Source organism: Duganella sp. GW822-FHT06D06 (assembly GCF_058799615.1).
Genome location: NZ_JBXALQ010000004.1, coordinates 1 through 111,861 on the forward strand (window position 1 = coordinate 1; position 111,861 = coordinate 111,861).

Sequence of the window (111,861 nt, forward strand, 5' to 3'; positions counted from 1 at the left end):
GCGCTGCCCGCCGCCGTCGGCGCCGCCTACACGCCGGCCCTGCCGCGCGTGGCGCCGCGCAGCGCCGAGGTCGCCGCAGCCGACACCCCCGCCGTCGGCAGCGCGACCAGCGCCGTGGCCGCGACCGTCAAGGACGACAGCATCGGCCGCAGCAGCGCGCCCGCGCCCGCCCCGGCCGCGGCCGGCAGCAGCGTCGGCGTCAGCCAGAACACCGCGGCCGCCACGCCGGCCGCCGCCGTGGTCAAGCTGGCGGGTGCGCCGGACCAGTGGCAGCAGCCGCTGCGCGAAGCGCTGGGCGAGCGCCTGCAAGTGCAGCTGCAACGCAACAACGAGCACGCCGTGATCCGCCTGGAACCGCCGAATATGGGCAGCATCGAGATCTCGATCCGCCACAGCGCCGGTACGCTGCAGGTGAACCTGAGCGCCAACCACAGCGAAGTGCTGCGCCAGCTCAACACCATCGGCGACAGCGTGCGCCAGGACTTGTCGAGCCGCCAGTTCGCCGACGTGTCGGTGACGGTGTCGTCGTCGCGCGCCCAGGCCCAGGCCGACAGCGGCGGACGCAACGGCCAGCAGCGCGAGCAGGAACAAGGCCGCACGCCGGGCCGCGCCCTGGCGGACGACGACAGCACCACCTTTGCCATGACGTCCGAGCGGGAGTAATCAGTAGATGAAGAACATGAAAATGATCATAGCGCTGGTGCTGGTGGCCGTCGTCGGCGCCGCAGTGGCCGGCGGCGCAGTCTGGTTCATGTCGAAAGGCAAAGATGAGCCGGCGACCGAGGGCAAGCCGGGCAAGGCCGCCAAGAAGGAAGTCAAGGACGACAAGTCGGCGCCGAAGTACCTGACGGTGGACAAGGTGGTCATCATGCTCAAGCGCCAGCCCGGCGACACGCTGAGCCACTATATGTCGGCCGACCTGGTGATCACCACCACCGAGAAGAAAGAGAAGGAAGCCAAGGAACAATTGCCGATGCTGCGCAGCGTGGCGGTCCGCACGCTGTCCAACCTGCCGATGGCCACCGCGCAAGTGATGACCATCGACCAGTTTGCGGCCGAACTGAACAAGGCATTCGAGGCCACTTACGAGCATGAGGGCCGGGAAAAGCCATTTTCCGAAGTCATGATTGGCAAGCTGATCATTGAGTAGGCAGCGGCAGGCATGAAGACGAGTGGTGCGACCAGTGGAGCGGGCATGGCCTATATAGAGCAATATGCGGACGCTTATGCCGACAGTTATGGCGAAGCCGGCGGCGCGCCGCTGGCGCACAGCATGGCCGACGAGCAAAAACACCTGCTGTCGTACGCGCCCCTGGTCAAGCGCATCGTCCGCCAGCTCAATTCGCAGATCGCCGGCGCCATCGACCGCGACGACATGGAGCAGATCGGCCTGATGGGTCTGCTCGAAGCACTGCGCCGCTACGGCGCGCCCGACGGCGCCTTCGGCAGCTACGCCAGCCTGCGGGTGCGCGGCGCCATCCTCGACGAACTGCGGCGCCAGGACTGGCGCCCGCGCGCGGTGCGCCAGCAAAGCCACAAGCTGCGCGACGGCGTGCGCGCCCTGACCCGCAGCCTGGGGCACGAACCGAGCGAACAGGAAATCATGAGCGCCCTGAACCTGACCTCGGAAGCCTACCAGGCTTACCAGATGGACGAGAACGCCGAGCTGATCGCCAGCTTCGACGAAGTGCTGCAGGAGAGCGTCAGCAACGACAGCGCGCCCAGCCCGGAAGACCAGCTGATGGTGCGGCGCAGCCTGGAGCAGGCGCTGCGCGGGCTCGACGAGCGCGAGCAGCGGGTGGTGCAGATGTATTACGAATTCGAGCTCAGCTACAAAGAAATCGCCGCCGTGCTGGACCTGACCGACGCCCGCGTCTGTCAGCTCAACAAGGCGGCGCTGGGCAAGATGAAGGCAGTATTGCAAAACGCCTGATCCAGAGCGGGCGCACGGCAAGATTAGAAAAATGACGCGGAAAGGCGAATCATCATGCAGCAAATAGTCGGCATCATCATAGTTTTAGGCAGCGTCTTCGGTGGATTCTTCATGATGGGCGGCGTCTTCCATCAGATCTGGCAACCGATCGAGCTGATCGTCATTGCCGGCGCCGGTCTCGGCGCGCTGGTGATCGGCAACCCGCCCCACGTGCTCAAGGAAATGATCACGCAGATCAAGAAGATCGTGTTCCGCAAGAAATACGACTCCGAGTTCCAGCGCCAGTTGCTGCTGCTGATGTACGAACTGCTGCAACTGGCGGCCGGCGGCCTGAAGGCGCTGGACGCCCACGTCGAGGCGCCCAAGGACAGTCCGCTGTTCCAGCGCTATCCGCGCGTGCTGGAAGAGCCCAAACTGCTGGCCTTCATCGTCGACAACTTCCGTCTGATGGCGATGGGCAAGATCAACGCCCACGAGCTCGAAGGCGTGCTGGAGCAGGAACTGGAAGCCATCCACACCGAGCTCGAGCAGCCAGCCAAGTCGCTGGCCAAGATCGGCGAAGCGATGCCGGGCTTCGGGATTCTGGCCGCGGTGCTGGGCATCGTGATCACCATGAACACCGTCAGCGAAGGCGCGACCTCGGGCGAGATCGCCGAGCACGTCGGCGCCGCCATGGTCGGCACCTTCATCGGCATCTTCTTCTGCTACGGCATCCTGGACCCGATTTCCAACATGATGAAGCAACTGGTCAACCAGGAAGCGTCGAACAAGGAAACCGTCAAGGTGGTGCTGGTGACCCACGTGGCCGGCAAGCCGCCGCTGCTGGCGATCGACGCCGGCCGCCGCCTGGTGCAGCTGAACATCAAGCCGAGCTTCGCCCAGCTGGAACGCTGGATCAACGACCTCGAGGGACGCGACAGCGCCCCGGCCGAAGACAGCTCGCGCAGAGGAGGCCGCGGTGCTAAAGTCGCATGACAAGGGCCATGAGCAAACCATCGTCAAACGCGGCGGTGGCAAGCACAAGCACGAGGACCACGGCGGCGCCTGGAAGGTGGCGTTCGCCGACTTCTGCCTGGCGCTGATGTGTTTGTTCCTGGTGCTGTGGCTGATGGCGGCGCGCAACTTCGAATCGCTGGAACAGATCCTGACCGAGGCCGACGGCGCCAAGACCGACCAGGGCAAGGGCGTCATGCCCGAGCAGGTGGGCGGCCCGCGCGGCAGCCTGATCGACCGTTTCCCGATGCCGCACACCGGCAGCACCGAAGAGCCGGGCGACGCCAAGGCCAAGGGCGAGGCCCACACCAAGGTCACCGGCGAGTCGCAGCCGGTGGTCGAGCAGGCCAAGGTCAAGTACGACAGCCCGAGCGACCTGGCGGCGCTGTCCAAGGCGCTGACCAAGATGAGCGCCGAGGCCGGCCTGACCAGCAACCTGGAATCGGTGATCACCCCCTACGGCTTGCGCGTGATGCTGCACGACACCGACCGCCAGGGCATGTTCGTGCGCGGCTCGGCCGTGCCGACCGACAAGTTCCGCGCCCTGCTGCGCAAGATGGGGCCGCTGTTCCGGCAGATGGAAAACCAGATGCTGATCGTCGGCCACACCGATTCGCTGCAATACGCCGACCGCAGCTACGCCGCCTTCTCCAACTGGACCTTGTCGGCCAACCGCGCGATGTCGGCCCGTTCGCAGCTGCTGGCCGGCAGCATGAACCCGGAATCGGTGCTGCAGGTGGTCGGCATGGCCGACCGCGCGCCGCTCGACACCAAGCGCGCCGACGCCGGCGTCAACCGCCGCATCGAATTGCTGATCTTGACCACCGCCCAGGCCAAGTCGATCGCCACCATGTTCGGCATGCCGGAAGGCAGCAGCGCGCTGACCCAGGATGTCGACACCGCCTTGCCGGACGCCAGCCTGCTGGAAAAACTGCGCGCCAAGCTCGGCGCCGACAGCCCGCTGCGCGATCCGCGCCGCACGAAATAAGACACACCGTATGGAAACCAAGCCAAGCAGAGGCACACGTATGAGAATCTCGACAGGAAGTCCCGACGGCGTCGCTGTCCAGCGGGTGGCGGAAGCCGCGCCGGCGGAAGCGGCCGAGGCCGTCTTAGCGCCGGCGCCGCAGGCGCCGCTGCAATCGGCGGTGATGCAACCGGCCTTGCAGGCGATGCGCGAAATGCCGGAAATCGACCAGGAAAAGGTCGACCTGCTGCGCGACGCGCTGGCCAAGGGCGAGTTGCCGTTCGACGCCGCCAAGCTGGCCGGCCTGGTGCAGCGCTTCCACGGGAGCGAGAAGTGAGCGCAGCGGCCCCGGCCGGCGCCGCGCCGGGCACCCGGCAGGACGCCATGCGCCTGCTGCTGGCCGGCATCGCCGACGATCTGCTGGCCTACCAGCAGTTGCGCGGCCTGCTGCAACAGCAGTTCGACGCCGCCTTGCGCCACCAGGGCCCGCAACTGGCCGCCGTGGCCGAGGCGATTTCCGCCCTGGTCGACGTGATGCAAGAGCGCCGCACGCAGCGCGTGGCGCTGGTACAACGTTTATTAGGGCCAACATCGACCATGTTGCAGGCATTTGCCTTGCTGAAAAATGCGGCACGGGAGAGAATGGAAGTTGACTGGGCAACGCTGGAACAGATGGTTATCGAATGCAAGGGTCTGGGCAAGCGCAATAGCGACTTGCTGGTAGAACAGTACAGCATCATGCAGCGCGTGCTGCATGGCGAGGAGCAGATTTATGCACCAGCTTGACCGGATGCAATCGACCGCACCCACTGCTGCAACCGTTTCGAACATGAGCGCCACCCGCCCCACCGCGGCGCTGGGCGGCGTTGCGTCGTCGGGGGCGTTCGCCGCCACCTTCCGCCAGGTCCAGCACGAGGTCGGCGCCTTCCTCGCGCACGGCGGCGGCTTCAGCGCCTCCTCCTCCGCTGCCGGCACGAACCACACTGCGGCCATGAACCTGCAGGCGATGGCGCTGCGCCACCAGGGCGCCGGCGCGATCGCCGGCGGCGCCGACCCCGACCTCCAACAACAATTCCTGGCCTCGATCAAACCCTGGGCCGAGGAAACCGCCGGCAAGCTGGGCGTCTCGCCCGACATCGTCGCCGCGCACGCGGCGCTGGAATCGGGCTGGGGCCGCAATCCGCTGCGCCAGGGCGGCGCCGACAGCAACAACCTGTTCGGCCTGAAGGCCGGCGGCGGCTGGCAAGGCGCGGTGGCGGCCGCCAGCACCACCGAATTCGAACACGGCGCCATGCTGCGGAAAGTGGAGCGCTTCCGCAGCTATCCGGACACCGCCAGCGCCTTCCGCGACTACGCGGACCTGCTGACCAGCAATCCGCGCTACCAGGCCGCGCTCAACACCGGCAACGACGCCCGCGCCTTCGCGCAGGGCCTGGCGCAAGGCGGCTACGCCACCGACCCCAACTACGCCGACAAACTCAGCAAACTGGCCGCGCAGCTGCAGCGCGGCGCCAGCCACATCACTGCGTCGGGGAATTAGTGGACACGGGCATATCGACCGGCTCCACCGTCGCCGCGCCCGTCACCCTGGCACGGATCACGGTGCCGTTGGCGTTGCGCACCCGCACCAGCGTGCCGCGCGCGCCGCTGTCGAGCGCCTCGCCCGCCATGCTGACCTCGATCTGCTCGCGTTTCGCCACGATGCGCACGGCGTCGTTGCGCTTGACCAGGGTCGGCGCCGCCAGCAAGGCCATGCGCAACACCTCGCCGCCGCGCAGCGCGCGCCGGCCGCTCAAGCCCACCACGTCCTGCGGATCGGACACGCTGTCGGCGATGCCGGAGATGTCGTGGCGCTCCAGCAACACGTCGTCGTCGGTCAATACTTTCCCTGATGGCACATCGCTTGCCATCACTGCAATGCGCGCCGAGATCTGCGCGCGCACCACGAACTCATATCGCCAGCCGTCGGCGCCGGCGCAAACGGCGGCGAAACGCATCCGGCCGGGCAGCCGCGTATCCAGTGCGTCGACCGTCGCGGCCTGCCTGCATGCGGCCAGCGGCCGGCTGCCGCGCACCACGTTCAGTTCGAATTTCGGTTCCACCAGGCCGCTGCTGTCGGCCCAGCGCTGCACATGGGCGCGCGCGGCGGCTTCCACCAGCAGCGGCACCTGTTCGGCGGCGGTCGGACCCGGGGCGGAAATCGCCGCAGAAAATGGAGTGCAAAACAGCAACATTGCACTCAAAGCGGTTACAATACTTTTGTTGAACATGGGCAATACCTCTACTATGATGCCGGGAGCCGGAACGTCTCGGGTGCATGCCGCACCCGGGCGCCATTCTACCCCGGCGCCAGCGGTTTTCACTCATGCAACATCGTTTTACAGCAATGCCTACACAGGGGAAGAACATGGCGATTAATTTCAAAGATGCGGTGGGCATGCACGCCGACGCGCTGCACCTGCGGGCCGAGCGCACCCGCATCCTGGCCGCCAACATCGCCAACGAAAACACGCCCGGCTTCCAGGCGCGCGACATGGACTTCGCCGCCACGCTGGCCAACGCCCAGGCCGAAGCGAGCGGCGACATCGGCGGCGACGAAGACAGCGCCATGCTGTACCGGGTGCCGTTCCACCCCACCCGCGACGGCAACACGGTCGAGATCGGCGTCGAGCAGGCGGCGTTCTCGCAGAACGCCTCGGACTTCCAGACCAGCCTGACCTTCGTCAACATGAGCCTCAAGGGCCTGGCCAAAGCCATCAACGGACAATAACGGTCAACAAGGAGCGCGAGATGTCGTTCAAGAATATTTCAGAAATCGCCGGCTCGGCGATGGCCGCCCAGTCGGTGCGCCTCAATACCATCGCCAGCAACCTGGCCAACGCCGATTCCGTGGCCGGCAACGAAACCGACACCTACCGCGCCCGCAAGCCGGTGTTTGCCGCCGTCATGGGCGACAGCATCGGCGACATGGGCAGCGTCGGCGGCAAGGTGCAGGTGCTGGACGTGGTCGAATCGAGCGAGCCGCTGCGCAAGGTCTACGAACCGGGCCATCCGATGGCCAACGCCGAAGGCATGGTGTTCTACCCCAACGTCAACCAGGTGGCCGAGATGACCGACATGATGTCGGCCTCGCGCGCCTTCGAGACCAATGTCGAAGTACTGGGCCGCATCCGCACGATGCAGCAATCCCTCCTCAAACTCGGTGAAGGTTAAGCCATGACAGTCAGTCTCCTCAACAACGGCAGCAGCACGACGGGCGCCAGCGGCAACAACATCACCGGCAACAACGCCAGCGCCACCTCGGACATGTTCACCAAGCTGCTGGTGGCCCAGATCAAGAACCAGGACCCGCTGGCGCCGACCGATCCGGCCCAGTTCGTCCAGCAATTGACCCAGCTGTCGCAGACCGAGTCGCTGCAGACCCTGTCCAACCTGACCAGCGCCAACGCCAGCGTGCTGCAAAGCATGCAGGTGCTGGCCCTGGGCGCCCAGGTCGGCTCCGACGTCATGGCCGAGACCAGCACCCTGGTGTCCGACGGCGCCACCAAGGTCAGCGGCCAGATGACGCTGGGCGCGACCAGCACCGCCACCCGCGTGGTGCTGACCGGCACCAACGGCGCCAAGCACACCGTCAACCTCGGCACGGTCGCGGCCGGCACCGTGCCGTTCGCGATCGACCCGACCGCGCTGGGCCTGCCCGCCGGCAGCTACACCATGACGGTCGAGACCAGCACCAAGGAAACGCCGACGCTCGACCTGCAAGGCCGGCTCAACAGCGTACGGCTGGCCGCCAGCGGCAGCGTGGTCCTCAACGTCGGCAACATCGGCGAAGTCGCGCCGACCGCCATCACCGCTTTCAACGGTAAATCCACCGCTTCCGCCACTCAATCTAGTCACTAAGAAAGGTATCCATCATGAGTTTCGATATCGCATTGTCTGGCATCCAGGCCATTAACGAAGCGCTGGACGCCACCAGCCACAACATCGCCAACGCCGGCACCTACGGCTACAAGGCCTCGCGCGCCAACTTTTCGTCGCTGGTGGCGGGCGACCAGATGACCGGCGTCAAGATCGGCTCGACCACCCAGAACATCGGCCTGTCGGGCGGCATCCTCAACACCGGCCGCTCGCTGGACGCCTCGATCAACGGCGCCGGCTTCTTCATGGTCAAGGACAGCGGCAACAACATCAACTACACCCGGGTCGGCATCTTCAACACCTCCAAGGACGGCTTCCTGACCGACGCCTCCGGCCGCAAGGTGCAGGGCGCCACCATCGTGCCGCCCAGCACCCAGCCAGGCGCCCAGGGCGACATCTCGATCCCGACCGGCCAGATCCCGGCCGTGGTCAGCGACAAGGTCAACTACATCGGCAATCTGTCGGCCGACTGGCCGGTGACCGCCTTCCCCGGCGCCGTCACGCCGACCACGCCGCCCGACCCGTCCACCTTCAGCATGTCCAAGGCCACCGTGATCTACGATACGCTGGGCGGCCAGCACACGCTGACCCAGTATTTCGGCGCCACCGCGGCCGGCTCGATCTCGGTCAACTACGTGCTCGATGGCAACCTGGTCGGCAACGGCGCGCTGGTGTTCGACCCGGCCAACGGCCAGATGACCACCCCGGCGCCCGATCCGCTGACCACCAACGGCTCGCTGCCGCTGGATCTGAGCGCGCTCGACACCACCGACCCGGTCCTGTGGCCGAACTTCATCAGCGGCGCCAAGATGGCCGCCACCCCGATCAACATCAACTACACCGGCACCACCTACTTCGCCGGCGAGGCGACCACCTCGACCAACAGCGCCAACGGCTACGCCTCCGGCACCTTCGCCGGCGTCGACCTGGCCAAGGACGGCTCGGTGATCGCCAAGTACAGCAACGGCCAGAAGCAGCCGGTCGGCAAGCTGACCTTGGCCACCTTCCCCGACGAAGGCTCGCTGACCGCGGTCGACGACACCAGCTGGGTGCAGTCGCTCGGCTCCGGCACGCCGCTGGTCAACTTCGCCGGCGTCGGCATGACCGGTTCGCTCAACACCAGCTCGCTGGAACAGTCGAACGTGGACATCACCTCGGAACTGGTCGGACTGATGACCTCGCAACGCAACTACCAGGCCAACTCCAAGGTCATCCAGACCGAGAACCAGATGATGCAATCGCTGATGCAAGCGCTGTAAGGATAAGCTGACCCATGGATGCGCTGATCTACACCGCCATGAGCGGGGCCGAACGGGCCCTGCGCGGCCAGCAGGTACACGCCAACAACCTGGCGAACATCGAAACCGGCGGCTTCCGCGCCAATATGGAGCTGTCGTCGGCGCAAACCGTCAACGGCTACGGCTACGACGACCGTCACATGTCGCAGCTGCAGGCCAACGCGGTGTCGACCCGCCAGGGCACGCTCAAGGCCACCGGCCGCGACCTGGACGTGGCCGTCGACGGCAACGGCTACTTCGCGGTGCAGGGGCCGACCGGCGAGGCCTACACCCGCGCCGGCGCCATGACGCTCGACGAGACCGGCACGCTGAAGATCAACGGCAACGTGGTGCTGGGCGAAGGCGGCCCGATCACGCTGCCCGAGTACAGCCGGATCGCGGTCGGCGCCGACGGCACGGTGTCGATCCAGAGTCCCGGCACCACCACCATGCAAACCATCGACAAACTCAAGCTGGTCAAGGCGGAAGCGTCGGAACTGACCAAGAACGAGGCCGGCCTGCTGGTGGCGCGCAGCGGCCAGCCGCTGCCGACCGAGGCCACGGTGGTGGTCAAGCCCGGCCACCTGGAAGGCAGCAATGTCTCGGCGGTGGAGGAAATGGTCGCCACCATGAGCTTGAACCGCACCTTCGAGATCCAGATGAAATTGTTCAAGGCCAGCGATTCGATGGCCGAAACCGGTAACCGCCTGATCGGCGGCTAAGCCGGTCCACGTTAGTCATCTTTAGCAACAGGGAGATATCATGAATCCAGCAATGTGGATCAGCAAAACCGGCGTGCAGGCGCAGGACGAAAAACTGCAAGCGATCGCCAACAACCTGGCCAACGCCAACACGGTCGGCTTCAAACGCGACCGCGTGGTGTTCGAGGACCTGTTCTATTCGATCGAGCAGCAGCCCGGCACCCAGCGCGCCGACAACAACACGCTGGCGCCGTCCGGCGTGCAGCTCGGCAACGGCGTGCACATGGTGGGCACGCAAAAAGTCTTCAGCCAGGGTTCGCTGCAAACCACCGGCAACCAGCTCGACCTGGCGGTGATGGGCAACGGCTTCCTGTCGGTGCGCCAGCCGAACGGCGAAACCGCCTACACCCGCGCCGGCCAGTTGCAGGTCGACGCCAACGGCATCCTGGTCAACGCCCACGGCCTGCCGCTGATCCCGCAGATCACCATTCCGGCCAACGCCACCGCGCTGACCATCGGCGAAGACGGCGTGGTCTCGGCCACGCTGGCCGGCAACACCACCGCCAGCCAGCTGGGCCAGCTGACCCTGACCAGCTTCATCAACCCGACCGGCCTGCTGGCCCTGGGCGAGAACCTGTTCGCCGAAACCCCGTCCAGCGGCACCCCGACCGACGGCAAGCCGGGCGACGCCCAGTGGGGCAAGCTCAAGCAAGGCGCGCTGGAGGGCTCGAACGTGCAGGTGGTCGAGGAAATGGTCGACATGATCGCCGCCCAGCGCACCTACGAGATGAACACCAAGGTGCTGTCGGCGGCCGACAATATGCTGCAATACCTGGCGCAGGCGGCACGCTGATGAGCTCGACGCTGCCTGTCCGGGGTTGGGCGGCCCCAGCGTTGGCCCTCGTGGCCGCGCTGCTGGCCGGCTGCGCCGCCCTGCAGCCGCCGCCGGTGCGGCCCGGTCCGTCCGACGAGCCGCCCGCCGTGTCGCGCGTGGTCGGCCCGAAAGGCACGTCGGGCGGGGTCTACAGCCCCGACCTGGGCCTGTCGCTGACCTCGGACAGCCGCGCCTTCCGGGTCGGCGACGTGGTCACCGTCAACCTGCAGGAAACCACCCAGGCCAGCAAGAAGGCCGGCACCAGCTATTCCAAGAATTCGGCCGACAACATCGTCGCCCCCAACCTGCTGGGCAAGACCTTCGGCAAGGGCGCGCTCGGGCTGGGCGCCTCCAACAGCTTCGCCGGCGACGCCACCAGCACCCAGCAGAACGCGCTGACCGGCGCCATCACCGTGATCGTGCAGGAAGTGCTGCCGAACGGCCTGCTGCGGGTGTCCGGCGAAAAGACCCTGACCCTGAACCAGGGCGAGGAATTCGTCCGCCTGCGCGGCTTCCTGCGCGCGGCCGACATCGACGCCGACAACCAGGTGTCGTCGCTGCGCATCGCCAACGCCCGCATCGCCTATTCGGCGCAGGGCACCTTGGCCGACACGCAATCGGCCGGCTGGCTGTCGCGCTTCTTCAATGGCCCGCTGATGCCGTTCTGAACGGCCGACGTTTTAGAGAGGGTGACCCCATGAATTTCCGCACGCGCCTCACTTCCCTGCACCGCCTATTGGCCCTGCCGCTGGCCTTGTGCGTGGCCCTGGGCGCCGCCGCGCCGGCCCAGGCCGCGCAAGTGCTGCGCAACCTGGTCGCCGTCGAAGGCATGCGCGACAATCCGCTGGTCGGCTACGGCCTGGTGGTCGGCCTGAACGGCAGCGGCGACTCGACCCAGGTCAAGTTCGCCAGCCAGTCGGTGATCAATATGCTCAAGCAGTTCGGCGTCAAGGTGCCGGACGGCACCGACGCCAAGTCCAAGAACGTCGCCACCGTGATGGTGTCGGCGGTGTTCCCGCCCGGCTACCGCAAGGGCCAGAACATCGACGTGGTGGTGTCCTCGATGGGCGACGCCAAGAGCCTGCGCGGCGGCGCCCTGCTGTTGACGCCGCTGCGCGCGGCCGACAACGAGGTCTACGCGCTGGCCCAGGGCAACGTGGTGGTCGGCGGCTTCAGCGCGGCCGGCAAGAGCGGCTCCTCGGTCACGGTCAACACCCCCACTTCCGGCCGCATCCCGAGCGGCGCCGCGATCGAGCGCGAGATCGCCAGCGATTTCGCCACCAAGCCGAGCGTGCGCCTGTCCTTGCGCCACCCGCACTTCCAGACCGCGATCAACATCGTCGACACCATCAACAAGCGCTTCGGCGACATCGCCACCACCACCGACGCCACCAGCATAGACGTGCTGGCGCCGGCCAATCCGACCCAGCGCGTGGCCTTCATGGCCAAGCTGGAGACGCTGTCGATCGAGGTCGGCGACGATTCGCCCAAGGTGGTGTTCAATTCCCGCACCGGCACCGTGGTGATCGCCGACGGCCTGCGGGTGCGCGCCGCCGCCGTCACCCACGGCTCGCTGAAGGTGGTGATTTCCGAATCGACCAAGGTCAGCCAGCCGAACGCCCTGGCCCAGGGCAACACCGTGGCCACGCCGCAATCGCAGGTCAGCGTCGACCAGGGTTCGGGCCAGATGTTCAAATGGCCGGCCGGCGCCAAGCTGCAAGCGATCATCGACGTCATCAACAGCCTGGGCGCCTCGCCGGACGACATCATGGCGATCCTGCAGGCGCTGGACCAGGCCGGCGCCATCGAAGGCGAACTGGTCGTCATCTAAGGAAAGCCCATGAACTTCGACCCCGGCAAATTCGACGGCAGCACCATGCGCATCGGCGTGGCCGACCAGCTCGGCGGCGCGCCGCTGGTGGCGGCCCCCGCCGTCGCCGACGGCGTCGATCCCAAATACCGCGCCAAGGCCACCGAGGCGGCGGTCAAGTTCGAGAGCTTCTTCATCGGCCACATGCTGCACCAGATGCGCGCCGGCACCCGCGCGCTGGCGGCCGAGGACAGCGTGTTCAAGGACAAGATCAACGAGGACATGCTGGACATGGCCGACAACCTGGTGGCCGACCAGCTGGCCGGCCAGCGCGCCTTCGGCGTGGCCGACGCCATCCTGCGCCAGCTGCTGCCGCCGGCCAGCACCCCGCCGGCGCTGCAGGCCGGCCTGCCGCGCCGGGCGGCGGCCGCGGCGGCGTCGGGTGTTGCCGAGCCGCAAAATATTCCCGCGGTGCTTAATCCGGCGCAATAATCGGTCGCCCTTTACAGTTAACGGACCAGTGGACCTCGTGTAAACACTGCAAGCGACTGGTCCTCCGGCCTTCACCAGGAAAGACCCTTGCACTATGAGCATCTCTTACAACGCACTGTCCGGCGCCCTGGCCGCCCAGGCTGCCCTGAACACGGTCAGCCAGAATATCGCCAACTCGCAAACCAAGGGCTACACCCGCCAGGGCGTGCTGCTGCAGACGCTGGTGAACGGCGGCGCCGCCAAAAGCCCCGGCAACGGCGTGCAGGTCGGCTCGCTGCTGCGTTTCAGCGACTCGTATAAATCCCAGCAGATGTGGCGCGCGGCGTCCAACCTCGGCCAGCACACCCAGGTTCAGCCTTACCTGACGCAGATGGAAAAAGTCATGAGCGATGACAAATCCAGCCTCAGCTACGGCATCGACAATTTCTTCAAGGCGCTCAATGCGGCCGGCGTCGATCCGACCTCGACCCCGCTGCGCCAGCAGGTGATCACCGCCGCCGACTCCATGTCGCAGCAGTTCAACAGCATCTACAACGTCACCGCCAACCAGTTGATCTCGGTGCAGCAACAGCGCTCCGCCATCCTGCCGGGACTGAACCAGTCGCTCATCAGCATCGCCGCGCTGAACCAGCAAATCATCACCACCGGCGCCAACGGCAGCAACACCTCGCCGCTGATCGACCAGCGCGAACAGCTGATCGACAGCGTCGCCTCGCAGGTCGCGGTGGAGGTGATCAACAATCCGGACGGCACCGCCAGCGTCTCGCTCAAGAGCGGCCAACCGCTGGTGGTCAGCAACCTGTCGGCCAAGCTGGCCTTCGACACCAGCAGCGGCGTGCAGCAGCTGAACCTGACCTTCGCCAACACCACCTTCAAGCTGGACGACACCAAGGTCGGCGGCCAGCTGGGCGGCCTGGCGGACTACCAGGAAAACACCCTGAAGCCGCTGCAAAAATCGATCGCCGAGATCGCCGAGCAGATGTCGACCAAGATCAACGCCCAACTGGCGGCCGGCTTGACCAGCCCGGGCGTTCCCGGCAGCGCGCTGCTGGTGTTCAACCCGACCAGCGCCACCGGCTTGCTGCAGGTGGTCGGCGGCTTCAAGACCAGCGACCTGGCCTTCTCCAGCGACGGCACGCCGGGCGACACCGGCAACCTGCAACAACTGGTGGCCATCAAGGGCCAGCCGATCACCCTGACCACGCTGGGCAACGTGCTACTGGGCGACGCCGACACCCAGCTGGTGGGCAAGCTGGGCATCGACAGCCAGCAAAACCAGTCGCAGATGAACACCGCCACCACGGTGCGCCAGCAGTCCGAGGACGACTGGAAATCGACCAGCGCGGTCAACACCGACGAGGAAGCGATCAACCTGGTCGAGTTCCAGAATATGTATCAAGCCAACATGAAGGTGATTTCGGTCGCCAACACGCTGTTTGACGCCACCTTGCAAATGTTCGGTTAAGGAGAGCCTGTATGCGCATCGCCACCAGCCAGTTCCAGGCCACCATGAACCGCGGCCTGCAAGACAACCAGAGCCACCTGGCCCAGATCACCGCCCAAATGGCGTCCGGCAACAAGATCCTGCTGCCGTCCGACGATCCGGTCACCAATGTGCGGCTGTCGCGCCTGACGCGCGAGGAAGCCATCGTCGGCCAGTACCGCGACAACATCGCGGCCGTCAAGATCCGCCTGACGACCAACGAAACCTACCTGCAGAGCATGGTCAACGACATCACCCAGAGCCACGACCTGCTGGTCTGGGCCTCGGACGGCAGCAACACCCCGACCGACCTGAAGGCCATGGTCAACCCGATGACCGCGCTGCGCGACAGCATCTTCTACAGCGCCAACGAAAAAGACCAGGAAGGCCGCTACATCTTTTCCGGCACCCAGACCGACACCCCGGCCATCAGCTACGACCCGGCGGCCGCGGTCGGCTCGCGCTACAGCTTCACCGGCAACCAGAACCAGCAGAAAACCGTGGTCGGCAACGGCATCACGCAAACCGCCAACGTCGACGTCAAGGGCGTGGAAGACTTGCTCAACCAGATGGACACGGTGATCGCCGAACTGTCGTCGCCGACGCTGACGGTGGGTTCGCCGTCGCTGACCGCGGCGCTGGGCGCCAATATGGACGGCGCCAGCAGCGCGCTGGACCTGGTGGCCGGCAAGATCGCCGACCTGGGCGGCGCCCAGAACATCCTCGCCACGCTGGACGGCAACCACGCCAACGTCAGCCTGTCGAACAAGACCGCGATGCTGGACCTGGGACAGTTGGACTACGGCGACGCCGCGACCCAGCTGAACGGCTATAATCTGGCCTTGCAATCGTCGTACAAGGCTTATTCCAAGATCAGCAACCTGTCGCTGTTCAACATCCTGTAATTCCAGACTGAGCACCGTATGCAAATCTCGCCCAATTCCACACCCACCGTCATTGTTCCTGGCAACGCCAGCAATGCCAGCGCGGTGGACGGCACCTCGCTGGGGCTGAATGGCGAGAACGCGGCCACGGCCACGCCGGTCTCGCCGACACCGACCTCGGCGGCGCCGCTGCGCCGCGGCCTGAACAACTGGGACCAGCCGCTGCAGGGCGACATCTCCGGCGCCCAGCAGGCGCTCGACTTCCTGGAGCAGAGCGCGGCCCAGCTGCGCAACCTGAAGGCCGACCTCAGCGCCCGCCTGGCCAACCGCCAGCGCGCCGACGGCACGCTGGACGCGCGCGTGCGCCAGTTCAGCAACAGCTGGCGCAACCGCAGCGCGGCCTCCGGCGGCACGCTGGACGCCCGCCTCAAATTCAGCAACAAGACCAGCACCACCCGCTTCACGGTGCGCGGCATGAACATCGGCAACCTGCGCACCGGCGGCCGCGAAGTGCTGGCGATCTCGCTGGGCGGCGGCCAGAACCTGCGCTCGGTGGTGCTGGAGCCGGGCCTGACCGACCAGGAAATCGCCCAGCGCTTCGACGACGCGCTGGCGCCCAGCGGCGTGCGCGCCGAGCTCAACGAAGATGGCCAGCTGGAGTTTTCCACCCCCGAATCGGCGTGGACCAATATCCGCGACACCATCGCCGTGCAGGGCGGCGGCATCCGTTTCCCGACCGGTCAGCTGAACCGTGTGAAGGCCGAGGCCGAAGCGCCGGCCGTCGATCCCGACAGCTGGCAAACCGCGGACATGGAATCGATCCGCGCCACGCTGCAGCAGGTGCTGCAGGCGCTGGCCCAGGTGGAACAGGCGATCGCCTCGGTGCACACCGCGCTCAACCAGGTCAGCGCGCGGGTGCAGAGCGCCACGCCCAGCGACACCACCGACGGCATGGACCAGGTGGCGCAGAACTTCGTCTCGACCGCCAGGCAGCCCGGCTACCAGTCGCTGCTGTCGATCACCTCGGCGCTGGCGGGCATCAGCCGCGAGCGCGTGATTTCGCTGCTGAGCCTGCGCTAAGCCGGCTCAATCGACCGCCAGCCGCGGCAGCCCGCGCCTGGCCAGCTCGGTCAACTGCTCGGCCGGCAACGCCTGCGCATACACAAAGCCCTGCGCATAGTCGCAGCCGGCCAGCGCCAGCAAGGCGCTCTGGGCCGCCGTCTCCACCCCCTCCGCCACCACCCGCAGGCCCAGCTTGTGCGCCATGACGATCAGCGCCTCGCACATCGCCAGGTCGCCGCTGTCGACCGCCAGGTGCTGGATGAAGCTGCGGTCCAGCTTGAGCAGGTCGATGCCGAAATGCTTCAGGTGCGACAGCGAGGAGTAGCCGGTGCCGAAGTTATCCAGCGCCACCTGCAAGCCCATCTCGCGCAGCTCGCGCAGGCGGTCGGCGACCTTGTCCATGCCATCCATCAGCACCCCTTCGGTGATCTCGATGACGATGCTGCGCGGCGCCAGTTGCAGCTCGGCCGCGTAGTTCAGCCAGCCGACGTAGAGCGCGGTGTCGCCGCGGAACTGCGCCGCCGACTGGTTGATGCTGACCTGGAAGCCCGGCCCCAGCTCGTCCTGCCAGCGGCGCGCCTGCAAGGCCGCCTGGCGGAACACCCAGTCGCCGATTTCCATCATCAGCCCGCCCGACTCGGCATGCGCCAGGAACTCGGCCGGCGCCAGCAGGCCGCGCTGCGGATGGCGCCAGCGCAGCAGCGCCTCGGCGCGCTCGATGGTGCCGGTCTGCAGGTTGACGATGGGCTGGTAATGCAATTCGAACTGCCGTTCCGCCAACGCCGAGCGCAGGTCCAGCGTGGTCTGCTGGCGCGCCTGCGCCGCCAGCTGCAGATCGGCCGTGAAGTAGCTGTAGCGGTTGCGGCCGGACTCCTTGGCCGCGTACATGGCCTGGTCGGCGTGGCGCAGCAAGTCCTCCGGCGCCACCGCGTCCGACGGATACAGCGCGATGCCGATGCTGGCCGAGATCGACGGGTTGGCCGCGCCCAGCGCGAACGGCCGGTTCAGCAGCGCCAGCATGGTCTGCGTGATGCGCTCGATGCCGGCGGCCTGCTCGACGCCGGACAGGATCACGGTGAACTCGTCGCCGCCCAGCCGCGCCACCGTGTCCGAGCTGCGCACGCAGGCGCCGATGCGGCGCGCCGCCTCCACCAGCAAGCTGTCGCCGTGCGCGTGGCCGAGGCTGTCGTTGACCTGCTTGAAGCCGTCCAGGTCGATGAACAGCAAGGCCAGCTGCATGCCTTCGCGCTGCGCCTTCTTGACCTCCTGGCCCAGCCGGTCCTGGAACATATGGCGGTTGGGCAGCGCCGTCAAGTCGTCGAAATTGGCCTGGTGCCAGATGCGCTCGGTGGTCGCGCGGCTGTCGGTGATGTCGGTCACCAGCGCCAGCGCGCCCAGGTAGGCGCCCTCGGCGTCGAAGATGGGGTTGGTGGCCAGCGTGGCCCACAGCTCGCTGCCGTCCTTGCGCAGGAACTTGAATTCGTGGCGCTCGGCCAGGCCCTGCTGGCGACGGGCGATATTGCGCTCGAGGATGGCGCGGCCTTCGTCGTCCATGAAGGCCACCAGCGGCTGGTCCAGCATCTCCTCGATGCCGTAGCCCAGCATGTGCGCCATCTTCGGATTGACGAAGCTGGTGTGGGCGGCGGCATCGATTTCCCAGATGCCCTCCTCGGCGCTGTGGACGATGCGGCGGAAGCGTTCCTCGCTGCGTTCCAGCGCCGCCAGCTTGCCCTCGGCCAGCTCCAGCACCACCCGGATCGCCTGGCCGCTGCTGTCGGCGCTGGCGCGCAAGGTGACCGGGAAGCCTTGCTGGTTGCGGGCCCGCGTCATCTGCAGCGAGCATTGCTCGGGATGCTGGCTGTTCAGCGCCAGCCGCACGAAGCGGTCGAAGTCGTCATGGAAACGGGGCGCGATATATTGCCGCAGCGGCAGCTTGGCCGGGTTGTTGCGCGGCAGGTCCAGCAGGTCGGCCGCCACCACATTCATCTGCAGGATGGTGGTGTCGAAGCCGAGCACGAAATAGCCGACCGGCGCCAACAGGTAGACATCGTTGAAACAGGCTTGCTCGGCGCTGAGCCCGTCGGCCGCGGACAATTCGGCGAACGGCTCCATCAGCGCGCCTTCGTCCATGATAGCCATGCTGGTGAGCCCGTCGATGCGGGCCGCGGAGATCGGCTGCCGGCCGCCATGCAATTCGGTATTGTGCGTAGGCTTCTCCATACCACCCCTTTGCTTAGGTGTTCAGACTAGCATTTAAGCCGCGCACTGTCGAGAGAACGGCGACGCCTCAACGGTGCGCGCGGTTCAAGCGTTGTTCTGCGCGCCGCTGCAGCGCTTCAAACAGCAGACTCAGGGTCCAATAGATGACGGCGGCGGCCAGGTACAGCGGCAGCGGCCGGAAGGTGGTCGCGATCACTTCCTTGGTCGACAACATCAGTTCGGTCATGGTGATGACCGACACCAGCGAGGTATCCTTGATCAGGCTGATCAGCGTATTGCTCATGGCCGGCACCGCGATGCGCAGCGCCTGCGGCAGCACCACGTGGACCAGCGTGGACCAGTAGCCCAGTCCCAGGCTGTAGCTGGCCGCCCACTGCCCCTTGCTGACCGCGCCGATGGCGCCGCGCAGGCTCTCGGACAGGAAGGCGCCGGCGTTCAGGCTCAGCGCGAGGATGCCGGCCGTCACCGGCGTGAATTCGATGCCGATGCTGGGCAGGCCGTAATAGATGACGAACATTTGCACCAGCAACGGTGTGCCGCGCATCAGGCTGACATACACGCCGGCCGGCCAGCGCAGCGCGCGATACGGCAGGATGCGCAGCACCGCCACCGGGAAGCCGATCAGCAGCCCGCCCAGCATGGACGCCATGGCGAAGATCACCGTATAGCCGGCGCCGCGCAGCATGACCGGCGCGGCCTCTTGCAGCAGCTCCAGCAGGCCCTGCCACTCCATGCTCAGGGCGCCTTGCTGACGTCAGTGCCGAACCATTTCAGCGAGATGGCTTTCAGGCTGCCATCGGCGGCGGCGTCGGCCAGCGCCTGGTTCAAGGCTTGCTTGAACTGAGGATTGCCCTTCTGGAAGGGAATGCCCATGCGCTCGACCGCGCCGACCTGCGCGCCGGCCTTGATCGGCAGCTTGGAAATTTTCAACAGATAGGCCGACATCAGGCTGTCGTTGAGCGCCGCGTCGATGCGGCCGCTGGCCAGGTCGGACATGGTGTCCGGCGCCGCCGCGTAGCTGCGCACCTCGATGCCGGGCACCGCCTTGGCCTGCTGCTCGTAGACGCTGCCCTGCCCCACGCCCAGCTTCTTGCCTTTCAAGTCGGCCAGCGTCTTGTAGCCGGCCTGCTCGTCCTTGCGCACGATCAGCTGCGGCATCGAGTAGATATACGGCGCGGAAAAGTCGAACGCCTGTTCGCGCTTGGGATTGATGCCGACCTGCGAAATGATCACATCGTATTTATTGGCCGACAGCCCGGCCAGGATGCTGGCCCACTCGCTGCTGACGAATTCCACTTTCACGCCCAGCTTGCCCGCCAGCAGGCGCGCCACGTCGACGTCGTAGCCGGCCAGTTCGCCGCTCTTCTGGTCCTTGTAGTTGAACGGCGGATAAGTGCCCTCCAACGCCACCTTGAGCGCGCCGCGCGCCTTGACCGTGGCCAGCAGGTCCGCCGCCGAGGCCGGCATGGCGGCGGCCGCCAGGCTCAGCGCCAGCAGCGCGCCTTGCGCCAGCTTGAAAGTGACATCACGTTTATGCATGGAGTTCCTTGTAAAAATGGCGGGCGCTACCACGCGCCCATGCGGCGGCGCAGGCCGAAATCATGGCCCACGACCAGGATGGAACTGGCGATCAGGCCGCTCAGCCCTATCATCAACTGTATCAGTTTATCGTCCGGCAGCACCCACAGCCGGCCCGGCGGCGCCTCGTCCACGCGCGCGGCGGCCATGATCAGCGGCGCCACCCATTCGGCGTCGGGCGTCACATCGAGGATCAGGGCGCCGTCCTGCGTGGTCTGCATATAGATCTCGCCGCCTTCGGCCAGCGTGAAGCAGACCCCGTAGCCGGTTTCATTCCTGGCGATATGCTCCTGCAGGCTGAGATCGTGCTCGGCGATCCACAGCTCCACATCGGCCGGGCTTTCCAGCCCGCTCCACGGTACCGGACGGAAGCGCGGCGGGTCCATATTGTCTTGCATAGTAATCCTGTTGACTTGGCCAGCCGCTAGTTTAGCCGATACCGGGCTCAACCCTTCCAAGTGCGCTTGAGACCGGTATCCGCGTGGATCCAGCCGCCGCGCGGACCGGCGCGGTAGTAGAAGCCGACGCCGCCCTGGCGGAAGCTCTTGACCAGGCCGCCCAGCACTTCGGAGTTCAGGCTGGCCAGGCGGATGTCGGCGGCGCGGCCTTCGATGTGCAGCGACTGGCGCGCGGCCGGCACGCCCGCTTCGCGCAGCTTCTGGTTGGAGGCCGGAGTGCGGTAGCCTGACAGGATTTCCAGCGGCGTCTCGATGCCGTAGCGCGCCACGAATGCCTGCGTGCCCCACAGCGTTTCAAACAGCTTGGGATCGATGGGCGCGGTTTCCTTGCCGTTGACGTCGCGCAGCAGGTGGCACAAGTCCTGGTAGGCCGATTCGATGATCTCGCCGTCCCGCCAGTACAGCAGCTTGGCGCGCTCGCCGGAGGCCGGACGGACCACGTCGATGGTGCGCGGCTTGAGCCAGAACTCCAGGTCCAGCGCTTGCGCGTCGAAGATGTCCGGTGGTGGCGCCAGTTCGCCGAAGCCGGAAGGCGCGGTGGCGCGCGGCATGCTGGCGGCCGGCCTGGCCTGGGCCGCGGCGCTCGGCGCGCCGCCGGACGCGGCCGGATGCGGCGCCGGTTTCGGCGCCGCGGCCGTGTTGTGTTGAACGGTGCTGCGGGAGGCGCATCCTATCAGCGGCACCGATAAAAAACTCGCTCCCGCCAAGCCCAAACCCTGCTGTAAAAAATTTCTGCGCGTTGCCATAGCCTACCCGTGAAAACCAATAGGGACACTATAGCGTATGCGGAGGGAATTGAAAAAGGAAACAGGCCCGATTTCGCCAAAAAACCGGGCGCCGCCGGATGCTAGCGGAACGCCAGCAGCACCAGCTGTTCGGGCACCAGGCGGCCGTCGGACAAGCTGCGCGACGGCACCACCATCGTCAGCGAACCGCTCACCCTGTCGTCGCCATGCTGAACGATTTCCATCTTCAGTTGCCGGTCCAGCGCCACATAATTATTACGGCTGGTGGCGACAATCTTGTGCGGAGGGTCTTGATCCACCAACGCGTACATATTCATGCCGCGGCTGACGATGGACAGCGTTTGCCCGTTCGACAGCGAGTAACTGGCCACCAGGTCGCGGTAGTCCTCCGGCCACATCTTGGAGTAAACCTCGGGCAGTTCGATGCGGAGTTGACGCGCCGAGACCGGCACCGTGACGGTCTCCTCGGTCGTCTGTGCCGGCACTGCCGGCGACAAGGCCAGCCCACCCAAAACGATGGCTAAGCATAATGTTTTCATGATCGTTTTCCCCGGTTAGGAAATTCCATTTAAGCAGTCACCGGAGAAAAAACAAATTCATTCTGCCTATCATCAGCATCGCGGCATACAAAATTAAAATGGCTCTGCGGTACAGACTCAGGCGGCGGCCTCGCTCTCGGCGAGCAGCAGATCGGCACGCGGCTCGTCCAGCAGATAGCCTTGCGCCAGCAATGGAAGGTTCGCCGCCTCGCCCAGTTGGCGCAGCACCGCCAGGGCTGGCGTCGAGTCCAACCGCTTGAACACCACCGCCACGCCGGCCGCCGCGCTGCGCTTCAACAAGGCCAGCAAGGTTTCGCTGTCATGCAGTTCGCGCGCGTCGAGCTTGAACACATCGGGCCGCAGGCGATCCAGCACTTGCAAGGCCTCGCGCGCGCTCGGCACGTTGACGGCGAAGCGGAAGCCGTTGCGGCGGTAGTTGTCGGACACATAGTTCAGCAGCCAGCCTTGCTGCGGCGAGGCCGCCGGCAATTGCAGCACGACCCGTTCCAACGGCAGTTCCAACGCATCGAGGATGCGACGGAAGGCGTGGCCGTGATTGCTGCTGACCGCGCTCAGCAAACGATCATGCACGTTCAGGTACAAGTCCTGCCCGCCCTCGCCGGCCTGGCGGAAAAAATTAATCGCATGCAGCATGCGACACAGGCGATCGAGCTCGATCGACTCGTCGTCGCTGGCCGCGTGGTCGAGCAGCTTCCACAGCGACAGGCCCTGGTCCTGCGCCGACACGCTGCGCGCCAAGCCTTCATACGCCTGCACCCGCCCCGATTCCAGTTGCCGGATGGGCTGGAAGGCGCTGCTCATGGTGCAATTGAAAAACCGCCCCTGCGCCTTGCCCTCGTGATCGAGCCAGATGCTGGATGCGGCGCCGGTCGCGTCGGATAAACGCGCCAGGTATTTTTGCAGGATGGGAAATGACATGGAACTCCTCGACAGATGCGGACAATACCCACAGCGTAGGCCCGCGCGCGGCAAAGCAGAACGAATGCTTTCAGCTATGGATATGCCAAAACATTCGTTCCGCCCTCCGGGCGTGGCCGCTGGCATCGCTTTGCATACGGCCAGCGGCTGCCGGCTCTACACCGACGCGCTGGCCTCGACCCGCTTCGCGCCGGGCGAGCTGAAGCTGTTTGTCAACGGAATGGAAGTGGGCGCGGCGCCGGTGCGGCGCCAGGAATGGGAATTGGAGAATTGCTGCTGAGCTGACTTACAGCGGATTGCAGTTGCAGAAGCGCTTACGCTTGCTGCCGTCCGGCGCTTCGGCGCCGGCGTCCAGCTGCTTCCAGAAGAACACGGTCTCGACACCGTACGGCGAACGCACCTTGCCGGCATCCACATAGCCAAGGCGGGCGAAGAAATCCTGGCCGGTGGCCGTGCTGTGCAATTGCAGCGCCTTCACGCCCCAGCTGCACGCCTGCTCCTCCATGCGCGCCAGCAGCGCCTTGCCGACACCCTGGCGGCGCGCCTCCGGCAGCAGATAGCACAGGGCCAGCTTGCCGGCGCCGGTCAGCAGCGCGACGCCGACGACGACGCCTTCGCTCAGCGCGACCAGCGAAAAATTGGTCGGCGAACTGAACCAGTTCGCCACCATCTGCGGAGTTTTGTTGCCTAGCCAGGCGTCAAGGATGGCGGGATCGTTTTTATGATCCAGGTCGCAGCATTCCGTGATCGAACGGCGCAACACTGTGCATGCCGCATCCGCATCTGTCGAAGCAGCAATACGAATTTCAAGACTCCGAATTTCAAGACTCATGTACGCTCACAAATATTCCCGATAGCAAAAATGAAGCGCTACGCCGTTACCCCGCGTGCCTTCTTCAGTGCCTGAAACCCACTATACACCAAGCAGCAAAAGCCGTTGCGGGCGCGCCCGATTGACTCTGCCAGCCTAGTGGTTGGCCCTGTTTTTGCCCACGAATGTTTTCAAAAATCGTTATGCAGTTTTTACTGAAAACCTCGTGACAAACATCCTTCTAAGCATATTACGAAAAATTCGTATCTTTTCCGGGCGAAATTTTACACCATGGGCGCCTGTTAATACGAAAGCGCATTATGACCACCCAAAATCCTGCTCGCCGCGCGCTGATCTCCTCCTTCCTGGCCGCCTCCGCCGTCATGCTGGGCCTGCCGCTGCAAGCGAACGCCGCTGAAACCGTGCTGCTGAATGCGTCCTACGACGTCGCGCGCGAACTGTTCAAGGACATCAATCCCGTCTTCGTGGTCGACTGGAAGAAGAGCACCGGCGAAACCATCAACGTCAACCAATCGCACGGCGGCTCGTCCAAGCAAGCCCGCTCGGTGGCCGACGGCATGGAAGCGGCGGTGGTCACCATGAACCAGGCGAACGACATCGACATGCTGGCCGACAAGGGTCTGGTGGTGCAGGATTGGGCCAGGAAGTTCCCGAACAACGCCGCGCCTTTCTATTCGACCATGGTATTTCTGGTCCGCAAGGGCAATCCGCAGCAGATCAAGGACTGGGGCGACCTGGCCAAGCCGGGCGTCAAGGTGGTCATTCCCAACCCCAAGACCGCCGGCAACGGGCGCTACACCTACCTGGCGGCCTGGGGCTCGGTGCTGAAAAAAGGCGGCACCGAAGCGCAGGCGCGCGAGCTGGTGGGCAAGATCTTCAAGAACGTGCCGGTGCTGGACGCCGGCGGCCGCGGCGCCACCACCACCTTCACCCAGCGTGAGATCGGCGACGTACTGGTGACGTTCGAGAACGAAGTGAACCTGGTGCGGGCCGAGTTCGGCAGCAACTTCGAGGTGGTCTACCCGTCCATCTCCATCCTGGCCGAATCGCCGGTGGCGGTGGTCGACAAGGTGGTCGACCGTCGTGGCATCCGCAAGCAGGCCACTGGCTATTTGAACTTCCTGTACACCGAGCAGGCGCAGGACATCATCGCCAAGCACTACTTCCGTCCGCGTTCCGAAGCGGCGTTCAGGAAGTACAACGCCAACTTCCGTCAGATCTCGCTGTTCACGGTAGATGACGTCTTCGGCGGCTGGAAATCGGCGCAGAAGAAGCATTTTGACGACGGCGCCGAATTCGACAAGATTTACCAGACCAAATAAGCATGACCTGGATTTAAAAGTCGGCAGCGAAGTCATCGTCCTCGTCAAATCCACCGAAGTCCCGATCGCCAAGATCAGCAGCAACTAAGCCCTTTGCATGGGGGTCAAGTCTGCATGGGGGTCAAGTCTGACATTCGGACACGAGCTCTACCGTAAGCGGCGTTACGGTAGAGCTCGTGTCCGAATGTCAGACTTGACCCCGTTGTAAAATAAGTGGAATCGTGGAGTTACATTCAATAGACGAGAAACCACTTTAATGTTATCTTCTATCCTCAGGAAATATTGCCGCATAGCTAGATTAGTTTTGCGCTGCGTCAACTTCTGACGCCCGATACACTCCTCACTCCCAAGAATACCTAACATGCTCAAGAAAATTGTTGCTGTATTGCTGAGTTCGTTTACTGCGGTTGCGCTCGCGGTACCGCTCGGCTCGCAGTCGGTGCTGGTCGTCGAAGATGGCACCGGTAAAGTGCTGCTCGAAAAAAATTCCAACGTTCAGGTTCCAATCGCTTCGCTGACCAAGCTGATGACCGCGATGGTGGTGCTCGATTCCAAGCAGGACATGGATGCCCCCATCAGCATCGATAAAACCGACGTGGACATGCTCAAGCACAGCACTTCGCGGGTGCCGGTCGGCGCCGAACTGGCCCGCCGCGATGCCCTGCAACTTGCCCTGATGTCGTCAGACAACCGCGCCGCCGCATCGCTGGCCCGCACCTTTCCAGGCGGCCCCGCCGCGTTCAAATTGGCGGTCAACGCCAAGATCAAAGCGCTGGGCCTGACCCAGACCGTGATCGAGGAACCGACCGGACTGTCGCCGAATAACCGCTCGACCGCGACCGACCTGGTCAAGATGGCAACCGCCGCTTCGGCCTACCCGGACATCCGCCGCATCACCACCGACACCAAGGATGTGATCACCATCAAGGGTCGCCAGGTGGAGTACCACAACACCAACCGACTGGTCGGCGCCAAGGGTTGGGACGTCGGCCTGTCGAAGACCGGCTACACCGAAGAAGCCGGCCGCTGCCTGATCATGCGCTTCAAGTCGGCCGGCAAGAATGCCACGTTGGTGTTGCTCAATGCCAAGGCCAATTCGGCTCGTTTGATGGATGCATTCAACATCCGCCGCTTCGTTGCCGGCCCGGATGGGGAACCGAAAGTCATGAAGGCTTCGGTCAGCCGCCATAAGAAAACAAGCAAATCGGCCAAGCGTCACCGCCGCGCAGCCTGATCTTTTCAGGCTACTGGAACGATAACCGGACCCAAGGGTCCGGTTTTTTTACGCTCCACAAGCCAGTTTCTAGTGTTTATATGCCAATTATTAGCATGATTTAGCTATGACGATGCCTTGAACAGGCGTCGTGCAGAGGGATTAATTGCCGAGCAGCGTGCGCAGGCCGCTGGCGCGTTGGGTGCGCTGGGCGATGGCGTCGAGCAGCACCTGGCCGTTCGGCGTGAGTAACGTAAAGTAGTCACGGGCGCGCGTGATGCCGGTGTAAATCAACTCACGCGCCAGCATACCGCCGCTGTCTTTGGGCAACACCAGCACCGTATGCTGGAATTCGGAACCTTGTGATTTATGCACCGTCATGGCGAACGCCGTCTCGACATTGCGTAGCCGTGTGGCAAGAACACTGCGCACATTTTCACCTTCCGAGAAGTAGACGCGCAGCGCGCCGGGACGCGCCGGATCGGGCAAAGTCAGGCCGATATCGCCGTTGAAAACGCCGGTCCCGTAGTCGTTGCGCGTGACCATGACCGGCCGGCCGCCATACCATTCGCCGCTTCTCCGCAACAATCCGGCCGACTGCAATCTTTGTTCGATGACATCATTCAATCCGGCAACACCCCACTCGCCCTCGCGCACCGCGCACAGAATCCGGAAGGTTTCAAAGCTGGTCAGCACGGATTTCACCCATGCAAGATGTACGACCTCATCGCCTTCCGGCGCCCCATTCTTGATCATTTTCAAGTAAGCCTGGTAGCCGCCGGCGGCGCCGGCGCGGCCCGCCAACGCCAATTGCAACAGGTCGGAAGACTGCGCCGGATCGATCCAGGCCACCTTGCCATCTGTGCCGTCACGCAAGACTTGTAGCGAAGCGGCAGCATTTCCGGCGTTCACAGCCAGCGCCAGCGCGCCGATCGGCCCACCGAAACGCCGACTTTCTCGCAACATTACTGTCTGCTGAGCAATGGGCCCACCGTCGCCGGCGAAGCTGTCGGGGATCTGCTGGCCGGTACTGGCTTGCACGTATGACAAGGTTTCCGACTCGTATCCACCCGCCTCGGCGTTGTGACACAGGTCGCCCAGGACCGCGCCCGCCTCCACCGAGGCCAGCTGGTCCTTGTCGCCGAGCAAGATCAACGTTGCTGTTCCGGGCAAGGCGGCCAGCAACGCGGACATCATTTCCAAATGGATCATTGACGCCTCATCAACAATCAACACATCGACGTCCAGTTGATTGCCGGCATTGTGCAGGAAGGCGCGGGTATCCGGCCGGGCGCCAAGCAGACTGTGCAAGGTACGCGCGGCTCCCATGCGGGCCGCCAACTCGCGTAACGGCAACGTGGAGCCGACTTTTTCCGCCAAATCGTCCAGCGCGGTATCGATCGATTGCTTGAGGCGGGCCGCCGCCTTGCCGGTCGGCGCGGCCAACGCCACCCGCAAGCCGGACTGGCGGTCGCCGGCCGTGGCGAACAGCAAGGCCAGCAATCGTGCCACGGTGTAGGTCTTGCCCGTGCCGGGTCCGCCGGTGATGATGCCGAGCTTGCCGCGCATGGCCACCGCGCAGGCGATTTTTTGCCAGTCGGTAACGCCACCCCGTGGGGCGTGCGGGAACAGGATATCCAGCCAGTGACGCACGTCGGCGGTGCTGGTCTCGGCGTCGAGGGCAATCAGTCCGCCCAACGCGCGGCCGCGCACCGCCTCGGCGACCAGTGTTTCGTCGCGCCAATAGCGGCGTAGGTAGAGGCGTTCGCCGTCCAGCACCAGCGGTTGCTGAAAATCCAGATCGCCCACCGGCATCACCTGGTCGCAGCCCGCCAGCAGCGTGCGCCAGGCGTCCGCGCTCCTGGGCCAGGCGCCGGCAGCATCGCGCAGCGCGCGCCATTCATCGCCAGTCCAGCCCAGCTGGCCGGAAAGATCGTCCTGCAGCTCGTCGAGCATCAAACAGCTGTGACCGCGCCCCTCAAGTTCGGACAACAGCACGCAAACCGCCATCAATTGCGGCGAACTGGAACCAACCGACGCGATAAAGCGCGCAAACGCCCCGCTCAGGCGGCGCAGCTGGCCGTTTTCGGTCAAGGCGTCGACCTGTTCGAACAGGGCGGCGGACGTTTCAATACTCATGCGGTGCCTCTGCTTGCGTTACGCCGGACTCATCCAGCAGCCGGTCCAGCCCGTCCAGCAGCTCCGGATCGGGTTCTATCAGGTAACAACCGCGCGTTTGCTGGTTAGCAATGCCGCGCAGGAACAGGAAAATCGCACCGCCCAGATGCTCGGCCGGATCGTACTGCTCGCCCAGACGGCTTTGCAACAGCCGGTGCAGCGCCAGCATATAGATCGCGCCCTGGATGTCGTAACGGTGCTCGGCCATCGCCGCCACCAGCGCCGGCTGGTGATAGGCGGCATCACCCGCGCCCAGCGCGTTCGATTTGTAGTCCAGCACCCAGAACCGGCCTTCGTGCTCGAACACCAGGTCGGCAAAGCCTTTCAGCATGCCATGCAGCTGACGCTCAGGCAGCGCCGGCCGCGCCAGGCCGCCCAGCAGATGGATCGCGCACAAGCTGTCCAGCGCTCCGGTGCTCAGGCGCTCGCTGGGGAACCAGAACTCCATCTCCGGCAGCGGCGAGGCGATGGCGCTCAACGGCGCGCCCAGATACGGCAAGCTGGTGCCGGCGATCTCGCGCAACCACGCCAGCGTGTCCTCCAGACGATTGCCCCAACCGGCGCGCTCCACCCGCCGTGCCAGGCGCGATTCGAAATGTTCGTGACCGACGACGGCAAAACCCTCCTGCCCCATCCACTCCAACTGCTCGTGCAGGAAGTTACCGGGCACGGAACCACGCGGGAAACGATGCCACGGTGCGTCTTCCACTCGGTTCGACAGCACGATCGACGGCATGCCGGCGCCTTCCAGCAGGTTCTCCTGCAAGCCGTCGCGCGGCACCGGCAAGGACGATGCGCCGCTGCCGATGGTGCCGGTCGGGCCGGTGCGCCGCGCCAGCGAACTGAAACTGCCCACCGCCCAATCGCGCTCGAAGCGGCCGGTGTAAAGCTGCGGCTCCAGCAACGGCGGGCGTTGTTCGATGCGGCTCAGGCGCGTGAACTGCTGCATCGCCATCTCCAGCGTCTCGATGCTGATGCCGTCGCAGCCTTTGCAGGCGTGGCCCCAGCGCTCCATCATCAGGTCCGACGGCAGCGCTTCGCCGCCGGTCAGCAGATAGCCCAGCGCCGATTCGTGCAGCGTGTTGTCGCCCGCCTTGCGCGCGGCCAGCGCCGTCACGCCCAGCCACAGGAAGTGCCGCGCACGCGTCAGCGCCACGTAAAGCAGGCGCAAGTCCTCCTGCAGGCGGGCACGCTCGACCAGTTCCATCGCGGTGTCGGTCAGCGCCATGTCGATCTGGCGCACGCCATCCTCGTCGCTGAACTCGAAGAAGCTGCGGTTGCGCCGCTCCACCTTGCGCGCCGTGACGGCGAACGGCAGATACACCAACGGATACTCCAGGCCCTTCGATTTGTGGACCGTGACGACCTTCACCAGCTCCGCATCGCTTTCCAGCCGCAGCACGCGTTCGTCGCCGGCGCCCTCGCCGCCTTCGATCTGCTCGGCGAGCCAGCGTATCAACGCCTGCTCGCCGTCCAGCTGGCGGCTGGCCGATTGCAACAGCTCGGCCAGATGCAGCAGATTGGTCAGGCGCCGTTCGCCGCCCGGCTGCTGCAGCAAGGCCGCCGGCAGCTTCAGTTCATGGATGAAGCGGCGCAGCATCGCCAGCACGCCCTGCCGCTGCCATACGATGTGCAGCGCCTTCAACTGCTCGACGCGCGCTTCCCACGCCAGTTCGTCCGCCGACAGCAGCGCCAGTTCCGCCAGCGGCAGGCCGGTGGTGCGGGTGGCGAATGCGGCCCGCGCCAGGCCGCCGTCCAGCGGGCTGGCGACGGCCGACAGCCAACGCAGCACGTCGGCCGCTTCCTCGCTGTCGGTGACGGAATCCTTGTCCGACAAATACACGCTGGCGACCTGGCGCCGTTGCAGCGCGCGGCGGATGGCGGCAGCTTCCTTGCGGTCGCGCACCAGCACGGCGATGTCCGCCGGTTGCAGGCGCACGAAGCCTTTCGGGCTCGCGAACCCCGCGCGTTCGTCGTTGAGCTGCGCGACGATATGCTCGGCGCAGTGCCAGGCAAAGAATTCGCGGTAGCTGTCCGCTTTCAGGTCCTGCGTGGCGCTGCAGGCGATGACCAGCGCCGGCACGTCGCCCGCAGCGTTGACCATGCGCTCGCCGCGCCCCTTGGCGCCGACGGCCTCGAACGGCAGCGGATTCACACGCGTGCCGGGATCGCGGAAACGGAAGGCGCCACGTCCAAAGCCGCCTTCCGCAGGCTGGCCTTCGGCGTACATGAACAGGTGATTGACCGCATCCACCACCGGCTTGGTGGAGCGGTAGTTGGTGCCCAGCTGGTAGTGGCGTCCGGTGGTGGCCAGGCGCGCGGACAGATAGCTGTGGATGTCGGCGCCACGGAAGCCGTAGATCGACTGCTTCGGATCGCCGATCAGGAACAGGCCCGTCTCCGGATCGTTGTCCGCCACGCGGTACAGCAGGTTGAAGATCTGGTATTGATTGGGCGCCGTGTCCTGGAATTCGTCGACCATCGCCACCGGGTACTGGTCGGTGATGCGCTTGCGCAGCGCGGCGGCGTTCTCGCCTTGCAGCGCGGCGTTCAGGCGGTCCAGCATGTCGGCGAAGCCGAACTGGCGGCTGCGCTTCTTCAGCTCAGCCATGCGCTTGGCGACCGCGCCTGCCGCGTGCCGGTACAGCGCGTGCGCCAAAGGCTCGATGTCGTCCAGCGCTTTTTTCAGCGGTTCGATGGCGTCGAAGTCGTCGGGGATCGACGCCGTGTAGCCTTTCGAAAAAGCGTCTTCGAGGCCGTGCGGCGTCAGGCGCTTCCAGGCGGTGTCCGAGATGTCGGGCATGACCATGGCGGCATCTTCAGCCCATGCGCGCAGGCCGTTGAACCAGGCCACCAGCGAATCGGCGCGCATCTTGTTGCCGTTGAAGCATTTGGGCGAGAGCACGCGTTCGGTGGCGATCCATTGTTCCATGCGGTTGGCGCGCTCGGCCCATCCGGTCTTCAATCCAGCCAACTGCGCCTGCTGTTCGCGCTGGACGGCGGCGATCAGTTCACCCAGCGATTCGATGCGCGCGCCTTCGCCGATGATGTCGGCGCGCTTGACCAGCTCCCGTATCGACTTCTTCAACGCGCCCACATCGCCCCAGCATGACAGCAGCGCATCCAGCGATACGGCGTTGAGCGGATAGACCTGCTGTCGCCAGTAGTCGTGCGCGGCGTCGTCGAACAAGGCCTGCTCGTCGCTAACCAGTTCCTCGTCGAACAAGCTGCCGCTGTCGAAGGCGTGCTCGCGCAGCATGCGCTGGCACCAGGCGTCGATGGTGAAGATCGCCGCCTCGTCCATCGTCTCCGCCGCAAGCATCAGGCGGTGCGCGGCTTGCTGCTGCTCGCTGTGGCTTGGGTAGGATTCGAGGATGGCGTCCAGGTAGTCGTCGCGCGCCACGCCGCTGCCTGCGCCCAGGCCCATCGCCGAATAGCCGCGGAAGTAGGCCGCCGCCTCCACCAGCCGTTCGCGCACGCGGTTCGACAGCTCGCGCGTGGCGGCGCGGGTGAAGGTCATCACCAGGATATCGGCCGGCAGCAGGGGCCGGCCATAGGCGTTGTCGCCGCCGTGGCCCAGCACCAGCCGCACGTACAGCGCCGCGATGGTCCAGGTCTTGCCGGTGCCGGCGCTGGCCTCGATCAGGCGCGAGCCGTGCAGCGGGAAGCTCAAAGGCTCCAGGGAATTGGCGGTGCTGCTCATGCTGCGTCCTCGCCGTCGATGACGTCTATCGTGATGGATTGTTCCAGCCAGTCGGCCAGCGGTCCGTAGAGCGCTTGCGAGACGTCGGCAAAATCCGGTTCCGCGCTCAGCGCCGCAAAGTCCGGCCACAATCGGGCCAGGCACAGGTCGTCGTTCTCGCCGGAGATCTCGAAACCGCCGTCGTACACGCCGCGCGGATCGCCTTCCTGCGCCAGCGCCAACGCGGTCTTGCACGCCGTCGGCAACGGACGGTTCATGCCGTCGCGCCACAGGCAGACCAGTTCCCGCAAGGCTTCCAGCGCGTCGGCCTGCGCCAGCGGTTTCATGGTGACGATGGCGTCGCGCGCCACCAGGAAGCCCGCGACCGGCATGCCGGCCGCGGCCACCGCCAGCTGGCGCAGCCACATGGAGATCAACTTGTCGCCGCGCGGCTTGCCCTGCTTGTCCGTGACCTTGGACGACATCTGCGCCAGCCACACGGTCTCGCTGCCGTTGCTGCGCAACTGGTCGATCCAGTCGTCGACCTGCACGCCGGCCAGCTGGAGACTCAGCGCCACCTTGGGGGCAGGCAGTTCATAGCGACTGCGCAGCGTCAGCCAGGCGCAGCGCACCGGCACCAGCGCCTGCACCAGTTGGTGCTGGTACTGCTGGCCGATCAGCCCAATCGGTAGCACGCCTTCGCGCGCCAGGCGTTCGGCGCGTTCGGTCATCTTGTCGTAGACCTGGTAGAGCTCTTCCGCCTCGGCGCCGTCGTCCAGCATGGTGTCTTCAAGCAGGTAGCGCTCCAGCGCGTTCAACGAGAACGGTTCCTCGTCCTCGCCCACCAGCGCGGCGTCGCCGAACATCACGCCCAGGCGCTGGCGGAAGAAGAAGCGCACCGGCTGGCGCATGAAATTGTTCAGGCTAATCAGCTTGAGGCGGAATTTGTCGTCGATCTCGTAAGGTGGCAGCTCGGCGGCGGCGGCATCGCCGGCCTCCTCGCCGTGCGCTTCGCGCCATTCGCGCGCGTAGGTCAGCAGGCCGCCATCCTCGAAGTAGCGGCGGCTGAACGGCTGCAAGGCATGCTCCGTGGTGCGCGCGTGCGGATCGAGTTGCCAGCCGTTGACCAGGTAATCGCGCAGCTGCGACACCAGCACCGATGGCGGCTGCTCGCTGTTGTCGCGCACATTGCGTCCGACCCAGCTGATGTACAGCTTGTCGCGCGCGGCCAGCAGCGCTTCCAGCATCAGGTAGCGGTCGTCGTCGCGGCGCGAACGGTCGCCCGGACGGGCCATGCCCGGCTGCGCCAACAGGTCGAAATCGGCCTTGGGCGCGCGGCGCGGGAAGTCGCCGTCGTTCATGCCCAGCAGGCAGACCACGCGGAACGGAACGGCGCGCATCGGCATCAGCGTGCAGAAGGTCACGCCGCCGGAGACGAATTGGTGGTTCAGCGTCGGCTCGTCCAGAAGACCCAGCCACGCCTCGCGCAACACGGCCAGCGGCACCGCTTCGTCGTACTGCGCACCTTCGCAGGTTTCCAACCAGTTGTTGAGCGCATCGTCCAGATGCGCCAGCGTCAGGCGGTCGCCCTCCTCGCCGGCTTTGAAGAAGGCCGCCAGCAGCGCACGCGCCTGCACGCCCCATTCGGCCGGCGAGTGCGACTGCGCCAGCACGGCGCGCCAGTGCAGCAGCGCTTCGACCAGCTGCGCCAGCGATCCGGCCAGCGCGGCGTCAAGTCCGCCCACTTCGCCGTAGGCCTCGATGCCGGCAAAGGCCGCGTCCTCGCCGCTGGCATAGCCGAGCAGCATGCGGCGCACGCCGAACAGCCAGGAATTCTGCTCGCCCGCAGCACCAAGGCCAAGGCCGGCGCGGTGTTCGGTATCCAACCCCCAGCGCACGCCGGCGCCTTCGATCCACAAACCCAGCGTCGGCAAGTCGTCCTCTTTCAAGCCGAAACGCGCGGCCAGCGCCGGCACGTCCAGCAGATCACGCACCTCGCTCTGACGGCAGCGCTGCTGCGGCAATCGCAGCAGCCACTCCAGCGCCACCAGCAGCGGATTGACGCTGCGGTCGTTGACGTCGCCGATTTCGAACGGGATGTAGCGCGGATCGCTGCGGCGGTGCTGCGCGAACACGGCATGGATGGCGGCGGTGAAGGTGTCGATATCCGGCACCATCACCACCACATCGCGCGGACGCAGGCCGCTGTCGTCGGCGAGCATGGCCAGCAGTTGGTCGTGCAGCACTTCCACTTCGCGCTGCACGCTGTGGGTGACGTGGAACTCGATGGAGCGATCGTCGTCCGGCGGCGGGATCTGTGGATGCTCGGACAGCGGCAGCAGGTCACGGATGGCGGCCTGCACTTGCGACAAGAGGGTATCGCCCTCGCCGTCGCTGAACAGGTCGATCCGCAGCGGCGCAGTGTGATCGCCACCCACTTCGTTTTCAGCCGCTGCGGCGGCCGAGGCCTCGTCGAATTCGTCCAGCATGCGGATGAAATCGCGGCCCTGCCGCCCCCAGCTGGCCAGCAGCGGATGGCTGTGCGCGTGCAGCTCTTCCAGCGGAATCGCACCCAGGTCCTGGCCGTTGCGCAGTTGCTGGCGGCGGTGCGCGCTGCGCAGCAGCTCACGGCCTTCGATGATGTCGCCCCAATAGAACTGGCATGGATTGGGCACCGCCAGCAGCACCTGCGTGTAGCGCGACAGCGAAGCGAGCGCCTGCAAGCTCTGATACGGCAGCGCCGAGACGCCGAAGATCACGATGCGGCGCGGCAGGCGGCCCAGCGGCTCCTCGCTGGCGGCGCTGGCGCGTACGAATTCGGTGTGGACGGTGGCGCGGCCCAGCTCCCGCTCATGCGGTTCGACGTCGGCGATCACCGCGCGCCACAACTGGCCTTGCCAGCGCTGGTCTTCCGGCAGCGGGTGCGCCTCGTTGCGGGCGTTGCGCATCTGGTCGCGGCCCTGGGCCCAGTCGTCCAGCCAGTCGGCGCGATAGACCTGGTATTGATCGAACAAGTCGGCCAGGCGTTCGGCCAGTTGCAGCCGGCGTTCCGCCTCGCCGTCGGCCAGGAAGTGGCGCAGCGGCGTGAACACGGGATCGGCCAGCAAGGTGGGCAGCAAGCGCATCAGGCGCCAGGTCAACGGCCCTTTGTCGAACGCGGAGCGCACCGGCACGCGCTCGCGCCCCAGCATGCCGCGATAGGTTTCCCACAAAAAGCGCGCCGGCAGCGCCACGCGCGTCGCGGCGCAGACCCGCATTTCCTCGGCCAGCGCGATCTTCAGCCATTCGGCCACGCCGTTCGACTGCACCAGGATGGTTTCCGATTCGAGCGCCCCGAGCGGATGATTGCGCAGCCATTGGAACACCGCCGCGCGCAGTTGCTCCATTTGATTACCGTGCAAGATCAGCAGGCCGGGGGTGATGCTCGAATGCATAGGGCTCTTCGTGGGAATGGAGCCCGTATTATCGCTCTAGCCGGGGTCGTAGGCCAGCAGTTCCTGCTCCATGCGCTCGTTCAACAGCGCCAGCATGGCGTGCAGTTTTTGCACCAGTTGCCGGGCGTTGGCGCAATCGGCGTCGTGGCGCACGTTTTCCAGCGCCAGGCACAGGTTCCCGAAGCGCATCGCCCCCACCGCGCGGGCCGAGGATTTGATGCGGTGCCCCAGTTCGGACAAGTGCGCCAGGTCTTCCAGAGCCAGCGCCGCGTCGACTTCTCGCATGCCCTCGCGGGCCGAGTCCAGGAACAACAGCGCGTACTTGCGCATCTTGTCGGCCTTGCCGCCGAAGGTCTGGGCCAGCGCCGCGACATCGAGCAGCTCCGCCTCAAGCTGCGGCGGTGCCGAAGCCGAAATCGACGCCGGCGCCACCGCGCTCGCCGGAACGGCCGGCGCAAGCGCTTCAACCCGCGCCGCAGGCTGCTCCACGCCGGGCGTCATCGCCCGCAGCTGCCCATGCAGCGGCGCGGCCGCGCCATCGGCCATGGTGAAGTACGACGGCGGCGGCGGCGCCAGCGGCCGCGCGAAGCTGGCCGTGCGCGCCCGTTGGCTCATCCACTTGGACAGCATGTTGAACAGCAGACTAGGCGCGATCGGCTTGGTGACGAATTCGTCCATGCCCGCGCCCAGGCAGCGCTCCTGGTCGTCGCGGCCGGCGTTGGCGGTCATCGCGATGATCAGCGTGGCCGACAGTTTCGGATGGGCGCGGATCAGGCGCGTGGTCTCGTAGCCGTCCATCACCGGCATCTGCACGTCCATCAGCACGCAATCGAAGCGCTCCTTGAGCAGCAGGTCGATCGCCTCCTTGCCGTTGTTGGCCACGCAGACGGTGGCGCCGGCGTCTTCCAGCAGCTCCTGGCCCACCTGCTGGCTGAAGATATTGTCCTCGACCAGCAGGATGGACGCGCCGCGTATGCTGTCGAGCACATCCGGCTGCACCGATTCGTCGCTCGCCTGCAGCAGGTTGACGCCCTTGGCCAGCCGCGCCGTGAACCAGAAGGTGCTGCCGGCGCCGGGATGGCTGTCGACACCGACGCCGCCGCCCATCAGTTCGGCCAGCTGCTTGCTGATGACCAGCCCCAGGCCGGTACCGCCATAGCGGCGCGTGGTCGAGGTGTCGGCCTGGTGGAAGGACTGGAACAACTGCTCCAGCTGGTCCGGCGACATGCCGATGCCGTGGTCCTCCACTTCGAAGCGCACCAGGATATGGCCGTCGCGTTCCTCCAGCGGCCGCGCGCGCACATACACCTTGCCGTTTTCCGAGAACTTGATGGCGTTGCTGGTGAAGTTGAGCAGCACCTGCTCCAGCCGCAGCGGATCGCCGCGCAGCTGCTGCGACAGTCCCGGCCAGATCTCGTACACCAGCTCCAGCCCCTTGGCCGCCGCGCTCTCGCCCAGCTGGCTGGACATATTGGACAGCAGCGAATCGAGCGCGAAGTCCAGCACCTCCAGGTCCATCTTGCCCGCTTCGATCTTGGAGAAGTCCAGGATGTCGTTGATGATGCCCAGCAGGTGCTGGCCCGAATGGTAGATCTTTTGCAGGTAGTCGCGCTGCTTCGGATGGGTGACCGATTTCAGCGCCAGGTGGGCCATGCCGATGATACTGTTCATCGGCGTGCGGATCTCGTGGCTCATATTCGACAGGAAGTCGCTCTTGGCCTGGTTGGCGGCGTCGGCTTCCTCTTTCAGCTGATGCAGCTCGGTGACGTCGGTCGACAGGCCGATGACGGCCGTGACGGCGCGGTCTATCTCCACCGGCACCTTGACGGTCCACAGATGCTGCACCACGCCGTCGCGGCCCACGTAGCGGGTCTCGCCGGAGCGCTTGACGTTATCGGCGAACACCGGCCGCTCCTGCGCCCACGCGGCGTCGGCGACGGCGGTCGGCATCAGTTCGCGATCGAGCTTGCCGACGATCTGCTCGACCGGCAATCCCATCGAGTCGGCCATCTTGGCGTTGACGTAGATGTAGCGGCGCTTCTGGTCCTTCATGTAGACGTGGGCGTCGACGTTGTTGAGCACCGTGTCGAGCAACACGCCCTGCTTCAGCGCGCGCCGGCGCGAGGAGTACAGCACGAAGAAGTAACTGTACAGCAGCATGGTGCCGGCAAAACCGGTCAGGCCGGCGACCCACGGGAAATACAGGTCGAAGCGGGTCAGCAGTTCGGATTTCCGCACCTGGAACTGCGCCTTCCACAGGCTGCCGTTGAAATCGATCGGCAGCACCGACTCGAAATACTCGCTGCGCTGCGCCACCGGAATGGGCACCGCCTGCATCGAGCCGTTATCGTTGAACAGCAGGCGGTCGGTCTTTTCGATCACCAGGCGGCGCTGCTCGATCTCCTTGCTGCCGTCGGCATACAGCATCAGGTGCACCTGGCGCACCGTCATTTCGTCGATGGCGCCCTGCACCAGCTTGGGCACGCTAAAACCGATGCCGACCGAGCCCAGATAGGCGGCGCGCCGTCCCGCCACGTCGGCCACCGGCATATTGCGGCGATAAACCGGCAAGCGGATGCCCAGGCCGATGTGCGGCGCCGGATGCTGGACCACGATCGGTTGGCCGGAAGCGCTGACCTGGCCGCTGTCGCGCGAGGCCGCCACCAGTTTGTCGATCATCGGATTGGCGACCACGTCGACGCCCATCTTCTCACCCATCATCGACGCCGGCTCCAGGTAGGTCAGGACGGCGTAGTGCGCCCGCCGGCCGGCCGGTTTGATGTCGAAGTCCGGATAGCCCTGCGGCGACATGCTGCGGTCCGCGCGCACGCGGGCGACGAAGGCCTCGCGTTGCGCGTCCTGGACCAGCGGCGCCCAGGTCACGGCCTCGATGGCCGGAAAGTGGCGCGGAATTTCCAGGCTGGCCACGTACTGGTGAAATTGCAGGCGTGTCAAATCGTCGCTGGTCTGGAACAGCGCCACCAGGCCGCGCGTCAGATCGGAATACGATTTGATGCGGGCCGAAATACCGTACTGCGTGCTGCGCGCCAGGTTCTCGAAACGCTGGTCGGCGTCGTCGTCGACGGTCTTGGCAGCGGTACCATACAGCGCCGCGCCGACCACCAGCGCCAAAGCGCCGCCAGCCAGCCAGAACAACAGGCGGGGGCTGCGGACCGCTTCCGTCGCGTTACCCGATTTGAGCATTCGCCATCACTTTAGGTCTATAAATTTGCGGAAAATTTTGCATCACAGCAGCATACTATTAATGCCGCTCGGGAACCAGTGAAACAATTGGAGAGAATTCACCAATTTATCACACCAAATTCAAGGGAACCATATGCCGTAAGGCGCGCTCTAAAAGATGAGGTTGGCAATTTGCCGGCATTGCGGGAGACTCATCATGCGCGCACCATCCATGATAGCGGTATTTTTCTCAAGCATCGTCTGTATATCGGCGGCCAGTCGTGCGACGACTGTTGACCATCACGAATTCGAAGCCTGGCTGGAAGCGCCCTTCCTCGCCGACGCCCACGGCGCGCGCACGCTGGCGCTGCACTTTTCGGCGCCGGACCCGCAGCCGGGCGACGCCCTGCGCTGGCGCCTGGCCCTGCTGGCCCCGGACGGCCGCACGCTGCGCAGCTGGCGCGGCGCGCATCCCATGGCCGAGCCCGCACACCACGTGACGCTGCGCTGGCGCGCGCCGCCTACGCTGCGCCACGGCATCTACCGCCTGCGCTTGCGCGCCAGCGTGGGTGCAAGTCCCGCTGTCGAGCAAAGCTGGAGTGTGATGGTGGGCAAAAGCCCGGCGCCGGCGGCATCGCTGCTGGCGCCGACGGCGGTGGATAGCTTCCCCTACGCCGTCTACTTCGGCAACTTGCACAGCCAGACCAATCACAGCGACGGTGGCGGCGCGCTCGATCATTGCAACGGCGCGCAGGCGCCGCAAAGCGCCGCGCTGGGACCCGCAGACGCCTATGCCTATGCCAAGCAACACGGCCTGGATTTCCTGCTGACATCCGAGCACAACCATATGTACGACGGTTCGGACGGCACCAACAACGCCGCCGATCCGGCCGCCGCCAAAACGCTGTATCACAGTGGACTGCTAGCGGCGGCCGCATGGAACCTGGCGCATCCGGGCTTTGTCGCCATCTATGGCCAGGAATGGGGCGTCATCAACCACGGCGGCCACCTCAACATCATCAACAGCGAGGAACTGCTGGGTTGGGAACGCAACGCCCTCGGCGAGCTGATCGCCAATACGGAAAGTCCCAAAGGCGACTACGCCTTTTTGTACAAATTGATGCGCGAACGCGGCTGGCTGGGCCAGTTCAACCATCCGCGGGGCGACCAGTTCGCCATTCTGGGCAAGCCGCTGGCCTGGAGCGCCGACGGCGACCAGGCCATGGTGTTGTGCGAAGTGATGAACAGCAGCGCCTTCTCGACCCGCAGCGACGAGACGGAAACCCATCTGAGCAACTACGAAGCGGCCTGCAACAAACTGCTGGAGGCCGGCTACCACGTCGCCTTCAGCAGCAACCAGGACAACCATTGCGCCAACTGGGGCGCTTCCTTCAGCAACCGCACCGGCGTGCTGATGCCGGCCGGCGCGCCGCTGGACGGCGCCGGCCTGCTGGCCGCGCTGCGCGAGCGTCGCGTATTCGCCACGATGGACAAGAACGCCAGGCTGATGCTGACCGCCAACGGCCACCTGATGGGCCAACGTTTTGTCAATCGCGGCAAGCTGAGGCTGCAAGCGACCTACGCCAGCACGAGCGGACGCGGGGTCGCCGCCATCGCCATCTTCCACGGCGTGCCCGGCCGGAACGGCGCGGTCGCCTTGCTCAGCAACAAGGCCCGCAGCGTCGTCAAACCGGCCGCCGGCGACCATTTCTACTACGCCAGAGTGACCCAGGACGACGGCAAAATGCTGTGGAGCGCGCCGATCTGGGTCAGCCAGCAGGGCCGCAATCGTGCGCGGCAAAGTATTGAATTACGATAATATTTTCTCTGGTAAAAAATTTCTACATGTCGATTGTCATATTGATAAAATGAGGCTTTAGCCATCGTATGGTGAAGCACAATTTTGCTTGACTCCCAGACATACAAGAGTATCTTTTACCTTCCAGACACAGTGCGACAGCCCGATACCTCAACCGTTCAGCCAGCCGTGCCTATTCCAAAAGTCCTCCTCGTAAATGACGATCCCGCGAGCCTGTATGCGCTGGAAAGCCTGCTGTCCGAGGCTGCCGACCAGCATGTGTATGAGCTGCTGACGGCGGGCTCCGGCAAGGAAGCCTTGCGCCAGGTGCTGCTGCACGAATTCGCCGTCATCCTGCTCGACGTCAGCATGCCCGGCATGGACGGCTTCGAAACGGCCGAAGCCATCCACTCCCACCCGCGCTCCGCGGGCGTGCCCATCATCTTCATCACCGCGCACTATGCGGACGAGATCAACCGCCTCAAGGCATATCAAAAGGGCGCGGCCGATTACCTGTTCACGCCGGTGATACCGCAGATCCTGCAAGCGAAGGTGGCGGTGTTCGTCGAGATGGCGAAGAAGAATCTCCAGCTGCGCAAGAAGACCGAGCAGCTGGCGCGCCTGAATCAGGACCTGCGGGTGCAGCGCCTGCAAGACCTGGAGCGCATCAACGCCGAGCTGGAACAGGAAATCAAGGACCGCAAACAGGCCGAGTTGCGCGCCCACGAGCTGTCCACCCGCGACGCGCTGACCAACCTGGTCAACCGCCGCGCGCTGATCCAGCAGCTGGAACATGCGGTGGCCACCTCGGACCGCAGCGGCACCGGCTTCGCGCTGCTGTTCCTCGACCTCGATAAATTCAAGCAGATCAACGACAGCTACGGCCACGAAGCCGGCGACGAGCTGCTGCGCCAAGTCTCGGCGCGGCTGACGGCGGCGGTACGCGTGGCCGACGTGGTGGCGCGGCTGGGCGGCGACGAGTTCGTGGTGCTGATCGAAGGCCGGGCGGCGGCGGCCAACGCCGCACGCGTGGCGCGCAAGATCGAACTGGCCTGCGCCCTGCCCTTCGACATCGCCGGCCATCGAATGAAGACGGCGGCCAGCATCGGCATCGCCATCTATCCGCAGGACGGCAACAACGCACAGACGTTGATGAAAAACGCCGACACCGCCATGTACCACGCCAAGCGGAACGACGCCGGCCCGGTGCAGTTCTTCCATGAGGCACTCAACGTGCGCGAGCGCGAACGCGGACTATGGGCGCTGGAGCTGCGCAAGGGACTGGCCGCCGGCCAGCTGGAGCTGCGCTACCAGCCGCAGGTCGACATCGTCAGCGGCCGCACCATCGGCGCCGAGGCCCAGCTGTACTGGAGCCATCCCGACAAGGGCATGCTGGAAGCGGCGCAGTTCCTGCCGCACGTGCAGGACCGTGGACTACTGGACCGCGTCGACGTCTGGGTGATCGGGCAAGCCTGCGCGCAAGCGGCCCTGTGGCAGCGGGTCGCCGCGGCAGGCGCTCGCGCCCGAGGCATGGCGCCGCTGTGCATCTGGATCAACCTGGCCACGCCGCAGCTCAATACCGACCTGCTGCAAACGCTGCTGCCGGCGCTACGCAAGCAGCATCTGGCGCCGGGCAGCATTGGCGTGGAACTGAACGAAAAACTGCTGCAAGGCCAGGCCGAACCGCTGACCCAGTTGCTGTTGCAATTGCAGTCCGGCGGCGTGCGCGCGGCGCTGGACGACTTTGGCAGTGCGCGCTCGTCGCTGGCGGCCTGCAAGCGCTGGCAATTGAACGCACTGAAGATAGACCGCGGCTTCATCCAGGCGATCGGCAACGACGAAGGCGGCACCGACATCGTCGCCGCCGTCATCCACCTGGCGCGCGCGCTGTCCATGCGCGTCGTGGCGCTGGGCGTCGACCAGAAGGAGCAGCTCGACGTGCTGCGCGCGCTGGGCTGCGACAGCTGCCAGGGCGAGCTGTTCTTCGCGCCGCTGACCGCCGCGGAACTGATCGAACACACAGGCGCAAAACCCCAAGCGCCCACCACCAAATCACACTCCCTCCTAAACGACGAGGAATAAGCCGATGAACAATATGACCGACATGGGCGAGCAGATCGATACCAAACGACTGCTGGCGACCCTGATGGCGCTGAAAAAAGGCGATTTCACGGCGCGCATGCCATCCGATTGGACCGGCATGGCGGGCAAGATCGCCGACACCCTGAACGAAATCATCGAGACCAAGGAAAAAATGGTGCAGGTGGTGACGGAGGTGAGCCGCGTGGTGGGCCGCGAGGGCCGGCTGACGCAGCGTGCGCAGGTTCCCAATATGTCCGGCGGCTGGGCCACCATCGTCAGCGCCGTCAACGCGCTGATCGACGATCTGGTGCGCCCGACCACCGAGATGGCGCGCGTGATCGGCGCCGTGGCGAAGGGCGACCTGTCGCAGACCATGGCGCTGGAGGTGGACGGCGTGCCGCTGAAAGGCCAGTACCTGCGGGCGGCAACCACCGCCAACACGATGGTGGAACAGCTGTCGTCGTTCTCCTCCGAGGTAACGCGGGTGGCGCGTGAGGTGGGTACCGAGGGTAAGCTGGGCGGCCAGGCGCAGGTGAAAGGCGTGGCGGGAACATGGAAGGACTTGACCGACTCGGTGAACTCGATGGCGGGTAACCTGACCTCCCAGGTGCGCAACATCGCCGAGGTGACCACCGCGGTGGCGAACGGCGACTTGTCCAAGAAAATCACGGTGGACGTGCGCGGGGAGATCCTGCAACTGAAGGACACCATCAACGTGATGGTGGACCAGCTGCGCTCCTTCGCGTCGGAAGTGACGCGGGTGGCGCGCGAGGTGGGTACCGAGGGTAAGCTGGGCGGCCAGGCCTACGTGCCCGGCGTCGGCGGCACATGGAAGGACTTGACCGACAACGTGAACTTCATGGCGTCCAACCTGACGGGTCAGGTGCGTAACATCGCGGCGGTGACCACCGCCGTGGCCAACGGCGACTTGTCCAAGAAGATCACGGTGGACGTGAAGGGCGAGATTCTCGAACTGAAGAACACCATCAACGTGATGGTGGACCAACTGTCCTCCTTCGCATCCGAGGTGACGCGGGTGGCGCGGGAAGTCGGTACCGAGGGTAAGCTGGGCGGCCAGGCGCAGGTGAAAGGCGTGGCGGGAACGTGGAAGGACTTGACCGACTCGGTGAACTCGATGGCGGGTAACTTGACGGGCCAGGTGCGCAACATCGCCGACGTGACCACCGCCGTGGCCAACGGCGACTTGTCGAAGAAGATCACGGTCGACGTCAAGGGCGAAATTCTCGAACTGAAAAACACCATCAACGTGATGGTGGACCAACTGAACTCCTTCGCATCCGAGGTGACACGGGTGGCGCGCGAGGTCGGCACCGAGGGTAAGCTGGGTGGCCAGGCCAACGTGCCCGGCGTGGCCGGCACCTGGAAGGACTTGACCGACGGCGTGAACTCGATGGCGGGTAACCTGACCGGCCAGGTGCGTAACATCGCCGACGTGACCACTGCGGTGGCCAACGGCGACCTGTCGAAAAAGATCACGGTGGACGTCAAGGGCGAGATTCTCGAACTGAAAAACACCATTAACGTGATGGTGGACCAATTGTCTTCCTTCGCATCGGAAGTGACCCGCGTGGCGCGCGAGGTGGGTACCGAGGGTAAGCTGGGCGGCCAGGCTTATGTGCCGGGCGTAGGCGGCACATGGAAGGATTTGACCGACAACGTGAACTTCATGGCCTCCAACTTGACGGGCCAGGTGCGTAACATCGCGGCGGTGACCACCGCCGTGGCGCGCGGCGACTTGTCGAAGAAGATCACCGTGGACGTGAAGGGCGAGATTCTCGAACTGAAAGACACCATCAATGTGATGGTGGACCAACTGTCCTCCTTCGCATCCGAGGTAACGCGGGTGGCGCGGGAAGTGGGTACCGAGGGTAAGCTGGGCGGCCAGGCCAACGTGTCCGGCGTGGCCGGTACGTGGAAAGACTTGACCGAGAACGTCAACCAGCTGGCGGCAAACCTGACCAACCAGGTGCGAGCGATCGCCGAGGTGGCGACCGCCGTGACGCGCGGCGACTTGTCGCGCTCCATCCAGGTGGAAGCGCGCGGCGAGGTGTCCTACCTGAAGGACAACATCAACGAGATGATCCGCAACCTGAAGGACACCACGTTGAAGAACGCGCAGCAGGATTGGCTGAAGACCAACCTGGCGCGCTTCACCCGTCTGCTGCAAGGGCAGCGCGACTTGCAGGCCGTGACCAAGCTGATTCTGTCCGAGCTGGCGCCGCTGGTGTCGGCCCACCACGGCGTGTTCTACATGATGGACTCGCAGGAATCGGACGCCCGCCTGCGCATGATCGCCAGCTACGGCTACCGTTCCAGCCGCAAGCTGCCGACCTCCTTCCTGCCCGGCGAAGGCCTGGTGGGCCAGTGCGCGGTGGAGAAGGTGCGCATCTGGCTGACCGACGTGCCGCGCGATTACATCGTCGTGTCGTCCGGCCTGGGCGCGGCGCCGCCGACCAACATCGTCGTGCTGCCGATTCTGTTCGAGCAGCAGGTCAAGGCGGTGATCGAGATCGCCTCGCTGGACCGCTTCACCGAAACCCACCTGTCCTTCCTCGATCAGCTGATGGAATCGATCGGCGTGGTGCTCAACACCATCGAGGCGAACAGCCGTACCGAATCGCTGCTGACGCAGTCGCAATCGCTGGCGCAGGAGCTGCAACAGACCAACCAGGAACTGGCCGAAAAAGCCCGCCTGCTGTCCGAGCAGAACATCGAGGTGGAACGCAAGAACCGCGAGGTGGAGCAAGCCAAACTGGCGCTGGAAGAGAAAGCCACGCAGCTGGCGCTGTCCTCCAAGTACAAGTCCGAGTTCCTGGCGAATATGTCGCACGAGCTGCGCACGCCTCTGAACTCGCTGCTGATCCTGGCGCAGCAGCTGGGCGACAACCCGGACGGCAACCTGTCCGGCAAGCAGGTGGAATTCGCCAAGACCATCCACGGCTCCGGCTCCGACTTGCTGACGCTGATTAACGACATCCTGGATCTGTCGAAGATCGAATCCGGTACGGTGACGCTGGACGTCTCCGAGTATCGCTTCCAGAACCTGCGCAACTACGTCGACCGCACCTTCCGCCACATGGCCGAGGCCAAGCACCTCGGCTTCTCGGTGGAGCTGAAGGACAACCTGCCGACCGCGATGATGACCGACACCACGCGCTTGCAGCAGGTGCTGAAAAACCTGCTGTCGAACGCGTTCAAGTTCACCACGCACGGCCAGGTCTCGCTCAGTATCAGCCTGGTGAACAGCGGCTTCTCCAGCGACCACCCCAACCTGCTGCATGCCGACGCGGTGCTGGCCTTTGCCGTCTGCGACACCGGCGTCGGCATCGCCGCCGACAAGCTGCAACTGATCTTCGAGGCGTTCCAGCAGGCCGACGGCTCCACCGCCCGCAAATACGGCGGCACGGGCCTGGGCCTGTCGATCTCGCGCGAGCTGGCGCGCCTGCTGGGCGGCGAGATCCGCGTTGAATCGGCGGTCGGCAACGGCTCCACCTTCACGCTGTTCCTGCCGTATAACCGCGCCGGCTTCATCAACTACGACATGGGCCGTCAGCCGCAAGTACGCCTGCCGACGCCGGCCCCGCAAGTGGTGTACACCGCGCCGCACTACAGCGAACTGTCGCAGCCGGATCACGACAGCCTGAGCGCCATCACCGACATCGACGCCGATATGGAGCAATACGGCAGCAGCGACGACCGCGGCCTGGTGGCGCCGGGCGACCCGTCGGTGCTGATTATCGAAGACGACGAGCGTTTCTCCAAGATCGTGCTGGACTTCGCACGCGAGAAGAACTTCAAGGGCATCGTTACGCTGCAAGGCGATTCCGCATTGAGCCTGGCGCGCGACTACCTGCCGTCCGCCATCCTGCTCGACCTCGACCTGCCCGACATCGACGGCTTCACGGTGCTGGACCGCCTGAAACGCGACCCAAGCACGCGCCACATTCCGGTGCATGTGATGTCCAGCCTGCGCGAACGCGAACGGGCGCTGCGCCTGGGCGCGATCTCCTACCTGAACAAGCCGGTCAGCAAGGCGGCCTTGCAGGAAGAATTCACGCGTATCCAGAAGTTCCTGCTGGGCGGTAAGCGCAGCCTGCTGGTGGTGGACGACGAACAAATGCAGCGCGACGCCATCGTCGCCCTGATCGGCGACGCCGACCTGCACATCGTCGCCGTCGACACCGGCCAGGCGGCGCTGGACGCGCTGCGCGAAGCACGCTTCGACTGCATGGTGCTGGACCTGACGCTGCCCGACATCAGCGGCTTCGACCTGCTCGACATCATCGGCAAGGACGAATCGTTGCGCGACCTGCCGATCGTGATCAACACCGCCAAGGAGTTGAACCGCAAGGAAGTGGCAAAGCTGAAGCGCTACGCCAAGACCATCGTCATCAAGGATGCCCGCTCGCCGGAGCGCCTGCTGGACGAAACCGCGCTGTTCCTGCACCGCTCGCAGGCCAGTCTGCCGGAAGCCCAGCGCCGCATGCTGGAAGAGATCCACGCGGCCGACGGCGGTCTGGCCGGGCGCAAGGTGCTGATCGTCGACGATGACTTGCGCAACATCTTCGCGCTGTCGTCGCTGCTGGAGCGCCAGCAGATGCAGGTGTCGTTCGCCGAGAATGGCCGCGACGGCATCGAGGTGCTGGAAAAGGATCCGACCATCGAGATCGTCCTGATGGACATCATGATGCCGGAGATGGACGGCTACGACACCATGCGCGCCATCCGCCGCATCCCCAAATTCAAATCGCTGCCGATCATCACGCTGACGGCGAAGGCGATGAAGGGCGACCGCGATAAATGTATCGCGGCCGGCGCGTCGGACTACATCACCAAGCCGGTGGACGTGGCGCAACTGCTGTCGCTGATGCGGGTGTGGCTGCACTGATGGCGGTGTTGAACTCGTTAATGGCGTCGCTGCGGGCGGCGTTGCGGCCGGCCGACTCAGGTGGTACGGTCAGCACGGCCGGCACGCCGCCGTCCGAGCCGGCTTCCACGCCGGTTGCCGGCCATGCGGACGGCCCGCGCCGACACTCGCCGTCCACGGTCGAGGAATTGGAGCTTGAGCTGCTGCTGGAGGCCGCGTTCCAGGTCTACGGCTACGACTATCGCGGCTACCAGCGCGACGTCGTAACGCAACGCGTGCAGGCGGCGATGAAGCAGCTGTCGCTGGCCACCATCTCGGAACTGCAGGCACGCGTGCTGCACGACCCGCATGCTTGGAACGCCCTGCTGCGTGAACTATCTGTGGAACCGGCGTCGATGTTTGATGATACGTCGGAAGTGTCGCTGCTGCGGATGTCGCTGGGCGTATGCCTGCATGGCGCCGCACTGCCGCGCGTGTGGCTGGCCGATTGCGCCGGCGCCCAGCAGGCGTGGACGCTGGCCATCCTGCTGGAACAGGAACAACTGGGCGCCCGCACCGAGATCTACGCCACCGTCTCCAGCGACGCGCTGCTGGCGGAGGCGCAGGCGGCAAGCCTGCCGATGGCGCGCCTGGGCGAACTACAAGCGAATTATGTGCGTAGCGGCGGCGCGGGCAAGCTGCTCGATTATTTCGAAGTCAGCGGCGACGGGCTGCACGCTGCGCTGCTGCCGCAACTGCGCAGCCGCATCACCTGGGCGCAGTACAACCTGGTGACGGACGCGTCGTTCAACGAGTTCCAGATGATATTCGGGCGACGCGCCCTGCCCGACTTCGGTCCGGCGCTGCGCCAGCGCGTGCTGCGGCTGTTCAACGACAGCCTGGCGCAATCCGGCCTGCTGGTGCTGGATCGTCCGCTGGAACCGGACGATCCAATGGCCGTCCATTACAAGCCGGTGTTCCCGCAACAGCCGTGGTACAAGCGGGTGGCCTAGCCGGCGCTCCCTAGTACACCGCCGAGGCGCTGGGACGTTCCGCAATGCGGTCGCGCCAGGCCTGCAAATGCACCATGCCTTCCGCGCCCGGCCGGAACTTCATCAGGCCGCGTCCGAACTCCAGCGCGCAGAACGCCGTGATATCCGCGATGGTGAAGCGCTGCCCCGCCACGAAAGGCTGGGTGGCCAGCACGCCATCCAGCCAACGCGCCGTGTCGCGCATCTTCTCGCCCTGCGACGCGCCGAAGTCCGCAAACTGCGGTTGCTCCAGCATCGCCAGGCCCGGATGCGTGTGGCGCACGCAGTTGGCGATGCCCATGAACAGGTGCAGCTCAACGCGGCGGTCGGTCATCTCGACAAAGGCGCGTTCATCGAAGCCGTCCCCCATCAGGTTGGGCTCCGGCGCATAGCCTTCCAGCCAGGTGCAGATGGCACGGGTTTCGCACAGGATGCGGCCATCGTCCAGCTCCAGCGCCGGCACCCGGCCGAAGGGATTCTTTTCCAGGTACTCAGCACTGCGGTGAGCGCCGCCGACCAGGTCGATCGACACCTGCTCGATATCGGTCAGGCCCTTCTCAGCCATGAACATGGCGACCCGGCGCGGATTAGGCGTGCGCGGCGACGTATAGAACTTCATATCCAACTCCTGTGACGTGATGGGTAGATTGACATTGTAACCAGTTACCCTTAGATTGCTCGTTGGCCCACGAAGCCAATAACGGTTTATATCGTATGCCTCCCGGCTCACCCAACTGAAGGATTTTGCATGCAACGTAGTCTGATTTCGCTCGCCGTGATGGCGCTGCTCGGCCTTACTTCCGGCCTCGCTCCACTGACCGTGGCCGCCGCGCCGGCCGCCAAGGCCGCAAACGCCGGCAACAAGATCACCACGCAGCTCCCCCGCAACGCCGTGCCGACTCACTACGCGGTCTCGCTGACGCCGGATGCCGTCAACAGTACTTTCAGTGCCAGCGTCACCATCGCGCTCGACATCAAGCAAGCCAGCAATAGCATCACCCTCAACGCCGCCGACCTGAAATTCAGCACCGCCGCGATCAGCGCCGGCCCTGGCAAGCCGGCGCTGGCCGCCAGCAAGATCAGCGTCGACAACGACAAGCAAACCGCCACCTTCGAGTTCGCCCAGCCGCTGGCCGTGGGCAGCTACCAGCTCAAGCTGGACTACACCGGCGTGATCGGCACCCAGGCGACCGGCATGTTCTCGCTGGACTACCAGAACGGCGGCGACAAGAAGCGCGCGCTGTACACCCAATTTGAAAACTCCGAAGCGCGCCGCGTGATCCCGTCGTGGGACGAGCCGTTCTACAAAGCCACCTTCGCGCTGGAAGCGACCGTGCCGGCCGGCCAGATGGCTGTATCGAACATGCCGATCACCTCCACCAGCAAGCTGGCCGACGGCCGCGACCTGGTGCGCTTCGCCACCTCGCCGAAGATGTCGACCTACCTGCTGTTCTTCGGCCTGGGCGAGTTCGAACGCGCCAGCGTGGTCGAAGGCGGCACCGAATTGGGCGTCGTCACGCAAAAAGGATCGATAGGCCAGGCCCAGTTCGCGCTCGATTCGTCGGTCGCCGTGCTGAAGGAATACAACGACTACTTCGGCGTGAAGTACCCGCTGCCCAAGCTGGACAACATCGCCGCGCCGGGCCGCAGCCAGTTCTTCAGCGCGATGGAAAACTGGGGCGCGATCTTCACCTTCGAATCGGCGATCCTGCTCGATCCACGCACCGCCACGCAGTCGGACAAGGAAACCTCGTTCCTGGTGGCCGCGCACGAAATGGCGCACCAGTGGTTCGGCGACCTGGTGACGATGGCATGGTGGGACGACCTGTGGTTGAACGAAGGCTTCGCCTCGTGGATGGAATCGCGCACCACCACCCGCCTGCACCCTGAATGGAAATGGGAACTGCGCGCCGTCGGCACCCGCGAGCAGGCCATGAACCGCGATGCGCTGGCCACCACGCACCCGGTGGTGCAGCACATCGGCACCGTGGAACAGGCCAGCCAGGCCTTCGACAGCATCACCTATCAAAAAGGCGAGTCGGTCATCCGCATGCTGGAGAACTACGTCGGCGACGAGGCCTGGCGCACCGGCGTGCGCAGCTACATGGCCAAGCATGCTTATGGCAACACGGTGTCCGACGACCTGTGGCGCGAAGTGGAAAAAGCCGCGCACAAGCCGGTGACCGCGATCGCGCACGACTTCACGCTCAAGCCGGGCGTGCCGATGATACGCGTGGCCGACGCCGTCTGCAAAAATGGCCAGACCACCATCGCGCTGACGCAGGGTGAGTTCAGCAAAGACCAGACCGACAAGAAGCCGCTGAGCTGGCGCGTGCCGGTGATCGCCCAGACGGTGGGCGGCGCTCCCGTGCGCGCCATCGTCAACGGCAAGGCCGGCATGACGCTGCCGGGCTGCGGCGCAGTGCTGGTCAATGCAGGCCAGAGCGGCTACTACCGCACGCTGTACGCATCGAAGGCGTTTGCCGCGCTGAGCGACAGTTTCGGCAATCTGGCGACCATCGATCAATTGGGCCTGCTGTCGGACAGCTGGTCGCTGGGCATGGCGGGCTTGATGCCGGCTTCCAGCTTCCTGAACCTGGCCAGCAAAGCGCCGGTGGACGCCGCGCCGCAAGTGTGGGACCAGATCGCCGAATCGCTGGTCTCGCTGCACTACAGCTACGAAGGCAAGCCGGAACAGCAGGCAGCGCTGGACCGCTACGCCCGCAAGCGCCTGGCGCCGGTGCTGGCGCGCATCGGCTGGACCAAGGCCGCGGATGAAGCGGCACCTGTCGCCAACCTGCGCGAGACCTTGATCCAGGTGCTGGGCGCGGTCGGCGATGAAGGCGTGGTGGCGGAAGCGCGCCGCCGTTATGCCGCCTCGGCCACCGACAAGGATGCGATGCCGGCCGCGCTGCGCCGCCCTATCCTGGGCGTGATCGCCACCAACGCCGATGCCGCGACCTGGGACAAGCTGCGCGCCGCAGCCCAGGAAGAGAAATCGTCCATGATCAAGAGCGAGCTGTATGACCTGCTGGGCACCACCAAGGACAAGGCGCTGGCGCAGCGCGCACTGGAACTGGCGCTGACCGACGAAGGCGGCGCCACCGAAGGCGCATCGATCCTGAGCCACGTGGCCGGCCACCACCCGGACATGGCTTACGATTTCGCCATCAGCCACTACACCCAGCTGGAGAAGAAGATTGATGGCAGCTCGCGCAGCCGCTACTTCCCGGGCCTGGGCGGACGTTCCGCCGACCTGGCGATGATCGACAAACTGCGCGCCTACGCCAAGCAGTACCTGCCGGCCGAAGCACAGGGCGACACCAAGACCGCCATCGCCTCGATCCAGTACCGCGTGAAGCTGCGCACCACCCGCCTGCCGGAAATCGACAGCTGGCTGGCCAAGCACGGCTAACAGCCCAAAAAAAACCAGCGTCATCGTGAGATGATGCTGGTTACGAAAACGCTCGAAAGCGTGGGGATGTCTGTTTGCCCGGCGGCGATGGTGCCGCCTGGGCGAAATTTGTGCCGGGCTTGATGGAGTCCGGCAGCCGGGCGCGAGGCTGAGACCTCGCGCTACAGGTGTTACTTTGCCAGCTATCGGCCGGCATAGGCTTAGGGATTGATTAAGGTAGGAATCGGCGCTGAAATGAAGCCGGATCGAGGTGATGGTGCCGGTGTTTCAGGCCACCGGCGAGCCTGCTGAGTCATGCTTTGTGAAATCCCGCACCGGCTTGGGCACGAAACCAACTAGAGCACGCTGAGACCAGCGAAACGCATCATAATCGGGCAATATGACGGCCAAATGACCATGGTGCGCAATGACAAAATTATATAATTATCTAAAAATCAGCGTGCTGTGCGCGAGCGTGGTCGCATGCACGCAACTGCCCGGCAACCCGCCGCCGGCCGCAGCGCCTGCGCCTGCCGTTCCGACTGCGCCTGCACGTGCGCCTGTGGCCCCGACTGCGCCTGCACGTGCTCCTGCGGCTCCGCCTGCCCCTATCGCATCGCCGCCGCCGGCTACCGCCGCACTGACCATCGACAGCGCGCAATCGCTGATCGCCGTCACGGTGCGGCGCGCCGGCCTGCTGGCCCGGCTTGGGCACGATCACCTGGTCGCCAGCCGCCATGTCACTGGCACCGTATCGCCTAAGCAGAACCGCGCCGATTTCCAATTCCGCCTCGACCAGTTGACGGTCGACGAAGCCACCCTGCGCACCGCCGCAGGGCTGGAAAAACAGCCCTCCCCCGACGCCATCGACGGCACCCGCAACAATATGCTGACCAAGGTGCTGGATGCGGAACGCTATCCGCTGGTCAAGGTACATGCAGAACGCGGCGCCGCCGGCCAGCCGCTGCAAGTGGCGATCACACTGCACGGCGTCACGCGCAGCATGACGATTCCGGCGGAGATCCGCGAGGCGAATGGCGTCATGACCGTCACCGGCAGCGTCAAACTGAAACAAAGTGATTTCGGCATCGCGCCGTTTTCGGTGATGGCCGGCGCGCTGGCCGTGCAGGACCAACTGGAACTGCGATTCACGCTAGTGGCGAAGTAAGTTCAGCAGCAGCTTACAGGAGACCTCGAATAACCCGTAACATGACTATGCAAAGTCAGCCACAAAATTCATGATTAAAAAGATAGTTGTTTTTGGTATCCTCGTTGTAATTTGCATTGGTATTGCCAGCGTTTTTGAAAGAAGCAAAAGTCATAAGAAAGAAAAAGACTATTATTTTGTAGGATTTTCTCTTGCCAAAAACAATAAACAAACCACTACTGCTGCCATTGTCGAATTCGAAAACGAATTGCATTCAGTATATGAGGATCTCGGCATATCATTTCGCGAAATCGAAACACATCAATCGTCTTCACTAGTAAAAGAAATGAAAGTGCGGTACGCCCTTGCTTATGCGAAGGATTCATTATTTGAAGCACAGAGAAAATTATTGCTATCGTTGAGCGTTCCAGAAAAAGAAATAACATCGGAATTCCTCGGCGGCTTCTCACCTTCTTCAACGGGATTGACTATCCTTTTAGGTCCGGAATTTCTCAGTCTTTTGCATGGTGCATCCGATGCGATTGATTACTACATCACGTCAACGCCTGAGCAAAAAATTCTTGATGGATCTCCACCGGTTACTTTTCCAAAATTTTGCTTCGCTGACAATGTCAAGCAAGATCAAGTGCGTTTGCCAACGGATGTTATAGATTTCCTAAATAGGAATTCGTTCAAGAATAAATTGACGGATAACCTATATGAAGTAGTAGGTGCCAAGCTCACCAGAATCACTGTAGAAAAATCCCGAGGCTATGCATTAAGTGGATTGCGACAATCCTGTGAAAAATATGGGGAAATCGATAAACGTCGATCTCAACAGAAAATCGTTCTATTTTCTGAACAAATAAAAAACGAAAGCCAGCTTAAAAAACACCCTGAGATGACTCCTTCCTTTTTTAAAGAAATAGAAGTTCACGAGGTGATGCATTATTTGACCAAAAAAACTTGCAGCAACCTGGGGGTACGAAAGGTAGTCATCAACAACGTCATGTACTCACGCAGAAGAATCAACGAGGCTTTGGCAAGCATTGGGACTATCGCCGTCATTACAGCCTCAAAGGAAGAATACAAGGTAAATTCCTTACTTAATGATTTGTATTTTTCGGGAACTGATGCATATGGGTTGACATTTGACTTGTTCTTTTCCGATTTGTTTTCCAGAATATCGCGCAATGAATTTTTGAAACTACAAAAACTAGCACAAGCGGGGAAATCGGTAAAATTCACAGATCTACCTTCGTATATGAAACTTCACGAACATGCATCCCCCGACAGTTTGGGGCAATTATTGATTGATGGCGAAAATATGTTTGTGTCCGTGCCGCTTGTGTATTCGAACTTTAAGTTACAGTTCATGCCGCTGCTCGATGCAAGCGAGAGTGATATTTTGTCCGCGGCAGAGGCTGCACTGGCCAAAATTCGGGGTGTACAGGATTCAATTTGCACTCATTGATGGGCACGTCGCAAACCTGGCCCGTACCGTTTTCGGTGATGGCTGGCGCACTGGCCGTGCAGGACAAGCTGGAACTGGGCTTCACGCTTGTGTCCAAAAAGAAAAATACAGTCAAATAGACAATTCCGGCAGGACTTATTGTGCTATTCTTTTCGATGAAATATAGACAACAAGATGAACCTCCCTGCGGCCCTCACTTTGACTGGAAACGAGTATGAAAGTCTTTACCAAGGCAGTTATATTTTCCGCATTGCTTGCCTGCTCCGGACTGATGGCGCAGTCCGCGATTGCCGCGAACGTCATTGGCTCGCCATTTAGTCAGCAGATCAGTGACGCGTTCGGCGGCTTCACTATGAGTTTTGGCAATAATTTCATCAACACCGACCAGCACGGCACCTTCGACGACTTCATTGGATTCAGCGTCGGCTCGTCGTTCGAGGCGGGAGGCTCGGTCTCGTCGGATTTCACCTCGACTCAATCGCTGACGCTGGCAACGGTAAAACTGGTGAACTACACTCTCGATATCAACAACAATATCGTGATTTTATCGTCCCTCAGCGCCTCCCCACTGTTGCCGAACTACTTCAGGTTCCATGCGAACAACCTCAGCCAGGGGCAGTACTATCTGGAAATCACCGGCAGCGTTGACGGTAGCAGCGGAGGCGCCTACGGCGGCAGCCTCAACGTGACACCGCTGGAAGCCGTGCCTGAGCCGGCAACCTACGGCATGTTGCTGGGGGGCTTGGGCTTGTTAGGCTACGCAGCCCGCCGCAAGAAAACCAGCTGATCCCGGCGCGGCCACTGCGCCGCAGCCGCGAAGAGCGCATGAGCCGGCAACGGCCATGCGCTTTTTTTCTGAGGCAAAGTGTTTCGCCCCGCACATAACTACTGAGCAAGTTCAACGATACCTGCCGAAATTGATGTGATGCTAAATCTAGCCACTTCGGCCGGATCGGAGATCGCACATGTCAAAACACGCACACGCGCTTGCTCAGACGCATGCGCACAAACATCGGCCCAAGCAGCAGCCAGCTCACGTCGCCCATTTTGTCGGCTTGCATACCAGTGACGCAAGAATCATCTCAGCCCGTACAGGCATCCCAACCGAGGTAATACTTGCACAATCCGCTCTTGAGAGTAATTGGGGTAGATCAGTCAAGGGCAATGCCTACTTTGGAATAAAAGGTAAATCAGCAACAGGACAATCGACAACGTTCTCCACGCACGAAGTCACTTTGTCGGGGAAACGGATCAGTGAAGTCGATGAATTTCGTGCCTACGCCAGCTACTCTGAAGCCGCCGACGATTACGCATCTCTGATACAACGGAAATATCCAACTGTATTTGCGTATCAGGGTGACCCGGAAAGATTCGCCGAGGCTATCGCCAGGCGTGGATACGCTACCGATCCGCATTATGCAAGAAAATTGAAATCCATCATTCGTTCACACATCGCGCCGCTGCTTAAAAAATAACCCACGGATCACATCATGAAAACATTTCAATGCTTGCCTGCCCTGCTGTTTCTTGCATCGACGTTGGCGTTTTCAGGCCAAATAAAAACCAAAGAAGAAGCAGCCAAACTTGCCATCAATGCCATACACAAATACCACCTAACGACGCTCAGCGATGAATGCGGGTTGGCCGATGTAATCGAGAAGCCGTCATACTTTGAAATTGTAGTGCGCGAACGTCATACGAAAGACTGTGGCGGTACTCCAGAAATAGGGCCTCGTCTGTTTAACGTCCGAGTTAGAAAGCACGACGGCCAGCTAACCAGCGATGTATATGATGGAACAAACTACAAGCTGATAAACCACCAGCTTGTGCCGGCTAGAGAGACTCCGAAAGTAAAAACCAAAAATTGACCAACGCTTCGGGGTCAGCGCTTCGGCAGCGCTTCGGGGTCAGTTCCGGCAACGCGCCATTTGGCACGTTGCCGGAACTGACCCCATTTCGCATTTCGTTAAAATTTTCAAAAAGCTTATCCGATGCTTTCATTTTTAACTTATTTTGCAAAAAATTTACCTGCTTAAATTATTAAGAGCGACAATTCATAAGCGCTTCGGGGTTAGTTCCGGCAACGTGCCTTTGGCACGTTGCCGGAACTAACCCCATTTCGCAAGTCTACTTGCCCAATGCATCTTTTTTATTTAGAAGCTCCTTAGGCCTCAGAACATATCCTACGGCGCTCACAGCAATACATGCCAAGCCAAGGATCAAGGCCAGATGCCATTGCACCTCTCCCAGCAGCATGATTACAGGGATAACACTGCTCGCCAGACATAGTGTCCAGATATTCAGGATATTAAAACTGAGAAGCAGGAAATAGATTGGGATGCCAATGATTATGGTGCCCACGTAAAATAGCAGCGAAAAAAATATTGCCGTAGCAACGAGAACCATGGCGCTTCCGGCAGTGAAACTCCCGTCCAGGTGGTATCCCAGTACCGAGGTGATAGGTATGTTCGCCAATGGTGCATATAAAATTGCCCGCCACGGCAACCTATACTTCTCGCTGTCTTCAGCCGCCTTGTCCCCCATCTTTCCCAATGCTCGAAACTCGACGGCGAACCACCATCCGATAATGCCAATGATTATAAATAAGGCAATGAAACTTCGGTAATTTTCCATTGGAAGCTGGCTATGCGTTTAAGCTTGCTTGAATGCATCCGGCTTTGCGGCCAGCACGAAAGGAATCGCAATCGGCCCCAGCACAGTCACTAAGGCAGCCCTGATTCCGGTCGTTTTTACAGACCGACGCTTGGCGATGATGAGGCAAGCCACGCCCGAAAGTGTCCAGATCAAGGCGGGGATGTAGGTACTCATGGCGAACTCCAAGTGGTTGTTCGGCCGATAGTGACATGGAAAAGTTGCAGCGGCAATCCCGCCCTCACAATGCGACGGACAAAAAAAAGCCCGCAGCACAAAGAGGCGCGGGCCAAAAGTTTTCAAATCGGGAGAGACTTGAAAGAGCAAAGCCAGTATTGCAGCGCAACATTACGCCATGATGACATCGGCGCTGCGAACAAACTTTATTTGCCCCTTTAACGAGAAATAATCAACTTCAGCCCCAGGCCGACGAAAATCGCACCGGCCACGCGGTCCATCCACATGCCCGCGCCCGGATGGCGGTTGATCCACGCGCCCACCGCGCCGGAGAAATATCCCAGCAAGCCGAACAAGACTACGCCCTGCGCCGTGAACAACAAGCCCAGCTGCGCGGTCTGCCAGCTGACATCGCCCCGCTCGGCCACCACAAACTGCGGCAGGAAGGAAAGGAAGAACAACACCACCTTCGGATTGACCGAATTGGCGAACAAACCCTTGCCAAACAACTTGCCCAGACTCTCGTCCGGCACCCCGCCACCCTCGACGCGCGCGCCGCCGCGACTACGCAGCGCGCCGATGCCCAGCCAGATCAAATAACCACCGCCCAGCAGCTTGAGCGCGCCAAACGCCATCGGCGAAGCCTTGATCAGGGCGCTCACACCCAACGTCGCCAACAAAGTGTGACTCAAGCAACCCAGCGCGCAGCCCAGGCCGAACACCATGCCCTGGCGCCGTCCGCGCGACATGCCGACGCTGAGCACCATCAAATTATCCGGGCCCGGTGAAATCGTGATCAGCAAAGCGGCGCTGAGAAAGCCGATGAATTGTTCTGGAGAGATAAGCACGGTCGCGTTCCTGTGGTGCAAAGGCGCCATCTTACCTGCCGCAGCGGGCATGCGCCAAGCATCGGTCCATGCCACAGGTCAATTTTTGAATAAAACAATAAGTTCTCGTTTAAAATGGAAAAAACCCAACTTATTGAGACCTGCGGCCTTCGGAACACTAATGAGTACAGCATGCAAGATGTCTGACGGTCTACCACGTGGCGTGTTGCTCGTGCTGCTGGCGATGCTGGCATGGTGGCAACTGGCGTTGTGCGCTACCGCAGCCACGGCTGCGGAGCGTCCGCCGGCTACGATCAGCGTCAATACCGCAAGTATCGATTTGATGGCAACAGGCAAGCTCTATCTGGATGAGGGCCAGCCCTTCCCGGTCGACGCCGCCGGCCTGCCCAAGCTGTTGGCCGGGCTGAATCCGGCCTCCAAGGTCAACCTGCTGGGCGGCGGCTACTGGCTCTATGCCGAGTTGCGCAACGACAGCCACCAGCCGGCCTGGGTCATCGATCCCAACGACACGCTGATCGACATGGTCGACATCCAGGTGTTCGCCCCCGACGGCAGCGCGCGCCAGATGCTGACCGGCTACCGCCAGCCGCATGCCTATCTGCTGCACTACGGCAAAGACATCGACCTGCAACCCGGCCAGCGCTATCAGGTGCTGATCCGCTTCGCCAGCCCTTATTACGCCCGCACGCCGGTGATGTCGGTGTTGCCGCGCACCGCCTACCAGCAGCTGGTGGCGCGCGAGAACGTGCTCATCATCGGCTCCATCGGCGCGCTGTTGGCGCTGACGGTGTTCAACTTCTTCATCTACTCGATCACCCGCGACAACTCGTCGCTGTACTACTCGCTGTACGTGTTGTGCTACGCCATCGCCTGGGGCATGACCTTCCACATGACGGCCGACCTGTTCGGCTGGCACAACCTGCAATGGCACTACGTGCCCTTTTTCCTGTTGCCGGTGCTGAGCACCATGTTCTACACCAACTTCCTCCGGCTGAAAGAACATTCGCCGCTGCTGCACCGACTCAGCCGCATCAACATCGTGCTGCCGCTGGTGACGCTGCCGAGCTGCTTCTTCTACCTGAGCTACGCGCACACCATCGCCACCATCGTCATCTCGATCTGGATGACGATGGCGCTCACCAGCGGCATCGTGGTGTGGCGGCGCGGTTACTACCCGGCGCGCTTCTTCGTGCTCGGCTTCGTCGCGCTGATGGTGCCGGGGCTGTTCATCCTGCCGGCCAACCTGGGCCTGATCCCGGCTATGATCACCAACGCCCAGCTATTCACGCTGCTGGGCGGCACGCTGGACGGCGTGCTGCTGGCGTTCGCGCTGGCCGACCAGATCCGCCTGCTGCGCAACACGCTGGAGCAGCGCGTGCAGGAACGCACCGCGCAGCTGACCGAGGCCAAGGAACATGCGGAAGTGGTCAGCCGCCACCGCATCGACTTCCTGTCGGCGATGAGCCACGACATCCGCACGCCGCTGGCCGGCGTGATCGGCATGATCAAGTTCGCCATGCGCGACCAGTCGGTGCGCGGCCGCACCGAGGAATACCTGCGCATCGGCTTGCAGAACAGCGAATCGCTGCTGGCCATCCTCAACGACATTCTCGATTTCTCCAAGATCGACGCCGGCCGCCTGTCGATCGAGACGGTGGACTTCGACCTGGTCGCGCTGGTCGACGACGCCATCGGCATCCTGCAAGGCCAGGCCGACGCCAAGAGCCTGCTGCTGCGCTGCGACCTGGCGCTGGACCTGCCGCGCTACGTGCGCGGCGATCCGACCCGCTTGCGCCAGATCCTGCTCAACCTGCTGGGCAACGCCATCAAGTTCACCGACCGCGGCGAAGTGCGGCTGGACGCCTCGGCCATGCTGACGGTCGAAGGCCGCACCAGCGTCAGCTTCGACATCACCGACACCGGCCCCGGCATCCCGGCCGAGACGCTGCCACGCCTGTTCCAGAAGTTCGAGCAGGCCGACCACTCGACCACGCGCCGCTACGGCGGCACCGGCCTTGGCCTGGCGATCTGCAAGGAGCTGGTTGAACTGATGGGCGGCTCGATCGCCGCCGAAAGCCGGGTCGGCGTCGGCTCCACATTCAGCTTCACGCTGCCGCTGGCGCTGGGCGCGGTGCCGGCCATCGATCCTTCCAGCCTGCCGCGCAAGGAGCATCATGCCTACCGCCTGCGCGTGCTGTGCGCCGAGGACGTGCGCACCAACCAGATCATCGTCAGCACGCTGCTGGAGAACATGGGCCACGACATCCGCGTGGTGGAAAACGGCCTGCAGGCGCTGCACGCGCTCAGCACCGCCGCCTACGACCTGGTGTTGATGGACGGCCGCATGCCGATGATGGACGGCGAACAGGCCGCGCGCCTGATCCGAAGCGGCGGCAGCGAAGACTACCGCGTGCTCGATCCCGGCATCCCGATCATCGCGCTGACCGCCAACGCCAGCGACCATGACCGCGCGCGCTACCTGGCGGTGGGCATGGACGGCTTCCTCAGCAAGCCGGTCGACGAGCGCCTGCTGTACGACCAGATCGAGAAGACCATCGCCCAGCACCTGAGCCGCGGCCGGCCGCTGCGGCCTACCGACGCCGCGCGCCTGTCCGCCACCCGCGCGCAGTCGCTCGACGAGCAGTTCGGCGTGGCGCCGGCGGTCGAGAAGCGCATCGATCCGGCCACGGTGCAGATCATGCCGCTGGCCGGGCTGTCGCACTCGCACATGCAGCGCATCACCCAGGCCTTCCTCGACGAAGCGCCGCGCCGGCTGGAGAACGCGCGCGCCGCCGTCACGGCCGCCAACGCCCACGCGGCGGCGGCGGCGATCCACGCGCTCAAGGGCAGCGCCGGTTATCTGAGCTCGACCCACCTGCACACGCTGTGTCACGAGATGGAGGCCGCCGCCGCCGCCGGCGACCTGGACGAAGTCACCCGCCGCCTGCCGGGAGTGGCCGCCGCGCTGGACCAGGCCTGCAACGACCTGCGCCGCGCCGCCAGCAACGATGTGACCATGTCGCAGCGGGAATCGACCACCTGACCTGCGCGCGCAGGCAGCGGTGACGCTGCTACACTGACGGCAGCCAACCAAGGAGATGCCGCATGTCCAACCGCACGCTCAACCTCACCGACTCACTGTACCAATATGTGCTGGCGCATTCGCTGCGCGAGCATCCGGCGCAAGCCGCCCTGCGCGACGCCACCCGCGGCCACGAACGCGCCACCATGCAAATCGCACCCGAGCAGGGGCAGTTCATGGCGATGCTGGTCAAGCTGACCGGCGCCCGCAACGCCATCGAGATCGGCGTGTTCACCGGTTACAGCGCGCTGTCGGTGGCGCTGGCCTTGCCGGCCGACGGCCGCATCCTGGCCTGCGACATCAACGACGAGTACACCCGCGTCGGCAAGCCGTTTTGGGCGCAGGCCGGCGTCGCCGATAAAATCGATTTGCAGTTGGGCCCTGCCCTGGCCACGCTGGATGCGCGCCTGGCGGCCGGCGAGGCAGGCCGCTACGACTTCGCCTTCATCGATGCGGACAAGGTCAATTACGACGGCTACTACGAGCGCTGTTTGCAGCTGGTGCGGCCCGGCGGCCTGATCGTGATCGACAACACGCTGTGGAGCGGCCGCGTCACCGAACGCGCCGACAGCGACGACACCGCCGCGCTGCAAGCACTGAACATCAAGCTGCACCACGACGAACGCATCGACCTGTCGCTGCTGCCGCTGGGCGACGGCCTGACGCTGGCCCGCCGCCGCTAGCGGCCGCAGGCTGCCGACTCAGAAGTCGGTCTCGCCTTCGATCACGGCCGGGTGGCCACTCATCGCGCGCGAGGTCTGCATGCCGGCCATCACCGCCGCTTCCACGCAGCCGGCGTTCAAGCCGGTCTTGATCCAGTCGCCCGTCAGGTACAGGTTGGAGAAGCCGGATTGGTCGGTCTGCAAGCGGTACTTGGTGCTGTTCACCACCGACATCACGTAGCGCTCGGAGGGATCGACGTTGGCGCGCCAGTACTGGCTGTCGAAGCGCGCCACGCCGGTCGCTTCGCTGCCGTCCACCAGCCATTGCCACGGGAAGGCGCCGGCCGGCCCGGCCGCCGACCACAGCGAGGCGATCCTCTTGCTCAACTGCTCGACCGCGCCCTCCTTCGCCAGCGCCGTCATGCGCGCCGGGAAGCCGCTGTCGCTCACCGGCGGGTAGCTCGTCACCGGCAGCGCGCAGCAGAAGTAGGACACGTTGCGCGGATCCAGCGGCGCCGGCCACGCCTCGCGGCATAGCAACTGGTCCATCGGCGCCCAGGTGTCGTAAGGTTCGCTGAATCCGCTCAGCACCGGCTGCTGGCCGTCGGGCTGATAGTCCCAGCCCATCTGCTTCAAGTCCTTGTCCAGCCAGACCTGGTAGGCCTGCGTTGCCACCGTCTGCACCTGTTCGTAGGTGGTGTTCAACGCCGGGCTTTGCGCCAGCAGCTGCGGGCACAAAGGCTTGAGCGAACCGACCGAGATGCCGAACACCACCTGGTCGAAATCGACGCCGCGCTTGAGCGTCAACACAGGCAGCTCCTTGTCGAAGTGCTGGCGATACAGCTTGGGCCAGTCGCTCCAGTAGGATTCCAGGTTGACGTTATGCGCCTGCAGCAGCGCCGCCTGCGCCGGGTCGATCTGGCCGTAGTTCGGGGTGCTCGGCCAGCAGGCCAGGTCCTTCACATCCACCAGCGGATCGTAGGCCGCGCCATTCAGCGCGACCTGTTGCGTCATGCGGATGCTGCCGATCTGGCGGCCGTCCGGCACCAACTCCTCGACCTTGTGGAAGAACTTAAACTTGACGCCGCGCGCCAGCAAGGCCTGGTACAGCGGTGTGAACACCGTGTCGCCCATGCCCGCCTGCATCTTGAACATGATGCCGCCCTTGTAGGCGAGGCCGATGCGCGCCATCGCCCGCAGCAGCGTGCCCGCTTCGATATTCGGCTTGCCGAAATCGCCGCCTTCGAAGGCGAACACCAGGTCGTAGAAACCGCGCACCGGCGCCGAATCCACGCACAGCTCTTCGTCGCCGCCGTGCTTGCGCAGCCACTGGCGGAAGTCGACGTCGTTGATGACGTCGAAGCCGTTGCGTAACACGCCGTCCGCAAACACGCCCTTCATCACCGTCACGCCCAGGTCCAGGCAAATGAACAGGCGGCGCACGTCGTCGCTGGCGTCGCCGTCGGCGCGCTCGATCAGCTTGCGGTAGCGCGAGTGCAGCCGCTGGCGCACGCCCTCCAGCGCGCCGGCCAGCGCCCGATGTTCGCCCGCCGTGTGCTGCGCGGCGTCGGCCGACAGATTGACCGCCATGCCGTACAAGGCGCTGCCCAGCATCGACATGTCTTCCAGCAGTTCGTGCGCCGACGACGTCACGCCTTCGGCCAAGTGGAACAGCCAGTCCGGCAGCATGCCGGTGTGGTGTTCATGCGGCGGCAGTTCCAGCTCCTGGGTCAGGTTGTCCAGGCTCTTTATCCATTTTTCGATCCAGCCCATCATCGCCACCGCCAGCTGCCACAGCGTGATCTGCTGACTGCCCTCGCCCGGTTCGCCCGGCAACGTCGGGAACACGATGGACCAGTTGTGCCACTGGTCGCCGACCTGCTCCGACAGCGCCACGTAATCGTGCTGCTTGAAGGCGTCGCGCCAGGTCGCCAGCGGCGCGCCGGCCGGCCGATCGAGGCTGGTGTAGGCGGCCTTGATCATCTTGAAGGCGTTGGAGTAGAAGCCGAACCAGATGTGCAGGCCGTGTTCTTCGATGCGCTGGCCGTACTGCGCATTGCGTCCGCTGGCGCCCTTGCCGCCCAGGCGCCAGCCTTGCTGGTAGACGGTGATGTCGTAGTTGTTCTGCCAGCCCGGCAGGTCGCTCAGGTAGTAGGCCGCCGTCATCGAGCCGACGCCGCCGCCGAGGATGGCGATCTTCTTCGGCGCGATCGAGGAATTGTCGATCAGCTCCTCGCCCGGCTGCGCGGTGAAGTCGAAGTTCAGGTTGTACGGCAGGATGGCGGTCTGCGCGCCCAGTTGCAGGCCCAGTGTCTCGTGGAGCGGGAAGCTGTCGAAGGCGTGCAGCACGCACTCGTATTCGTAGCCCAGCAGTTTGCCGCCGTGGATCTTGTCGATGGTGGCCGGCGCCGCCAGGATGGCCTGGTACACGGCTTTCAGGCCGGCGCTGTCCGGGAACTGCTTGAGGAAGATCTGGTCGATGCGCGGATTGCGCAGCAGCGAGATGATGTCGTCCCAGCCCGCCACATCGAGGTTGAAGAAGTCGGGGATGGACAGGAACAGCTCTATCGCCTGCTCGATCAGATCGAGCACGCTGGCGATGGGCTTTTCGATGCCGGTCTTGCGGGTCGCGTTCACTTCCAGCAGCGGGTGCATGGCGATCTTGGTTTCCGGCGCAAACGGCTGGAAGCCCTTGGCCGCGACCGAGCAGCGCAGCGGTTCGGCGCCGGCCGCCGGGATCTCGTACTCGCATAAATACTTGGGATAGCCGAACAGTTCGCGGCCGTTAATCAGCGCCATCGCGTCGTCGACGAAGATGTGTGCTGGGTAGTAGTAAATGTGGGACAGCTCGCCCTCGTCGTCCATGGCGCCGACCATGATCCAGGTGACGATGTCGATCTCGGTGATCCAGCCCTTGGCATGGTCGACCGGGGCGGCCGAATCGGCGTGGTTGACGCGCGTGAACGTCAGCAGCACATACGGCGAAATCGCCTTGAAGCGCATGCGCTGGCCGGCCACCTGGTTCAGCGTGTCGTCCAGCGTGGCCTGGAGCTTGGCCAGGTCGCCCTTGACGAAGAAGCCGTACATCTCGGAGTTTTTCAATTGCAGCGGTGAGTGCATCATCACCGAACCGCCTTGGTAGATATATGAAGGTCTGGTCGCCATGGCTCATTCGTTGAGGGTTGAACAGCGTTCCAGTGTATTGCAAAATCACTGTTCATTGCCGAAAATAAATTTGCTGCCGTGGGTGTAGGATGTAGCCTGAGCCACAGATAAGGAAGACCGCATGGGTCGCGATCAACATGAAACCCGCGCCTGGGTCCGCATGCCGTCGGAGCGCCGGCTGGACCTGCTCGACCCCACGCCGTTCGACTGGGATGACAGCGACCTGGCGCTGGGCTTGGCGCGCACCTATCGCTGGGGTGGGCATTCGGCGTGGCCGCTGCCGCTGTCGGTGGCGCAGCACTCGCTGACGGTGATGCATTTGCGCGCGGCCGCCAGCACGGCGGTCGGGCTGACATTGCCGCCGCTGGCCGCGCTGCGCGAACTGCTGCACGATGCGGAGGAAGGCTTGCTGGGATTCGATTGCGTCTCGCCGTTGAAGCCGTTTCTGGGCGAAGGCTTCAAGGCACTGACGGTGCGGCTGGAACGCGCGGTGTTCCTGCGCTACGGCTTGCAGCACTGGACGCCGAAGGAACACGCCGCCCACAAGATGGCCGACCGGCTGGCTGCGGCCAGCGAAGCGGTGCATGTGGTGGGATGGTCGGCGAAGGAAGTGTTGCACACGCTGAAGATCACCGTGCCGCCGTTGAACGCCGATCCGCTGCAAGCCATCTACGGCGGCACCGCGTGGGAGCCGTGGCCGCCGGCCGTCGCCAGCGAGCGCTTCCTGGCGGAGCTTGATCGGCTAAAAGCCCTCAGTGCTTAAGCTGGGTTTTCTCGTCTTTGGGCTTGGGTGGATATTTTTTCCGGGTGTCCAGCACTGACCAGATGGAGAAGCTAACGCCAACCGTCAGCGCTATTCCGAGCAGCAGATACAACACCCAATCTAACGGTTTCATCTTCTACTCCTTTTTGAGAGACGATGGATAATTATAAAACTGATCGCGGTCGAAGTAGCTGCGACACCAACGCTAACCCATAACATCCTATTTGCATCAATCAGCTGGCTGTTTTTCTCGCCCACGACATTCACAGCATAGAGCGCACTGTAAATCGAGATAAACACAACTGCCATCCCATTTTGAATCGTCTTCCAATCCTTCTCTCTGGCGGGAAGATGCTCCGTCTCATTAATAATCGAGATGTGTAGTACCAAGCCCAACACAATGAAGTCTGCGGCAGAAGCCACATTCACTGCATCATGGGCTGTCGACGCCCAAACCAACAGCCTGGCTAATAATGGGATCAGGCCGACCAAAAATGTGTACGCCAACCATTTGCTGCTAGAGAATTTCATTTGCAGACCTCCCAGCGGTTCGTCTAACCATTTTAATCAGCCGCGACAGGGACGATCTGGCGCAACGCAATCGCGCCGCCGAACCGCGGAACTGGACTTTTAGCGCATAGCCAATCGCGCAACCGGTGGGTACACTGGCGCTTCAAGTTAAACTCTGGAGCAACTCATGGCAACACCCGAAAACGAACTGACCAACAACGCCAAGCTGACGGCGCTGGCGCGCGCCTTGCGCGACTTGCACAAGCAGCTGATCCATGTGGAGACGCAGTATTTTGGCACGGTCGGCAGCCCGTTGGAGCTGTTGCAGTTGGTGACGAATCATCCGCACTTCGCCTGGCTGCAAAAGCTGTCCGGCCTGATGGCGCAAATGGACGAACGGCTCGATGAGCCGGAACCGGTCACCGTCGCCGAAGCCGGCGCCTACCGCAAGGCGATCGAGGCGCTGATCGGTCCGTCCGAGAACGGCGACGCCGAGTTCCGCGCCAAATACAACGCGCTGCTGCACGACGGCACCGAGATCGTCATGGCGCACGGCGCCGTGCGCAAGCTGCTTGCCGGAATCACCGGCTAAGCGTATCCAGGCAGGCCTTGACCGCCGCGCATGCAATTCCTGAGGAAAAGCCGCTAAGCCGCCGTATTTAAAGCCCTTTTCCCAGATATCCACACCAACTGTGGATAAGGTTGTGAATAACCACCTCTTGACAGCCGAGAACGCCTTTAACGGCGCGGGATTCAACAAAATGCCTAATCCACAGGCAGATTTATTACCCAATAAAATCAATGACTTACATCATGTAAAATTCAGCCTTCAAACGTTTTCCGGTCCGCTTGAAAAATATTTTTTTGTGCATAAGTAGGCCGGGAGACACGCGGATGCACGCATGCCGGGGAATCCTTTGACAAAAGTGCTGGCAAGGAATAGTGTCACTCTGAAGGTCCGCAATTCCCTTCTTCGACTTATCGCGGGATTCATGCATGAACCAGAACGACGACACCGATTGGATGATAGAGGACGACGCGCCGCCGGCCAGCCAGCCGCAGCCAGGCAAGCCCGGCGCCGCGCCGGTGCCGCCCCCGTGGCGGGTGCTGATCGTGGACGACGATGTGGATGTCCACGTGGTCACCAAATTCTCACTGAGCAATGTCTGCTTCCAGGGACGGCGGCTGAGCTTCCTGCACGCCTACAGCGGCGAGGAAGCCCTGACGACGCTGCGCACCACGCCCGACATCGCGCTGGTGCTGCTGGACGTTATCATGGAGACCAGCGACGCCGGCCTGAACGTGGCACGCCATATCCGCGACACCCTGAACAACAAGCTGGTGCGCATCGTGCTGCGCACCGGCCAACCGGGACAGGCGCTGGAGCACAGCATCATCCTCGACTACGACATCAACGATTTCTGGTGCAAGACCGACCTCACCACACGCAAGCTGTTCACCACGGTGATCTCGTCGCTGCGCGCCTATTCCGGACTGGAGCAGGCGCACCGGCAGATACAGGCGCTGCAACAGGAACTGGACCAGGCCAGGACGGTGCTGGCCGCGGTAGACCAGCACGCGGCCATGATGACGCTGGATGCGCGCGGCAAGATCGTCGCGGTCAACGATAAATTCTGCGCGGTGTTCCAGTACAGCCGCGAGGAACTGCAAGGCGCCGATCCGCGCCTGTTGCACGCCGCCCCCTATCCGCCGGATCAATTGAAGGACGCCCTGCAAGCGCTGAAGGAAGGCGAAGCCTGGACCGACGTGGTCAGCGCCTGGCGCCGCGACGGCCAGGAAGTGCGGCTGCGCGCCACCGTGACGGCCACCGCCGACATCCCGCCGCGCTACATCGTCGTCGCCAGCGTCCTGCAAGCACTCAAACGGCCGCTGTAACGCCGTAAGTCGCGGATTGTTATAGCTCTTTTCAGGATATCCACAGAGGCTGTGGATATCTATGTGGATATCACCCCATTGACACCGCAGGGAGGCTTTACCTATGCGGTTTTCAATAAACTGCCCATTCAAAAGGCAAAATCAAACCCCTTACAAATCAAGTACTTAGCGCGCCACGTATTGTGACAAGAAAATATTTTGAAAATAATTCTTGTCAACATGGTTTGTGCATAAGTAAACGCGGCAGCGCCATTAGCGGTCGTCTCAATGAGGAGATTTTCGACGCTGTTCAGGGTGCAATAGCACCCGTTCGATCACTTGCGGATCAACGTTATGGGATTTCATGTATTCGATCGCGCAGACGGTGTTAAAGCTGGACTGCACCTGTATGCCACGATCTACTGCGGCACTGCATTGCTCGTCACTGCGCTGCTGTAATAGCGAAACGTTCATCATGAGCCTTAACAAGAATTGAAGGGATAGACTTTGATCTGCGGCACGCTAAAGGAGTATGGGCGACGCTAGACCAAAGTCAATGTCAGCTTCCTATCAATTCCGATTTAAAACACGTCATGCTCCTGCGTTCATAGACATGCGGCAATACCGGCGCGATAATGGTGCATGCCTACCGATCCGCCACGCCTCCGCCCCGCCTCGCTACTTGATCTATTCGTCTCTTTCACCATTTTGGCGCTCCAGGGTTTTGGCGGCGTACTGGCCGTCGTGCAGCGTGAGCTGGTCGAACGCAAGCGCTGGCTGACCCAGGAAGAGTTCATCGAGGAATGGGCGGTCGCCCAGATCATGCCCGGCCCCAACGTGGTCAACCTGGCGCTGATGATCGGCAACCGCTACTTCGGCTTGCGCGGCGGACTGGTCGCGCTGGCCGGCATGCTCACCGTGCCGCTGCTGGTGGTGCTGGTGCTGGCCGTGCTGCACTCCCACTACGCGCACCACCCCGGCGTGGCCGGCGCGCTGCGCGGCATGGCGGCGGTGTCGGCCGGCATGATCGCCGCCACCGGCCTCAAGCTGGCCTCCGCGCTCGGCAAGCATCCGCTGCCGATGTGGCTGACCTCGCTCATCGCCCTGCTGTGTGTGGTGTTCGTGGTGCTGCTGCACCTGCCGCTGGCCTACACCCTGCTGATCCTGGGCAGCATCGGCGTCACGCTCACCTACCGCAAGATGAAGGGCCATCAACCATGAACGACGCCCCGCTGCACCTGGTGCTGAGCCTGGGCGACTGGGTCAACCTGTTCGCCCATTACATGCTGCTGTCGCTGATGTCGATCGGCGGCGCGATCTCCACCACGTCCGAGATGCATCGTTTCCTGGTCGAGGAACATCACTGGCTGACGCAATCGCAGTTCAACGATTCGATCGCCATCGCCCAGGCCGCGCCGGGCCCGAACGTGCTGTTCGTGGCGCTGATGGGTTGGAACGTGGGCCTGAACGCGGGCAGCTACACGGCGGCGATGGCCGGCGTGCTGGTGACGATGACAGGCATTATGCTGCCAAGCACCACGTTGACTTATCTGGCGGCGCGCTGGGCGCACAAGAACCGCGAACTGCTGGGCGTGCGCGCCTTCAAGCAAGGCATGGCGCCGGTGGTGGTCGGGTTGATGGTATCGGTGGGGATCATACTCGGCAGCGCGCATCACAACTGGACCACCGACTGGCCCTTGTGGACCCTGTCGGTGGCGGCCGGCCTGGTGATCTGGCGTACCCGCATCCACTTGCTGTGGATGTTGGCCGGCGGCGCCGTGCTGGGATGGTTCCAGCTGGTGTGACGCCGCCAGGCTTGCTGCAATTAGTCCTTGATCGATTCGACCGCGAACGTCAGGGTCACGTCGTCGCCGACGTTAGGCGCGTATTTGCCGGCGTTGAATTCGGTGCGCTTGATGGTGGCGGTGGCGTTGGCGCCGCAAGCGAGCTTCTTCATCATCGGGTGATCCATGCACTGGAAGTGGGTCACGGTCAGCGTTACCGGCTTGGTGACGCCTTTGATGGTCAGGTTGCCTTCGATGGTCGACGGTACGTCGCCCTTGAAGTTGAACTTGGTTGACTTGTAGGTGATGGTCGGGAACTTGGCGGTGTCCAGGAAGTCTTCGCCCTGGATGTGGCTGTCGAACAGCTTGGAGCCGGTGTCCACCGATTTGGTATCGATCACGGCTTCAACCGAACCGGTCTTGGCGGCGCGGTCCAGCACGATCTTGGCGGTCGTGCTGTTGAAGCGGCTTTGCTGGAGCGAGTAGCCGAAGTGGCTGTATTCGAAACGGGCAAAGGTGTGATTCGCGTCGGAGCTGAAGCTTTCCGGCGCGGCGAAGGCGGACATCGAGATACCAGCGGCAACCAGCAGGGCGAAGATTTTTTTCATCAGTAAGACTCCAGAATGTGGGAACAATAGATAAAGACTCGACCCGGCCGCTACTAGCCACCCGGTGCATGTCCTTCGAGTGAACCGATTATGCTCGCCACACTTGGTGTTGTAAAACGAAAAATTTACCGCCTTACTATCGATAAAATCGATCATAAACGCGAATCAAGCCTGTCAGGCGGCGACGGCGACCGCCGCTGGATGCTGCAGGATGCGGCTCGGCAGGCGCTGCTCCAGCGCTGCGAACGCCACGCTACCGCGCGCCGAAGGATTTACTGACGCCCTGCCACCGCGCAGGCGTGGATACGGAAGTGCTTCTCCATAATTCCGCAGCCATCAAATCAATACGAATAGTTTTACGTTTTGATATGCATTTTCTTCCTTATAATTTTTTGGAATATAGAAAGGGGAAAAACTTCGTTTGCCGCATGAGCAGCTGATGCGATACTTCGCGCACCGGAACCTTACAACCGGCACCAACCCCTATTCCTGATGACTACACCACTGATTCGCATCGATCATGCGAGTAAAACCTTTGCGCTGCCAGACGGCGGCGCGTTCCACGCAGTACGCGACGTGACCCTGGAAGTGAACCAAGGCGATATCTTCGGCCTGATCGGCAAAAGCGGCGCCGGCAAATCGACCTTGCTGCGCCTGTTTAACCTGCTGGAGCAGCCCGACAGCGGCCGCGTATTCGTCGACGGCCGCGAATTGACCGCGCTGTCCAAGCGCGACCTGCGCGACGCGCGCCGCAATATCGGCATGATTTTCCAGCAATTCAACCTGCTGCAGAACGCCACGGTGTTCGACAACGTCGCCTTCCCGCTGCGCATCCACGGCGGCATGACGCCGGCGCAGATCACCGCCCGCGTCAACGATTGCCTGGAACTGGTGGAATTGAGCGGCAAGACGGCCAGCTATCCGGCGCAGCTGTCGGGCGGCCAGAAACAGCGCGTCGCCATCGCCCGCGCACTGGCCAGCGGTCCGGCCGTGCTGCTGTGCGACGAACCCACCTCCGCGCTGGACGCAGAGACCACGCGGGCGCTGCTCGCCACGCTGCGCGACATCAACCGCCGCCTGAACGTGACCATCGTGATCGTCAGCCATGAGCTGTCGGTGCTGGGCGAGATCTGCAACCGCGTGGCCGTGATCGAAGACGGCGCGATCGCCGAACAATTCGCGCTGGACGACGCCGCAAGCGTGGCCGAGCCGCGCAAGACCGCACTGGGCCGGGAACTGGCGCAGCACGGCGCCGCCAGCGCGCTCGCCAACATCAACAACGCCAACACGGAGGCAGCCTATGTCTGAATACCTTGCCTCGCTCGACGCCATCATCGCCATGCTGCCGGAGATGTGGACCGCCCTTGGTCAAACGCTGACCATGCTCGGCATCGGCCTGACCGCCGCAGTGCTGATCGGCGGCCCACTGGGTATCCTGCTGTTCCTGGTGGCCGACGGACAATCGCTGCAAAACCGCCCCGCTTCCCTGATACTGGGCTGGTTCGTGAACACGGTGCGCTCGTTCCCGTTCATCATTTTGCTGGTGGCGCTGGTGCCGTTCACGCGCATCATCGCCGGCACCTCGATCGGGCCGCTGGCCGCCGCCGTGCCGCTGTCCTTCGCCGCCATACCTTACTTCGCCCGCATGGTCGAACAGAACCTGCGTGAAGTGCCGCGCGGCGTGATCGAAGCGGCCCACGCGATGGGCGCCTCGGAAATGCAGATCGTACTGCGCGTGCTGCTGGTGGAGGCCCGATCCGGCCTGGTGCTGGCGCTGACCGTGCTGTCGATCAGCTTCCTGTCTTACTCCGCCGTGGCCGGCGTGGTGGGCGGCGGCGGCATCGGCGACCTCGCCATCCGCTACGGCTACTACCGCTTCGAGACCGACATCATGGTCGCCACCGTCGCCATCCTGATCGCCATGGTGCAGCTGATCCAGTTCACCGGCAACCGCATCGCCAAACGCCTCGACAAACGCTAATTTAAGGGTACCAATATGAACACACCTCGCCGCAACCTGCTGCTCGCAGCACTGACCATCGCCCTCGGCATCGCCGCGCCTAGCTACGCCAAGGACACGAAGGAAATCGTGATCGGCACCAGCGCCGGCCCGTACGCGGACCAGATCAAGCTGGGCATCAAGCCTATCCTGGAAAAGCAGGGCTACAAGATCAAGCTGGTGGAGTTCAACGACTACATCCAGCCGAACTTCGCGCTGGCTGAAGGCTCGCTGGACGCCAACGTGTTCCAGCACATCGTCTACCTGAATGAATTCGCGGCCAAGAACAAGCTGCCGCTGGCGGACCTGGTGAAGATCCCGACCGCGCCGATAGCCATCTACAGCAAGAAGCACAAGACGTTGGCCGAGGTGAAGGAAGGCGGTACCGTCGCCATGCCTAACGACCCGACCAACCAGGCGCGCGCGCTGGTGCTGCTGGATCAACTGGGTTGGATCAAGCTGCGCGAGAAGTTCGATCCGGTGAAGGCGTCGGAGAAGGATATCGCCGTCAACGTCAAGAAAATCAAGTTGATCGCACTGGACGCCGCGCAGCTGCCGCGCTCCCTGCAGGACACCGACTACTCCTTCGTCAACGGTAACTACGCGCTGGCGTCGGGCATGAAGTTGAAGGAGGCGCTGCTGACCGAGAAGATCTCGTCGAACTACATCAACCTGGTGGCGATCCGCAGCGCCGACAAGGACAAGCAGTTCGCCAAGGATCTCGCGGCGGCCTACCGTTCGCGCGAGTTCCTGGCCGTGACCAACAAATACTTCCCCGACTACTCGAAGACCGAAGACCAGCTGGCGCTGGAAGCTGGCGGCGCGGCCAAGCCGGGCAAGTAATCAGGGACTCCAATCAGGCCAGCCGCTTCCTGCGAGCGGCGACGCCTGACACCAGTGCGAGGCTGGCCAGGAACATGGCGTAGGATTCAGGTTCCGGCACGGCGGAAACTCGGGCCAAGGATGTGAGCATGCCATTCATCTGAATATTGCCATTTTGAGTCTGCCATCCCAGATTCGCCTCGGCCAAATACCAGTCGTTCAAATTGAAGTGAGTTGGTATGGACGTGCCTGACAAGTTCGCCCTGTACGGGTCCCAAAACCTGAATTGCAGACTTTGATTTAACGAAGTTTGGCCAATGTAGACATCGTCCGCAGACGAATGATCGATCAGGGCAGACGCCCAATTGAATGTCGGATCAGTAGTTGTACCGGTTTTATCGAAGGTGAGCGAGGCGAGGTTCAACGCCGGCGCTGTCGATTGATAGAACGCCCAGCCGCTTGCCCCAGAGGTTTGCGGCATATTGGTGTCGATAGTGAACCAGCCATGGAAATCATCGCCGACTCGTACTCCTCCTGGAATTTCACTGCTCGACACAATCGCATGACTACCCGCCATCGTATTCTCGCGGAGGTTATTAATAATCCCCGTGTATTCAAACTTGATGACTTCGGCATGTGCCGACGTTGCAATTAAAAGGCTGATCAGAACAAGTACGATGCGGCGCATAGTGACTCCCATTTAAGTTATGGAAATGCCACTATATTGCAAAAATAATAAAATCGGTAGGGATTTTGATTTTTTTGCAAATCCAGTTATCCAAATGAGGGGCGCCTCTGGTGCCCCTCATTGCGATCAATCCAAATCGGAGGCGGCGTGCCGTTCGTGCACCTGCTCTTCCGGCTCGCCGAACGTGCGATTAACCTTGCGGCCACGGATAGCTGCAGGTCGAGCGGAGATCTCGTCGGCCCAGCGGCGGACGTTTTTATACTCGTGCACCGACAGGAATTCGCCGGCGCCGTAAATCTTTCCAAGTACCAGAACACCGTACCACGGCCAGATCGCCATGTCGGCGATGGTGTAGTCGTCGCCGGCGACGTAGCGGTGGTCGGCCAGTTGGCGATCCAGCACGTCGAGCTGGCGTTTGACTTCCATCGCATAGCGGTTGATCGGGTACTCCAGCTTTTCCGGCGCATACGCATAGAAATGGCCGAAGCCTCCGCCCAGGAACGGCGCGGAGCCCATCTGCCAGAACAGCCAGTTCAGCGTCTCGGTGCGCGCCGCCAGGTCCTTCGGCAGGAAGGCGCCGAATTTCTCCGCCAGATACACCAGGATCGAGCCGGATTCGAACACGCGCAATGGCTGCGCGCCGCTGCGGTCCACCAGCGCGGGTATCTTCGAGTTGGGATTAATGTCGACAAAGCCGCTGGAGAACTGCTCGCCGTCGTTGATGCGTATGAGCCAGGCGTCATACTCTGCGCCGGAATGTCCAAGCGCCAGCAGCTCTTCCAGCAAAATCGTCACCTTCACACCGTTCGGCGTGCCCAATGAATACAGCTGCAAGGGATGCTGCCCGACCGGCAGTTCCTTGTCATGCGTGGGGCCAGCAACCGGGCGGTTAATGCTCGCAAAGGTGCCGCCGGATGGCGCATCAGCTACCCAGACTTTCGGCGGTACGTACTTCGATTGATCAGTCATTCAACACTCCATCCAAATTCAAGGCAAAAGCATACCCTAATCGTTGCGCATCTGCGCCTGCGACACATTGCTCCCCGCCGGCACGCTTTGCGTCAGCCATACGTTACCGCCGATGGTGGAGCCGGCGCCGATGGTGATGCGGCCCAGGATGGTCGCGCCGGCATAGATCACCACGTCGTCCTCCACCACCGGATGGCGTGGCACGCCCTTGATCAAGGTGCCTTTTTCGTCCGCCGGGAAACGCTTGGCACCCAACGTCACGTGCTGGTACAGCCGCACGCGCTGGCCGAGGATCGCCGTTTCGCCAATCACCACGCCGGTGCCGTGGTCGATGAAGAAACTGCCGCCGATCTGCGCGCCGGGATGGATGTCGATCCCGGTCAGCGAATGGCCGATGTCCGAAATCAGCCGCGCCAGGAACGGCGCGCCCAACCGGTGCAGGCTGTGCGCCAGCCGGTAGTACAGGATGGCGATGGTGCCCGGATAACACAGCATGATCTCGGCCACCGAGGTCGCAGCCGGATCGCCGGAGAACGCCGCCTGCACGTCGGACACCATCAACCCGCGTATGCCCGGCAGCCCGGCCGCGAATTCGCGCGTGATGGCGTGGGCCTGGCGGGTCAGCGCTTCCTCATCGGCCATGGCGTCCTCCAGCGAGAACTGCAAGCCGCGCCGGACCTGCTCCGTCAGGCGGTTCAAGGTGGTGTTGAGGGTGTCGCCGACGAAGTAGTCGATGCTCTCGTCGGTCAGGTTGGGCCGGCCGTAGTGCGTCGGGAACAGCACCGCCGACAGGCCGTTGACGATGATCGTCAGCGCCTCGCGCGACGGCAGCTCGCGCACCTTGCCGTGATGGCGGATGTTGTGCGTGGCCTCGCGCGACACGCGCAACTGCTCGATCACGTGGTCCAGGTTCCAGTGCGACGGCTTGACGCCGGTTCCATCAAAAATATCGATAGTCATAATGTCTCGAATTATAAAAACGCATTTCGCCTTCGGATATGCGATGACTGCATATCGCGTAAAATGCTCGGTCCACTGAACAATACGCCTTTAATGAATATTTTGCTGACACTGCTGCTGGCCGGCCTTTCCATGGTCGGGCCGCTGGCCATCGACACCTATCTGCCGTCGTTCCCGGCGATCGCCCAGACCTTCGACGCCAGTCCGATGCTGATCCAGCAGACGTTGAGCATGTTCCTGTTCTGCTTTGCCTTCATGATGCTGTTCTACGGCACGCTGTCCGATTCCTTCGGCCGCCGTCCGGTGATCCTGGTGTCGCTGGTGGCTTACATCGCCGCCTCCGTCGTCGGTGCGATGGCGCCGTCCATCGGCGTGCTGCTGGCTTGCCGCATCGTGCAGGGCCTGGCGGCCGGCGCCGGCTCGGTGGTCGGCCGCGCCATCGTGCAGGACCGCTTCTCCGGCGCCGCCGCGCAGAAGATCCTGGCGCATATCATGATGGTGTTCGGCCTGGCGCCCGCCATCGCGCCGGTGCTGGGCGGCTGGCTGCAGGTGAGCTTCGGCTGGCGTTCGATCTTCTGGTTCCTCAGCGGTTTCGGCGTCCTGATGTTCATCGCCGTGCAGCGCGCGCTGCCGGAGAGCCTGCCCGTCAAGGACCGCCATCCCTTCCATCTCGGCGTCATCGCAGGGAACTACTGGAAGGTGCTGTGCCACCACCAGTTCCTGCTGCTGTCGATCGCGGTCGGCATGAGCTTTGCGGGCGTTGCACTGTATATCGGCTCGGCCGCCTACTTCGTGATGAACATCCTGCACCTGCCGGAAACGGCGTTCGCCTGGATGTTCGTGCCGCTGATCAGTGGCATGGTGGTCGGCTCCGCGCTGTCGGGTAAATTCGCCAACAAATTCTCGCGCAACGCGCAAGTGTGGATAGGCCTTGCCATCATGATCGCCGCCGGCATCATCAACGTCGCCTACAACAGCGCCTTTGTCGCGGCCGTGCCCTACGCCGTGGCGCCGCTGTTCATCTACTCCTTCGGCCTGGCGCTGGCCATGACGCCGCTGTCGCTGATCGCGCTGGAGTACTTCCCGAACAACAGCGGCCTGGCGTCGTCGATGCAGTCGTTTATCCAGATGCTGCTGTTTGCGCTGGTGTCCGGCCTGGTGGCGCCGCTGCTGTTCGACAGCGCGCTGAAACTGGCCTGGGGCGTGCTCGCCAGCCTGGTCGTCAGCGTAATCGCCTGGGTTCTGGCGCAGACCGGAAAGCCTGTCACGCACTAATCCAGCCATGGAACTCCACATCGTCATCGAAGGCAGGAAGGACCTGGGCGGGCAGCTGTACCGCCAGTTGAGCGACTCGATCCGCAGCGGACGGCTGGCCGACGGCCAGCAACTGCCGCCTTCCCGCCTGCTTGCCGAGCAGATCGGCCTGTCCCGCAAGACCGTCTCCGACGTCTACACCCGCTTGACGCAAGAGCGGCTGGTGCTGGGCCAGGTCGGCAAGGGCAGCTTCGTCAACGCGCCGACCAGAGCCAAACCGCGCCGGCAGCTCGCCATCAACCTGGCCAGCGCCGCCATCGTCGCCAAGTGGGACGCCATGCACACGCCGCTGCGCGTGCCCTTCCCGGAAGGCCGCTCGCGCTATGAGTTCGTCGGAGGCTGCGTCACGCCTTCGCTGTTCCCGAGCGACGAATGGCGGCGCTGCATGCTGCACGGCCTGCGCCAGGACGTCAAGGGCAGCGGCATGTACCACCAGGCGGAAGGCATCGCCGAACTGCGCGCCGCCATCGCCCACCATGCCGCCTTTGCGCGCGGCGTGGTCTGCACTCCCAACAACGTGGTCGTCACCAACGGCGCCCAGCAGGCGCTGGACCTGCTGGGCCGCTTGCTGCTGGAGCCGGGCTGCGTGGTCGCCGTCGAGGAACCGGGCTATCCGGCCGCGCGCATGCTGTTCGCCAGCCAGGGCGCGCGGGTGGTCGGCATCGGCGTCGACGGTGAAGGCATGCTGGTCGACCAGATCCCGCAAGGCACGCGGCTGATCTACACCACGCCGGCCCACCAGTTCCCGCTGGGTATGCAGATGAGCGTGGCCCGCCGCGAGGCGCTGCTGGCGCGCGCGCTGGAGATCGGCGCCATCATCATCGAAGACGACTACGACAGCGAGTTCCGCTACGACGGCCGCCCCACCGATTCGCTGCAAAGCATGGACCGGCACGGCGTGGTGGCCTTCGTCGGCAGCTTCTCCAAGGTGATGCTGCCGGAACTGCGGCTGGGTTATGCGGTGTTGCCGGAGGCGATCCTGAACGCTGCCCTCACCGTCAAGCACCTCAACGATTGGCATACCGCCACCGCCAGCCAGCACGCGCTGTCCAAGTTCATCGCCGACGGCTACCTGTCGCGCCACATCCGCCGCTGCGGCGCCATCTACGCGACGCGGCGCGAACGCCTGCAAACGCTGTTTGCCGATGCGCTGTCGCCATGGTTCGAGCTGGTGCCGGCCAGCGCCGGCTTCCACCTGGCGGCACTGTGCAAAAAGCCGCTCGACCTGGACCTGCTGCTGCGGCTGGCGCGGCGCGCCGACGTCGGCCTCTATCCCCTGTCGAACTTCTACGCTTCGACGCCACCCAAGGCCGGCCTGTTCCTCGGCTACGGCGGCATCGAAACGCTCGATATCGAGATCGCGCTGCTGCGCCTGCGCGACATTCTCGTGCAAATGGAGTAAAGCTTAATCAGCATGTAGAATAGTGGATTGCATTGTCACGAACCCGAGCCAGCCATGCGCCTCACCTCCTTCACCGACTACTCCCTGCGGACCTTGCTGTACCTTAGCGCCCACCGGGACCGGCTGGTCACGATCCAGGACATCGCCGACATGCACTCGATCTCCAAGAACCACCTGATGAAGGTGGTTTATCAGCTGGGGCAGTCGGGATTGGTGGAGACGGTACGGGGCCGCAACGGCGGCCTGCGGCTGGCGAAGGAACCCAAGGACATCAACATCGGCGCGCTGGTGCGGGCGACGGAGACCGACTTCTTCATGGCCGAATGCTTCGACCGTGAAACCGACACCTGCCCGCTGACGCCCAACTGCGCGCTGAAGCACACGCTGAACGACGCCACCAAGGCCTTCCTGGCCGTGCTGGATCGACAAACGCTGCAAGACATGCTGCCGCAGGCCGCGCCCGACGCGGCCAAGCCGGTGCGCATCGTGCGCGGCGCCGCTACCAAGTAGCGCTAGGCCGCGTCCTGCCGCAACCGCGGCAGCGACGCCATCAGATCCGAAAACCGCTGCCCCTGTATCATCACGTGCTCGCGCAACAGGCGCGCCGCCAGGTCGCCGTCGCCATTGACGATGGCCTGCACCACGCCGTCATGCTCGTGATAGGACGTGGCCAGGCGGTCGCGCACACGCAACTGCAAGCGGCGGTACGGCCGCAGGCGCCGGTACAGATTGCGCGTCTGCTCGATCAGGAACTGGTTATGGCTGCCGGCGTAGATCGCCTCATGGAATAACTCGTTCTTGTAGTAATAGACATCCGGCTCGTGCGCGTCGCGCGCATCCTGGCAGGCCTGGTGCGCCGCCAACAAGGCCTGCTGCTCTTCGGGCGTCATGCGCCGCGCCGCCAGGCGGCCGCAGGTCGCCTCCAGTTCCGACATCACCTCGAACATCTCCACCAGCTGCTGCGGCCCCAATTCCGCGACGATGGCGCCGCGCCTTGGGCGTATCACCACCAGTCCCATGGAGGCCAGCTGTATCAGCGTTTCCCGCACCGGCGTGCGCGATACGCCGAAGCGCGTGGCCAGCTCGGTCTCGTCGAGGTGCTGGCCCGGTTTGAGCTCGCCGACGGCGATCATCTCTTCTATTTGTTCGCGCAGCGTGGCGGAATGGGTGGTCATGGTGTTCTTTTCAGCCTTGTGTATAACAAGCTTCATTATAGGCAGTAAATTTAGCTTGACAATGTATTCCAACAAGATATTCTTGTATACACAAAAAAGAACGTTGCATATTTGACCCACCTTGGAGGAATTATGAGCGCAATCACCCGCAGGTCCGTACTGGCCGCCCTGGCCGCCAGCCCGTTGTTACTGCAACCGGCATGGGCGCAGAACACCACCCTCAAGATTTCGCACCAATTCCCCGGCGGGACGGTGACCGAGGGCGATTTCCGCGACCGGCTGACCCGCATGTTCGCGGCCGAGGTGGAGAAACGCAGCAAGGGCAGCCTCAAATTCGAGATCTATCCGGGTTCCTCGCTGATGAAGACCAACGCCCAGTTCTCGGCCATGCGCAAGGGCGCGCTGGATATGTCGCTGGTGCCGCTGTCGTATGCGGGCGGCGAAGTCCCGGAAGTGAACATCGGCCTGATGCCCGGCCTGGTGACCTCCTACGAGCAGGCCTACGGCTGGAAGAACGCTGAAGTAGGCAAGGAGTTGAGCCGCATCCTGAACGACAAAGGCATCGTGCTGATTAGCTGGATCTGGCAGGCCGGGGGCGTGGCCTCGCGCACCAAGCCGGTGATCGACCCGGACGACGTCAAAGGCATGAAGATACGCGGCGGCTCGCGCGAGATGGACCTGATCCTCAAGGCCGCCGGCGCCGCCGTGGTGTCGCTGCCGTCCAACGAAATCTACGCCGCCATGCAGACCGGCGCGATGGAAGCGGCGCTGACCTCCTCCACCTCGCTGATCTCGTTCCGCCTGGAAGAAGTATCGAAGGCGCTGACCACCGGCCGCGCTGGCGCCTACTGGTTCATGTTCGAGCCGCTGATGATGTCCAAGGCCATCTTCGACCGTCTGACGAAAGAACAGCAAGCCACCATCATGGCCGTCGGCGCCGAGATGGAGACCTTTGCGCTGAACTCCGCCAAGGCCGACGACTCGGAAGTGGCCAACGTCTACGCCAAGGCCAAGGCCAAGGTGGTCGACCTGAATCCAGCCGCGCTGAAAAAATGGCAAACCATCGCCCGCGCCACCGCGTGGAAGGACTACGGCGAACGCAATGAAAGCTGCGCCAAGCTGCTGAAACTGGCCGAGAAAACGCTATGAGCCACGGCATAGAGCTGGAGCCGCCGCGCGCCGCGGCGCCGCCGGACAACGCCATCGTCGCGATGGCGATGGCACTGGTGGGCAGGCTCAATCACGCGCTGATGATGGTGTCCATGGTGGCGCTGGTGCTGACGGCGTTCGTGCTGACCTACTCGGTGGTGTCGCGCTACTTCTTCCATGCGCCCACCGACTGGCAAGATGAAGCGTCGGTATTCATGCTGGTCGGAGTGACCTTCTTCTGCACCGCTTTCGTGCAATCGCAGCGCGGCCATATCGGCATCGAGGCGCTGGCATCGCTGCTGCCGCCGCGCGTGAATGCGGCGCGGCTGTTCATGGTGGACCTGGTGTCGGCGCTGTTCTGCGCCTTCTTCTCGTGGAAATCGTGGACGCTGTTCCACGAAGCCTGGGTCGACGGCCAGACCACCTCCTCCACCTTCGCGCCGCCGCTGTGGATACCCTACGCCATGATGGCCGCCGGGATGAGCATCCTCACGCTGCAAATCGTGCTGCAAACGCTGGCACGTATGACCAACAAAACGGAGCGCGCGGCATGAGCGACCTGACTCTAGGCGCCCTGTACGGCGCCGTTACCCTGGTGGTGATGTTCTCCGGGATGCCGATCGCCTTCGCTTTGGGCGTAGTGGCCACCGGCTTCATGTACTTCTGCATGCCACCCTCCTCGCTCGACACGATCACCCAGAACGTGTACGAGGAAATGGCGTCGATCACGCTGCTGTCCATCCCCCTGTTCATCCTGAAGGGTGCGGCCATCGGCAAATCCCCTGCCGGCAAGGACTTATACTCCGCGATCCACACCTGGATGCACAAGATACCGGGCGGCCTGGGTATCGCCAACGTGTTCGCCTGCGCGCTGTTCGCGGCGATGGCCGGTTCGTCGCCCGCCACCTGCTCGGCCATCGGCTCGGCCGGCATTCCGGAGATGCGCCGCCGCGGCTACTCGCCTGGTTTCGCGGCCGGCATCATCGCCGCCGGCGGCACGCTGGGCATTTTGCTGCCGCCGTCGATCACCATGATCCTGTACGCGGTCGCCGCCGAGCAGTCGCTGGGCCGTCTGTTCCTGGCCGGCATCGGCCCCGGGGTGCTGCTGGTGCTGCTGTTTGCCGGCTACGCGGTCTACCGCGCGCACAAGGAATACAAGGCCGCGCTGGTCATCTACGAACAGGGCGGCGCCAAGTCGGCCTACCTGGAAGACGAACACTTCACGCTGGCGCAGAAGGTGGAAATGCTGCCGCGCGTGCTGCCCTTCATCATCCTGCTGATCGGCGTGATGATCGCGCTGTACGGCGGCTTCGCCACCCCGTCCGAAACGGCGGGCCTGGGCGCGCTGCTGGCGCTGGTGCTGCTGGCCGTGATCTACGGCGTGTGGCGGCCCAAGGATCTGTCGCCCATCCTCAGCTCATCGATCAAGGAATCGACGATGCTGTTGCTGATCATCGGCATGTCGCTGTTCTACTCGTATGTGATGAGCTACCTGCACATCAGCCAGTCCGCCGCCGCGTGGGTGGTCAGCCTGCACCTGTCGAAGTGGCTGCTGCTGTCGGTGATCCTGCTGATGGTGATCGTGTTCGGCTTCTTCCTGCCGCCGGTTTCGATTATCCTGATGACCGCGCCCATCATCCTGCCGCCGCTGAAGGCCGCCGGCTTTGACCTGATCTGGTTCGGCATCGTCATGACGGTGGTGATGGAGATGGGCCTGATCCACCCGCCGGTGGGCTTGAACATCTTCGTCATCAAGAATATCGCGCCCGACATCCCGCTCAAGGATGTGGTGTGGGGCGTGTTCCCCTTCCTGATCCTGATGTTCGTGGCGGTGGTGTTATTGTGCCTCATTCCGTCCATCGCGACCGGACTGCCAGACATGATCATGGGAGCAAAGTAAATGAACTGGAACACCCTTCGGGACAACCGCGATGCGCGCTTGCAGCGGGCGCGCAGCGCATTGGGCAATGAACTGGACGGCAAAACCCTGCCATCCGCCCGCATCGCCGACCTGCTGCACACGGTGCTGGAATGCGGCGACCGCGTCTGCCTCGAAGGGAACAACCAGAAGCAGGCCGACTTCCTCGGCCACGCGCTGGCCAACCTGAACCCGGAGCGCATCAACAACCTGCACATGCTGCAGTCGGTGCTGGCGCTGCCGGAGCATCTGGACGTGTTCGATCGCGGCGTCGCCTCGAAGCTGGACTTCTCATTCTCCGGCCCGCAGGCGGCGCGCGTGGCGCGGCTGGCTTCCGCCGGCAAACTGAATATCGGCGCGATCCACACCTATCTGGAGCTGTTCAGCCGCTACTTCATCGACCTGCCGCCGCGCGTCTGCCTGATCGCGGCGGAGGCGGCGGACCGCCACGGCAATCTGTACACCGGCCCGAACACCGAGGACACGCCGGCCATCGTCGAAGCGACGGCGTTCAAGCAGGGCATCGTCATCGTGCAGGTCAACCGCATCGTCGACACCGTGCCGCGTGTCGACATTCCGGGCGACTGGGTCGATTTCGTCGTGCAGTCGCCACGCCCCTACTACATCGAGCCGCTGTTTACGCGCGATCCGGCGCAGATCTCCGAGATCCAGGTGCTGATGGCGATGATGGCGATCAAGGGCATCTACGCCGAATACGGCGTGCAGCGCCTGAACCATGGCATCGGCTTCGACACCGCCGCCATCGAGCTGCTGCTGCCGACCTACGCCGAGTCGCTGGGCCTGCGCGGCAAGATCGGCAAGCACTGGGCGCTCAATCCGCATCCGGCGCTGATCCCGGCGATTGAAGCGGGCTTTGTGCAGTCGGTGCATTCCTTCGGCTCGGAGCTGGGCATGGAGGACTACATCCACGCGCGGCCGGACGTCTTCGCCATCGGCCCGGACGGCACCATGCGCAGCAACCGCGCCATGTGCCAGGCCGCCGGCCACTACGCCTGCGACATGTTCATCGGCTCGACGCTGCAGATCGATTTGCAGGGCAATTCGTCGACCGCCACCGCCGGCCGCATTTCCGGCTTCGGCGGCGCCTCCAACATGGGCGCCGACGCGCGTGGACGGCGCCACGCCAGCCCGGCGTGGCTGAAGGCCGGCCAGCAGGCGCGCGAAGGCCGCAACACCATTCCGCGCGGCCAGAAGCTGGTGGTGCAGATGGTGGAGACCTTCCGCGAACATATGCAGCCGGCCTTCGTCGAAAAGCTCGACGCGTGGGAGCTGATGGAACAGGCCAAGATGGCGATCCCGCCGGTGATGATCTACGGCGACGACGTCAGCCACATCCTGACCGAGGAAGGCATCGCCAACCTGCTGATGTGCCGCACCGACGAGGAACGCGAGCAGGCCATACGCGGCGTGGCGGGCTACACGCCGGTCGGCCTTGCGCGCGACAAGCGGATGGTGGAAAACCTGCGCGATCGCGGTATCATCCAACGCGCGGAAGATCTCGGCGTCGACAAGCGCATGGCCACGCGCGACCTGCTGGCCGCCCGCAATATGAAAGACCTGGTGCGCGCATCGGGCGGTTTGTACCAGCCGCCCAAGCGTTTCCGCAACTGGTAAGGAGCCTGACTATGGAAACACTGAACTACCGATTTGAACAAGGCACGCAGCGGTTGAAAGCGTCGCCGCACGTGGTGGGCGTGGTCGGCTCCGGCAACCTGGAAGTGCTGATCGAACCGGCCGACCTGGCCGGCGCCTGCACCATCGAGATCACCACCGCCGCCGTCGGCTTCGGACCGATCTGGCAGGCGGTGATGCACGATTTCCACCAGCGCTGGAAGCTTGCCGACACCCGCATCTCGATCAACGACATGGGCGCCACGCCCGCCGTCGTCAGCCTGCGCATGGACCAGGCGGTGCAGACCATGCTGGGAGTGTCCCGATGAGCCGAGCATCCAGCTACCAGGAAGCGAACGCGCGCGAACGATTGCAGCAGCTGTTCGACCCGGACAGCTTTGCAGAGTTCCTGCCGCCGTCGGAGCGCATCGTCAGTCCCCATCTGGGCCAGTTGAACGCGCCGGTGGCGTTTGACGACGGCGTCGCGGTGGGCCGCGCGACGCTGGACGGCGTCACCGTCTACACGGCGGCGCAGGAAGGTGGCTTCATGGGCGGCGCGGTCGGCGAGGTGCATGGCGCCAAGCTGGTCGGCCTGCTGCGGCGCGCGGTGCGCGACCACGTTGCGGCCGTGCTGCTGCTGGTGGAATCGGGCGGCGTACGCCTGCATGAAGCCAACGCCGGCCTGATCGCGGTGTCCGAAGTGATGCGCGCGCTGCTCGATACGCGCGCCGCCGGCATCCCCGTGATCGTGCTGGTGGGTGGTTCGAACGGCGCCTTTGGCGGCATGGGCATCGTCTCGCGCTGCGCCAACGTGGTGGTGATGTCGGAGGAAGGCCGGCTGGCGATGTCCGGCCCGGAAGTGATCGAGACCGCCAGCGGTGTCGAGGAATTCGACTCGCGCGACCGCGCACTGGTGTGGCGCACCGCAGGCGGCAAACATCGTTACCTGATGGGCGATTGCCAGCGCATCGTGGCCGACGACATCGCCGCCTTCCGCGCAGCCGCGCGCGACGCGATGGCCGCGCTGACCGGCACGCCGGTGGAGCTCACGCTGGAAGCGCTGGAAGCCGAACAGCAGATGCTGGACGACCGCATTACCCGCTTCGGCGCCCTCACCGATCCGGTCGATATCTGGAGCGCGATGCAGATCCCCGACGCGGCCAATGTTCCGATGCTCGATGTGGAGAGTTTTATCACGGTCGCCGACAAGCGCCGCATGGGAGCCTAAGGTGGATCACAAAAAAATGGACTGGAAAAAACTGGCGGACACGCTGTTCCCGCAGGGGCATGCCATCGTCGAGCAGAACGACTTCCTGTGCGGCAGCGCAAAGGTGGACGGACAAGCGGTGGCGGTGATCGGCACCACGGCCCACACGCCGATCGGCGTGGAGATAGCGCTGGCGCAGGCCAAGGCGATCCTGCGCACGGTGCGCGAATTCCCCGGCATGCCGATACTGATGCTGGTCGATACGCAGGGCCAGCGCCTGCGCCATCGCGATGAGATGTTGGGCATCAACAGCTACATGGCGCACCTCGGAAAATGCGTGGACCTGGCGCGGCGCAAAGGCCACAAAATCATCGGCCTGGTGTACGACCAGGCGCTGTCGGGTGGGTTCATCACCAGCGGCCTGATGGCCGACGCCTGCTACGCCCTACCCGATGCCACCATCCGCGTCATGGGTTTGCCGGCAATGGCGCGCATCACCAAGGTTTCGGAAGAACGCTTGACCGAGCTTGCGCAGAGCAATCCGGTGTTCGCGCCGGGACCGGAGAACTATCTGCGCATGGGCGGTCTGGAAGCGATCTGGGAAGGCGACCTGGCGGCGCATCTGCGTGCCGCGCTCGTGAGTCCGACCGACGGCGACCAGCGCAGCGCACTAGGACTCCAGCGCGGCGGACGGCGCTGGGCGCAGCCGGTGATCGATGCCGTGATGACTGATGGTCATGTACGCGTTGCCTGAATCGGAGCAAATGGTGCAGCCAGGGGCCGCCGCGCGCGGTCTTGAGCGGCATATGCTGGTCTGGCTTACCGAATTGGGCTGGCAGGCGGTCATGCATGCGGCGCAGCCGCAGCACAAGGCGGCGCTCACGCTCTGGCAAGGACAGGATTGGCCGGCCGTGGTGCGGCGCTTCGATATCGACGCGCAGCCGGACGAGCTTAGTCTCGGCCTGCCGCTGCCGCCGGACGAAGACACCGGCGAGAAGGTGCGCATCGCCTTGAGCGCGCAGATGACGGAGATCAGCCGGACATCACCGGCAGTGGAACTGCGGTCGGCGCTACGCTGCGCCGGCCCGTGGCGCGAGGCGTTGACAACGCTGGAGCGCGAGACGGAACATCTCCACCTGCGTATCTACGGTTCGATGGCGATGCAGGCGCTGACTGGCTTGCTGTACCTCACGCCAGCCTCGGATATCGACATCCTGTTTCATCCCCGTACCCTCGAAGAGTTGCATGACGGTGTTGCGCTGCTGTCGCGGCATGCGGCGCATGTGCCACTCGATGGCGAAATCGTATTCCCCGGCGGCCAGGCGGTATCGTGGAAGGAGTGGCGCATGGCGCTGGAAAATCCGGCGCGGGTGATCGTCAAGGAGCTGCACTCGGTACGCCTGGTCGATACCGCGTCGCTGATGACGACGTTGGAGTCTCGTTGATGCAAACCGTTCTCGCACCTGCGCGCCTGCGAACGCCGGCGATGATGAAGCCAGGCCTGAACCGCACGGCGCAGCACAACTTTGCGGGCGAGGTGGCCCGTCTGGCGCTTCGCAGCCTGCACGCCGAGCTTTGCCTGTATCCCAAGCCAGGGCTGGTGTCGCTGGTGGACACCGGCAGCCATGACGACATGGATGCACAGACCTTCATGCGCAGCCTGTTCTCTCTGCGCCACTACTTCAAGAAGATCTGCCTGGCAGGATTGAACGATGCGCCGTTCGCGCGGCTGAAACAGTTGGGCATCGACGCCGAAGCCGCGATGCTGAAGGCGACAGGTGGCGTCAACACGCATCGGGGCGCGATCTTCAGCCTCGGCCTGCTGTGCGCCACCGCCGGCCGCGCACGCGCGCAAGGAACGCCGTTGACGCCTGCCGCGCTGCGCGCCGCCATGTTGATACGCTGGGGCGAGGAACTGGCCATGCATGCAGCTCAAGCTACGGTCCCGCCATCAAGCCCGCCGTCGGCGCAACTCAGCAACGGCCTGCGCGTCGCGGCGCAATATGCCGTCAGCGGCGCGCGGGAAGAAGGCGCGCTCGGGCTGCCATCGGTGTTTGAAGTCGGCGTGCCGGCGCTGCAGGCCTCACGCGCGCGCGGCGCCAGCATGACGCATGCGCGCATCGACACGCTGTTCACGCTGATGGCCCGCATCAGCGATAGCAACGTCTATCACCGCGCCGGTCCGCAGGGCGCGCAGACCGTGCGCACGCACGCCCAACATTTCATCGATCTCGGCGGCACGGCCAACGCCGACTGGCGCGCGCAGGCGCTGGCCAGCCATCAGGCATTCGTCCAGCAGCGACTCTCGCCAGGCGGCGCGGCGGACCTGCTGGCGGCCAGCTGCCTGGTACACGCCATCGCCGCAATGGAGCGAGACGAGCGATGACCACGTCCTACGGCGCACTATCCCGCCTGCTCCTGCTCTGCCCCGGCCAGGGCGGACAGCATGCCGCGATGTTCGACCTGCCCCGCAGCAGTCCGGCCGGCGACACCGCCGCCAGTGCACTGCTGGCCGGGCTGGCGTTGGCCGACGATGCGGACATCTACGCCAACCGCAACGCCCAACCGCTGATCGTCGCCGCCACGCTGTCGATGTGGGCAGCAATACGCGAGTTCGCACCACAACCGGCGCTGGTGGCCGGCTACAGCATCGGCGAACTATCGGCCTACGGCGTCGCCGGCGCCCTCCCGCCTCAGACGGCGGTGCAGCTGGCCGCGCAACGCGCACAGTTGATGGACGACTGCGCCCGCGCCCTGCCCGGCCAGACGCTGATGGCGATCTCCGGCCTGGCGCTATCCCGCACCTCGACCCTGCTTGCCGAACACGCTTTTCACATGAGCATAGAAAATGGCGACGACACCTGTATCGCCGGCGGCCCGGCCGCAAGTGCGGAAGCGCTTGAGCAGGCGGCGCACGCAGCCGGCGGCCGCAGCTCACGCCTGCCGGTGGCAGTGGCCTCGCACACGCGCTACATGCAGGCCGCCGTTGCGCCCTTTGCCGCGGTCTTGCGGCAGACAGAATTCCAAGCGATGACCGCACCGGTACTGGCTGGCATCGGCGCGATGGCCGTCCACAGCAAAGCGCTGGCGGTAGACCAGCTCTCGCGCCAACTGGCGGAAACGATACACTGGGCCGCCTGCATGGACGCCGCCGCCGAAGCCGGCATCACCTACGCGCTGGAACTCGGTCCCGGCGCCGCGCTATCGCGCATGCTGCAAAGCCGCCACCCGCACATCAACACCCGTTCCGTGGCCGACTTCCGCACGCTGGACGGCATCCGAAAATGGCTGGAACGCGCCGCCGAATAAGCGGCGGCGATACGACTCAAGCGCGATTATTCTGCGTCGCCCAGGCCACGATATTGGACGCATCCATCGCGCCCGGCTGCCGCGCCACTTCACGCCCGCCCTTGAACAGCGCCAGCGTCGGAATACTCCGAATCGCGTAACGCGCCGCCAACTCCTGCGCCTCTTCCGTATTGAGCTTCACCACGCGGAACTGCGGCTCCAGCCGCTGCGTGGCCTGCGCGTAGAACGGCGCCATGGTCCTGCACGGCCCGCACCACGGCGCCCAGAAATCCACCAGCACCGGAATATCGCTGCGCTCGATATGCTTGAGGAAGCGGGCGGCCGACAACTCCAGCGGCTGCCCGGTGAACAGCGCCTTCTGGCACTTGCCGCACACCGGCTGCTGCGCCAGCTTGGCGGCGGGCACACGGTTCACGGCGTCGCAATGGGGGCAAACAATATGCAACGATTCAGGTTGCGCGGCGGCGGTATTCGTCATCTTTATCTCCAGGCTGCTTCAAGCCACCATGATAAAGCATGGACAAAAAAATTGCCGCGCAGCGCGATACCAGATCGCGGGCGCGGCGAAGACTAGAACCTATCGGTTCTGTCGTCGGTCTCAGGTTTCCTTGCGGGCGCCCGTTTGCTTGCTGGCTTGAGCAGCTTGAGCGGCAGTCTGGGCCTGGGAGGCTTGCCCACCTTGCAAATTGCCTTCGCGGCTTTCAACACCGTTCTGGCTGGCGCTCTGCATGGTCGAGCTGCCGCGCATTTCGTTGCCGCGCGATTGGCGCGTGCCGTCGCCGTGGCTGATGAACGGATCGGAGAAGCGTTCCACCGCATCCTGATGGCTGCGCAGCGTTTTTTCCGTTTCTTCCGACGTGACGCGGGCTACTTCATCGGCCAGTGCCTTGGCGGTGCGGCTGGTTTCCTGCACGTGCTCTTCCGCCACTTTGGACAGATCGACCTGGGTGTCGGCGGCGATGCGCGACAGGTGCTGCTGGTAGGCCCGCAGCTTCTCGGCCGTAGGTTGGGCATGGGCGGCGGCGGCGGCGATCGCCTCCGTCGGACGGTGCGCGGTAATGATTTGCTGGCCCGTCGTTGTGCTTTCTTCCAGCAAGGTTTGAGCCAATTGGATGTTCAGGTCGCTGTACTGTTGAACGGTACGGAACAGGGACTTCGACATGTCGTTAAAGAACGACAACTGGGCTTCCATATGGGTTTTGGCCGCTGGGGTGACAATTTGAGAAAATGGGTACATAGATGCCTCGAAAAGAAAGTAAAAGATGGCCTGGGGATGGTCGAACCGGTTTCGACGCCGCATCGCAGCGCGAATGCCAAGGCTACGTTAGACGGTTCCGCGACGTCTGATCTAGATCAAACGTGCGTTGCCGCTATCGCGGGAACTCTGCAAACCGGATTAATCCTAGGTCATCCCTTCTTCAGTTCCGCGCCGCCCGCCATTTCTCATGCCACAGGGCGATGGAGAACAGCACTATTCCCACGACCAACTCGCCCATGACCGAGGCCGCGTTGGCCGCGCCGCTGAGGCCTGCGATGTCGAGCGCCGGCACCTTGGCGGTCTGGCCGGCAACGTACATCAGGAACAGGAACAGCGCGAGGAAAGCCCGGCCGCTGCGACTGGTGCGCCCCAACAGCGTGGCGGCGGCCGACAAGGTGAACACGCCGGTGAACAAGGCGGCGGCGCGCAAGGGATCGGTAAGCAGCCAGCGCACCGCCACCGGCGCGCTGAACAGCAGCGCCAGCAGGCAAGCCCCCAGCATTTGCGCCATGAAGCGCCGCTCGACACCGCCCGGCGCCGCGCCGCTCATGGCGTCGACGTCGCTGCGGAAGTCACGCACGCTCAGCTCGCTGGCCAGGATGCCCCAGATCACCATGCCGGCCATCAGCCAGCTGCCCAGCATTGCGTTGCCGATCACGCAGCCGCCGATCAGCATCACCAGCAAGGCCGCGATGGCGGCGGGATTGGACACCAGCGCCAACCCGACCACGGCCAGCGCCTCGCCCCACACGCCGGGCACCCGCGCCGCCAGCGGAAACAGCGGCCGCGCCCACGCCGACAAGGGCCGCAGCAAACGGTTGACCAGCGCCAGCGGCGACCAGCGTCCGCCGCCGCCCGGAGCCACCTTGACGCGGTCCGGCGCATAGCGGTGGAACAGCGGCAGCGCCAGCAGCATAGGCAACAGCGCCAGCAGCGCGCAACCCACGCGGCTCAGCATCAGCGGCGTGCTCCACAAGGTATCGGGCAAGGTGATCGGCGCCAGCGACTCCTTGAAATCCGCGCCGCCGATGGCGAAGTTGGCCGTATCGACGCTGTTATGAAACGTCTGCAGCGAGCTGCTGATGCCGGAAAAATCGATCAGCAACCATGGCGACCAACCCTGCACGCCGAGCATCAGGGCGGCCGGTGCGCCGACCTGCGCGACGAACAGCACGAAGTACAGCACATCGCCGCCCTTGCCCATCAGCGGCGCCCATGATTCGCACAACAGCGCCAGGCTGGCCACCAGGAACACGGTAGGCAGCAACAGCAGGGCGTAGGTTTTCAGGTAGGCGTCCAGCTGTATCGGCCCGACGCCGCGCACCAGGTGCAGCACCAGGATGGTGGCCATGAAGATCAACAGCAGGCAGCAAAGATACGCCACGCTGCCCAGCCAGCGGCCGAACAGGAACACCGCATTGCCGACCGGCGCAGCCGCCAGCACCGGCGCCACGCCGCTGCGGACGTCCTCGCCCATGCGGCCGCGCACCAGGTAAAAGCCGGCGAGGCCGAACAGCAGCCCGGCCAGCAGCGCCGTGCCCAGCGCCAGGCAGCTGCTGGTGTACTCCACGCGCGCGCTGTCGATGGACATCAGCGTGTAGCCCCACTCGGGATCGCCGACCATCAGCCAGCTGACCGCGATCAGCCCCAGTACCGCAACCAGCGTGCCGGTGCGGCGCATGCGCAGCCGCACCTCGGTCAGCACCAGCAACTTCAATGCCAGCGCGTTCATGCCGCCGCTTCCTGCACAGCGTAGCGCTGCGTCATCAGCGCTTCTTCCAGTGTCGGCTCGGCCGGCACCGCGCCGGCGCATGGCGAGCTTGGATGGGCGATGCGCAGGTTGATGCCGTGTTCATTGCGCTGCGCCTGCAGCACCTGCACCTCGGCGCGCAAGGCTTCGTAGTGCTGCGCCTCCACCGTGACCGACCACACCTGGCTGCGAGCGCCGTGGACAAAACTGTCCGGCGTGTCGAAGGCCACCAGCCTACCCTTGTTCATGATGGCCAGGTGGCCCGCCATGTTCTCGATGTCGGACACGATGTGGGTCGACACGATCACCAGCTTGCGGAAACCGATCTCCGACAGCAGATGGCGGAAGCGCAGCCGCTCTTCGGGATCGAGGCCGGCGGTCGGCTCGTCGACGATCAGCACATCGGGATCGTTGAGCAACGCCTGGGCGATGCCGAGCCGGCGCCGCATGCCGCCCGAGAAGCCGGCCGCCTGGCGGTTTGCATGCTCGTGCAGGTTGACCATCTCCAGCAGCAGCCGCAAACGGGCCGGATCGCGCACGCCCTTCAGCGCCGCGAAGTACTGCAGGAATTCCAGTGCGGTCAGGTTCGGATACACGCCGAAGTCCTGCGGCAGAAAGCCCAGCCGCCCGCGGATCGCATCGGGCTTCTTCACGATGTCGGCGCCGTCGAACAGGATCTCGCCGCTGGTGGGTTTGGTCAGCGTGGCGATCATCTGCATCAGCGAAGTCTTGCCCGCGCCGTTATGGCCGATCAGGCCGACCACGCCGGCCGGAAGGTTCAAACTGACGTCGTCGACTGCCCGCACGTTCTTCGCATAAGATTTGACGACGTTACGTAATTCAAGCATGTACAAAGCGCTCCTGGAAATGAAAGCGGGGCCGCGCCAGCACCATGCCGGACCGGCCCCGCTTGCGGGTGTTTTATTCTACAGCGTTATTTAATTGACATGGCAACTACTTGCCCTATGGATAGCGTTTCAAATCTTCCACGGTAAGCCACAGCTCCTTCCGCGCCAGCGGGGTCTGCGGGGGCAGCAGTGGATTGGGGAGGTGGATCACCTGGCGCTGGTCCAGCCTTGCCTTGCGCAGCAGGCGGCCGTAGTACTGGGCAAACAATTGCTCGAAGCTGCCGTCGGCCAGCGCCGCCTCCAGGCCGAGCCGGACCGCTTCCGCCAAAGCCGGGTTGTTGCGGTTGACGAAAAAGTAGTCGGCGGTGACGTAGTGCAGCACGATATGCTTATCGATCGCCAGCCCGGGGTGGTGCGCCGCCTCGGCCCAGATCTCGTTGACCGAGCGCGGCGCCCAGTCGATGCGGCCGGCCTTCAGCATGCCGAACAGCCCGCTATACACGGCCACCGGATGCACGATCAGCCCACTGCTCCGCAAGATCCGCAAGTCCGGCCAATCGTGGCCCTGGGCCGCGCTGTAGCGCTTCAGGTCGTCCAGCGTGCGCACCTCGGCCAGCAAATCCGGCCGGTCGGCCCGCACCAGGCCGATGCGCCAGCCGATCATGCCGCGGGTCATGGGTATCCGCACCGGCAGCAGCGCCTCCTCGCGCTCGGCCGAGGTCATGGTGCCGACGATGTCGATGCGGCCAGAGCCAGACTGCAACTCCACCAACGCCCGGCTCTGCTGCATGCGGGTGGGCGACAGTTCGACCCGGTACAAGCCGCCGGACTTGGCCAGCGCCAGCTCCAGCAGCGCCAGGCCGTATTCGCCGCGCTCGTCGTCGATGCTCTCGGCGCGCGGATAGTGGATCAGGATGGGTTCGGCCGTAGCCGCCGCCGCAAGCAGGATCAGGCAGGCACACAACAATCGGCGCAGCATAGGCATGGCTCTGGTTTCACAAAAGTATCTCCATGACAATAGTCACCCAGTTGCCCGACGGCGTCAAGCCTGCTGAATTTTTAATCAAACACGTGCATTCCGCCGCACACCGGTGTACACTTTCGGTACTTGCCGAAGGGAAATATCATGGCCATCGCCGCACTCAGCTCAGGAGTCACCGGTCTCAACGCTTCCGAACGGGCGTTGGGCAATAGCGCGCACGCGATCGCCAACATCGGCACCCAGGGCTTCCAGCCGGCGCAGGCCGTGTTCCAGGAAAGCGCGCCGGCCGGCAGCGGCGTGTCGATCTCCTTCCAGGCGCAGCAGCTGCAGGCGGCGGACGCCCCCAGCGGCACCAACCTCGCCACCGAAACCACCAACTCGCTGGTCTACAAGGCGCAATTCGACCTGTCGGCCAAGGTGATCCAGGCCGCCGACCAGAATATCGGCACCTTAATTGGCACCTTCGTCGACACCAAAGCTTGACAGGGTCTGGCCGAATCGGCACATTGAAGTCTGCCGAAGAGGGAGACCCATGATAAGAGACCAGGAAACGCTGAACATCCTGCTGGACAGCATCCGCCGCTTCGTGCGCGAACAACTGGTGCCGCACGAGCAGCAAGTGGCCGACACCGACGAAATCCCTCCCGCGCTGGTGGCGCAGATGCGCGAACTGGGCCTGTTCGGCCTGTCTATCCCCGAACAATACGGCGGCCTGGGTCTGACGATGGAAGAGGAAGTGCTGGCCGCGTTTGAAATCGCCCGCACCTCGCCCGCCTTCCGCTCGCTGTTCGGCACCAACAACGGCATCGGCTCGCAGGGCATCCTGATCGACGGCACCGAAGAACAGAAGAACACCTGGCTGCCGCGCATGGCCTCCGGCGAAGTGGTCGGCTCCTTCGCACTGACCGAGCCGGGATATGGTTCGGACGCCGGCTCGCTTACCACTTCCGCCGTGCGCGATGGCGACCACTACATCATCAACGGCACCAAGCGCTACATCACCAACGCGCCGGAGGCCGGCGTGTTTACCGTGATGGCGCGCACCGACAGCACCCGCAAGGGACCGAGCGGCGTATCGGCCTTCATCGTCGAGCGCAGCACGCCCGGCATCTCGCTCGGCAAGAACGACAAAAAGATGGGGCAGCAAGGCGCCCACACCTGCGACGTGATCTTCGAGAACTGCCGCGTGCCGGCCACCAGCATCATCGGCGGCAAGGAAGGCCAGGGCTTCAAGACCGCGATGAAGGTGCTGGACAAAGGCCGCCTGCACATCTCGGCGATCTGCGTCGGCGTGGCCGAGCGCATGCTCGACGACGCGCTGCGCTATGCGATGGAGCGCAATCAGTTCGGCCAGCCCATCGCCGAGTTCCAGCTGATCCAGGCCATGCTGGCCGACAGCAAGGCCGAGATCTACGCCGCCCGCAGCATGGTGCTGGACGCCGCGCGCCGCCGCGACAACCGCGAGGACATCTCGACCGAAGCCTCGTGCTGCAAGCTGTTCGCCTCCGAAATGTGCGGCCGCGTGGCCGACCGCGCGGTGCAGATCCACGGCGGCGCGGGCTACATGTCGGAGTACGCGGCGGAGCGCTTCTACCGCGATGTGCGCCTGTTCCGCATCTACGAAGGCACCTCGCAGATCCAGCAACTGGTCATCGCCCGCAACATGATCAAGGCGGCCGCGGCCTGATGGAGGCCATGGACACCGCCCATCTACTGGCGACGCTGCCCGAGCGCCTCAGCGGCATCCCGCGCCGCTGGGCCGACCGCGCGCCGCAAGCGTGGGCGCTGCACGACGGCGCGTGCCACTGGACCTATGCCGAACTGGCGGCGGCCGTCGACGAAACCGCCGCCCTGCTGCGCGCATTGCAAGTGCGGCCCGGCGACCGCTTGATGGTGGTTGGCGAAAACTGCGCGGCGCAGGTGGCGCTGATCTTCGCCGCCGCCGAGTTGGATGCGTGGATCGTCAGCGTCAACGGCCGGCTGTCCGCGCGCGAGGTGGACCAGATCCGCGATCACAGTGGCGCGCGGCGCGTGATCTACCTGGCGACACCGACCTTGCCCTCTACTTCGCCGGAATCCGCCGCGCATGGCCAGCGCAATGGCGCCGTGTCGGCGCCTTCGCCGTTCGGCGCCTGGATGATCGGTGCGCTCAATCCCGACTGCACGCCGGAACCGGTGCACGCCAACCCGGCGCAGCAAGTGGCGGCCCTGATCTACACCACCGGCACCACCGGCCAACCCAAGGGCGTGATGCTCACGCACCGCAACCTGCTGTTCATCGCCGCCGTTTCCAGCACCCTGCGCGGCCTGACTCCCACCGACCGCGCCTACGGCGTGCTGCCCATCACCCACGTCTACGGCCTGGCCTCGGTCATGCTGGGCACCCTGTACGCGGGCGCCTGCCTGTACCTGTGCCCGCGCTTCACGCCGGACGCAGTGCTGAAGGCGATCCGCGACGACGGCCTGACCATCCTGCAAGGCGTGCCCGCCATGTACGCGCGCCTGCTGGAGACGCTGGGCGGTGGTGAACAGATCAAGTCGCAGCTGCGCTTCATCTACGCCGGCGGTTCGCCTCTGGCGCCCAGCCTGAAGGCGCAGGTGCAGCAGCTGTTTGGCCTGCCGCTGCACAACGGCTACGGCATGACCGAGACCTCGCCCACCATCAGCCAGACCCGCCTCGACCAACCGCGCGGGGACGCCTCGGTCGGCCCGGTCATCCCCGGCGTAGAAGTGCGCCTGGTGGATGCCGGCGGCGACGACGTGGCGCCCGGCGCCGATGGCGAACTGTGGGCGCGCGGCCCCAACATCATGGCCGGCTACTACCGCGAGCCGGAACTGACGGCGGCGGCGATGCGCGACGGCGGCTGGCTCAATACCGGCGACGTCGCGCGGCAGGATGCGGACGGCGCGCTGTTCATCGTCGGCCGCACCAAGGAGCTGATCATCCGCTCCGGCTTCAACGTCTATCCGCTGGAAGTGGAGACGGTGCTCAACGCCCACCCGGCGGTGACGCAATCGGCAGTAGTCGGCCGCAACGCCGCCGACGGCAACGAAGAAGTGGTAGCCTTCGTCGAAATCGATCCGCGCCATCGCATCACGCCCGAAGAATTGCAGCACTACCTGGCGGGCCTGCTGTCGCCGTACAAATGCCCGTCCGAGATCATCGCAATGCAAACCCTGCCCGCAGCGGCAACCGGAAAGATATTAAAAGGACAGCTGCGGCAACTGGCACAAAAATAACCCCCAAGGAGACCAGCATGAAGAACATCACAATCGCGGCACTGATCGCGATGGCACTGGCAGGCGGCGCGTATGCCGAGGAATTCACCGTCGGCGCCGAGCTGCCGCTGACCGGCGCATTGGCCCGCGTGGGCTCGGGCATGCAGGAAGGCGTGCTGGTGGCCGCCGAAGTATTCAACAAGACCAACGGCAAACACAAAATCAAGATCATCAGCATCGACGACGAATCCTCCCCGGCCAAGGCGGTGGCGGCGGTGGAAAAGCTGGCCAGCCAGGGCGCGGTGGCGATCACCGGCGGCTACGGCTCCAACAACATCTCGCCGGCTTCGGACGCGGCCAACAAACTGGGGCTGGTCTACATGACCTCCGGCGGCGTCGACGATAGCCTGGTCAACAGCGGCCGCAAGAACTTCTTCCGCATCAATAACACCGCCGGCTATGAAAAGGCCGTGCAAGGACTGCTGGCCGACATGGGCGCCAAGTCCGTGTCCATCGTGTTCTCGACCAAGGAGGCCACCTCCGACCTGACCAGCTCCGTGCAGAAGGCGCTGACGGCCAAGGGCGTCAAGGTCACCACGCATTCCTTCGATCCGGCCATCACCGATTTCAAACCCATCATCAACAAGATCAAGCTCCAGGACAAATCGGAAGCGATCCTGATGGTCGGCTACGAGAACGACTATGTCGGCATCCTGCGCGCCGCGCGCGTGCTCAAGCCGCCGGTCAAGGCCATGATCGGTGTATGGTCGCTGGCCACGCCGAAGATGGCCGCCGAGTTCCCGGACCTGATGCCCAATGTGTACGGCACCGCGCTGCTGCCCTTCCCCGCCGTCTTCGACACGGCGGACGGCAAGGCCTTCGCCGACGGCTACAAGGCGCTGTACAAGAAGGAGCCGGACTACCTCGGCCAGTTCGGCTACGTGCAGGCGACGCTGCTGTTTGAAGCCATAGCCCGCGCCGCTGACAAAGGCACGGTGAAGAAAGGCGGCATCGCCGAGGAGCTGCACAAGACCGACCGCGAAACGCTGATCGGCCGGGTGCAGTTCGGCGCCAACGGCGACAATCCCAACTTCGTGCATCGCATGGGCCAGCACCAGGGCAAGAACATCGTCATCGTCTGGCCCAAGGAGACGGCGACCGGCAAGATGGTGTATCCAGGCCTGCCCTGGTAAGCCGCCGTGACGGAACTGATACTCCAGGCGCTGTATTCCGGCCTGCTGCAGGGCGGCTCCTACGCGCTGATCGCGCTGGGACTGGCGCTGGTGTTCGGCACCATGCGGGTGATCAACCTGGCCCACGGTGAGCTGGTGCTGCTGGCGGCCTATATCGCCTACTCGGTGGAGTCGGGGCTGGGTCTCAATCCGGCGTGGGCGATACCGGTCGCTGTCGTGGTGGTCGGCGCGACGTCGGCCGGCGTGTACTGGATCGTCAGCCACATCAAGAAGGACCGCGAGATCAATTCGCTGATACTCACCTTCGGCATCGGCGTGATCCTGACCAATCTGATCCTGCTGATCTGGAAGGCCGACGTACGCTCGACCAGTTCCAGCTGGTTGCAGGAAGCCTTCGTGGTCGGGCCGCTGTACAGCATGCGCAGCGAAGTGATCTTCTTCGTGGTCAGCCTGGTGCTGATGGGCGGCTTGTGGTGGTGGCTGTCGCGCAGCTGGTATGGGCGCGCGTTGCGGGCCGTCTCCAGCAACCGCGACGCCGCCAAGTTGATGGGCATCGCGCCCGGGCGCACGGAGCTGGTGTCGTTCATCGTGGCCGGCATGCTGGCCGGGTTTGCCGGCGTGGCCCTGTACAGCTACGGCGTGATCCAGCCCGCGTATGGCGGTGCCTTGACGGTCAAGGCCTTCATCATCACCGTGCTGGCGGGAATAGGTTCGATCCCCGGCGTGCTGCTGGGCGCAGTGCTGCTGGGCGTGGCCGAGGCGCTGACCGTCACGTTAGCCAGTTCCGCCCTGCAGGAGCTGGCCGGCATGACGCTGTTCCTGCTGGTGCTGTTGGTGATGCCGAATGGCCTGATGGGCGCGGCCCGGAGGCGCGGATGATGCGCCTCGCCGCCGGCGCGGGCGCGAACCGCCTGTGGTTGGGCATCGCTTTGATCGCCGCCTACGTCGCCGTGCCCATGCTGCTCGGCGCCGACAACTACGTTATGAGCCTGATCGTCGCCGCCATGGTGATCGGCTGCGTCGCCCTGTCCTGGGCGCTGCTGGGGAATATGGGCGGCATGGTCAGCTTCGGCCACAGCGCCTTCTTCGGTGTCGGCGCGTATGTATCGGCCATCGTCACCGTCAAGCTGGGCGTGCCGGTGCTGGCGGGGATCGCGCTGGGCGGCGTCGGCGCGCTGCTGGCCTCCGTGGCGATGCTGCCGGTGCTGCGGCTGCGCGGCCCCTACTTCGCGCTGGCCATCCTGGCCTACGCCCACATCTTCCGCATCCTCGCCACCGAATGGAGCTCGCTGACCGGCGGCTCCGGCGGCATCGCCAACATCCCGGTGCTGCCGACCATCCTCGGCTACGACATGAGCGGCAAAACCGGTGCCTACCTGGTGATTGTGACCATCGTGCTGCTGTTCGCGCTGGCCTACCGCGCCATCCGCGCCAGCTACTACGGCATCGCCCTGCGCGCCATGCACGACAGCGAGGACGCCACCCGCGTGGTCGGCGTCAACAGCACGCTGCTCAAAGGGCTGATGCTGATGGTGTCCGCCTTCATGGCCGGCGTGGCGGGCGCGTTCAACGCCCACTACATCAACTTCCTCGAACCGGACTACGCCTTCAACAGCGTGTGGGTGACGGTGCCCATCGTCGCCGCCATCTTCGGCGGCTACCGCACCATCGCCGGGCCGGTGGTCGGCGCGCTGGTGGTGTACCTGCTGGACCAACTGGTGTTCAAGTCGCTGATCCCCACCGGGCATCAGCTGGTGTTGGGCGGGCTGCTGGTGGCGATGATCATCTTGAGCCCCACCGGCCTGCTTGCCCTGCTGCGAAGGAAAACCCATGCTTGAGTTGAACAATCTCTCGGTCCGCTTCGGCGGCCTGACGGCGGTCAACGCGGTCAACCTGACGGTCGGCACGCACGACGTGGTCGGCCTGGTCGGCCCCAACGGCGCCGGCAAGACCACGCTGTTCAACGCCATCTCCGGCCTGGTGCGGCCGACCGGCGGCAGCATCCGCTTCGACCGCCACGACGTGATGCGCACGCCCATCTACCGGCGCGCGCGGCTGGGCATAGGCCGCACCTTCCAGATTCCGCAGCCGATGCACGAGCTGACGGTGCGCGAGAACCTGATCGTCGCGCAGCGCTTCGGCACCGGCAAGGTCGACGAGGAGAAGATCGCCGAGATCCTGGAGTTCACCAGCCTGGCCGACAAGGCGCATCGCGACGCCGCCACCGAACTGGCGCTGACCGAGCTCAAAGCGCTGGAAGTGGCGAAGGCGCTGGCCACCACGCCCAAGCTGCTGTTGCTGGACGAGGTGCTGGCCGGGCTGGAGACCAGCGGCAAGCGGCGCTTCATGGGCATGCTCAAGGAGATGCACGCGCGCTTTGGCGTCGGCATCATCATCATCGAGCACGATATCGAGACCATCCACTCCTTGTGCCAGCGGGTGGTGGTGCTCAACTTCGGCCAGTTGATCGCGGACGGTACGCCGGACGAAGTGTTCAACGATCCTGAGGTCATCCGCAGCTACACGGGAGCGGCGCATGCTTGAAGTGGACCAGATCCGCGCCGGCTATGGCGCGATCAACGTGCTGTGGGACGTATCGCTGAAGGCGGAAGCGGGCAAGCTCACCACCATCATCGGCCCCAACGGCGCCGGCAAGACCACGCTGCTGCGCGCGATCATGGGCCTGGCTCCACTGACTGCGGGCGAGATCCGCCTGGACGGCCAGCGCCTGGACGGCACGCCGACGTGGGAGATGGCCGATCACGGCATCGCCATGATTCCCGAAGGCCGCATGGTCTTCCGCGACATGGGCGTGGAAGAAAACCTGATCATGGGCGCCTTCCACAAATCGCATCGCGCGCATGTGAAGCAAAGACTGGAGGAAGCCTACGAAATGTTCCCCCGCCTGCGCGAACGCCGCACGCAGCTGGCCGGATCGCTGTCCGGCGGCGAGGCGCAGATGCTGGCGATGGCGCGCGGGCTGATGTCCAACCCGCGCCTGCTGATCATCGACGAACCCTCACTGGGCCTGGCGCCGTTGGTCGTCAATGAACTGTTCGAGATACTGGAACGGCTCAAGGCCGGCGGCCGCACCATCATCCTGGTCGAGCAGAATACCGAACGCGCGGTGGGCGTGGCGGATCATGTCTACCTGATGCAAAGCGGGCGCGTGGCCTTGTCCCAGCCGGCATTCCAGGTCGAACTCCAGCACCTCCACGCGCTTTACTTTGCACGCTGAAGGACACCTCGCTATCTTCCGGTTAAACGATCGCTGTGGCCGGATCCCAACAGCTGCCGGCCGCTGGCGGCCCTGGTCGGGCCGCCCAGAGTTAGAATGGGCTAAGACTTTCCTTCTGCAAGCGCGCGTATGACTTTCGTCCCGCACCGATGGCAGCCCTTGCTCCAAACGCCACGTCGCGCCTTGCGGCGCCGTGCGCGCGTGTGCGCAATACTGGCGGCATGCTGGAGCGGCGTCCCGCTGCAGGCGGCGCCGGCGGCGCCGCCCGAACCGGTCGTCGTCGGCGTGTTCACGGTGGCCCCGTTCATCCTGCCCGGCCCGGACGGTCCGCAAGGCGCGCTGATCGACTTCTTCGACCGCGAGATTGCCCCTCGCATGGGCGTGCGCTTTCAGTGGCAGCGCCCCGTCACGGTGGCGCGTCTGGAAATCAGCCTGGCTAGCGGCGCCGTGCTGTTCACCCCCATCCTCGCCCGTACCCCGCAGCGCGACAGCGCCGGCATACGTTTCGACGACACCGCGTACATCAAGTTCGAGCCCTGCATCGCCGTGCTGCCCGGACACCGCCTCGACCACCTGCGCAGCGCATCCGACTTGGCCGGCATGACGATAGGCTGGGTGCGGGCCGGCGTGCTGCCTTCCTTCATGCACAATCCGGCGATCCGGCTGGACCTGGTCGGCGGCGTTGACTGGGAGAGAGTCAACCTGGGCAAACTCCAGCTGGAGCGCATCGACGGCGCCTATTTTTCCAACTGCGCAAGCGCTAGCTATTACGCAGCGCGCAACAACATGAGGCTCAAGTTGCTGACAGTGCCGGTGCCCGGCGTGACGCTGTATGGTGCCTTTTCGCCGCTGGCGTCCCCTGAACTGGTGCAGCGCTACCGGCAAGCCGCACAACAAGCGTTTGCCGGCGGTCGCTTCGACAACTATTTGAATCAGGCACTGCGCGAAACGCAACCCTGAGGCTCGGAGGCTCGGGGGCAGTTCCGGCAATGTGCCAATTGGCGGCAGGGCCGGCGGCCTCATCATCATCCTGGTCGAGCAGAAAACCGAACGCGCGGTAGGCGTGGCGGGTCCCGTTTACATGGTGCACAGCAGGCGCGTAGTACTATCCCAAGTGGCATCCGATGTCGAACTCAATCATCTCCACCAGCTTTACTTTGCACGCTGAACGTTTCACTTCCCCCTAAGGAATGCCGTCGTATGAATCTTTCCACCTTTATACGTTCCGAAATGACGGAGATTCTCGCAGAATGGACGGCTTTCGCGAAAAAATCCGCCCCTGCTGGCGAGGAGATGTCGGACCTGGCCTTGACTGACCACGCTGAAGCGATCCTCTGCGCAATCGCTATCGATATCGCGACGCACCAGAGCAAGCTGCAGCAGTATGAAAAGTCTCAGGGCGACGAGGTGGACACCCGCGAAAAGGAAAGCGCAGCGGCCATACACGGGCGACTTCGCCAGGCCAGCAATTTCTCTCTGCTACAGCTCAGCGCTGAGTTCCGCGCCCTCAGGGCGACCGTGCTGCGTCTCTAGTTGCCTCGCGTTCAGCAGATGTCGGAAACGACGATACAGGAAATGGTCCGTTTTAACGAGGCGATCGACCAGGCGCTGGCGGAATCGATTGTCACCTTCTCGGCCAGGGCGGATCGAATGAGGGACCTGTTCCTGGCGGTACTGGGACACGATCTGCGCGCCCCGCTCGCCACCATTTCCCTGGTTGGAGACCTGCTCACCCGGTCGTTAGTGCCGCAAGAACAAGTTGTTGCGGTCGGCCAGAAGGTAAAGCGCAGCGCAATACTGATGAGTGCGATGGTCACTGATCTGTTGGGATTTACCCGTTTCCAGATGGGGGCGGGAATGCCGATTGCGCTAGCGACGGTGGACGCGCAGGAGGTATGCCAGGCTGCGGTTGCCGATGCGAGCGCAATGTACCCAAACAGCACCATCGTTTTTCTTCCCAACGGCGACCTGACCGGATCGTTTGACGGCGTACGCTTGCAGCAATTGGTGACCAACCTCTTGATCAATGCCGCTCAGTACAGCGCCAAGGGTCACGACATCACCTTGCGGGCAGACGGGCTGGAAGACGCCATCGCCATCAAGGTAAGCAACTTTGGACCGGTGATCCCGGAAGAATCCCTCAAAACCATCTTCCAGCCCTTGGTCCAACTGGAAGGAGATGCCGACGACGACGCCAGGCCGACGACCAGCCTTGGACTCGGCCTTTTCATCGCCCGAGAAACAGCTACAGCCCACAATGGCACGATCGCGGTAACGTCCAGTACGGCTGAAGGAACGGTCTTTTCCGTCATCCTGCCCCGCAATAGTTAAGAGCTTTCCAAACGCTTCAGGGTCAGTTCAGCGCCGGATTTTTTCAGAGAAGTCTGTCGCCTTGTCGGCCGCTCGCGCCCTGGCGGTGACGTGGGCTTGCTGCCGCAGCGCGTCGAAGCCGCCCTGCCCGACCAGCGCGCCAATGTCGTACAGGTAGCGGTCCAGGTAACCCGACGCCAGCAGTCGCCAATCCATCGGCAGACCCGGATCGATGCGGCGCGCCATCTCGAAGACGATGGTGGTGCAGTTGGCGAACAGCGTGTTGTAGTAGCGCGGCTCGCGCTTGAGCAATGCACCCTCGTCCAGATACGCCAGGAACAGCGAGCGCATCACATCCGGCGGCATCTTCAGGCGATACAGATACATGTCCTCGCCGCGCGCGTTGGTGCGCACGCGCAGGATGTCGCGCTCGTCGGCGGCGATCAGCACGGTCTCAAAACGCTTGAAGAAACCGGCGATACCGTCGAAGCGCTCGCCGCGCTCCTTGCGGATCTCGATTGAAAACGTCAGGTAGCGGCCGTCGGCAAAACCGAACGACACCAAGGTATGCGCGATGGCCGGCCCCATCCAGTACGACAAGGCCACATCGACCGACTGCAACTGCTTCAGGTCATACGAACGCTGTTCCCAGCGCGGCGTGTAATCGGCATCGCTGCGCCAGTCGAAATTGCGCACCTGGTCCAGCGTGACCATGCTGCCCTGCACGCGGCCGGTGACCATGCGCGCCACGTCGTCCGCCCACACGCGCTCGTGACTGGGTCGGATGGTGCTCCACCAACCCATCAGCAGCGCAACCGCGAGCGCCCAAGGCAGCAGCACGCGCGCGCCGCGACGGCGCCACCACCACACCAGCGTCGCCACGCTGACGACGCCCCAAGCGACGGCCATGAAAGGCGCGGCCTGGAACCACAGCGCGCCGCCGCCCCACAACGACAGGCCCAGCATCAACAAGGAAGCGCACAGCTTGCCGGCGAGAGTCAGGTATTTTTTTAGCATGCCCGATTATAGGGGCATCAATCCTCTTTATCGTTGACGTCACTCCCGCAGCCGATCTGGACGCATATTACTTTTAATGCAATACTTACGATCACGCCGATTATTCCGATGAGTTCCAACATGGCGGTTTCCGTAAATGGTGAAGAGACGCCTCACTGTACCGGCGCCACGCTTATCAATCCAATATCAAATACGGCGTCCAACTATCTCGAAACGGCATAACGTTGATTTCCCTTAAACAGTTCAAGTATTTTGTAGAGATCGTGGAGGCAGGCAGCTACTCGCGCGCGGCGGAAAAACTGTACGTCGCGCAATCGGCGCTGAGCCGGCAGATCAAGGAGCTGGAAGACGAGCTGCAAACCCAGCTGCTCACGCGCGACTCGCGCCACATCGAGCTGACGCCGGCCGGACGGCTATTCTTCGAACGCAGCAAGCGCATCCTCGAGGACATCGACCACACGGTCGTCCAGGCGCGGCAGGTGGGCCTGGGCGCGCAAGGCCTGATCCGCTTGCAGCACTCCAGCTCGGTGATCCTGACGCCGGCGATGACGGCCGCGCTGGGCCGGCTGCTGGCCGAGTTCCCCGGCGCGACACTGGAGATCTCGATGGCGCCGTCGGAAGACCAGACCATGGACATCGAAGAAGGCCGCGCCGATATCGGCCTGATCCGCATGCCGACCTTGCGCAAGTACCCGCACATCCAGGTGCGCGAGCTGACCACAGAGCGGCTGATGGTGGCGGTGTCGCGGCACTCACCGCTGGCAAAGCTGGACAACATCGAACTGCCCAGCCTGAGCAAGGAACCGTTCATCTCGATCCCGCACAAGGACCGGGGCGGCCTGAGCTATCTGGTAGCCAACCTGTGCCTGGACCACGGCTTCTTCCCGACGCCGGCGCGGGTGCTGTCGCGTAAGTCCTCGCAACTAAGCCTGATCGAAGCCAACCTCGGCATCGCCATCGTGCCCGAGTGCATGCGGCTGATGGCGCCGGCCGGCGTGCGCTTCATCCCGCTGTCGCACGGCGGGCTGATCACCAAAGTCGGCCTGGCCAGCCGGCGCGAAGCCGAGCCGCTGGTCACCGCCTTCGCCGACGCCCTGGTCCGCGAACTCAATCCGGGGTTGTAGCGGGCGACTGTTGGCGCTGGCTTGTGGCACACTGCAGTCCTGTAGACAGGCACGAGGACAGCATGAGCGCGGGACCGGACGACAAGGATCAGGCACAGCCGGCGCCACATCGGCGCAGCAGCGACCGCGACCGGCGCGCCACGCGCCCGGAGGTCGGCACGCCGAGCTATCTGGATCCCGGCGACACCGTCTTCAGCCTGTGGGGCCGCGTGCTGATGGCGCGCTACCGCCGCGTCGCCGCCGCCGTCACGCGCCACATCATCCAACGGCCTCTGCACATCGGCGTCTCGGCCCGCATCTTCCATCCGGAACCCGGCGCCACCGGCCTGCGCAGCAAGAACCTGCAATACCTGGAGGAATCCATCGCGCAGTGGGTGATGTCGCGCGACGTGCTGGTGTTCATGATCCCGACCGTCAATACCGACGGCCTGCTCCACCCTTCCAACATCCGCCTGCGCGACTACGCCAAGCATCTTGACGGCCTGGTGCTGCAAGGCGGCGCCGACGTCTCGCCGCAAAGCTACTCGGAAACGCCCACCCGCCCCGAATGGAGCGGCGACCGCGCGCGCGATATGTACGAGCTGGAACTGCTGCATGAATTCGTCGAAGCGGGCAAGCCGGTGCTGGGCATCTGCCGCGGCTGCCAGTTGATCAACGTCGCTTTCGGCGGCACGCTGTACCAGGACATCGCCTCCGACGTGCCCGACTCGCTGGCCCACGTCAACGACGACTACGACCGCAACCGCCACCAAGTCAGCTTCCCGGCCAACTCCTCGCTGGCCAAGCTGTTCAAGGGCAAGAACGCCGGTCTGGTCAACTCCATCCATCACCAGGCCGTCAAGACCTTGGGCCGCGACATGGCGGTGGAAGCGCTGTCGGTGCCGGACAATATGATCGAGGCGATCCGCTACCGCAAGGCGCCCTTCGTCATGGGCCTGCAATGGCATCCGGAATTCCACCAGGCCGGCGGCGTCGAACTGCTCGACTGCACCGCCATCCTCGACAACTTCCTGCGCGTGGCGCGCGAGACGCGGTTCTAGGAAGACATTGGCCGAGGTCGCTTGCCGGGTGTAAGCTCAAGGGATACACCCAACGAGGCCTCCCATGACGTGTCTGCGTAGCGCCCCATGATCGCTGTCAGCTGTCTGATACTGCCCTGCGCCGCCGAAAACACCATCAATGTCGCCTACGGCGTCAGCAAGGGCGTGGTGGACATGATGTTCATCTCCGAAGACGAAGGCAAATACGTCATGGCCCATCCCCCCGCCGCCGAGACCAGCACCTTGCGCCTGCTGCACTTCAAGGACATGCCGCACGGCCCGGAACGCCACATCATGTGCAGCAAGAGCGTGCCGGACGACGTCATCAACCGCCTGAACAAGGCGATTACGCTTGAGTAGGTTTTTTGGAATGCCGGCCTACCTATTGATCGAATAAAACGAGGACGTTTGCACAAAATCTAGTCCCCCCTTAAAACAGGGGATACAGTATGAGCCTTGCCACATCTGATTCTTATCCATGCACTTCCCTGGCCGACTCAGCATGCCAGCCAAGGCCCAAGGGGGCAATTCATGATCACGCCAACCATGCCGCTGGCTCGCATAGAAAGCCGCATCCTGCTTGTACGCGGTGTTAAAGTCATGATCGACGCCGACCTGGCCGAGCTTTATGGCGTACCAACCAAACGTCTCAACGAACAGGTCAAGCGCAACCAGGAGCGCTTCCCTGTCGACTTCCTGTTCCAGCTCACTGCGGCCGAAAAACAGGAGGTGGTCGCAATTTGCGACCACCTCTCCAAATTGAAATTTTCTAAGTCGCTACCGTATGCCTTCACCGAACATGGCGCCATCCAGGCCGCCAATGTGCTCGCATCGCCGCAGGCCATTGAGACGGGCGTCTACGTGGTGCGAGCCTTCGTGCACTTGCGCGAGCTGGTGGTGTCGAACAAGGAACTGGCACTGCACGCGCCGTGCGGCGCGCCATCTTGCTACAAGCAACAATCAGGCGCGGCGGCGGCGGCCGACGACACCGATCAGGCCGAGGCCGGCCAGCAGCATCGCATAGGTCTCCGCTTCCGGCACGGCGGAGATCAGCACGCCGCGACCGGTGAAGTTGCTGGCGTTCAGGTTCAGGCCGTCGGTGCTGCCGCTCTGGATGCCGCTGCTCAGCACGTGTGCGGTAGTGAAGGTTTGTCCGTACTGGAACTCGATGTTGTTGCTGCCCTCATGCAGGATCGCCTGGAAATTCGCCGGGTTGGCGCCGTGGCCGAATTCGGCGCCGGTCCAGCTCACCACATACTCCTGCGTGCCGACCGTGCCCGTGGTCTTGCTGCTGACGGCAGCGACCCAGTCGGTCCAGGCCGGCGCGAGGGCAGCGCCTATGCGCGCGTTGGGGAAGTTCAGGCCGGTGCAGCAAGCCGCGTCGGCGTTGGTGAAGGAGATGAAACCGTTGGTGCTGACGTGCGCCGTGCGGTAGTCGACGCCGTAGAAGTTGAAGGCGAACGGCAGTGTCACCAGCACGCTGCTGTCGTCGCCGCTGGTCACTGCGGCGGCGCCGCTCATGTTACGCACATTGTTGGCGATGTTGCTGGCCGTGTAAGGCGCGGCGTGAGCGCTGGACATGCCCATGGCCAGGGCGAAAGTGGCGATGACGGCGAACGGCTTGACGGTAAGGTGCATGAGTAATCCTGTTGGGTGGATGTGGCCGGCGCCGTGCGCCGAAAAATTACGGCTTGAAAGTGCTGGCATCATATCTTGAAATGTTATTTTTGACAATATAATAATTCTCATAACAACAATAGTCGTACCGCCGCCGAATGGACACGCCCCGCTCGGCTCAACGCCCGCGGAAGCGCTGGATCGCCGCGTCGACCATGCCTTCGGCGCTGCCGCTGAGGTCGAACTGCTGGCGCAGGTAGTGGGCGTCGCTGCCCTCGTGCGTGACCTGCACCAAATGCTGCAAGCCCGCCGTGCCGCCCAGCGCCGCGCCGTGCGGCTCCATCTTGCGCAGCGTGGTCAGGATGTCTTCCCGCAGCGACAAACTCTCGTAGTTCTTCGGATGCACCAGCGTGCCGTCCAGGCCGAAGCGGCAAGCCTGGAAACGGTTGTAGTTGTAGACCAGGTAGTCGTCCTCCACCGGCGGTTCCTCGCGGCGCTCCAGCAGGTAGCGGCACAGCGCTTGCAGATACACGGCCAGCGCCGCCGCCCGCTCCACCGTCAGCGGCGTGTCGCACACGCGCAGCTCGATGGTGCCGAATTCCGGCTTCGGCCGGATATCCCAGTAAAAGTCCTTCATGCTCTTGATGACGCCGGTGTGCTCCATCTTGGCGAAGTACTCGTTCTCGAAGGTCGACCAGCTTTGCGTGAACGGCGCCCGCCCGCTCATCGGGAAGGCGAACACGGAGTTCAGCCGCGCCGAATTGAACAGCGTGTCGTTCCCCTGCACGTACGGCGACGACGACGACAGCGCGATGAAGTGCGGCACGTAGCGGCTCAGCGAATGCAGCAGGAACAGCGCGTCGTCGCCCGAGGCGCAGCCGATGTGCACGTGTTGGCCGAAAATCGTAAACTGTTTAGCCAGATAGCCGTACAGCTCCGACACTTCCTTGAAGCGCGGCTTGGCAAAGATCCGGCGCTCCGACCATTTCTGGAACGGATGGGTGCCGCCGCCGCAGATGCCGATGTTGAGCTGCTCGCCGGCCTGCACCAGCGTGTCGCGGATCACCTGCAACTGCGACACCAGCTCGCTGTGATGCGTGTGCACGTCGCTGTTAATCTCGATCATGCTCTCGGTGATCTCCGGCGTGACGTTGCCGGGAAACGGCTTGCGGCTCAACAGGTGCAGCAAGTCCGGGCTGGACGCGGTCAGGTCGAAGTCCGACAGGCTGACCAGTTGCAGCTCGAGCTCCACGCCCATGGTGAGCGGCTGCGATGATTTGAACGGTTCCAATGGCATGTCAATGCTCCTCTTTAGCGGCGGTTTCGTTAGCCCAGATCAGCGCCCGCTGCGTGATGATGGGGCCTACCACTTCCAGCAACAGCGTCATGGCCGCCAGCGCGGCCAGTTCGTCGACCAATACAATGCCCATGTAGCGGGTCTGCTCCAGCAGCAGCGTGACGAACACCGACATCGGCGACAGCGCGATCCCGGTCAGCACGCCCTTGCGCCACGAGATGCCGCCGACATGCGCGAACGCCGCCACGGCGGCCGCCTTGACCAGGAAGCGCGCCAGCACCAGCACCACGCCCAGGCCGGCGCCGGCCACCACGCGATCCCACTCCAGCGTGGAGACGGCAAACACGAACAGCAGCACCGTCAGCAGTTCGCCGATGCCGCCGAAGTTGCGCTCGGTGCGGCTGAACGCGACCCGGCTGTGGCGCGCGGCCAGGCCGAAGGTCAGCGTCGCCAGCACCGGCGAGACGTCGAAGGCATGCGCCAGCGCCACCAGCAGCACCACGCCCATGGCGAAGGCGACGGTGCCGTCCTGCGCGATGGCACCCAGGCGGCGCAGCACGGCCGGCACGATAAAGCCCAGCACCGCGCCCATCACGGCCGACATCAGCAATTCGATCAGGCTGTGCGACACGGCCTGCGTCAAGCTGCCCGAAGTCTGGAACACCCAGAAGCCCACCACCACCTTGAACACGAACACCGCCAACACGCAGTTGATGGCCACCAGGTGCAATACGCGCTCGGTCACCTGCCCCGAGCTGTCTTCCTCGTTAATCACGCGCAGCACACCGGCCGGCGAGGTCGACATGGCCAGCGACGCCAGCAACAGCGAGGTCAGCGGCGGCATGCCGGTCAGGTGCGAAATCAGATAGACCACGCCGAAGGTGGCGGCCGATTCGGCCAGCCCGCTGACCGCGATCCAGGGATTGATGCGCAACCAGTGCAGGTTGATGCGGTAACCGAATTCAAACAGTATCAGTCCGAAAGCCAGGTTGGCCAACAACGTCACGGTGCTCGAGGCGCCGCTGGTCAGTGCGGTGGGAAACGCCTGCGCCATTAAAAAACCGACCAGGCCATAGACGCTGATGCGCGGCAAACGGGTCCAGCGGTGTATGAATTCTCCCGACAGCCAAGCCAGCGCTATCGCCAGGGGCCAGCCTAGTTCGGCCATGAAGACCTGAATATCCGGCATGTACTTCTCCTTTTAAAAGATACTTGTACAATTCTGTACAATTACTCGCGTTTTGACTGTGCGCTAAGAGACATAAGGGAGCAACATGCTTGAACTAATCAGCGAACACGCCTGTTTTGGCGGTGTGCAGCGCTTCTACCAACACGCATCGCGCGAAATCGGCCTGCCGATGCGCTTCTCCGTCTTCATTCCAGTCAAGGCCGCCGAAGGCCGCGCGCCGGCGCTGTTCTACCTGGCCGGGCTGACCTGCAACGAAGAGACTTTCATGGTCAAGGCCGGCGCCCAGCGCGCCGCCGCCGAAGCGGGCCTGATCCTGATCGCGCCGGACACCAGCCCGCGCGGCGCCGGCGTCGATGGCGAAACGGACAACTGGGATTTCGGCGTCGCTGCCGGCTTCTATCTCGACGCCACGCAAGAACCGTGGGCCACGCACTACCGCATGTACAGCTACATCCACGAGCTGCGCGAACTGGTGGTGGAGGAACTGCCGGTGGACGCCGAACGCATCGGCATCTGCGGCCACTCGATGGGCGGCCACGGCGCGCTGACGATGGCGTTGAAACGGCCGGACCTGTTCCGCTCGGTCTCCGCCTTCGCG

The 111,861-nt window shown here is 63.8% G+C and carries 107 protein-coding genes and 1 pseudogene (1 of these 108 only partly in view); 74 read left to right on the plus strand and 34 right to left on the minus strand.

The annotated features are described in order from the left end of the window. The 8 genes from AC1RMD_RS08765 to AC1RMD_RS08800 form a co-directional block, all read left to right on the plus strand. The coding region (locus AC1RMD_RS08765) for a flagellar hook-length control protein FliK (protein ID WP_492925672.1) at positions 1–663 on the plus strand (663 nt) is incomplete at its 5' end. A gap of 7 nt (positions 664–670) precedes the next feature. After that, entirely contained in the window at positions 671–1,150 is a 480-nt protein-coding gene (locus AC1RMD_RS08770) for a flagellar basal body-associated FliL family protein (protein WP_492925674.1), read from the plus strand. Between the two features lie 45 nt (positions 1,151–1,195). Further along, positions 1,196–1,933, plus strand: a complete 738-nt coding sequence (locus AC1RMD_RS08775) for a FliA/WhiG family RNA polymerase sigma factor (RefSeq protein WP_492925676.1) — start codon at positions 1,196–1,198, stop codon at positions 1,931–1,933. Between the two features lie 54 nt (positions 1,934–1,987). After that, the gene (gene motA / locus AC1RMD_RS08780; protein WP_492925678.1) at positions 1,988–2,908 is read left to right on the plus strand and encodes a flagellar motor stator protein MotA; all 921 of its coding nucleotides are present in this window, start codon (positions 1,988–1,990) and stop codon (positions 2,906–2,908) included. Then, positions 2,892–3,914 (plus strand): flagellar motor protein MotB, encoded by a 1,023-nt coding sequence (locus AC1RMD_RS08785; RefSeq protein WP_492925680.1) that lies wholly within the window; start codon positions 2,892–2,894, stop codon positions 3,912–3,914. The genes motA and AC1RMD_RS08785 overlap by 17 nt, the downstream gene beginning before the upstream one ends. A 40-nt stretch (positions 3,915–3,954) precedes the next feature. After that, entirely contained in the window at positions 3,955–4,230 is a 276-nt protein-coding gene (locus tag AC1RMD_RS08790) for a flagellar biosynthesis anti-sigma factor FlgM (RefSeq protein WP_492925682.1), read from the plus strand. Next, complete coding sequence (gene flgN / locus AC1RMD_RS08795; RefSeq protein WP_492925684.1) at positions 4,227–4,679, plus strand: flagellar export chaperone FlgN; 453 nt, start codon at positions 4,227–4,229, stop codon at positions 4,677–4,679. Before AC1RMD_RS08790 ends, flgN begins: the two co-directional genes overlap by 4 nt. Then, the gene (locus tag AC1RMD_RS08800; protein ID WP_492925686.1) at positions 4,666–5,433 is read left to right on the plus strand and encodes a glycoside hydrolase family 73 protein; all 768 of its coding nucleotides are present in this window, start codon (positions 4,666–4,668) and stop codon (positions 5,431–5,433) included. The genes flgN and AC1RMD_RS08800 overlap by 14 nt, the downstream gene beginning before the upstream one ends. Here the strand turns inward: AC1RMD_RS08800 and flgA are convergent. Beyond that, positions 5,414–6,127: a flagellar basal body P-ring formation chaperone FlgA gene (gene flgA, locus AC1RMD_RS08805; RefSeq protein ID WP_492925688.1), complete on the minus strand. Its 714-nt coding sequence runs from the start codon at positions 6,125–6,127 to the stop codon at positions 5,414–5,416. The two genes, AC1RMD_RS08800 and flgA, sit on opposite strands and share 20 nt — an antisense overlap. 173 nt (positions 6,128–6,300) lie before the next feature. On the opposite strand from flgA, the gene flgB reads away from it, so the two are divergent. From flgB to AC1RMD_RS08865, 12 genes are all read left to right on the plus strand, one after another. After that, positions 6,301–6,663, plus strand: a complete 363-nt coding sequence (gene flgB / locus AC1RMD_RS08810) for a flagellar basal body rod protein FlgB (protein ID WP_492925690.1) — start codon at positions 6,301–6,303, stop codon at positions 6,661–6,663. Between the two features lie 20 nt (positions 6,664–6,683). Beyond that, positions 6,684–7,106 carry a flagellar basal body rod protein FlgC gene (flgC, locus tag AC1RMD_RS08815; RefSeq protein ID WP_492925692.1) on the plus strand — a complete coding sequence of 141 codons (423 nt, stop codon included), beginning with the start codon at positions 6,684–6,686 and terminating at the stop codon, positions 7,104–7,106. Positions 7,107–7,109: 3 nt separating this feature from the next. Further along, the gene (locus AC1RMD_RS08820; protein ID WP_492925694.1) at positions 7,110–7,793 is read left to right on the plus strand and encodes a flagellar hook capping FlgD N-terminal domain-containing protein; all 684 of its coding nucleotides are present in this window, start codon (positions 7,110–7,112) and stop codon (positions 7,791–7,793) included. A 14-nt stretch (positions 7,794–7,807) separates the two neighbouring features. After that, entirely contained in the window at positions 7,808–9,070 is a 1,263-nt protein-coding gene (locus AC1RMD_RS08825) for a flagellar hook protein FlgE (protein WP_492925696.1), read from the plus strand. 14 nt (positions 9,071–9,084) lie between these two features. After that, positions 9,085–9,810: a flagellar basal-body rod protein FlgF gene (gene flgF / locus AC1RMD_RS08830; protein WP_492925698.1), complete on the plus strand. Its 726-nt coding sequence runs from the start codon at positions 9,085–9,087 to the stop codon at positions 9,808–9,810. A gap of 40 nt (positions 9,811–9,850) precedes the next feature. Continuing rightward, a complete protein-coding gene (gene flgG, locus AC1RMD_RS08835) occupies positions 9,851–10,642 on the plus strand; it encodes a flagellar basal-body rod protein FlgG (protein ID WP_492925700.1) in 792 nt (263 codons plus the stop codon). Beyond that, positions 10,642–11,331 (plus strand): flagellar basal body L-ring protein FlgH, encoded by a 690-nt coding sequence (flgH, locus tag AC1RMD_RS08840; protein ID WP_492925702.1) that lies wholly within the window; start codon positions 10,642–10,644, stop codon positions 11,329–11,331. Before flgG ends, flgH begins: the two co-directional genes overlap by 1 nt. A 29-nt stretch (positions 11,332–11,360) precedes the next feature. Beyond that, positions 11,361–12,494: a flagellar basal body P-ring protein FlgI gene (locus tag AC1RMD_RS08845; protein WP_492925704.1), complete on the plus strand. Its 1,134-nt coding sequence runs from the start codon at positions 11,361–11,363 to the stop codon at positions 12,492–12,494. 9 nt (positions 12,495–12,503) lie between these two features. Then, on the plus strand, positions 12,504–12,965 hold the full coding sequence (locus AC1RMD_RS08850; RefSeq protein ID WP_492925706.1) for a rod-binding protein: 462 nt from the start codon (positions 12,504–12,506) through the stop codon (positions 12,963–12,965). A gap of 94 nt (positions 12,966–13,059) precedes the next feature. After that, the gene (gene flgK, locus AC1RMD_RS08855) at positions 13,060–14,430 is read left to right on the plus strand and encodes a flagellar hook-associated protein FlgK (protein WP_492925708.1); all 1,371 of its coding nucleotides are present in this window, start codon (positions 13,060–13,062) and stop codon (positions 14,428–14,430) included. An 11-nt stretch (positions 14,431–14,441) separates the two neighbouring features. Beyond that, entirely contained in the window at positions 14,442–15,353 is a 912-nt protein-coding gene (gene flgL / locus AC1RMD_RS08860; RefSeq protein WP_492925710.1) for a flagellar hook-associated protein FlgL, read from the plus strand. A gap of 18 nt (positions 15,354–15,371) precedes the next feature. Next, positions 15,372–16,412, plus strand: a complete 1,041-nt coding sequence (locus AC1RMD_RS08865; RefSeq protein ID WP_492925712.1) for a hypothetical protein — start codon at positions 15,372–15,374, stop codon at positions 16,410–16,412. Between the two features lie 6 nt (positions 16,413–16,418). Here AC1RMD_RS08865 and AC1RMD_RS08870 read toward each other — a convergent pair whose 3' ends face one another. From AC1RMD_RS08870 to AC1RMD_RS08900, 7 genes are all read right to left on the minus strand, one after another. Further along, positions 16,419–18,614 (minus strand): putative bifunctional diguanylate cyclase/phosphodiesterase, encoded by a 2,196-nt coding sequence (locus tag AC1RMD_RS08870; protein ID WP_492925714.1) that lies wholly within the window; start codon positions 18,612–18,614, stop codon positions 16,419–16,421. 67 nt (positions 18,615–18,681) lie between these two features. Next, positions 18,682–19,347, minus strand: a complete 666-nt coding sequence (locus AC1RMD_RS08875; protein WP_492925716.1) for an amino acid ABC transporter permease — start codon at positions 19,345–19,347, stop codon at positions 18,682–18,684. Positions 19,348–19,349: 2 nt separating this feature from the next. Continuing rightward, a complete protein-coding gene (locus tag AC1RMD_RS08880) occupies positions 19,350–20,153 on the minus strand; it encodes a transporter substrate-binding domain-containing protein (protein WP_492925718.1) in 804 nt (267 codons plus the stop codon). 26 nt (positions 20,154–20,179) lie between these two features. Next, positions 20,180–20,590 carry a hypothetical protein gene (locus tag AC1RMD_RS08885; protein ID WP_492925720.1) on the minus strand — a complete coding sequence of 137 codons (411 nt, stop codon included), beginning with the start codon at positions 20,588–20,590 and terminating at the stop codon, positions 20,180–20,182. A gap of 47 nt (positions 20,591–20,637) precedes the next feature. Further along, positions 20,638–21,201: a YcbK family protein gene (locus tag AC1RMD_RS08890; RefSeq protein ID WP_492926364.1), complete on the minus strand. Its 564-nt coding sequence runs from the start codon at positions 21,199–21,201 to the stop codon at positions 20,638–20,640. Positions 21,202–21,497: 296 nt separating this feature from the next. After that, complete coding sequence (locus AC1RMD_RS08895) at positions 21,498–21,935, minus strand: hypothetical protein (protein WP_492925722.1); 438 nt, start codon at positions 21,933–21,935, stop codon at positions 21,498–21,500. Between the two features lie 117 nt (positions 21,936–22,052). Further along, a complete protein-coding gene (locus tag AC1RMD_RS08900; protein ID WP_492925724.1) occupies positions 22,053–22,874 on the minus strand; it encodes an EAL domain-containing protein in 822 nt (273 codons plus the stop codon). 76 nt (positions 22,875–22,950) lie between these two features. Between AC1RMD_RS08900 and AC1RMD_RS08905 the strand changes: the two genes are divergently transcribed. After that, positions 22,951–23,154 carry a hypothetical protein gene (locus tag AC1RMD_RS08905; protein ID WP_492925726.1) on the plus strand — a complete coding sequence of 68 codons (204 nt, stop codon included), beginning with the start codon at positions 22,951–22,953 and terminating at the stop codon, positions 23,152–23,154. Between the two features lie 6 nt (positions 23,155–23,160). On the opposite strand, the gene AC1RMD_RS08910 is transcribed toward AC1RMD_RS08905, so the two are convergent. Beyond that, entirely contained in the window at positions 23,161–23,634 is a 474-nt protein-coding gene (locus tag AC1RMD_RS08910) for a GNAT family N-acetyltransferase (RefSeq protein WP_492925728.1), read from the minus strand. Positions 23,635–24,005: 371 nt separating this feature from the next. Between AC1RMD_RS08910 and AC1RMD_RS08915 the strand changes: the two genes are divergently transcribed. Together AC1RMD_RS08915 and AC1RMD_RS08920 are read left to right on the plus strand one after the other, a co-directional pair. Further along, a complete protein-coding gene (locus tag AC1RMD_RS08915; RefSeq protein WP_492925730.1) occupies positions 24,006–25,028 on the plus strand; it encodes a sulfate ABC transporter substrate-binding protein in 1,023 nt (340 codons plus the stop codon). Between the two features lie 361 nt (positions 25,029–25,389). Then, complete coding sequence (locus tag AC1RMD_RS08920; protein ID WP_492925732.1) at positions 25,390–26,262, plus strand: serine hydrolase; 873 nt, start codon at positions 25,390–25,392, stop codon at positions 26,260–26,262. A gap of 141 nt (positions 26,263–26,403) precedes the next feature. Here the strand turns inward: AC1RMD_RS08920 and recD are convergent, their stop codons facing one another. From recD to AC1RMD_RS08940, 4 genes are read right to left on the minus strand one after another with little or no spacing between them, the layout of a single operon-like run. After that, positions 26,404–28,380 (minus strand): exodeoxyribonuclease V subunit alpha, encoded by a 1,977-nt coding sequence (gene recD / locus AC1RMD_RS08925; RefSeq protein WP_492925734.1) that lies wholly within the window; start codon positions 28,378–28,380, stop codon positions 26,404–26,406. Next, the gene (gene recB / locus AC1RMD_RS08930) at positions 28,370–32,122 is read right to left on the minus strand and encodes an exodeoxyribonuclease V subunit beta (RefSeq protein WP_492925736.1); all 3,753 of its coding nucleotides are present in this window, start codon (positions 32,120–32,122) and stop codon (positions 28,370–28,372) included. The genes recD and recB overlap by 11 nt, the downstream gene beginning before the upstream one ends. Next, a complete protein-coding gene (recC, locus tag AC1RMD_RS08935) occupies positions 32,119–35,535 on the minus strand; it encodes an exodeoxyribonuclease V subunit gamma (protein ID WP_492925738.1) in 3,417 nt (1,138 codons plus the stop codon). The genes recB and recC overlap by 4 nt, the downstream gene beginning before the upstream one ends. A gap of 36 nt (positions 35,536–35,571) precedes the next feature. Beyond that, the gene (locus AC1RMD_RS08940; protein ID WP_492925740.1) at positions 35,572–38,739 is read right to left on the minus strand and encodes a CHASE domain-containing protein; all 3,168 of its coding nucleotides are present in this window, start codon (positions 38,737–38,739) and stop codon (positions 35,572–35,574) included. Positions 38,740–38,935: 196 nt separating this feature from the next. Here AC1RMD_RS08940 and AC1RMD_RS08945 point away from each other — a divergent pair, with 196 nt between their 5' ends. The 4 genes from AC1RMD_RS08945 to AC1RMD_RS08960 all read left to right on the plus strand — a co-directional run bounded on the left by AC1RMD_RS08945 (position 38,936) and on the right by AC1RMD_RS08960 (position 48,478). After that, on the plus strand, positions 38,936–40,537 hold the full coding sequence (locus AC1RMD_RS08945) for a CehA/McbA family metallohydrolase (protein ID WP_492925742.1): 1,602 nt from the start codon (positions 38,936–38,938) through the stop codon (positions 40,535–40,537). Positions 40,538–40,705: 168 nt separating this feature from the next. Beyond that, on the plus strand, positions 40,706–42,598 hold the full coding sequence (locus AC1RMD_RS08950) for a putative bifunctional diguanylate cyclase/phosphodiesterase (RefSeq protein WP_492925744.1): 1,893 nt from the start codon (positions 40,706–40,708) through the stop codon (positions 42,596–42,598). A 4-nt stretch (positions 42,599–42,602) separates the two neighbouring features. Then, positions 42,603–47,507, plus strand: a complete 4,905-nt coding sequence (locus AC1RMD_RS08955) for a hybrid sensor histidine kinase/response regulator (protein WP_492925746.1) — start codon at positions 42,603–42,605, stop codon at positions 47,505–47,507. After that, positions 47,495–48,478, plus strand: coding sequence for a CheR family methyltransferase (locus AC1RMD_RS08960; RefSeq protein WP_492925748.1), 984 nt, complete (start codon positions 47,495–47,497; stop codon positions 48,476–48,478). Before AC1RMD_RS08955 ends, AC1RMD_RS08960 begins: the two co-directional genes overlap by 13 nt. A 10-nt stretch (positions 48,479–48,488) precedes the next feature. Here the strand turns inward: AC1RMD_RS08960 and AC1RMD_RS08965 are convergent, their stop codons facing one another. Further along, positions 48,489–49,115 carry a glutathione S-transferase family protein gene (locus tag AC1RMD_RS08965; RefSeq protein ID WP_492925750.1) on the minus strand — a complete coding sequence of 209 codons (627 nt, stop codon included), beginning with the start codon at positions 49,113–49,115 and terminating at the stop codon, positions 48,489–48,491. Between the two features lie 129 nt (positions 49,116–49,244). On the opposite strand from AC1RMD_RS08965, the gene AC1RMD_RS08970 reads away from it, so the two are divergent. From AC1RMD_RS08970 to AC1RMD_RS08995, 6 genes are all read left to right on the plus strand, one after another. Next, a complete protein-coding gene (locus AC1RMD_RS08970; RefSeq protein WP_492925752.1) occupies positions 49,245–51,911 on the plus strand; it encodes a M1 family metallopeptidase in 2,667 nt (888 codons plus the stop codon). 541 nt (positions 51,912–52,452) lie between these two features. After that, a complete protein-coding gene (locus AC1RMD_RS08975; protein WP_492925754.1) occupies positions 52,453–53,058 on the plus strand; it encodes a YceI family protein in 606 nt (201 codons plus the stop codon). Positions 53,059–53,128: 70 nt separating this feature from the next. Beyond that, positions 53,129–54,511 carry a hypothetical protein gene (locus tag AC1RMD_RS08980; protein WP_492925756.1) on the plus strand — a complete coding sequence of 461 codons (1,383 nt, stop codon included), beginning with the start codon at positions 53,129–53,131 and terminating at the stop codon, positions 54,509–54,511. A 214-nt stretch (positions 54,512–54,725) separates the two neighbouring features. Further along, positions 54,726–55,298, plus strand: a complete 573-nt coding sequence (locus AC1RMD_RS08985) for an FxDxF family PEP-CTERM protein (RefSeq protein ID WP_492925758.1) — start codon at positions 54,726–54,728, stop codon at positions 55,296–55,298. 178 nt (positions 55,299–55,476) lie between these two features. Next, positions 55,477–55,986: a glycoside hydrolase family 73 protein gene (locus AC1RMD_RS08990; protein WP_492925760.1), complete on the plus strand. Its 510-nt coding sequence runs from the start codon at positions 55,477–55,479 to the stop codon at positions 55,984–55,986. A 15-nt stretch (positions 55,987–56,001) separates the two neighbouring features. After that, positions 56,002–56,379 carry a hypothetical protein gene (locus tag AC1RMD_RS08995; RefSeq protein WP_492925762.1) on the plus strand — a complete coding sequence of 126 codons (378 nt, stop codon included), beginning with the start codon at positions 56,002–56,004 and terminating at the stop codon, positions 56,377–56,379. A gap of 259 nt (positions 56,380–56,638) precedes the next feature. On the opposite strand, the gene AC1RMD_RS09000 is transcribed toward AC1RMD_RS08995, so the two are convergent. The 3 genes from AC1RMD_RS09000 to AC1RMD_RS09010 form a co-directional block, all read right to left on the minus strand. Beyond that, on the minus strand, positions 56,639–57,145 hold the full coding sequence (locus tag AC1RMD_RS09000) for a hypothetical protein (protein WP_492925764.1): 507 nt from the start codon (positions 57,143–57,145) through the stop codon (positions 56,639–56,641). Positions 57,146–57,163: 18 nt separating this feature from the next. Beyond that, positions 57,164–57,340 (minus strand): hypothetical protein, encoded by a 177-nt coding sequence (locus AC1RMD_RS09005; RefSeq protein ID WP_492925766.1) that lies wholly within the window; start codon positions 57,338–57,340, stop codon positions 57,164–57,166. A gap of 218 nt (positions 57,341–57,558) precedes the next feature. Continuing rightward, complete coding sequence (locus tag AC1RMD_RS09010) at positions 57,559–58,188, minus strand: LysE family translocator (protein ID WP_492925768.1); 630 nt, start codon at positions 58,186–58,188, stop codon at positions 57,559–57,561. A gap of 178 nt (positions 58,189–58,366) precedes the next feature. Here AC1RMD_RS09010 and AC1RMD_RS09015 point away from each other — a divergent pair, with 178 nt between their 5' ends. Both AC1RMD_RS09015 and AC1RMD_RS09020 read left to right on the plus strand, forming a co-directional pair. After that, the gene (locus AC1RMD_RS09015) at positions 58,367–61,231 is read left to right on the plus strand and encodes a hybrid sensor histidine kinase/response regulator (protein WP_492925770.1); all 2,865 of its coding nucleotides are present in this window, start codon (positions 58,367–58,369) and stop codon (positions 61,229–61,231) included. 62 nt (positions 61,232–61,293) lie between these two features. Next, on the plus strand, positions 61,294–61,953 hold the full coding sequence (locus AC1RMD_RS09020) for a class I SAM-dependent methyltransferase (protein ID WP_492925772.1): 660 nt from the start codon (positions 61,294–61,296) through the stop codon (positions 61,951–61,953). Positions 61,954–61,971: 18 nt separating this feature from the next. On the opposite strand, the gene AC1RMD_RS09025 is transcribed toward AC1RMD_RS09020, so the two are convergent. Then, complete coding sequence (locus AC1RMD_RS09025) at positions 61,972–65,055, minus strand: NAD(P)-binding protein (protein WP_492925774.1); 3,084 nt, start codon at positions 65,053–65,055, stop codon at positions 61,972–61,974. A gap of 163 nt (positions 65,056–65,218) precedes the next feature. Here AC1RMD_RS09025 and AC1RMD_RS09030 point away from each other — a divergent pair, with 163 nt between their 5' ends. Beyond that, complete coding sequence (locus AC1RMD_RS09030; RefSeq protein WP_492925776.1) at positions 65,219–65,860, plus strand: phosphohydrolase; 642 nt, start codon at positions 65,219–65,221, stop codon at positions 65,858–65,860. Here the strand turns inward: AC1RMD_RS09030 and AC1RMD_RS09035 are convergent. Both AC1RMD_RS09035 and AC1RMD_RS09040 read right to left on the minus strand, forming a co-directional pair. Further along, positions 65,850–65,993, minus strand: coding sequence for a hypothetical protein (locus AC1RMD_RS09035; protein WP_492925778.1), 144 nt, complete (start codon positions 65,991–65,993; stop codon positions 65,850–65,852). The genes AC1RMD_RS09030 and AC1RMD_RS09035 overlap by 11 nt on opposite strands. Further along, positions 65,990–66,391 (minus strand): hypothetical protein, encoded by a 402-nt coding sequence (locus AC1RMD_RS09040; RefSeq protein ID WP_492925780.1) that lies wholly within the window; start codon positions 66,389–66,391, stop codon positions 65,990–65,992. Before AC1RMD_RS09040 ends, AC1RMD_RS09035 begins: the two co-directional genes overlap by 4 nt. Positions 66,392–66,557: 166 nt before the next feature. Here AC1RMD_RS09040 and AC1RMD_RS09045 point away from each other — a divergent pair, with 166 nt between their 5' ends. The 5 genes from AC1RMD_RS09045 to AC1RMD_RS09065 all read left to right on the plus strand — a co-directional run bounded on the left by AC1RMD_RS09045 (position 66,558) and on the right by AC1RMD_RS09065 (position 70,050). Further along, complete coding sequence (locus AC1RMD_RS09045) at positions 66,558–66,962, plus strand: hypothetical protein (RefSeq protein ID WP_492925782.1); 405 nt, start codon at positions 66,558–66,560, stop codon at positions 66,960–66,962. A gap of 112 nt (positions 66,963–67,074) precedes the next feature. Beyond that, positions 67,075–67,248 (plus strand): hypothetical protein, encoded by a 174-nt coding sequence (locus AC1RMD_RS09050; protein WP_492925784.1) that lies wholly within the window; start codon positions 67,075–67,077, stop codon positions 67,246–67,248. A 118-nt stretch (positions 67,249–67,366) separates the two neighbouring features. Next, positions 67,367–68,266, plus strand: coding sequence for a PAS domain S-box protein (locus AC1RMD_RS09055; protein ID WP_492925786.1), 900 nt, complete (start codon positions 67,367–67,369; stop codon positions 68,264–68,266). 621 nt (positions 68,267–68,887) lie between these two features. Further along, positions 68,888–69,466, plus strand: a complete 579-nt coding sequence (locus AC1RMD_RS09060; RefSeq protein WP_492925788.1) for a chromate transporter — start codon at positions 68,888–68,890, stop codon at positions 69,464–69,466. Next, positions 69,463–70,050, plus strand: a complete 588-nt coding sequence (locus AC1RMD_RS09065; RefSeq protein ID WP_492925789.1) for a chromate transporter — start codon at positions 69,463–69,465, stop codon at positions 70,048–70,050. Before AC1RMD_RS09060 ends, AC1RMD_RS09065 begins: the two co-directional genes overlap by 4 nt. 20 nt (positions 70,051–70,070) lie before the next feature. Here the strand turns inward: AC1RMD_RS09065 and AC1RMD_RS09070 are convergent, their stop codons facing one another. Next, complete coding sequence (locus AC1RMD_RS09070; protein WP_492925791.1) at positions 70,071–70,637, minus strand: YceI family protein; 567 nt, start codon at positions 70,635–70,637, stop codon at positions 70,071–70,073. Between the two features lie 90 nt (positions 70,638–70,727). On the opposite strand from AC1RMD_RS09070, the gene AC1RMD_RS09075 reads away from it, so the two are divergent. The 4 genes from AC1RMD_RS09075 (at position 70,728) to AC1RMD_RS09090 (ending at position 73,479) form a co-directional block, all read left to right on the plus strand. After that, the gene (locus AC1RMD_RS09075) at positions 70,728–70,916 is read left to right on the plus strand and encodes a hypothetical protein (protein ID WP_492925793.1); all 189 of its coding nucleotides are present in this window, start codon (positions 70,728–70,730) and stop codon (positions 70,914–70,916) included. A 213-nt stretch (positions 70,917–71,129) separates the two neighbouring features. Further along, the gene (locus tag AC1RMD_RS09080) at positions 71,130–71,945 is read left to right on the plus strand and encodes a methionine ABC transporter ATP-binding protein (protein ID WP_492925795.1); all 816 of its coding nucleotides are present in this window, start codon (positions 71,130–71,132) and stop codon (positions 71,943–71,945) included. Continuing rightward, positions 71,938–72,618, plus strand: coding sequence for a methionine ABC transporter permease (locus AC1RMD_RS09085; RefSeq protein ID WP_217940376.1), 681 nt, complete (start codon positions 71,938–71,940; stop codon positions 72,616–72,618). Before AC1RMD_RS09080 ends, AC1RMD_RS09085 begins: the two co-directional genes overlap by 8 nt. A gap of 15 nt (positions 72,619–72,633) precedes the next feature. After that, a complete protein-coding gene (locus AC1RMD_RS09090) occupies positions 72,634–73,479 on the plus strand; it encodes a MetQ/NlpA family ABC transporter substrate-binding protein (protein WP_492925797.1) in 846 nt (281 codons plus the stop codon). Between the two features lie 13 nt (positions 73,480–73,492). Here the strand turns inward: AC1RMD_RS09090 and AC1RMD_RS09095 are convergent, their stop codons facing one another. From AC1RMD_RS09095 to epsC, 3 genes are all read right to left on the minus strand, one after another. After that, positions 73,493–74,146 carry a PEP-CTERM sorting domain-containing protein gene (locus tag AC1RMD_RS09095; RefSeq protein WP_492925799.1) on the minus strand — a complete coding sequence of 218 codons (654 nt, stop codon included), beginning with the start codon at positions 74,144–74,146 and terminating at the stop codon, positions 73,493–73,495. 126 nt (positions 74,147–74,272) lie between these two features. Continuing rightward, positions 74,273–75,115, minus strand: a complete 843-nt coding sequence (gene yghU, locus AC1RMD_RS09100) for a glutathione-dependent disulfide-bond oxidoreductase (RefSeq protein WP_492925801.1) — start codon at positions 75,113–75,115, stop codon at positions 74,273–74,275. Between the two features lie 36 nt (positions 75,116–75,151). Beyond that, on the minus strand, positions 75,152–76,075 hold the full coding sequence (gene epsC, locus AC1RMD_RS09105; protein WP_492925803.1) for a serine O-acetyltransferase EpsC: 924 nt from the start codon (positions 76,073–76,075) through the stop codon (positions 75,152–75,154). 93 nt (positions 76,076–76,168) lie between these two features. Between epsC and AC1RMD_RS09110 the strand changes: the two genes are divergently transcribed. Genes AC1RMD_RS09110 through AC1RMD_RS09120 form a run of 3 tightly spaced genes read left to right on the plus strand, consistent with a single transcriptional unit; the run spans position 76,169 to position 79,301 of the window. Continuing rightward, a complete protein-coding gene (locus AC1RMD_RS09110) occupies positions 76,169–77,350 on the plus strand; it encodes a multidrug effflux MFS transporter (RefSeq protein WP_492925805.1) in 1,182 nt (393 codons plus the stop codon). Positions 77,351–77,357: 7 nt separating this feature from the next. After that, positions 77,358–78,791, plus strand: coding sequence for a MocR-like pyridoxine biosynthesis transcription factor PdxR (gene pdxR, locus AC1RMD_RS09115; RefSeq protein ID WP_492925807.1), 1,434 nt, complete (start codon positions 77,358–77,360; stop codon positions 78,789–78,791). Between the two features lie 54 nt (positions 78,792–78,845). After that, positions 78,846–79,301, plus strand: a complete 456-nt coding sequence (locus tag AC1RMD_RS09120) for an RrF2 family transcriptional regulator (protein WP_492925809.1) — start codon at positions 78,846–78,848, stop codon at positions 79,299–79,301. A 2-nt stretch (positions 79,302–79,303) separates the two neighbouring features. Here AC1RMD_RS09120 and AC1RMD_RS09125 read toward each other — a convergent pair whose 3' ends face one another. Further along, complete coding sequence (locus AC1RMD_RS09125) at positions 79,304–79,966, minus strand: GntR family transcriptional regulator (RefSeq protein WP_492925811.1); 663 nt, start codon at positions 79,964–79,966, stop codon at positions 79,304–79,306. Positions 79,967–80,098: 132 nt separating this feature from the next. On the opposite strand from AC1RMD_RS09125, the gene AC1RMD_RS09130 reads away from it, so the two are divergent. From AC1RMD_RS09130 to AC1RMD_RS09175, 10 genes are read left to right on the plus strand one after another with little or no spacing between them, the layout of a single operon-like run. After that, positions 80,099–81,115 carry a TRAP transporter substrate-binding protein gene (locus tag AC1RMD_RS09130; protein ID WP_492925813.1) on the plus strand — a complete coding sequence of 339 codons (1,017 nt, stop codon included), beginning with the start codon at positions 80,099–80,101 and terminating at the stop codon, positions 81,113–81,115. Continuing rightward, positions 81,112–81,669, plus strand: a complete 558-nt coding sequence (locus AC1RMD_RS09135; protein ID WP_492925815.1) for a TRAP transporter small permease — start codon at positions 81,112–81,114, stop codon at positions 81,667–81,669. The genes AC1RMD_RS09130 and AC1RMD_RS09135 overlap by 4 nt, the downstream gene beginning before the upstream one ends. Further along, positions 81,666–83,015, plus strand: a complete 1,350-nt coding sequence (locus AC1RMD_RS09140; protein WP_492925817.1) for a TRAP transporter large permease — start codon at positions 81,666–81,668, stop codon at positions 83,013–83,015. The genes AC1RMD_RS09135 and AC1RMD_RS09140 overlap by 4 nt, the downstream gene beginning before the upstream one ends. After that, the gene (mdcA, locus tag AC1RMD_RS09145; protein ID WP_492925819.1) at positions 83,016–84,668 is read left to right on the plus strand and encodes a malonate decarboxylase subunit alpha; all 1,653 of its coding nucleotides are present in this window, start codon (positions 83,016–83,018) and stop codon (positions 84,666–84,668) included. An 11-nt stretch (positions 84,669–84,679) separates the two neighbouring features. Beyond that, positions 84,680–84,994: a malonate decarboxylase acyl carrier protein gene (gene mdcC / locus AC1RMD_RS09150; protein WP_492925821.1), complete on the plus strand. Its 315-nt coding sequence runs from the start codon at positions 84,680–84,682 to the stop codon at positions 84,992–84,994. Next, positions 84,991–85,893 carry a biotin-independent malonate decarboxylase subunit beta gene (locus tag AC1RMD_RS09155; RefSeq protein WP_492925823.1) on the plus strand — a complete coding sequence of 301 codons (903 nt, stop codon included), beginning with the start codon at positions 84,991–84,993 and terminating at the stop codon, positions 85,891–85,893. The genes mdcC and AC1RMD_RS09155 overlap by 4 nt, the downstream gene beginning before the upstream one ends. Positions 85,894–85,909: 16 nt before the next feature. After that, entirely contained in the window at positions 85,910–86,626 is a 717-nt protein-coding gene (gene mdcE / locus AC1RMD_RS09160) for a biotin-independent malonate decarboxylase subunit gamma (RefSeq protein ID WP_492926366.1), read from the plus strand. Next, on the plus strand, positions 86,610–87,317 hold the full coding sequence (gene mdcG / locus AC1RMD_RS09165) for a malonate decarboxylase holo-[acyl-carrier-protein] synthase (RefSeq protein ID WP_492925825.1): 708 nt from the start codon (positions 86,610–86,612) through the stop codon (positions 87,315–87,317). The genes mdcE and mdcG overlap by 17 nt, the downstream gene beginning before the upstream one ends. Continuing rightward, positions 87,317–88,258, plus strand: coding sequence for a triphosphoribosyl-dephospho-CoA synthase MdcB (gene mdcB / locus AC1RMD_RS09170; protein WP_492925827.1), 942 nt, complete (start codon positions 87,317–87,319; stop codon positions 88,256–88,258). The genes mdcG and mdcB overlap by 1 nt, the downstream gene beginning before the upstream one ends. Further along, positions 88,255–89,181: an ACP S-malonyltransferase gene (locus AC1RMD_RS09175; RefSeq protein WP_492925829.1), complete on the plus strand. Its 927-nt coding sequence runs from the start codon at positions 88,255–88,257 to the stop codon at positions 89,179–89,181. Before mdcB ends, AC1RMD_RS09175 begins: the two co-directional genes overlap by 4 nt. A 16-nt stretch (positions 89,182–89,197) precedes the next feature. On the opposite strand, the gene trxC is transcribed toward AC1RMD_RS09175, so the two are convergent. From trxC to AC1RMD_RS09200, 5 genes are all read right to left on the minus strand, one after another. After that, on the minus strand, positions 89,198–89,659 hold the full coding sequence (gene trxC, locus AC1RMD_RS09180) for a thioredoxin TrxC (protein WP_492925831.1): 462 nt from the start codon (positions 89,657–89,659) through the stop codon (positions 89,198–89,200). A 120-nt stretch (positions 89,660–89,779) separates the two neighbouring features. Beyond that, the gene (locus tag AC1RMD_RS09185; RefSeq protein ID WP_492925833.1) at positions 89,780–90,481 is read right to left on the minus strand and encodes a phasin family protein; all 702 of its coding nucleotides are present in this window, start codon (positions 90,479–90,481) and stop codon (positions 89,780–89,782) included. Positions 90,482–90,599: 118 nt separating this feature from the next. Continuing rightward, positions 90,600–92,171, minus strand: coding sequence for a hypothetical protein (locus tag AC1RMD_RS09190; RefSeq protein WP_492925835.1), 1,572 nt, complete (start codon positions 92,169–92,171; stop codon positions 90,600–90,602). After that, a complete protein-coding gene (locus AC1RMD_RS09195; RefSeq protein WP_492925837.1) occupies positions 92,168–93,037 on the minus strand; it encodes an ABC transporter ATP-binding protein in 870 nt (289 codons plus the stop codon). Before AC1RMD_RS09195 ends, AC1RMD_RS09190 begins: the two co-directional genes overlap by 4 nt. Before the next feature lie 115 nt (positions 93,038–93,152). Beyond that, entirely contained in the window at positions 93,153–94,022 is an 870-nt protein-coding gene (locus AC1RMD_RS09200; protein ID WP_492925839.1) for a substrate-binding periplasmic protein, read from the minus strand. A gap of 141 nt (positions 94,023–94,163) precedes the next feature. Here AC1RMD_RS09200 and AC1RMD_RS09205 point away from each other — a divergent pair, with 141 nt between their 5' ends. The 11 genes from AC1RMD_RS09205 to AC1RMD_RS09255 all read left to right on the plus strand — a co-directional run bounded on the left by AC1RMD_RS09205 (position 94,164) and on the right by AC1RMD_RS09255 (position 104,000). After that, positions 94,164–94,502, plus strand: coding sequence for a flagellar basal body rod C-terminal domain-containing protein (locus tag AC1RMD_RS09205; protein WP_492925841.1), 339 nt, complete (start codon positions 94,164–94,166; stop codon positions 94,500–94,502). 49 nt (positions 94,503–94,551) lie between these two features. Further along, positions 94,552–95,706 carry an acyl-CoA dehydrogenase family protein gene (locus tag AC1RMD_RS09210; RefSeq protein ID WP_492925843.1) on the plus strand — a complete coding sequence of 385 codons (1,155 nt, stop codon included), beginning with the start codon at positions 94,552–94,554 and terminating at the stop codon, positions 95,704–95,706. Beyond that, on the plus strand, positions 95,706–97,259 hold the full coding sequence (locus AC1RMD_RS09215) for a class I adenylate-forming enzyme family protein (RefSeq protein ID WP_492925845.1): 1,554 nt from the start codon (positions 95,706–95,708) through the stop codon (positions 97,257–97,259). Before AC1RMD_RS09210 ends, AC1RMD_RS09215 begins: the two co-directional genes overlap by 1 nt. Positions 97,260–97,276: 17 nt before the next feature. Further along, positions 97,277–98,431 carry an ABC transporter substrate-binding protein gene (locus AC1RMD_RS09220; RefSeq protein ID WP_492925847.1) on the plus strand — a complete coding sequence of 385 codons (1,155 nt, stop codon included), beginning with the start codon at positions 97,277–97,279 and terminating at the stop codon, positions 98,429–98,431. A gap of 6 nt (positions 98,432–98,437) precedes the next feature. Then, a complete protein-coding gene (locus AC1RMD_RS09225) occupies positions 98,438–99,310 on the plus strand; it encodes a branched-chain amino acid ABC transporter permease (RefSeq protein ID WP_492925849.1) in 873 nt (290 codons plus the stop codon). Beyond that, complete coding sequence (locus tag AC1RMD_RS09230; protein WP_492925851.1) at positions 99,307–100,269, plus strand: branched-chain amino acid ABC transporter permease; 963 nt, start codon at positions 99,307–99,309, stop codon at positions 100,267–100,269. Before AC1RMD_RS09225 ends, AC1RMD_RS09230 begins: the two co-directional genes overlap by 4 nt. Then, complete coding sequence (locus tag AC1RMD_RS09235) at positions 100,262–100,975, plus strand: ABC transporter ATP-binding protein (protein ID WP_492925853.1); 714 nt, start codon at positions 100,262–100,264, stop codon at positions 100,973–100,975. Before AC1RMD_RS09230 ends, AC1RMD_RS09235 begins: the two co-directional genes overlap by 8 nt. Beyond that, entirely contained in the window at positions 100,968–101,669 is a 702-nt protein-coding gene (locus AC1RMD_RS09240) for an ABC transporter ATP-binding protein (RefSeq protein ID WP_492925855.1), read from the plus strand. Before AC1RMD_RS09235 ends, AC1RMD_RS09240 begins: the two co-directional genes overlap by 8 nt. A 129-nt stretch (positions 101,670–101,798) precedes the next feature. Further along, complete coding sequence (locus AC1RMD_RS09245; protein WP_492925857.1) at positions 101,799–102,629, plus strand: substrate-binding periplasmic protein; 831 nt, start codon at positions 101,799–101,801, stop codon at positions 102,627–102,629. A 240-nt stretch (positions 102,630–102,869) separates the two neighbouring features. After that, entirely contained in the window at positions 102,870–103,202 is a 333-nt protein-coding gene (locus AC1RMD_RS09250) for a hypothetical protein (protein WP_492925859.1), read from the plus strand. Positions 103,203–103,244: 42 nt separating this feature from the next. Beyond that, a complete protein-coding gene (locus tag AC1RMD_RS09255; protein ID WP_492925861.1) occupies positions 103,245–104,000 on the plus strand; it encodes a sensor histidine kinase in 756 nt (251 codons plus the stop codon). A gap of 27 nt (positions 104,001–104,027) precedes the next feature. Here the strand turns inward: AC1RMD_RS09255 and AC1RMD_RS09260 are convergent, their stop codons facing one another. After that, positions 104,028–104,996, minus strand: coding sequence for an Lnb N-terminal periplasmic domain-containing protein (locus AC1RMD_RS09260; protein ID WP_492925863.1), 969 nt, complete (start codon positions 104,994–104,996; stop codon positions 104,028–104,030). A gap of 224 nt (positions 104,997–105,220) precedes the next feature. Between AC1RMD_RS09260 and AC1RMD_RS09265 the strand changes: the two genes are divergently transcribed. The 4 genes and pseudogenes from AC1RMD_RS09265 to AC1RMD_RS09280 form a co-directional block, all read left to right on the plus strand. Continuing rightward, positions 105,221–106,120: a LysR family transcriptional regulator gene (locus AC1RMD_RS09265; RefSeq protein WP_492925865.1), complete on the plus strand. Its 900-nt coding sequence runs from the start codon at positions 105,221–105,223 to the stop codon at positions 106,118–106,120. 62 nt (positions 106,121–106,182) lie between these two features. Then, positions 106,183–107,160 (plus strand): gamma-glutamyl-gamma-aminobutyrate hydrolase family protein, encoded by a 978-nt coding sequence (locus tag AC1RMD_RS09270; protein ID WP_492925867.1) that lies wholly within the window; start codon positions 106,183–106,185, stop codon positions 107,158–107,160. Between the two features lie 87 nt (positions 107,161–107,247). After that, on the plus strand, positions 107,248–107,520 hold the full coding sequence (locus AC1RMD_RS09275; protein ID WP_492925869.1) for a hypothetical protein: 273 nt from the start codon (positions 107,248–107,250) through the stop codon (positions 107,518–107,520). Between the two features lie 186 nt (positions 107,521–107,706). Continuing rightward, positions 107,707–107,973, plus strand: a pseudogene (locus AC1RMD_RS09280) (ORF6N domain-containing protein); the annotation flags it as partial. 147 nt (positions 107,974–108,120) lie between these two features. Here AC1RMD_RS09280 and AC1RMD_RS09285 read toward each other — a convergent pair. The 3 genes from AC1RMD_RS09285 to AC1RMD_RS09295 all read right to left on the minus strand — a co-directional run bounded on the left by AC1RMD_RS09285 (position 108,121) and on the right by AC1RMD_RS09295 (position 111,263). Continuing rightward, positions 108,121–108,798, minus strand: a complete 678-nt coding sequence (locus AC1RMD_RS09285; protein ID WP_492925871.1) for a PEP-CTERM sorting domain-containing protein — start codon at positions 108,796–108,798, stop codon at positions 108,121–108,123. A gap of 157 nt (positions 108,799–108,955) precedes the next feature. Then, complete coding sequence (locus AC1RMD_RS09290) at positions 108,956–110,074, minus strand: YbdK family carboxylate-amine ligase (protein ID WP_492925873.1); 1,119 nt, start codon at positions 110,072–110,074, stop codon at positions 108,956–108,958. Position 110,075: 1 nt separating this feature from the next. Continuing rightward, positions 110,076–111,263: a cation:proton antiporter gene (locus AC1RMD_RS09295; RefSeq protein ID WP_492925875.1), complete on the minus strand. Its 1,188-nt coding sequence runs from the start codon at positions 111,261–111,263 to the stop codon at positions 110,076–110,078. An 85-nt stretch (positions 111,264–111,348) separates the two neighbouring features. Between AC1RMD_RS09295 and fghA the strand changes: the two genes are divergently transcribed. Beyond that, on the plus strand, positions 111,349–111,861 hold the 5' portion of the coding sequence (fghA, locus tag AC1RMD_RS09300) for an S-formylglutathione hydrolase (RefSeq protein ID WP_492925877.1). It continues 333 nt past the right edge of the window; only the first 513 of its 846 coding nucleotides appear in the window; it begins with the start codon at positions 111,349–111,351; its stop codon lies beyond the right edge, outside the window.

What these genes read in the sequence shown, in the direction of transcription:
- AC1RMD_RS08770 (WP_492925674.1), top strand. Translation starts at nt 671, where the DNA reads ATGAAGAACATGAAAATGATCATAGCGCTGGTGCTGGTGGCCGTCGTC.
- AC1RMD_RS08775 (WP_492925676.1), top strand. Translation starts at nt 1,196, where the DNA reads ATGGCCTATATAGAGCAATATGCGGACGCTTATGCCGACAGTTATGGC.
- motA (WP_492925678.1), top strand. Translation starts at nt 1,988, where the DNA reads ATGCAGCAAATAGTCGGCATCATCATAGTTTTAGGCAGCGTCTTCGGT.
- AC1RMD_RS08790 (WP_492925682.1), top strand. Translation starts at nt 3,955, where the DNA reads ATGAGAATCTCGACAGGAAGTCCCGACGGCGTCGCTGTCCAGCGGGTG.
- AC1RMD_RS08800 (WP_492925686.1), top strand. Translation starts at nt 4,666, where the DNA reads ATGCACCAGCTTGACCGGATGCAATCGACCGCACCCACTGCTGCAACC.
- flgA (WP_492925688.1), bottom strand. Translation starts at nt 6,127, where the DNA reads ATGTTGCTGTTTTGCACTCCATTTTCTGCGGCGATTTCCGCCCCGGGT.
- flgB (WP_492925690.1), top strand. Translation starts at nt 6,301, where the DNA reads ATGGCGATTAATTTCAAAGATGCGGTGGGCATGCACGCCGACGCGCTG.
- flgC (WP_492925692.1), top strand. Translation starts at nt 6,684, where the DNA reads ATGTCGTTCAAGAATATTTCAGAAATCGCCGGCTCGGCGATGGCCGCC.
- AC1RMD_RS08820 (WP_492925694.1), top strand. Translation starts at nt 7,110, where the DNA reads ATGACAGTCAGTCTCCTCAACAACGGCAGCAGCACGACGGGCGCCAGC.
- AC1RMD_RS08825 (WP_492925696.1), top strand. Translation starts at nt 7,808, where the DNA reads ATGAGTTTCGATATCGCATTGTCTGGCATCCAGGCCATTAACGAAGCG.
- flgF (WP_492925698.1), top strand. Translation starts at nt 9,085, where the DNA reads ATGGATGCGCTGATCTACACCGCCATGAGCGGGGCCGAACGGGCCCTG.
- flgG (WP_492925700.1), top strand. Translation starts at nt 9,851, where the DNA reads ATGAATCCAGCAATGTGGATCAGCAAAACCGGCGTGCAGGCGCAGGAC.
- flgH (WP_492925702.1), top strand. Translation starts at nt 10,642, where the DNA reads ATGAGCTCGACGCTGCCTGTCCGGGGTTGGGCGGCCCCAGCGTTGGCC.
- AC1RMD_RS08845 (WP_492925704.1), top strand. Translation starts at nt 11,361, where the DNA reads ATGAATTTCCGCACGCGCCTCACTTCCCTGCACCGCCTATTGGCCCTG.
- AC1RMD_RS08850 (WP_492925706.1), top strand. Translation starts at nt 12,504, where the DNA reads ATGAACTTCGACCCCGGCAAATTCGACGGCAGCACCATGCGCATCGGC.
- flgK (WP_492925708.1), top strand. Translation starts at nt 13,060, where the DNA reads ATGAGCATCTCTTACAACGCACTGTCCGGCGCCCTGGCCGCCCAGGCT.
- flgL (WP_492925710.1), top strand. Translation starts at nt 14,442, where the DNA reads ATGCGCATCGCCACCAGCCAGTTCCAGGCCACCATGAACCGCGGCCTG.
- AC1RMD_RS08865 (WP_492925712.1), top strand. Translation starts at nt 15,372, where the DNA reads ATGCAAATCTCGCCCAATTCCACACCCACCGTCATTGTTCCTGGCAAC.
- AC1RMD_RS08870 (WP_492925714.1), bottom strand. Translation starts at nt 18,614, where the DNA reads ATGGAGAAGCCTACGCACAATACCGAATTGCATGGCGGCCGGCAGCCG.
- AC1RMD_RS08875 (WP_492925716.1), bottom strand. Translation starts at nt 19,347, where the DNA reads ATGGAGTGGCAGGGCCTGCTGGAGCTGCTGCAAGAGGCCGCGCCGGTC.
- AC1RMD_RS08880 (WP_492925718.1), bottom strand. Translation starts at nt 20,153, where the DNA reads ATGCATAAACGTGATGTCACTTTCAAGCTGGCGCAAGGCGCGCTGCTG.
- AC1RMD_RS08885 (WP_492925720.1), bottom strand. Translation starts at nt 20,590, where the DNA reads ATGCAAGACAATATGGACCCGCCGCGCTTCCGTCCGGTACCGTGGAGC.
- AC1RMD_RS08890 (WP_492926364.1), bottom strand. Translation starts at nt 21,201, where the DNA reads ATGCCGCGCGCCACCGCGCCTTCCGGCTTCGGCGAACTGGCGCCACCA.
- AC1RMD_RS08895 (WP_492925722.1), bottom strand. Translation starts at nt 21,935, where the DNA reads ATGAAAACATTATGCTTAGCCATCGTTTTGGGTGGGCTGGCCTTGTCG.
- AC1RMD_RS08900 (WP_492925724.1), bottom strand. Translation starts at nt 22,874, where the DNA reads ATGTCATTTCCCATCCTGCAAAAATACCTGGCGCGTTTATCCGACGCG.
- AC1RMD_RS08905 (WP_492925726.1), top strand. Translation starts at nt 22,951, where the DNA reads ATGGATATGCCAAAACATTCGTTCCGCCCTCCGGGCGTGGCCGCTGGC.
- AC1RMD_RS08915 (WP_492925730.1), top strand. Translation starts at nt 24,006, where the DNA reads ATGACCACCCAAAATCCTGCTCGCCGCGCGCTGATCTCCTCCTTCCTG.
- AC1RMD_RS08920 (WP_492925732.1), top strand. Translation starts at nt 25,390, where the DNA reads ATGCTCAAGAAAATTGTTGCTGTATTGCTGAGTTCGTTTACTGCGGTT.
- recD (WP_492925734.1), bottom strand. Translation starts at nt 28,380, where the DNA reads ATGAGTATTGAAACGTCCGCCGCCCTGTTCGAACAGGTCGACGCCTTG.
- recB (WP_492925736.1), bottom strand. Translation starts at nt 32,122, where the DNA reads ATGAGCAGCACCGCCAATTCCCTGGAGCCTTTGAGCTTCCCGCTGCAC.
- recC (WP_492925738.1), bottom strand. Translation starts at nt 35,535, where the DNA reads ATGCATTCGAGCATCACCCCCGGCCTGCTGATCTTGCACGGTAATCAA.
- AC1RMD_RS08940 (WP_492925740.1), bottom strand. Translation starts at nt 38,739, where the DNA reads ATGCTCAAATCGGGTAACGCGACGGAAGCGGTCCGCAGCCCCCGCCTG.
- AC1RMD_RS08945 (WP_492925742.1), top strand. Translation starts at nt 38,936, where the DNA reads ATGCGCGCACCATCCATGATAGCGGTATTTTTCTCAAGCATCGTCTGT.
- AC1RMD_RS08955 (WP_492925746.1), top strand. Translation starts at nt 42,603, where the DNA reads ATGAACAATATGACCGACATGGGCGAGCAGATCGATACCAAACGACTG.
- AC1RMD_RS08965 (WP_492925750.1), bottom strand. Translation starts at nt 49,115, where the DNA reads ATGAAGTTCTATACGTCGCCGCGCACGCCTAATCCGCGCCGGGTCGCC.
- AC1RMD_RS08970 (WP_492925752.1), top strand. Translation starts at nt 49,245, where the DNA reads ATGCAACGTAGTCTGATTTCGCTCGCCGTGATGGCGCTGCTCGGCCTT.
- AC1RMD_RS08980 (WP_492925756.1), top strand. Translation starts at nt 53,129, where the DNA reads ATGATTAAAAAGATAGTTGTTTTTGGTATCCTCGTTGTAATTTGCATT.
- AC1RMD_RS08985 (WP_492925758.1), top strand. Translation starts at nt 54,726, where the DNA reads ATGAAAGTCTTTACCAAGGCAGTTATATTTTCCGCATTGCTTGCCTGC.
- AC1RMD_RS08990 (WP_492925760.1), top strand. Translation starts at nt 55,477, where the DNA reads ATGTCAAAACACGCACACGCGCTTGCTCAGACGCATGCGCACAAACAT.
- AC1RMD_RS08995 (WP_492925762.1), top strand. Translation starts at nt 56,002, where the DNA reads ATGAAAACATTTCAATGCTTGCCTGCCCTGCTGTTTCTTGCATCGACG.
- AC1RMD_RS09000 (WP_492925764.1), bottom strand. Translation starts at nt 57,145, where the DNA reads ATGGAAAATTACCGAAGTTTCATTGCCTTATTTATAATCATTGGCATT.
- AC1RMD_RS09005 (WP_492925766.1), bottom strand. Translation starts at nt 57,340, where the DNA reads ATGAGTACCTACATCCCCGCCTTGATCTGGACACTTTCGGGCGTGGCT.
- AC1RMD_RS09015 (WP_492925770.1), top strand. Translation starts at nt 58,367, where the DNA reads ATGTCTGACGGTCTACCACGTGGCGTGTTGCTCGTGCTGCTGGCGATG.
- AC1RMD_RS09020 (WP_492925772.1), top strand. Translation starts at nt 61,294, where the DNA reads ATGTCCAACCGCACGCTCAACCTCACCGACTCACTGTACCAATATGTG.
- AC1RMD_RS09025 (WP_492925774.1), bottom strand. Translation starts at nt 65,055, where the DNA reads ATGATGCACTCACCGCTGCAATTGAAAAACTCCGAGATGTACGGCTTC.
- AC1RMD_RS09030 (WP_492925776.1), top strand. Translation starts at nt 65,219, where the DNA reads ATGGGTCGCGATCAACATGAAACCCGCGCCTGGGTCCGCATGCCGTCG.
- AC1RMD_RS09035 (WP_492925778.1), bottom strand. Translation starts at nt 65,993, where the DNA reads ATGAAACCGTTAGATTGGGTGTTGTATCTGCTGCTCGGAATAGCGCTG.
- AC1RMD_RS09040 (WP_492925780.1), bottom strand. Translation starts at nt 66,391, where the DNA reads ATGAAATTCTCTAGCAGCAAATGGTTGGCGTACACATTTTTGGTCGGC.
- AC1RMD_RS09045 (WP_492925782.1), top strand. Translation starts at nt 66,558, where the DNA reads ATGGCAACACCCGAAAACGAACTGACCAACAACGCCAAGCTGACGGCG.
- AC1RMD_RS09055 (WP_492925786.1), top strand. Translation starts at nt 67,367, where the DNA reads ATGAACCAGAACGACGACACCGATTGGATGATAGAGGACGACGCGCCG.
- AC1RMD_RS09060 (WP_492925788.1), top strand. Translation starts at nt 68,888, where the DNA reads ATGCCTACCGATCCGCCACGCCTCCGCCCCGCCTCGCTACTTGATCTA.
- AC1RMD_RS09065 (WP_492925789.1), top strand. Translation starts at nt 69,463, where the DNA reads ATGAACGACGCCCCGCTGCACCTGGTGCTGAGCCTGGGCGACTGGGTC.
- AC1RMD_RS09070 (WP_492925791.1), bottom strand. Translation starts at nt 70,637, where the DNA reads ATGAAAAAAATCTTCGCCCTGCTGGTTGCCGCTGGTATCTCGATGTCC.
- AC1RMD_RS09075 (WP_492925793.1), top strand. Translation starts at nt 70,728, where the DNA reads ATGCTCGCCACACTTGGTGTTGTAAAACGAAAAATTTACCGCCTTACT.
- AC1RMD_RS09080 (WP_492925795.1), top strand. Translation starts at nt 71,130, where the DNA reads ATGACTACACCACTGATTCGCATCGATCATGCGAGTAAAACCTTTGCG.
- AC1RMD_RS09085 (WP_217940376.1), top strand. Translation starts at nt 71,938, where the DNA reads ATGTCTGAATACCTTGCCTCGCTCGACGCCATCATCGCCATGCTGCCG.
- AC1RMD_RS09090 (WP_492925797.1), top strand. Translation starts at nt 72,634, where the DNA reads ATGAACACACCTCGCCGCAACCTGCTGCTCGCAGCACTGACCATCGCC.
- AC1RMD_RS09095 (WP_492925799.1), bottom strand. Translation starts at nt 74,146, where the DNA reads ATGCGCCGCATCGTACTTGTTCTGATCAGCCTTTTAATTGCAACGTCG.
- yghU (WP_492925801.1), bottom strand. Translation starts at nt 75,115, where the DNA reads ATGACTGATCAATCGAAGTACGTACCGCCGAAAGTCTGGGTAGCTGAT.
- epsC (WP_492925803.1), bottom strand. Translation starts at nt 76,075, where the DNA reads ATGACTATCGATATTTTTGATGGAACCGGCGTCAAGCCGTCGCACTGG.
- AC1RMD_RS09110 (WP_492925805.1), top strand. Translation starts at nt 76,169, where the DNA reads ATGAATATTTTGCTGACACTGCTGCTGGCCGGCCTTTCCATGGTCGGG.
- pdxR (WP_492925807.1), top strand. Translation starts at nt 77,358, where the DNA reads ATGGAACTCCACATCGTCATCGAAGGCAGGAAGGACCTGGGCGGGCAG.
- AC1RMD_RS09120 (WP_492925809.1), top strand. Translation starts at nt 78,846, where the DNA reads ATGCGCCTCACCTCCTTCACCGACTACTCCCTGCGGACCTTGCTGTAC.
- AC1RMD_RS09125 (WP_492925811.1), bottom strand. Translation starts at nt 79,966, where the DNA reads ATGACCACCCATTCCGCCACGCTGCGCGAACAAATAGAAGAGATGATC.
- AC1RMD_RS09130 (WP_492925813.1), top strand. Translation starts at nt 80,099, where the DNA reads ATGAGCGCAATCACCCGCAGGTCCGTACTGGCCGCCCTGGCCGCCAGC.
- AC1RMD_RS09135 (WP_492925815.1), top strand. Translation starts at nt 81,112, where the DNA reads ATGAGCCACGGCATAGAGCTGGAGCCGCCGCGCGCCGCGGCGCCGCCG.
- AC1RMD_RS09140 (WP_492925817.1), top strand. Translation starts at nt 81,666, where the DNA reads ATGAGCGACCTGACTCTAGGCGCCCTGTACGGCGCCGTTACCCTGGTG.
- mdcA (WP_492925819.1), top strand. Translation starts at nt 83,016, where the DNA reads ATGAACTGGAACACCCTTCGGGACAACCGCGATGCGCGCTTGCAGCGG.
- mdcC (WP_492925821.1), top strand. Translation starts at nt 84,680, where the DNA reads ATGGAAACACTGAACTACCGATTTGAACAAGGCACGCAGCGGTTGAAA.
- AC1RMD_RS09155 (WP_492925823.1), top strand. Translation starts at nt 84,991, where the DNA reads ATGAGCCGAGCATCCAGCTACCAGGAAGCGAACGCGCGCGAACGATTG.
- mdcE (WP_492926366.1), top strand. Translation starts at nt 85,910, where the DNA reads ATGGACTGGAAAAAACTGGCGGACACGCTGTTCCCGCAGGGGCATGCC.
- mdcG (WP_492925825.1), top strand. Translation starts at nt 86,610, where the DNA reads ATGTACGCGTTGCCTGAATCGGAGCAAATGGTGCAGCCAGGGGCCGCC.
- mdcB (WP_492925827.1), top strand. Translation starts at nt 87,317, where the DNA reads ATGCAAACCGTTCTCGCACCTGCGCGCCTGCGAACGCCGGCGATGATG.
- AC1RMD_RS09175 (WP_492925829.1), top strand. Translation starts at nt 88,255, where the DNA reads ATGACCACGTCCTACGGCGCACTATCCCGCCTGCTCCTGCTCTGCCCC.
- trxC (WP_492925831.1), bottom strand. Translation starts at nt 89,659, where the DNA reads ATGACGAATACCGCCGCCGCGCAACCTGAATCGTTGCATATTGTTTGC.
- AC1RMD_RS09185 (WP_492925833.1), bottom strand. Translation starts at nt 90,481, where the DNA reads ATGCGGCGTCGAAACCGGTTCGACCATCCCCAGGCCATCTTTTACTTT.
- AC1RMD_RS09190 (WP_492925835.1), bottom strand. Translation starts at nt 92,171, where the DNA reads ATGAACGCGCTGGCATTGAAGTTGCTGGTGCTGACCGAGGTGCGGCTG.
- AC1RMD_RS09195 (WP_492925837.1), bottom strand. Translation starts at nt 93,037, where the DNA reads ATGCTTGAATTACGTAACGTCGTCAAATCTTATGCGAAGAACGTGCGG.
- AC1RMD_RS09200 (WP_492925839.1), bottom strand. Translation starts at nt 94,022, where the DNA reads ATGCCTATGCTGCGCCGATTGTTGTGTGCCTGCCTGATCCTGCTTGCG.
- AC1RMD_RS09205 (WP_492925841.1), top strand. Translation starts at nt 94,164, where the DNA reads ATGGCCATCGCCGCACTCAGCTCAGGAGTCACCGGTCTCAACGCTTCC.
- AC1RMD_RS09210 (WP_492925843.1), top strand. Translation starts at nt 94,552, where the DNA reads ATGATAAGAGACCAGGAAACGCTGAACATCCTGCTGGACAGCATCCGC.
- AC1RMD_RS09215 (WP_492925845.1), top strand. Translation starts at nt 95,706, where the DNA reads ATGGAGGCCATGGACACCGCCCATCTACTGGCGACGCTGCCCGAGCGC.
- AC1RMD_RS09220 (WP_492925847.1), top strand. Translation starts at nt 97,277, where the DNA reads ATGAAGAACATCACAATCGCGGCACTGATCGCGATGGCACTGGCAGGC.
- AC1RMD_RS09230 (WP_492925851.1), top strand. Translation starts at nt 99,307, where the DNA reads ATGATGCGCCTCGCCGCCGGCGCGGGCGCGAACCGCCTGTGGTTGGGC.
- AC1RMD_RS09235 (WP_492925853.1), top strand. Translation starts at nt 100,262, where the DNA reads ATGCTTGAGTTGAACAATCTCTCGGTCCGCTTCGGCGGCCTGACGGCG.
- AC1RMD_RS09240 (WP_492925855.1), top strand. Translation starts at nt 100,968, where the DNA reads ATGCTTGAAGTGGACCAGATCCGCGCCGGCTATGGCGCGATCAACGTG.
- AC1RMD_RS09245 (WP_492925857.1), top strand. Translation starts at nt 101,799, where the DNA reads ATGACTTTCGTCCCGCACCGATGGCAGCCCTTGCTCCAAACGCCACGT.
- AC1RMD_RS09250 (WP_492925859.1), top strand. Translation starts at nt 102,870, where the DNA reads ATGAATCTTTCCACCTTTATACGTTCCGAAATGACGGAGATTCTCGCA.
- AC1RMD_RS09255 (WP_492925861.1), top strand. Translation starts at nt 103,245, where the DNA reads ATGGTCCGTTTTAACGAGGCGATCGACCAGGCGCTGGCGGAATCGATT.
- AC1RMD_RS09260 (WP_492925863.1), bottom strand. Translation starts at nt 104,996, where the DNA reads ATGCTAAAAAAATACCTGACTCTCGCCGGCAAGCTGTGCGCTTCCTTG.
- AC1RMD_RS09270 (WP_492925867.1), top strand. Translation starts at nt 106,183, where the DNA reads ATGAGCGCGGGACCGGACGACAAGGATCAGGCACAGCCGGCGCCACAT.
- AC1RMD_RS09275 (WP_492925869.1), top strand. Translation starts at nt 107,248, where the DNA reads ATGATCGCTGTCAGCTGTCTGATACTGCCCTGCGCCGCCGAAAACACC.
- AC1RMD_RS09285 (WP_492925871.1), bottom strand. Translation starts at nt 108,798, where the DNA reads ATGCACCTTACCGTCAAGCCGTTCGCCGTCATCGCCACTTTCGCCCTG.
- AC1RMD_RS09290 (WP_492925873.1), bottom strand. Translation starts at nt 110,074, where the DNA reads ATGCCATTGGAACCGTTCAAATCATCGCAGCCGCTCACCATGGGCGTG.
- AC1RMD_RS09295 (WP_492925875.1), bottom strand. Translation starts at nt 111,263, where the DNA reads ATGCCGGATATTCAGGTCTTCATGGCCGAACTAGGCTGGCCCCTGGCG.